Here is a 115,343-nt window from a genome sequence, read left to right on the forward strand (position 1 = left end):
CCGGCGGTCGCCCATTCCTTGCTGATCTCTTCTGCCTCGTTGTGGCTGAGGCCATCCACGCAGGGGCACATCACCATGGCCGTCGGCGCCACCTGGTTGATCCAGCAGGCATCATGCCCGGCGCCCGAGATGATGTCGCGGTGGCTGTAGCCCAGACGCTCCGAGGCGTCGCGCAGGCGGCCCACCAGGGTCTCGTCGAACTTCACCGGATCGAAGCCGCCGACCTTCTCGAATTCGACCGACAGGCCCATCTCGTCGCAGATCTCTTGCGCCCCCGCCTTCAGGCGGGCCTCCATGTCCTCAATCACCGACAGTTCGGGGCTGCGGAAGTCGACAGTGAAGACCACCTTGCCGGGGATCACGTTGCGCGAGTTGGGGTAGACGTCGATATGACCCGCCGCGCCGACCGCGTGCGGGGCGTGCGACCAGGCGATCTCGTCCACCAGCTGCAGCACCTTGGCCATGCCCAGACCCGCGTTCTTGCGCATCGGCATCGGGGTCGAGCCGGTGTGGCTGTCCTTGCCGGTGATGGTCACCTGCGTCCAGCTCAGGCCCTGGCCATGGGTCACGATGCCCACGTCCTTGCCCTCGGCTTCCAGGATCGGGCCCTGCTCGATGTGCAGCTCGAACATGGCGTGCATCTTGCGTGCGCCCACGGGTTCATCACCTTCCCAGCCGATGCGCTTCAGCTCGTCGCCGAACTTCTTGCCTTCGGCATCGACGCGGTCCTTGGCCCATTCTTCCGTATGCACCCCGGCAAAGACGCCGGAAGAGAGCATGGCGGGGGCGTAGCGGGTGCCCTCTTCATTGGTCCAGTTGGTGACCACGATCGGGTGCTTGGTCTTCACGTCCAGGTCATTCAGCGTCCGCACGACCTCGAGCGCGCCGAGCACACCCAGCACACCGTCATACTTGCCGCCCGTCGGCTGCGTATCCAGGTGGCTGCCCATGTAGACCGGCAGCGCCTCGGGATCGGTGCCGGGCCGCATGGCGAACATGTTGCCCATGGAGTCGAGACCCATCGAGCAGCCGGCGGCCTCACACCAGCTCTGGAACAGGGCGCGGCCTTCCGCATCGGCGTCGGTCAGGGTCTGGCGGTTGTTGCCACCGGCCACGCCGGGCCCGATCTGCGCCATCTCCATGAGGCTGTCCCACAGCCTCTCCCCGTTGATTTTAAGGTTTTCTCCGGGTGCGGCCATGATCTTGCCTCCAAAGCTTGCTGCATTCCTTTTGACCTTTTGGTCAAAGCGGAGGCTAGCAGAGCCCTGTGACCAGTCAAGAAAACGCCATCCGCCAAAGGATCGAACAGAGCCGCCGCTGGCCGCTCTGCCTATTCGATCAGCGCTGGACATCTCTGTCCGCCCGGTCAAAAATCGACGCCCGGACAAGAAGTCCATGACAAGGGATAAAGGGGCGCCCCGCGCCCTGGGAGCAGAATCACCTGATGACGAAGCCGGTCACCCGCACAAGAATTCAGCGCAAGAACATCGCCCTGATCTCGGAGGCCGCCCTTTCGGTCTTTTCGACCTATGGTTTTCGCGGCTCGACCGTCGACCAGATCGCCCGGGAAGCGAACCTGTCGAAACCGAACCTGCTCTATTACTTCCCGTCCAAGGAGGCGATCCACGGTCACCTGCTGTCAACCCTCATGGAAACCTGGCTGGCGCCGTTGCAGGACATGAAGGATGACGGCGAACCGCTGGAAGAGATCCTGACCTACATGCGGCGCAAACTGCAAATGAGCCGCGATCACCCCCGTGAAAGCCGCCTTTTCGCCAACGAGATTGTCCAGGGCGCGCCGCGCATCATCGAGATGCTGGAGACCGAGCTGAAGGACCTGGTGGACGAGAAGGCAAAGGTCATCGAAGGCTGGATGGACGACGGCAGGCTGGCCAAGTCCGACCCCTACCACCTGATCTTCTCGATCTGGTCGCTGACCCAGCACTACGCCGATTTCGACGTGCAGGTCCGCGCTGTCCTGGGACCGGAAAACGATGACCCCTTCCCCGCCGCGGAACGCTACCTGACCACGCTCTTCACCCGGCTTCTGGCGCCCTAACCTTCCGGGGTGACCCCGATTTCTTCCATGTAGGCGCGCACGCAGCTTTGCACGTGGCGGAACCTGTCGCCGCCCAGATGGGTGCCGCCGAACCAGCGGGTGACGACGATCACGTGCCCCTCGAGGCCCGCGCGCTCGAGCATCCGCAGGATGACCATGCCGGCGCCGGCTTCCCCGTCGTCGGCTTTCACCGGCTCTCCCGGCAGCAGCAATGCCCAGGTGTTGTGCGTGGCCTTGGCGAATTTCTTCTTCCGCTTCAGCGCCTTTACCAGCGCCTCGGCCTCGGCCCGGCTGCCTGCGGGCCCGCCCGCCACGGCATACTTAGAGCCCCGGTCACTGAGCACGCCATCAAGTATCAGTAGATCGCTCATGGCCCCCAGAGACCCGAGCCCGCGCAGAAGGACAACCCCCCGCCTTTACGCGGAGGGAAAAATCCCACCCGCCCCGCTCGACCATCATCTCGATGAAATGAAGGCGCCGCCCTCGCAGGCGGCGCCTTCGCAGGCCCTTCACGGGTGGGGATCAGGGCCCGCTTTTGTGCCGTGCGCCCTATGGCAACTGGAACATTGGGATGTGTGATCCAGTTGGCAGTGAGCGTCACGGTCTCGACGATGTGCGCGTCAGACGCGCCCATGGTCTGTTCCTCATGTGAATGGCAGCCCTCCCTCTGATCTTGCTTGAGCAAGGAGGGCCAGAGCGGCAGCACCTGCCGCCAGGACGGCACGCGACCGCGGCTGCATGCCCCGACGTGTCTGTGCGCTGTCCAATCCGGCCTCCCCTTGAAACCTTGTTGAAACCAGCTTGGCACAGGTCGTTTTTTTATCAAACGGTAAATTTTGATCAAATAGTAAAAAATTCGATGGCACGCCCTCTCAGCGCGGATTTCGTCCATATTTTGGGCATCAAATGCGGATTTCTTGCGCAACGCTCCGGCAGCCCCTGGGGGCCGGGCACGAAAAAAGGGCCCGAAGGCCCTTTTCACCCGCAGCAGCGGGAGATCATGACGCAGACGGACCGAGTGAGGCCCGCCCGCTTCATGCCATATGGATCACTTGACGATCAGGAACTGGTCCAGGGATTCGCCACGTGCCAGAGCTTCCTTGATCCAGGCCGGCTGACGGCCACGGCCGCTCCAGGTCTGGGTCGCGTCGGCGGTATTGCGGTACTTCGGGGGATTCACCTTGGCTTTGCGGCCACCCTGGCCGGTCAGATCGGAGAGGCTGAAACCCATTTCGGCAGCCTTCGCTTCCAGCTCGGCCAGCGCCGCTTTGCGCTGACGATCTTCAAAGGTCTTGATTGCCGTCGCAACCTGCGCCTGCAGCTTCTTCAGATCACTAAGGGACATTTCGTCCAGATCAAAGTCCAACATAATCACACGTCCTTTACTCTAGGGAAAGACTACTGCGTTCCCACATTCGGCTCATATACCAGCATCTTTGGAATGAGCAACAGCAATGGAAGAAATACTCATTACGAATTCATTTATTTCCCACCTTGGGAAGAACGGCAAGTGTCTGAGCATTCAGTAGCGACATGAACAGGCAAAAAAACGCCGAGCAGGTTAACCTGCCCGGCGTTTTCCTCATCAATACGTGTAAATGATTAGACGCCCATTAGCGCCAGATCACCTATTTGTTATTCGACCCCAAACGTTCCACCACATTTTCGATCATCCGCATACCCGCATCCTGGCCGAGGGACATGATGGATTCAGGGTGGAACTGAACCGCTGCAATGGGCAGGTCCCGGTGCTCGATCCCCATGACGATCCCGTCCGAAGAGCGCGCCGTGACACGGATTTCCGGCGGCAGGGTCTCCTCTGCTGCATACAGGGAGTGGTAGCGTCCGATGGTCACCTCCTCGCCCAGCCCGTCGAATACAATCCCCGGATCGGTGATCTTAATCCTGGAGGGCTTGCCATGCATTGGATCGTCCAACTGACGCAATTCAGCGCCAGAAAATTCACAAATGGATTGCAAGCCGAGACAGACGCCGAATAGCGCCATTCCGCGATCCAGAGATTTCCGGATCGTGTCCGCGGTCGAGAAATCCGACGGGCTGCCGGGGCCGGGAGAAAGCACAACAAGGTCCGGGGCGAATTCGTCCAGAAGTTCCTCGGCGACCGGAGTCCGGGTGGTCATGACTTTCGCCCCGGTCTGGCGGAAATAATTCGCCAGGGTATGGACGAAGGAATCCTCGTGATCGACCAGAAGAATGCGCCGCCCGAGGCCGCGTTTCAGCCGGAAGTCATCGGAAGAGATGTCATTTTCTCCGTGATCGCCGCGAATGGCCGCGCGCATTGCGCTGGCCTTCAATTCGGTCTCGGCCTCTTCCGCATCCGGGTCGCTGTCATTCAGCAATGTGGCCCCGGCGCGCACTTCCGCGACACCGTTCTTGATCCGGATGGTGCGCAGGGTAAGGCCGGTGTTCATGTCGCCGTTGAACTGCACGGCACCAACGGCCCCGCCATACCATTTGCGCGTCGACTTCTCGTGCTTCTCGATGAAACGCATGGCCCAGAGCTTGGGCGCGCCGGTCACCGTCACCGCCCAGGCGTGGGACAGGAAGGCGTCCATGCTGTCCATGCCCTCGCGCAGCCGACCCTCGATATGGTCGACCGTGTGGATCAGCCGTGAATACATCTCGATCTGGCGGCGCCCGATGACGCGAACGGAGCCCGGCTCGCAGACGCGGCTCTTGTCGTTGCGGTCCACGTCCGAGCACATGGTCAGCTCGCTCTCGTCCTTCTTGGACTGCAGCAGCGCCAGGATCTGCTCGCTGTCCTCGATCGCATCGCGGCCGCGCTTGATGGTGCCCGAGATCGGGCAGGTCTCGACCCGGCGCCCCGTCACGCGCACGAACATCTCGGGGCTGGCGCCCACCAGGTATTCCTGCTCGCCCAGGTTCATGATGAAACCGAAGGGGGCGGGGTTAATCTTCTTCAACCGCTCGTAAATGGCCGAGGGGCTGTCCTTGCAGGGCTCGTAGAAGACCTGGCCGGGCACCACCTCGAAGAGGTCGCCACGGCGGAAGCTTTCCTTCGCATCGACCACCAGCTTGGCATATTCGCCGGGCACATGGTCGCCGCGCGGCAGATCCTCGGGGCCCTTGACGAAGGGCTCGGCGGGCGTGCCGCCGGCCAGCCCCTCGGTGCTGAGATCGCCGGCAGAAAACTCGTAGCGGTAACGCATCGTGGCGGTGGAATAGTGGTCGCTGACGATGATGTCATCGGCGAGGAAGAGCACGAGATCGCGTTGCTCTTCGGGACGTTCCAGCGTGAATTCAATGGGTTCAAACTGGAATGCCAGGTCGTACCCGAAGGCACCGTAGAGACCCAGGTGGCCGTCCTCATCGGTGAAGAACAGATCCACCAGCGCCCGCAGGACCGAGAAGACCGAAGGCGCACGGGAGCGCTCTTCTTCGCTGACCACACGGTCGGGGGCGCGGATCACCATGGCGATCTCGTCTTCGGCGATACGGGTGTCCGACAGGGCCTCCAGCCCGTCGAGCGCCGGCGCGATGATCTGCAGCAGGACCTTGCCGCGCCCGTTCAGCGCCTTGATCCGCATGTCGCGGCCCCGTGCCTCGACCAGGATGGGCGGCTCGGAAAAGCCGAAGTCCCAACGGGTATAGCGGCCCGGATATTCATAATTCGACGACAGAAGTACGCCATGGTGGGAATCGAGCCGCCGGGCCAGGGCCTCGGTATCCGTGGGATAGGTGCCGCGCATCTCGCGCCGGGTGACGTTTACGCCCCCCTTGGTTCGGAAGGTAAGGTCAGTCATTTCAATGTCTCTTGGCAGGGGCGGCAGGCTGGGGGGCTTGCTTGTGCCATCCGGGGCGGGCCGCCTGGATCGGGGAAAGGGTCAACGGGGCGATGGTTTCACCATCGCCAGGAAAGCGGCTGCCACTGCCATCGCTTCCCGAGCATTGCCCTGTCCTCTCCCATGGGCCCCGAGGGGCCGGATTGCAGCTATCGCCCTGCCCGGCGCCGGAAACGGCGCGGCAATTGACGCGACAGCCCCCTGTAAATCCGCGCTCGCCGGGCAAGTGTCAAGAGACTTGCCGCTGTGGCCGGGCTGCGGCCTTGCCCCTGCCGCCACAGCGTGCAACCTGATTGGCGGTTTCGCAAACAGGATACTGCCATGACTGCCCCGCTTCCGCCGCTCCCCGAAGGTCCCCTCTCTGTCTGCGTCGTGGGCGCCGGCGCAATCGGCGGCACGATTGCCGCCCACCTGGCGGGCGCAGGTCCCGAGGCCGGGCTGGGAGAGGTCTCTGTCGTGGCGCGAGGCGCACATTTGCAGGCAATCCAGGCCCAGGGGCTGCGTTTGCAAACACCCGAGGGTTTGCAAAGCTACCGGGTCACCGCCACGGATGACCCCGGCAGCCTGCCGCCGCAGGACCTGGTGATCACCGCGCTCAAGGGCCACCAGGTGCCGCCCATGGCTGAGGCCCTGTCGCGGCTTCTGGCCCCGCACGGGCGCATTCTGCCCGTGGTGAACGGGGTGCCCTGGTGGTACCCGATCTCGGATGGTCAGGGCGGTGTCAAGGGCGCCGAGGAGGTCGATCCGGGCGGTGTGCTCTGGGACAAGGTCGGCGCGGCGCGCGCCATCGGCTGCATCGCAGTGATGGGGGCCTCGGTGCCCGAACCGGGGCTGATCGACCTGGGCCTGCCCGGCTACCTCGACATCGGGCGCCTGCCCGGAGAGGACCGTGCGGATGTCGCCCGCGTGGCGGCGCTTCTCTCGGCGGCGGGACTGAAGATCCGACAGACCGAGCCCTTCCAGAACGCCCTCTTTTCAAAGCTTTACGCCAACTGCGGCTTCAACTCCGTCTGCGCATTGGCGCGGGCTCCGATGAACCGGATGCTGGCCGACCCGGTGCTGGCGGAGCTGACCGCCGGGATCATGGCAGAGGTCGGAGAGATCGCCGCCGCCGAGCACGCCAGGCTGCTGGAGGACCCCGCGCAGCGCATCGAGCGCGCCAGGGGCGGGGCAGCCTTCAAGCCCTCGACGCTGCAGGATCTGGAAAAGGGCCGCCCGATGGAGATCGAGCCGATCTTCGGCGCCACGCTCTCGGTCGCGCGCAGCCATGCGATCGAGGCACCGAAGCTGTCCTTGGTCACCGCCATGCTGCGCTCCATCGATCGCGAGATGGGCGAGACCTAGGCGAGCAGTGCCGTCGGGGCGCCTCCGGCGGGAGTATTTTCAGCCTGGTGATGAGATTGGGTGATTTGCAAACTGGCCGCTGGCGCTTGCAAAATTGACCCGAAGCTGCGCGCGGCTTTGCAGGCGCGCGCAGCGGGGTACGCAAAGTCAGCGCAGCCCGTCGAACTTGCTGATCTGGTCGGCAGCGAGGCCACCGAGGCGCGAATGGATGCGCGGGCCCTTGGCCATGGTCAGCACGTAGAGCAGCTCATCGGCGCGTGGGCCTTCGGGCAGGCCGACTTCCATGGCATCGAAGTGCGAGCGCACATAGGCCGCGTTGGTATGACCCATGGGCACATCAAGACGGGTGCCGGGGCCGCCCTGCTTCTTCGACGAGGGCACGATGGCCAGGGATTCGCCCAGCACTTCGCGCATCGAGTAGCCGCCCGCCACGTGCCAGAGCGCGGCATGTTCAAGCTCTCCGGCCTCGCCGGCGATACCGCCCTTGCCGTAGGAGTCGATACCCTCGGCGCCGCCCATGGCGTCAACGAGCTTCTGCGCCATCAGCAGGCCGACCGGCTTCAGGTCTTCCAGCGCCTGGGTCAGATCCGCCTGGTAGACACCCGCGTAGGGGTTCTTGACCAGTGCCAGGACCGCGCCGCGCAGCCGCGGGGTCTCGGCCTGGGGACCTCCGTCGTGGTAGATCTCTTCCAGGATGATTTGCGTCTTGCGCAGTGTAAATTCGGCCATCGGCCCCTCCGTTCATTGTCCCGCATGGGCTCTTGCCCGATGCGCCGTCCCAAAGTCTCAGCCCGCGACGGGGCCCTTCCCCGGCGACCCTGCCCGAGGCTGGCCGCCAGCCGCAAGCGCCGGATCGGGCGCCTGGGGTGCCACCATGCGCCCCTGCCCTGCCAGCCAGAGCTGAGCGGCACCGATCAGGCCCCGCGCCAGCAGCATCTCGGCGTGTGTCGCTCCGCGTTCCAGCGCCTCCAGCGCCTCCTCGACCGAGATCTCTCCCAGCCCGGTGGTGACCAGACGTGAGCCCAGATCGCTGTCTGGGGAAAGCTCGCAGGCCGGCTGTCGCTCGACCGCGGGGTGGCCCGGCAGATCGACCATGTTGGCGATCATCGTCGCCGCCGCATCCGCCTGGGCCGCGCCGCTGGCGAGAACCGTCACCGTATCGGCGATGCCCAGCGAATGGCTGCGTCCGCCACGCCCAGAGGTGGCACAGCCGCGGAAGGGCATCTCTGCCGGTACCTCGATGGTGCCACCGGGCATGGCCAGGCGGAAGGGCTCGTCACCGGGACGCCAGGCGATATCGCCGCCGTTGTTGACCCATTGCTTGCCCTCGGGCACGGCCGCGCCCATCACGGCAAGGATCTCTTCCGCGACCGAGCCCGCGACAGCGGCCATGGGGGTGATGAACTGCGGCGCGTGGGGGGCGGTGGCGGCGGCCATGCGACGGCCCACCGGGCTTTGCGGCTGGCCGCCCTCGCGGCGCAGCTCGGCAAGTTCGCCCGTGAGCTCGAGCAAGAGCCCCTCGAAACGCCGACAGGCGGCATCATATGCCGCCTTCCGCTCCGTCTCGGCATAGACGATCAGGTCAATGGGGCCGTCGTGCAGGTGCAGGCGCACCCCGTCAGGCATCATCGCCGCCTGCATCAGCAGGCCTTCTTGGCCGTTCCCGGAAAGGGGGTCACATTGCCGCCCTCCGGCTTGTCTCGGCCGAGCGCCCGGAACGGGTTGTGATAGGCCCCGCCGGTCTCGAGCACATCGCGCAGCGGCCGGATCGAGGCATCGTGACCGCCGAGGCCGACGTAGAGATCGCGCGGCATGGTGAACTCCAGCGGTGCCACCAGCGCTGGCGTCGGCACGTAGCCGAAGCTCTGGTCGGGCATGTCCAGCACGTTGACCATCACCGTGATGCCGCCACCGGGCCAGAGGAAGGCCTCGGCACCGCCAAGGGTCACCTTGGCCTCGCCCGCCTGGACGGCGCGGGTCAGGCGCACAGGGTTCCTGGTCACGCCCGACCTTAGCGAGCCCCCGGCCCCGGCGCAGAAAAGCACGGTGCAAAGCGCGGGCTCGCAGTTTTCCTCGATCAGACGCACCGAAGCCTGAAGCGGCTCGGGCATCGTGGCGGGCTGAGGCACCAGGTCCTCGTCCAGCACGAAATAGCCCGCGTGTTCGCCGGTGGTCGAGACCATGAGCAGGGTCAGGCCGGGCTTCGCGCCCTTCTTTTCCTGCCAGTCGCCAAGGATGGTCAGCGGATCCTCGATATCGGTGCCGCCCCAGCCAAGGCCCGGCTCGGCCACCTGGAAGTAGCGTCCGGGGGTGGAGCGGCGGCCCTTGATGCGGATGCCGGTATCGGCCCAGCCGATCTCCTTGCCCGCCTGGTGTTCCGAGACGACGCCGGTGATGTGGTCATCGACCACGACCACCTCGTCCACGTGGCCCTGCCACTGGGTGGCGAACATGCCGATGGTGGCCGATCCGCAGCCGACCCGCATCCGGGTCTCGGCCTTGCCGTCGACGATGGGGGCCTGACCCGCCTGGACGACCACCTTTGAGCCGCCGTCGATCTCGAGCTCGACCGCCTCACCGTTGCAGAGCGCCATCAGGCTGTCGCAGGTGGCGCGGCCCTCGGGCTTGGAGCCGCCCGTCAGGTGGTCCACCCCGCCCAGCGACAACATATGGGAGCCGTATTCGCCGGTGGTCACATGGCCGATCGCCTCGCCTCTGGCGCGGACCACGGCGGTCTCGTCGCCCAGGTGGCGGTCGGTGTCGATCTTCACCTTGACGCCGCAGTAGGAATAGATGGCCTCGGTCACCACGGTGACCGTATCCACGCCCTCGACCTCGCGCGAGACGATGAAGGGGGCAGGCTTGAAGTCCGGATAGGTCGTCCCCGCGCCAACGCCCGAGACGAAAAGCTCACGTCCCGGCACCATGGCGCCGTCCCAGTCCTCGGCGGCGGTCAGGAAGGGGCGCACCTCTTCCCCGGCCGCCAGCCGCCGGTCCAGCACCGTGACCGGGTCACAGCGGACGATCTTGCCGTTTTCATTGGCATATCTGTCACATGCGCCCGTGCGACCCTCGGCCACATAGCACATGACCGGGCAGGCATCGCATCTGATCTTGTCTACCGGCGCCATGAAAGCCATCCTCTTGGTGTTGCCCTCCGCTTCCTTGAAGCTTGGGCAGCAGGTGAAGCGGTACGTTACGTGGCTGTCACGTTACGTCATTTTCGTTAGTACACAAACAGTATTGACGGAATCAGGGCGCGAATGTCAATAGCTTCTCCAGTCGCCCGATGATTGAAACCACGAGAGATTATTTTCGATGCACTATGACTTCGCGGATGCCCGCGCCGCCAGCTACCGTCTTGATGAGCAGGTAGGTTTCCTGCTCCGGCGGGCCAGCCAGCGCCATCTTGCGATCTTTGCGCAGCGCCTTGGTGCCCTGACCGCAACGCAATTTGCTGCACTGGCGAAGCTCTGCGAGCTGGGCCCGACTTCGCAGAACGCCCTGGGACGGGCAACCGCCATGGATGCGGCCACGATCAAGGGGGTGGCAGACCGCCTGCGCGCCCGTGGTCTGGTCGAAGCCAAACCCGATACGGACGACCGGCGGCGGCACTACCTGATTGCGACGGATGAAGGCCGGGCGCTTTACGAAAACGCAGCCATCGCGGCGGTGGATATCTCGGCGGAAACGCTGGCTCCCCTGACGGCGACGGAACGCGAGACTTTCCTCAACCTGCTGAGCAAGCTTGGTTGATCACTGATCAAGACAAATAGACCGGCGTCGCTCCAGCGGCCCGGATGTGAATTTCCCGAGGTGTGTGTCGGGCCTCCCCTGAACTTATTTCCGGGGTCAAAGAGGCCGTGACGGGGTCCGTCCGGAGCATTTCTGCTCCGGACGGCTACTCAAGACAGGATACCGGGGGCCTCCCCGGCAAAGACCCTTCCGGCGCCCGTGGCACCGGGAGCGAAGAAGTAGTTGGTTGCAGCCAGGGCCGTCCCCGAGCCAGGGCTGAATGGTTTTGTTCAGGGGTGTGCCGGCGCGGAGGCTCGCGCCGGATGTTAACGAGTGCTGAGAGGGGCCGGGTCTTTGATCCGGCCCCTTTCTTTGTCCTCGCATGCGGGCCCGCGCAGCAGCCCCGCGCATGAAGGTTCAGACCCCCAGATGTGCCCGCAGGCGCGCCTCGCCCGGTGCGATCTCCGCCCTGGTGAAATCCTCGGCATTGCGGCCCATCTCAAGCACGCTGACCCGGTCGGCGAAATCCAGCACCGCGTCGATGCGCTGTTCCACCAGCAGCACCGCAAGGCCCCGGTCGCGCATTTGCAGCATGACCTGCCGGATCGCCTCGATCATCGAGGGCTGAAGCCCCTCGGTCGGCTCGTCCAGCAGCAGAAGTTGCGGCTTCAGGCAGAGCGCCCGCGCCGTGGCCAGCATCTGTTGCTCGCCCCCTGAAAGGGTCCCGGCGCGCTGGTTCATCCGTTCGGCCAGACGCGGGAAGAGTTCCAGCATCTCGTCGCGGGTCTCACGGCGCGAGGCGGGGTCCTTGGGCCCTGCCCCCAGGCCGATCTCGATGTTCTGCGCCACCGTCAGCTCGGAGAACAACCGGCGGCCCTGCGGCACGTAGCCCACGCCGCTGCCCGGAACCTTGTGCGGCGGCAGCTGCGCTAGGTCGGTTTCGCCAAGGCAGATCCGACCCGATTGCGCCTTCACCAGCCCCATGATCGACTTCATCAGCGTGGTCTTGCCCGCGCCGTTGCGGCCCATGAGCACGGTGATCTCTCCGGCTTCCGCCGTCAGGGCCACGTCGCGCAGGATCACCGCCTGGCCGTAACCCGCCGTCAGCCCTTCAATCTTCAGCATCAGCGGTCTCCGTTCCAAGGTAGGCGGCCTGCACCGCCGGATTGGCGTGGATCTCGGCGGCCGTACCATGGGCCAGGATCTCGCCGAAGTTCAGCACGGTGATCTCGTCGGCCAGCTCCATGACCACCGACATGTTGTGCTCGATCAGCAGGATGGTCGTCTCTGAGGAAAGCTCGCGGATCAGCGCCTTGAAGGCGGCGATCTCGCTTTCGGCCAGGCCCTGTGTCGGCTCGTCGAGGATCAGCAGACGCGGCATCGAGGCCAGACCCATGGCGATCTCCAGCAGGCGCTGATGCCCGTAAGAGAGATCGCCCGCCACCTCTTCCGCACGTTCGCCAAGTCCCACCCGGCCCAGGGCGCGGGCCACGGCCTCATCCACGGCGGCGCGGTTGCGGCCAAGGCGGCGGCGGGCGGCCAGCGCCACGTTCTCGTGGCACGACAGCCGTGCGAAGACGCTGGTGATCTGGAAGGTATAGCCCATGCCCTGCGCGACCCGTCGGTGCGCGGGCATCTCGGTCACGTTCTTTCCGTCGAACCAGATCGCGCCATCGGTGGGCTCCAGCCGACCGATCAGCATGGACACGAAGGTGGTCTTGCCCGCCCCGTTAGGTCCGATCAGCGCATGGACGCGGTTCTTCTTCAGGGTGAAGTTGATGTCGTTGTTGGCCCGGAGCCCGTCAAAGCTCTTGCCCAGGGCCTCGGTGGTCAGGATCACGTCGCTTGCATGTCTCATGGCAGGTCCTTCCACAGGCGGCGGCGGATCTCGCCCACGATGCCCTGCGGCGCGAAGAGCGTCAGCAGCACCAGGGCCACGCCCGCGATCAGCATGTAGGCCTCGGTCACCTCGGTGGCGAGGTCGATCAGGTAGAACATGAAGAGCGTGCCGATAAAGGGGCCAAGCACTGTGCCCGCCCCGCCCAGAAGCACCCATAGAAGCGCGAAGATCGAATATTGCACGCCCGCGAAGCTGGCACCCACATAGCCGAAGAGCCCGGCATAGGCCGCCCCCGCCGCGCCCGAGATCGTGCCCGAGATGACCAGCGAGGCCAGCTTGCGCCGGCCGGTGTCATAGCCCAGCAGACGCGCGCGCTCTTCGTTTTCGCGCAGGGCCACGAGGACGCGGCCGAAAGGCTGGCGCACCAGCCAGAGCGAGATCATCAGCGCGCCCGAGAAGAGGATCAGCGCGACGATGTAGCGGGTGCTCTCGTCCGACAGGTCCCAGGGACCGATGGCACGCATGTCGCTGGGAACGACGAAGCCATCGTCTCCGCGGGTGAACTCCGAGAAGTAGAGGATGATCAGGTAGGCCGCCTGCGCGAACATCAGTGTCACGATCATGAAGCTGACGTCCTGGGTGCGCAGGGCCAGCAGGCCCACGACCAGCGACAGGAGCGCCGCGCAACCGACCCCGATGAGCCAAGCGGGCAGCGCGGGAATGGCGAAGTGGTAGGCGGCCAGCCCCATGCCGTACATGCCGGCACCAAAGAACATGGCATGGCCAAGGGACAGAAGGCCGGTGTAGCCGAAGGCGATATTGTAGCCGATCGCATAGACCGCCAGCACCATCACGCGGGCGAAGATACCGTGGTGGTAGGTGGGCAGCAGGAAATGCAGCGCAAAGAGCACGGCGATGAGGCCGAGGTGGGTAATCAGGTCCTTGCGGGTCATCGGCTCTTCACTCCGAAGAGGCCCTGGGGCCGGAAGACCAGCACCAAGGCGACGGCCAGGGTGGCGATGATCTTGGCCAGCGTGGGCGTGAAGAAGACCGAGATGATGCCGTCGGACATGCCGATGATCACCGCGGCGACCACGGTGCCCGCAAGGCTGCCGAGGCCGCCGATGATCACCACGATGAACGACAGCAGCAGCGCATCGCCGCCCATCAGGTAGTGGGCCTGCTGGATCGGCACGATGAGCACGCCGGCGAGGGCCGCCAGGGCCGCTCCCGCACCGAAGACGATGGCGTAGACACGTTCAACCGGGATGCCGAAGGCGGTGGCCATCTCGCCGTCAAGCTGGGTGGCGCGCATGATCAGACCGGCACGAGACCGGGTCATGAAGAGACGCAACGCAAAGAGCAGCACCACCGCAGCCACGATGACGAAGAGCTTGTAGCTGGTGGTCGACAGCCCCCAGGGGAAGTAGATCTGGAAGCCCTCTTCCCCGAACTCGAACCAGGGCAGCGCGATGCGGCTGTTGAAGGGCGCGATGACCGGCTTGGCATCCGGGCCATAACCCATGAGGGAGGCCTGCTGGATGATGTAGAGCACACCGATGGTGGCGACGATGACCCGCTCGGGGTCGTAGTCCAACCGTTTCAGGATTGTGATATCGGCGGCGGCGGCGATGGTGCCCACGATCAGCGGGGCCAGCACGGCGGCGGCGATGAAATTGACGGCAGCGCCTCCGCCCAGGCCGGCCATGAACTGGGTCACGACCCAGGCCATCACGGCGCCCAGCATGTAGAACTCGCCATGGGCCACATTGACCACGCGCATCACCCCGAACACGAGGCTGAGGCCGCTGGCCATCAGCGCGAGGACAGCCGCCAGCACGGCGCCCTCCAGCATGGCCAGCATCAGATAGGGTCCGAAGTCCATCGGTCTCTCACTTGGGAATACTTGAAATTGACGGCCCGCCACCCGGACCGGGCGGCCGTAGCCGGAGGGGGCGCCCTGCCCCGCCCACGAGGGACGGGCCAGGGCGCGGGCCGGGGCGTTGCCCCGACCCGTCCCGGGCCCGACCGGATGAGCCTTAGAAGCTCATCGAGGTGTAATCGACCTCGTCGTCATAGAGCGTTTCCTCGTAGGGAACCGTCTTGACCACCGAGAGCTTGCCGCCTTCGACCTTCGAGATGTACTGCGGGCCGAAGACCTGGTGAGTCTTGCCGTTGAACATCTTGGTGCCCTGGGGATGATCCGGGCCGGCCTCGAACATGGTCATGGCCTCGACGGCCTCGATCAGCTTCTGGCGGTCGGCGGTGGACTGGTAGCCAGAGGCTTCCATGCCGGCCTTGATGATGTGCAGGGTCTCCCAGCAGCCGAACATGTGGGCCGAGGTCGACACGTCCGAGGCATCCGCCGTGGAGGCACCATTGGCATCGAGCCCGACCGCGTCGCGGTAGGCCTTCACGTAGTCAGGCGTATCGTCCTGCAGGTAGCGGGGCATGCCTTCCCAGAAGTAGGTGCCTTCAAGGAACTCAAGGCCCGGCGAGCTGAGGTCGGTGGCCTCGAGGCTGTCGATGAAGCCGAAGAGCTCGGGCCGCGAGGGGCCGAAGAACTCGCCCATTTCCTTGACGAAGGTCAGCACGCCGGGGCCGATCATCACGTGGTAGATGACCTCGGTGTCGCGCGGGATCTTCGGGAAGTACTTGGTGAAGGAGGTCTCGGTCGGCGGGATGGCGATCTTGGCCACCACTTCACCGCCAGCCGCCTCGATGGCAGGGGCCAGGTTGTCGCGGTGGTCGTAGCCGAAGGCATAGTCGGGGAAGATCATGGTGACCTTCTTGCCGAGCACGTCGGTCAGGAAGGGTGCCATGGCCGAGATCTGGCTCTTCACATCGGTGATGCCCGGCTGCAGCGTCCAGCGGTTCAGCATGCCGGAGGCCACGTGATGGCCCTCGGAGACGACGAAATAGGGCAGTTTCAGCTCGGCGGCGCGGGGCGCGGCGCCCACGACGACGTGAGAGAAGAGCGTGCCGAAGGCCACGTCGCATTCGGACTGGCTGGCGAATTTCTCGAGCACCTCGGCGGCGCGGCGGGGATCGGTGCCGTCATCTTCGGTCACCAGTTCCACCGGACGGCCGTTGATCCCGCCCTCGGCGTTGATCTTGGCCAGGGCCGCGACGGAGGTGCGCTCGTACCAGCGGCCATAGGCGGCGCCGATGCCGGTGGCGTGCTTGCCGAAGCCGATCTTGATCGGAGCCGAGCTCTGCGCGCTGGAGTAGCGGGCCCAGAGCGGCATGGTCGCCGCCGCGCCTGCGCCTGCCGCAAGCGTCTTCAGCGCCCCGCGGCGGGTCGGGCTGATCAGCCCGGTCTTTGTCTTGCTGGATGTTTCGGTCATGTCCACTTTCCCTGTTGGAGACGGATTAATCCTGGATCTTATTAGGCTGACCCTGGGTTAAAGTCTGTAGGCACACAAACGATCTGTCCAGTGCCTTGTTGTATTTCCCTGTCTGCCAAAGTGCCCGCGCCTGCGGCAATGCTCAGGAAGCGGGCAGCCGCAGGCAGGGGCGCAATAGGCCGCCCTGCAAGGGTTCAACCGCCGCGCGGAGAGGCCAGGAGCCAGAGCCCGAAGAGCGTGTAGAAAATCATGAAGAGCGCCAGCGGCACCTGGCTAAGCGCGGCCCTCCCATGGCTTCCATGCAGGCGAATCGCGGCGCGGTGGCTCATCAGGATGGCCAGGACATGGCCCAGCACCACCGCCGCCGCCTGGCTGAGCCAGATCACCCGCACCGTGTCCTGGCGGTTGAAGAAGCCGGTGGTCACCGTGGTCTCGGGCAGGCTCAGGGGAGGCGCGAGCACGTTCCACAGATACTGCCCCTCGACCAGGGCGGAGGGCAGGTAGTGGGCCAGGTGATAGCCAAAGGCGATCGGCAGGATCGCCGGCGCCAGAGCCTTGAAACTATGCAGGAAACCGCTGTCCTCGATCAGCAGCAGACCGGCCTTGATCGACAGCCCGTAGGCCAGCACCAGGACGGGACCCGACAGGAGAAGCCCCGCCAGGTTCTCTGCCACCACGGCAGAGCGGCCGGTGAACTCGAGCGGGTTCATCCCGATCCAGCCCATCCAGCGGAAGGTCTCGTTCAGCCCGTCGAAAGAGCCGAGCGCAAGGGCCATCAGCATGAAGATCGCCAGCGAGAGGCCCGGCAGGGGCGCACGCTCCAGGTCCCAACCGGGCAGCCCGAGCCGCCAGGCGCCGCCCCTGCGGCGCAGCGGGGCCAGCCGGGCGAACTGACGCGCCAGCAGGGTCAGCCCCTCGCCCCGCGCCAGCCAGCGTGGCCCGAAGAGCACGCAGCCCAGCAGGGTCAGCGCCCAGTAGAACAGCACCATCCAGGCCAGCCGGTCCGGGTCCGAGGGCGCCACATGCACCATGAGCACCGCACCGAAGACCAGGTAGCTGACCAGCGCCGGCCAATGCCCCCAGCCCGCCCGGTAGCGCAGCAGCGGCCGCAGCCCGAAGAGGCCCGGCAGGGCGGCGGTGACACGAAACGGGCTGAGCCAGCGCCAGAGATCGCCGACCACCCCCTGCGCCGCCATGATGAACAGCCAGAACCCGGCCCAGACCATCAGCGGCAGGGGATTGTGCACCGGGTCCTGGGTGCCTGCGAAGCCCTCCGAGATCGCCCAGAGCAGAAGCATCGCCGAGAGCGACGAGCTCACCATGGTGCCGCGCTGCCCTCCGCTGCCTGCCAGCCGGAGCGGCAGGAACATCCGTCGCGCCAGGGCCTCGGGGATCACCGCGATCAGCACAAGCGTCAGCACCACCGAGGCCACGCCGCCCGCGATATAGAGGTCTGTCGGCAACAGAAGCACGAAGCCCTGCTCGGAGGCATGCGCCAGCGCCGGCCCCGGCAAGAGCGCCAATGCGCCCGCCACAATCACTCGTCCCGTCATCACATCCCCGCCCCTGCCGACTACCCGTCTTCCCTGCCTGTCGTGCCTGGCGCATGATCATGCGCTAGGCATCTGCTGGCCACATGCAAACCTGCCGGGCGGCGGATTGCAAAGAGGGAATTGACTTCGCGGCCCGCATCGGAAATTCATTTGCACACAAATGTATCTAATGCGGGGTAAGTCATGGAAAGCGGACAGGTGATCGGCTGCGACGTGGGAGGGACCTTCACGGATCTGATCCTGATGGACCCGGCAACGGGCGAGGTCCGCATCGCCAAGGTGCCCTCGACGCTGGACGACCAGTCCCGCGGCGTGATGAACGCGGTGGCCGAGGCCGAGGCGTCGCTGCCCGACACCGCGCTGATCGTGCATGGCACCACCACGACCACCAATGCAGTGCTCGAACGCAAGCTGGCCCGCACCGGCATCATCACCACGAAGGGCTTCCGCGACGTGCTGGAGCTGGGCCGCCGCACCCGTCCGCAAGCCTATGGTATGAAAGGCGACTTCAAGCCCCTCATCCCCCGCGACCTGCGCCTGGAGGTGCCCGAGCGAATGGACGCCGAAGGCCGCGTGATCACGCCGCTCGACGAAGACGCGCTGCGCGCGGCGGCGCAACAGCTGCTGGAGCTTGGCTGTACGGCGCTGGTGGTCCACTTCCTGCACGCCTACCGCAACCCTGCCCATGAGCTCCGCGCCGGAGAGATCCTGCGCGAGATCTGGCCAAACCCCTATGTCACCCTCGGCCATGCCCTGCTGTCGGAAAGCCGCGAATACGAGCGCGGCGTGACGGCGGCGGTCAACGCCTCGGTGCAGCCGATTCTCGACCTCTACGTGCAGAACCTTGCAGGGTCTCTGGAAAGCGGGGGCTATGGCGGCGAGCTCCTGGTGATGAACGGCAATGGCGGCATGGTCTCGGCCCGACGGGTCGCCGAAGAGGCCGCGCGCACGGTGATGTCCGGCCCCGCTTCCGGCGTCATGGCCGCAGCCTTCACCGGCCGCGCCGCCGGCATCCCCGACCTCTTGACCTACGACATGGGCGGCACCTCGACCGACGTGGCGCTGATCCGCGACGCACAGCCTGCGGTTTCCAATGAAATCGAGGTTGAATATGCCATGCCGATCCACGTGCCCATGGTCGACGTGCGCACCGTCGGCGCGGGCGGAGGCTCCATCGCGCGGGTCAATGCGGCGGGCCTGCTGGAGGTCGGCCCCGAAAGCGCCGGCGCCACCCCCGGCCCGATCTGCTACGGCCGCGGTGGCACCGAGCCGACGATCTCGGACGCCAACCTGCTGCTCGGTCGGCTCGACCCGGCACGGCTGAAGTCCGTCGAGGGCGGCGTGACTTTGCAAACCGTGCGCGAGATCTTTGCAAAGAAGCTGGGCGAGCCCCTGGGCCTCTCTCCCGAAGAAGCCGCCGAGGCCGTGATCCAGCTGGCCAACGTCAAGATGGCGGGGGCGATCCGCATGGTCTCGGTCTCGCTCGGGGCCGATCCGCGGGACTTCGCGCTGTTTGCCTTCGGCGGCGCCGGACCGCTGCACGCGGCCTCGCTGGCGCGGGAACTGGGCGTGCCGACCGTGCTGACCCCTGCCCGGCCCGGCATCACCAACGCGCTTGGCTGCCTCGTGGCCGACCTGCGCCACGACTTCACCAATACCGTGGGTCAGCCGCTGGACACCCTGGACATGGGAGAGCTGGCGGACACGCTCACCGCCCAGGCCGAAGAGGGACGCGCCCTGATCGCCCGCGAAAAGGTCGAGATCACCGACGTGCAGGTGCTGCACTCGCTCGACATGCAGTTCATAGGCCAGACCCACCTGCTGCGGGTCACGCTGGAAGGCCCCGAGATCAGCCGCGACGCCCTGCAGGCCGCCTTTGAAGAGGTCTATTGGAACCGCTTCCAGGTCCGCCTGCCGGCGATCCGCGCGGCGGTGGTCAATGCCAATACCTCGATCATCGGCACCCGAAACTCGCTGGACCCCGCCCGCCTGATCCCCGCCGAGCACCGCAAGCCCACACTGGCGGAGGCCCTGCGCGCCACGCGGCCCGTGATCTTCGACGGCCAGACCTACGAGACGCCGCTTTACCAGCGCGACCTGCTGCCGGCCGATGCCACCTTCGACGGTCCCGCGATCCTCGAGCAGATGGACACCACCATCCTCGTCCCGCCGGGCGACCGCGTCACCACCGACGCCATCGGCAATATCCTGATCCACGTGGGGGCTGCAGAATGACCCGCTTCCATTCGATGGCCATAAATACTCGCGCCGCAGGCAGCGCCCGCCAGGGCGATACCCCCCTCTCCAAGGAGACGTCCCGATGAGCATCGACCCCATCACCCTCTCCGTCATCCAGGCCGGCCTGCAGCAGGTCTGCGACGAGATGGACCTGACCTTCTCGCGCGCCGCCTTCTCGCCGGTGATCGCCGAGGCCAACGACCGCTCCGACGGGATCTATTCGGCCACCGATGGCGCGCTGATCGCACAGGGCAACATGGGCCTGCCGGTTTTCGTCGGCACCATGCAGTATTCCACCCGCGTGCTGATCGAGGGCATCGCCGAGGGGCTCGTGGCGGCGCCGAAGCCGGGCGACATCTACATCGTCAACGACCCCTATTTGGGTGGCACCCACCTGATGGATGTGCGCTTCGCAATGCCTTACTACCGCGACGGCGAGATCTTCTGCTGGCTCTCCAACACCGGCCATTGGCCCGACACCGGCGGCGCGGTGCCCGGCGGCTTCTCGGCCTCCGCCACCTCGGTCGAGCAGGAGGGCCTGCGCCTGCCCCCGGTCCGCCTCTTCAAGGAGGGCGAGCTGGACTGGGAGATCTACCGCATCATCTGCTCCAACATCCGCGTCGCCGATCAGCGCATCGGGGACGTGCAGGCCCAGGCGGCGGCGCTGAAGGTCGGCGCGGCCCGGCTGGACGAGTTGCTTGGCCGCTACGGCGACAGCACCGTCGCCGATGCCATCACCGAGCTGCGTGGCCGTGCCGCCCAGCAGATGCGCACCTATCTAGAAGAGATCCCCGAGGGCACCCACCGGGCCTCGGCCTGGATCGACAGCGACGGGGTGGTCGATGAACCGCTCGAGATCCGCCTCGCCGTCACCCGCGACGGCACGGATGTGACCTTCGACCTGGCGGGCTCCTCGGCGCCCTGCATGGGGCCGATGAACTCGGTCCTGGCGACGACGCTTTCGTCGGTCTACCTGGCCATGCGCCACATCTTCCCCGAGGTGCCGATCTCTGCCGGCGCCTTCGAGCCGCTGCATGTCACCGGCTACGAGGGCACCTTCCTCGATGCCCAGTATCCCCGCCCGGTTTCGGGCTGCGCCGCCGAGGTCAGCCAGAGGATCGCCGAAGCCGTCTTCGCCGCCCTTGCCCCCGCCCTGCCCGACCGTGTCACCGCGGCCCCCGCGGGCAGCTCGGGCAACTTCGCCCTGGGCGGTCATGATCCTGAGAAGAAACGGGATTTCGTCATGTACCAGATCTCGGGAGGCGGCTACGGAGGCAATGCCGACCATGACGGCCTGTCCAATGGTTGCTCCACCATCGGCATCTCGAAGGCCCCGCCGGTCGAGATCATGGAGGCGCAATTCCCCGTCCTCTATCACCACTACGCCCTGCACGAGGGCTCTGGCGGGGCGGGTCTGCATCGCGGCGGTTTCGGTCTCGACTACGCGGTCGAGCTGCGGCGCGGCCAGGCCACGGCGAGCTTCGTGATGGACCATGGCCGCACCGGGCCGCAGGGCGCACTTGGCGGCGCGGACGGCACGGTCAACAAGGTGCGGGTTATCCGGGGCGGCGAGGTCCATGTCCCGCCGCATCTCAGCAAGGAACAGGACATCCCGCTGTCGCCCGGCGATATCGTCCACGTCCGCACCCCCGGCGGTGGCGGTTATGGCGATCCGCTGCAGCGTGACCCAGAAGCGGTGGCCGAGGACGTGCGCCTTGGCCGCTACACCGAGGCCGCCGCACGCGAGGCCTTCGGCGTGGTCCTGGCAGGGGGGCAACCGGATCTTGCGGCCTCCAAGGCCCTGCGCGCGGGCTGAGACGGACGCTTGGACCGGGGGGCGGAAGACGCCCCCCGGCCCAGATCATCCGGAGGTGGGCCAAGGCCGCAAGGTGGGTACCCCCCTTCCCGGCCCCGCCCGGCGCCCTGGCGCCTTACCAGTCGATGAAGTCCAGGAAGTCGCCAAGGACGTATTCCCATTCATCCATGGCCCCCTCGAAAACCGACGCCGGGATACCGTTGCCGGTCAGCATGTAGCTCTCAAGGAAGGGGTCGCCCTCGTCGTCGACGTAGGCGCCTGCCACCACGGTCTTGCGGTTCCACTCGTTGATCTGCGCCGGAGTCATCGGCTGATCCCGGTCAAACCCGGCAGAGAACATAAGGGAGTCGCAGTCCCTGTTGTCGAGGCAGCCGTAGAAATAGAGGCTGAACCCGACGCCCGCCGCAGAGGTGTGGATGATGGGATCACCGGCGCTGTCCACGTCCAGCTCGGCGCGATAGCCAAGGTCCTGCAGCAGCGACACCAGCCCCGCGGGCTCACGCGCCGAGACCATGCCCTGGCCGACCTCAGAGCCGGAGCCATTCCCCGCCGCCCGCGCGACAGAGCCAATGGCATCGCCGATCAGACCTCCGGTCGACTTGGCCAGCACCGGCTGGGCCATCGCGGCCAGCAGAACCGCGGAAACCGCGTAGCGATGAAATGGGGACATGGGAAACCTCGTTCTGTCTTCTGAATGCGCCCTCCATGCCCGGCACATCGGCGATGCGCAAGCGGGTCATCTTCGCATCACCTGCCCGATCCCGGCCATCGGGCAAAGAAAAACCCCGCGCTCCGGTCCGGGGCGCGGGGTTTCTTTTGGTTCTGTCCGAGACGCTTACTGATCGAGGAAGCTACGCAGCTTGCGCGAGCGCGAGGGGTGCTTCAGCTTGCGCAGCGCCTTGGCTTCGATCTGGCGGATACGTTCGCGGGTCACGCTGAACTGCTGGCCCACCTCTTCCAGGGTGTGGTCGGTGTTCATGCCGATGCCGAAGCGCATCCGCAGCACACGTTCTTCACGCGGGGTGAGCGAAGCGAGCACGCGGGTCGTGGTTTCCTTCAGGTTTTCCTGAATGGCGGAATCCAGCGGCAGGATCGCGTTCTTGTCCTCGATGAAATCGCCCAGCTGGCTGTCTTCCTCGTCCCCGATGGGGGTTTCGAGGGAGATCGGCTCCTTGGCGATCTTCATCACCTTGCGGACCTTCTCGAGCGGCATCTGCAGCTTCTCGGCCAGTTCCTCTGGCGTCGGCTCGCGGCCGATCTCGTGCAGCATCTGGCGCCCGGTGCGGACCAGCTTGTTGATCGTCTCGATCATGTGGACCGGGATACGGATCGTGCGCGCCTGGTCGGCGATCGAGCGGGTGATGGCCTGGCGAATCCACCAGGTCGCATAGGTCGAGAACTTGTAGCCGCGGCGATACTCGAACTTGTCGACGGCCTTCATCAGGCCGATGTTGCCTTCCTGGATCAGGTCGAGGAACTGCAGGCCGCGGTTGGTGTATTTCTTGGCGATCGAGATCACCAGGCGGAGGTTGGCTTCCACCATCTCCTTCTTGGCCTGGCGGGCTTCCTTCTCGCCCTTCTGGACCTGCTGCACGATGCGGCGGAATTCAGAGATATCCAGACCGACGTACTGGCCGACCTGGGCCATGTCGTTGCGCAGCTCTTCCACCTTGTCGGCAGAGCGTTCGATGAACATCTGCCAGCCGCGACCGGGCTTGCCGGCCATGCGCTCCATCCAGTTGGGATCGAGCTCGTGGCCACGGTATTCCTCGACGAACTCACGGCGGTTGATGCGGGCCTGGTCGGCCAGCTTCACCATCGAGCTGTCGATCTGCATGATGCGGCGGTTAATGCCGTAGAGCTGGTCAATCAGCGCTTCGATGCGGTTGTTGTGCAGGTGAAGCTCGTTCACCAGCAGCACGATCTCGGAGCGCAGCTTCTGATAGGTCGCCTCGTCGCTCTCCGAGAAGGAGCCGTCCTCGTTCAGGGTGGCGCTGATGCGCTTGTCCTGGATTTCCGACAGGATCTCGAAGTCATGGGCGATGCGGTCGAGGGTCTCGAGCACGCGCGGTTTCAGCGCCGCTTCCATGGCCGCGAGGGACATGTTCTGCTGGTCGTCCTCGTCGTCGTCATCGTCCTTGGACAGCGGGTTGCCATCGGCGTCGAGCTCGGGGCCCTCGTCCTTCTTCGGCTGGGCCGCGACGTTGGAGGTATCCACCACCGGCTCGTCGGCCTCTTCGTCCAGCTGGTCGCCGAAGGTGGTCTCGAGGTCGATCACGTCGCGCAGCAGAATGTCTTCCGACAGAAGTTCGTCGCGCCAGATGGTGATCGCCTGGAAGGTCAGCGGGCTCTCGCAGAGACCCGCGATCATCGTGTTGCGGCCGGCCTCGATGCGCTTGGCGATGGCGATCTCGCCCTCGCGCGACAGCAGCTCGACCGAGCCCATCTCGCGCAGGTACATGCGCACCGGGTCATCGGTACGGTCCAGCTTCTCCTGGCTGCCGGAGCCAAGGGTGACTTCGCGATTCTGGTTGGTCGTGGCGACAGCAGTGGTCTTCTGCTCTTCTTCCTCGGCCTCTTCATCCTCGATGATGTTGATGCCCATCTCGGAGAGCATCGACATCACGTCTTCGATCTGTTCCGAAGACACCTGGTCCGGCGGCAGGACCTGGTTCAGCTGATCATAGGTGATGAAGCCTTTTTCGCGGGCCTCCGCGATCATCTTCTTCACGTTAGCCTGGCTCATGTCGAGGGAGACTTCTGCCTCCTGCTCTTCCATCTGGGCTTCGTCGTTGTCCTTGGCGGCCATGGCGTAACTCCTGCGCAGTGGATGCGGCGGCTAACAGCTGTGATTCGGTTGATCCGAATCAATACCTGCTTTCACCGATTCGCACACCCGTTTACCCTGATTTTCTTGAAGAACCCTGTCATTTCGCAAACTTGACCGTACGCTCAGCGATTCCGGCGGGGTTTGTCGAAGCGAATCGTCTGCATCAGCGCATCCAGCGCAGATCGTTCATCACGATTAATCGGGGCTCCGTTCTCTCCGATGTCATATTCCGCGCGGTCTTCCTGAAGGCCGCGCAACGCGTTCTCGCTGGTTCGGGCCGCATCGCCCAGGCGCCAGGTGATCGCCTCGTCCTCGACATGTTCCATGTCCTGCGTCGCCTCGTCGATCTCGTCGCGCAGGGCCCGTGCCGACTGCAGCTTGGCGAATTCCTCGCTCAGCGTCATGCGGGCCTGTTCCTCGTCACCCGGATGGCGCACGGGCGGACAGAGCGCCACATGGGTCCGCGAGAGCAATTCGTCAAGGGCTTCCGGCCCAAGGGCCGCACTGACACGCTCTGCCAGATCGCCCAGACCGGAGGCCGCATTGGCCAGGATCAGGTCCCGCAACTGGGCATGGAGCGGGTCGAGGCACTGCATCCGCAAAAGGTCGGTCTCGTAGTCCTCGGCCACGGCGGGCGTGACCAGCAGAGAGGCCAGGATCACGCCTTCCCGCAGATGCTCGGTCGCCTCGGGCCTCTGGCCCGCCAGCAGGCTGGCCTTGGTCGAGGCCAGGGGCGTGACGGGTGCGAAACGGTTGCGGGCAAAGTTGCCCTTGCCGCGTTGGAAGTCCCTGGAGTACCCCCCGCTGCCCTTGCGGGCGGGACGGAAGAGCTCGCGGGTCTTTTCCTTCAGCGCCTGGTCGTAGTGATAGCGCAGCCCCTCGTCGGGGATCTGCCGCGTCGCATCGCGCAGCGCCCGGTCCAGGGCGGCGCGGCGGTCGGGGCTGTCGAAGCTCCTGCCCTCGGTCTCGCGCTGCCAGAGCAGTTCGACCAGCGGCAGGGCGGCAGAGAGCTGGGCCTCCATGCCCGAGCGCCCCTTGGATTTCAGCAGCTCGTCCGGGTCCTGCCCCTCGGGCATCAGCACGAAGCGCACCGAACGCCCGACCGAAAGCTTGGGCAGCGCCAGGTCCATCACCTTGCGCGCCGCCCGCAGGCCCGCCTTGTCACCGTCCAGCGCCACCAGCGGCTCGGGCGAGATGCGCCAGAGCATGTCCAGCTGGGTCTCGGTCACCGCGGTGCCAAGCGGCGCCACGGCGCCGGTGAACCCGGCTTCCGACAGGGCGATGACATCCATGTAGCCCTCGGCCACGATCAGCGGCTGGCCCTTGCCGACCGCCTCGCGCGCGGGGCCGTGGTTGTACAGCGTCCGCCCCTTGTCGAAGAGCTGGGTTTCAGGCGAATTCAGGTACTTGGCATTGTCGTTCGGGTCCATCGCCCGGCCGCCGAAGGCAATGCAGCGCCCCCGCGTGTCGCGGATCGGGAACATGATGCGGTTGCGGAAGACATCATAGGGCTTGCCCCCCTTCTGCGAGGGCTTGGCCAGGCCACAGGCCATGATCTCGTCGGGCTTGGCGCCCTTTCCGATCAGGTGATCCCAGAGTCCCTGCCAGGCGTCCGGTGCAAAGCCCAGGTTCCAGCGCTCGCGCGCCGCCTGGTCGAGACCGCGCCGGTCCAGGTATTCCGAGGCATCGCGCCCCGCCCCGCCGCGCAGGCAGAGCGAGAAGAACTTCACCGCCTCTTCCATCAGGTCGGTCAGAGAGGCCCGTTTCTCGGCCTTCTTGGCCGCCTGGGGGTCGCGTTCGGGCAGCGGCATCCCGGCCTCGCGGGCGAGGATCTCGATGGCTTCCATGAACTCGACATTCTCGGTCTTGCGCACGAAGGAAATCGCGTCGCCCTTCTCGTGGCAGCCGAAGCAGTAGTAGAATCCCTTGCGGTCATCGACGTGGAAACTGGCGGTCTTTTCCTGGTGGAAGGGGCACGGCGCCCACATGTCGCCTTTCGACGGCACGGATTTGCGGTTGTCCCACAGGACCTTGCGCCCTGCCACCTGCGACAGGGAGATTCGATTCCGCAATTCGTCGAGGAAGGAAGGGTCCAGCTTCATGGCCCAAATATCGGCCCTTGCCGCGGCGAAGTCCAGATGGCCCGAGCAGCCCTCCCCCGCGTCAGCGGCAAAGGGTTAATCCCCTGACCTCAGGGGCTGCGCCTGCCCGTCTGCGTCCAAGCCCGCCGGTTCACAGGGCCTGCCGCGCCGCGACCGCCTCCAGCGTGTCTTTCAGCTCGTGCAGCAGGGTCTGAGCCATGGAGCGGAAGACCATCAGCCGGAAGGCCTCGGATCCGACGCGGGTCAGAGAGCCCATCATATGCGCGATCTCGCTGCGCGCGGTGGCCCCCAGGGGCAGGCTCGCATCGCGCAGATCGAGCGGAGTCAGCCGGGCCAGCACCTGCCGCGCCAGGGGCCCCTCCAGCAGGACCGAGGTCCAGGCATCGGATTGTTCGGTGAGCGTCGCGGCGCCGGCGAGCAGAGGCGAGGGCGCGGGACCGATGAGCATGTATTGCCCCAGGCCGAACCACAGGCATTCCCCCTCGTCAGAGCTCACCCGCCCGCCGGGGTCAGGCAGGTCCAACCCGTGGTGCTTCCGCAGCGCCTTGGCCAGTGCCGCATGACCGGGGCCCGGCATCAGCGAGGTCATGCGCGGCATCGGCAGCACGTCGATCCGGGTATCGCCCAGGACCAGCGCCTCGCCCTGCGGCAGGGCGTTCTGGGCTTTCAGCATCGGCTCAGCCACGGGTTCTCTCCCCTTCCGGATCAAGGAAACAGGTCTCGCAGACCTCGCAGATCGTCACCGCCTCGCGCAAGTGGTCAACCAGGCGGAGGTGTTCGCCGATCCGCTCCGGCCCCGATTTCAGGAAGCCAAGGGCGATGGTCTCGCCCAGCGTCGGCGAGTAGCAGGACGAGGTGACGTAGCCCTGGGCATTCTCGCGCACCGCCTCGTCGCCCTCGTTGAACAGGAAGGCGCCGGGCGGGATCATCTTCGAGGCTCCGACGGGGCGCAGACCGATCAGGCGCTCGCGGTCCTCGGCCAGCAGACCGGGCCGGGAGGCCGCCGCCTTGCAGATGAAGCTCTTCGAGGGAGACATCCAGCGCTCCAGGCCAAGGTCGAAGGCGGTGGTGCGACCGTGCAGCTCGGCATGGGTCAGGAAGCCCTTCTCGATCCTGAGCACGTTCAGCGCCTCCATCCCGTAGGCGCCGCCGCCGCGGGCCTCGGCCATGCCGACCAGCCGGGTGAAGAGGCTTTCGCCGTAGCGCGCGGGCACGGCGATCTCGTAGGCCAGTTCACCCGAGAAGGAGATGCGGAAGAGCCGCCCCTCGACCCCGCCGATCTCGATGGGCATGGTGCCCATGAAGGACAGCGCCGCATCGGACAGGTCACGGCCAAGCAGCTCTTCCAGCAGGGCACGGGATTGCGGCCCGGCGACGGCGAACTGGGCCCATTGCTCGGTCACCGAGATCAGGCGCACGTCCCAGCCGGGCACCAAGACCTGCGAAACGAACTCAAGATGCCCCATCACCTCGCCCGCCGCGGCGGTGGTGGTGGTCATGACGAAATGCTCGGGACCGATCCGCGCGGTGGTGCCGTCGTCCATGACGTGGCCATCCTCGCGCAGCATCACGCCGTAGCGCGCCCGCCCCTCCTTCAGGGTCGAGAAGGTGTTGGTATAGACCAGGTCCAGGAAGCGCGCCGCGTCCCTGCCCTGCAGGTCGATCTTGCCCAGGGTCGAGACATCGGCCACCCCGACCGCCTCGCGCACATGGGCGACCTCGCGGTCACAGCTCTGCCGCCAGTGCTTTTCGCCGGTGCGGGGGAAGTAGCTGGGGCGGTACCACAGCCCGGCCTCGATCATCGGCGCGGACATGGCAAGGCTTTGCGCGTGGCTGGTGGTCAGCCGTTCCGGCGCGAACCCCTTGCCCTTGCCGCCCGCACCAAGCGCCGCGATCGGCACCGGGACGTAGGGAGGGCGGTAGGTGGTGATGCCGGTGGCCGCCACGTCGCGGCCCGTCGCATCGGCCAGCACCGCCATCGCCCCGAGGTTCGAGATCTTGCCCTGGTCCGGCGCCATGCCCTGGGTGGTGTAGCGCTTCATGTGTTCGACCGAGCGGAAGTTCTCGGAAGCGGCCTGGCGCACGTCCTTGACCGTCACGTCATTGGCGAGGTCCAGCCAGGCGCGGCCATTGCCGGCGACGGCCCAGAGCGGCTGCACGCCGTAGCCCTGTTCCCCGGCCTGCGGCAGATCCAGGGGCGGCACCGAAAGACCCAGAGTTTCCAGCGCCTTGCCTGCCGCCTCGGCGCCCGAGGCGAGACAGCCCGCGGTGGTGAAGATCCCCGTGGCCGCGCCCGCCACCTGCATGCCCGGCACCACGCCGGGGCGCGGCAGGAAGGCCGCCAACGTCTCTGACCACTCGGGCCGGCCGTTCAGGTGGCAGGTCAGGTGCAGCGAGGGGTTCCAGCCGCCCGAGACCGCCAGCGCATCGCTTTGCAGCTTCACCTCGCCCGAGGGTGTCCGGATCGAGACCGCCTCGAGCCCCATGCGGCCCGAGGCCCGTGTGACCTGCGCGCCTGCATAGAAGGGCAGATCGAGGTCAGTCGCGGCACCGGGACGCGAGTCGACCAGCCCCGCCACATGGACACCAGCCGCCAGCAGATCGCGCGCGGTGCGATGCGCATCGTCGTTGTTGCCGAAGACCGTCACCGCATCTCCGGGCGCCACGGCGTAACGGTTGAGATAGCTGCGCATCGCGCCCGCAAGCATCACGCCGGGGCGGTCGTTGTCCTGGAAGGCCACGGGCCGCTCCAGCGCCCCCGCCGCCAGTACCGAGGCCTTCGCCGCGATCCGCCAGAAACAATCCAACGGCAGGGGGCCGGGACGGTGCTTCATGTGGCGACCGACGCGCTCCAGCGCGCCGAAGGTGCCCTGATCGTAGACGCCGGTGACCGTGGTGCGGATCATGATCCGCACGTTGTCCATCGCCTCAAGCTCGGCCAAAGTCGCGGCGACCCACTCCATGGCAGGCGCCCCGGCAATCTCTTCGACCTCGGACAGCAGCCGCCCGCCGGGCTCGTGGTCTTCGTCACACAGGATCACATCCGCCCCGGCGCGGCCCGCCTGCAGGGCCACCATCAAACCGGCAGGACCACCGCCGATCACCAGCAGATCACAATGGGCAAAGGCCTTTTCGTTCGGCTCGGGGTCGGGCTGGCCCGAAAGCGCCCCCAGCCCCGCCGCGCGCCGGATCGCCGGCTCGTAAAGCCATTCCCAGGCCTTCCGCGGCCACATGAAGGTCTTGTAGTAGAAGCCCGCGCCGAGGAAATCGGCGAAGAGGTCGTTCACCTCCAGCAGGTCCCAGTCGAGCGAAGGCCAGCAGTTCTGGCTCTGCGCCTCGAGCCCGTCGAAGAGCTCCTGCATCGTGGCGCGGACATTGGGCTCCCTGCGCGCCCCGGCGCCAAGGGTCACCAGCGCATTGGGTTCTTCCGAGCCGGCGCTGAAGACGCCGCGCGGGCGGTGGTACTTGAAACTGCGCCCGACCACCTTCTGACCCGAGGCCAGCAGAGCCGAGGCCAGCGTATCGCCCGGATGGCCCGACAGTGCGCGGCCGTCAAAGGTGAAACTGACCGCGCGGGAGCGATCGATGCGTCCGCCCTTGGAAAGCCTCATGCCCCCGCCCCCCGCGCCTGCTCGACCGCGAAGATCTCATGGGTGCGCGTGTCCCGCGTCACCAGCAGGACCGCGCCGCAGCCCGCAGCATGGGCCCAGTACTCGCGGCTCTCGCCCGCCGGATTGTCGCGCAGGTGAAGGTAATCGTGCCAGGCCTCGTTCCAGTCATCACCCTCGGGCCGGGCCAGGGCCGCGCCCCGGAAGGTGAACTCGCGCAGATCGCGCGCACCGCAGAGGGGACAAGTCATGCGCATGGCACCATCCCTTTCATCTTGCTGTTCTCCTGCCCGGCCAAGGGGGCTGCGAGGCACTCAGTGAGTGTTGTGTTGCGCACCGGTGCCCTCCTCGTCCATCAGGCCTTGGCCGTCGCGGAAGCGCTCGAGCCGGAATCCCGCCGCGCTGTCGTGCGGGCGGTCGGTGGCCAGCAGATGCGCCAGTGCAAAGCCCGAGCCCGGCACGGCCTTGAAGCCGCCGTAACACCAGCCGCAATCGAGGTAGAGCCCCTCGATATGCGTGCGGTCGATAATGGGCGAGCCATCGGGTGTCATGTCCATGATCCCGCCCCAGCTTCTGAGCACCCGCGCCTTGCCGATCATCGGCATCAGCGTCATGCCCGCCTCCATCACGTGCTCTGCCGTGGGAAGGTTCCCCCGCTGCGCGTAGGAGGGGTAGAAGTCGAGGTCTCCGCCGAAGACCAGCCCGCCCTTGTCGGACTGGCTGATGTAGAAATGCCCCATGCCGAAGGTGACCACGTTGTCGATCACGGGCTTCAGCCCCTCGGTGACGAAGGCCTGCAGGATGTGGCTTTCGATGGGCAGGCGCAGGCCTGCCATCTGCGCCACCTGCCCCGAGCGCCCGGCGGTGACGATGGCGACCTTTCGCGCCTTGATCGCGCCGCGAGAGGTCTGCACCCCGGTCACCCGCCCGCCCGAGGTGTCGATACCCGTCACCTCGCAGTTCTGGATCAGGTCGACGCCGCGCGCACTGGCCCCACGGGCGAATCCCCAGGCCACGGCGTCATGCCGCGCCGTGCCGCCGCGCTTGTGGTGCAGCGCACCGTAGATCGGAAAGCGCGCCTGATCGTAGTCGAGATAGGGCAAGAGCCGCCGCACGCCCTCGCGGTCCAGCAGTTCCGCATCGTCGCCCTGGTTGATCATCGCATTGCCGCGCCGGGCGGCCGCATCGCGCTGCCCGTCCGAGTGGAACAGGTTGATCACCCCGCGCTGCGAATGCATCACGTTGTAATTCAACTCGTTTTCCAGCCCTTCCCAGAGCTTCAGGGAATGCGAGTAAAATTCGGAATTGCCCGGCAGGAAGTAGTTGGCACGCACGATGGTGGTGTTGCGCCCGACATTGCCGCCGCCAAGATAGCCCTTCTCCAGCACCGCGACATTGGTCAGCCCGTGTTCCTTTGCCAGGTAGAAGGCCGTTGCCAGGCCATGCCCGCCGCCACCGATGATGACGATGTCATAGGCCGGCTTCGGCGCAGGATCACGCCAATGGGGCCCCCAGCCCCGGTTGCCGGTGAGTCCCTCTTTCAGGACGCGCAGCCCGGAAAACCGCATGTCTCGCTCCTTCTGCCTTCCGCCCGAGCTAAGCCTCTCGCGCGCGAATGCGCAATCCCAGCCTCGGGACTGCCCAATTTTTCGCCAAAAATGCGCCTTTCCGCGAGTCTCTGCCGCGTTTTTCTGCACAGCAGAAACTGCGTCGATGACAAACATTCATCAACACGACACACTGGCGTCAAGATGGCCGGGACATGACGGGGGACACGGGATGACTTGCCGGATTTTGCTCTATTCGACCACTGGTCAGACCCAGAAGGTCAGCGAGGAGCTGGCCTGGGAACTGGGCGCCCAAATGCATGAAATCAACGCCGCACCGCCCGAGAACGGCGTCTTCGGCCGTCTCTTCTCCGGCTTCGCGGCGCTGCTCGCGCGCGGGCTGTCCTACGATGTGCCTGATCAGCCCTGGGACCGCAGCGACCTGCTGATCCTCGGCGCGCCGATCTGGAACGGACGCGCCGCCCGGCCCCTGCGGCAATGGCTGGAAAGCAGACCCGCCCTGCCAGAGCGGGTCGCCTTCCTGCTGACCTCGGAGGAGGCCGAGTACCCGGCCCGCGCCATCGAGGATCTGAGCGATCTCACCGGCCGCCAGCCCGTTGCCGTGCTGCATGTCAGCGAATCCGACATCAGCCGCGGCACCTGGAAGGGCCGGATCGAGCATTTCCTCGACCAATGCGTGGTCCGTTACCACCACAGCGCCTGACGGGCCCCGATCAGAGACCCTTGGCCCGATAGCTGGCCGCCACCCTTTCGATCGAGACCAGGAAACCGGCCATCCGAAGATCCTCGACGTCGCCGCGTTCGTGCCAGACTTCGCGCATCGACTGGAAGGCCGTGCGCATGGTGTCATCCAGGCCCGAGCGTACCAGTTCCAGCTCTCCGGCTCCGCGCAGGTACTTCTGCTTGAAGCCGGGCGAGAGGGTCCAGCCGACGCCGCTGTCCGACGAGAGCCTCTCGAGCTCGTCGACCAGCAGCTGGTGGCGAGCTTCTTCCTGGCGCCGCTGCATGCGGCCAAAGCGGATATGGCTGAGGTTCTTGACCCACTCGAAGTAGGAGACCGTGACACCGCCGGCGTTGGCGTAGAGGTCCGGGATGATCACCGTGCCCTTCTTGCGCAGCACCTCGTCGGCGCCGAAGGTGATCGGGCCGTTGGCCGCCTCGATGATTAGCGGCGCCTTGATGCGCTCGGCGTTCGAGAGGTTGATCACCCCTTCCAGTGCCGCCGGGATCAGGATGTCGCAATCCTCTTCCAGCAGCGCCGCGCCATCCTCGACATAGCTGGCGTCGGGATAGCCCGAGACCCCGCCATGGCCGGCGATCCAGTCATGCACCGCGTGGACGTTGATGCCCTCTTCGCTGAAGAGCGCCCCGTCGCGCTCGATCACGCCGATGATCTTGGCGCCGTCTTCCTCCTGCAGGAAATGCGCCGCGTGATACCCCACGTTGCCAAGGCCCTGGACGATCACCCGCTTGCCATCGAGAGACCCAGAGAGATTCGCCGCCGCCACATCCGCGGGCTCGCGGAAGAACTCGCGCAGGGCATATTGCACGCCGCGCCCCGTGGCCTCGACCCGGCCCGCGATACCGCCGGCGTTCAGCGGCTTGCCGGTGACACAGGCGCGGGCGTTGATGTCGGTGGTGTTCATCCGCGCGTATTGATCCGCCATCCAGGCCATCTCGCGCTCGCCGGTGCCCATGTCGGGGGCGGGCACGTTCTGGGCCGGGTTGATCATGTCGCGCTTGATCAGCTCGTAGGCAAAGCGGCGGGTGATCAGCTCGAGCTCCTGCTCGTCGTAGTCGCGCGGGTTGATGCAGAGACCGCCCTTCGAGCCGCCGAAGGGGGCCTCGACCAGGGCGCACTTGAAGGTCATCAGCGCCGCCAGGGCCTCGACCTCGTCCTGGTCGACGTTGAGAGCGTAGCGAATCCCCCCTTTCACGGGCTCCATGTGTTCGGAATGGACCGAGCGGTAGCCTGTGAAGGTCTGGATCTGCCCGCGCAGGCGCACCCCGAAACGGACAGTATAGGTCGAGTTGCAGACCCTGATCTTTTCCTCAAGCCCCGGCGGCAGATCCATCAGCGCCACGGCACGGTTGAACATCAGATCCACGGAGCGGCGGAAGCCGGGTTCCTTGATCGGTTGCATCGCGTTCCTCCCGGAAATTCGACAGGCCAGGGGCGCCTGTCCGGTGCCTCCGAACATGGAGCAATTTCTTGACCTTTCCAATAACATCCCGCTTTTCCCGCGGCCCCGCCCGAACCCGATGCCCCAGTTCCCTGCCCGCCCTTCGGGGCGCGGCCCCGGCACGCGGGTTCAATCACAGCCTGTAGGAGTGCCGCCCGATACTACCGCCGGGTCACGCAAGATCCCGGCCACATTGGGCAATTTTGGCCTGCGGAGTCCCAGATAACGCCCAATTTCCGCCGTTTTCACCGCCTAGACAAATTCCTGACCAATAGCGCCGGGCGTCCGCCCAGAGAGCACGAGGCGCCGGTAAGGAAAATGAAGATGAGTACGATCAGCAAAGCACGCGGGGGCCGTCCGTTGACGGTTCGGCTGCGCAGACATGTGGAAGGTTTCGCTGGCTCCGAATCCGGGGCCATGCTGCCGCTTATCGTCTTCTTCCTGCTGATTACCCTGGTGCTGGGCGGCATGGGCGTGGACTTCATGCGCCACGAGATGGCCCGCGCCAAGCTGCAGACCGTGCTGGACCGCGCCGTCCTGGCCGCCGCCAACACCCGCAACGACCTCGATCCCAAGGCCGTGGTCGAGGATTACTTCGCCAAGGCCGACATGACCGAATACCTCGGCCCGGTCTCGGTCCAGTCGGGCTCGGGCTACCGGGTCGTCTCGGCCAAGGCCAGCAACCACATGAAGACCCAGTTCCTCGGGACCATCGGCTTCTCGACCCTGGACATCAATGTCTCGGGCACCGCCGAAGAAAGCATCGGCGACGCCGAGGTCTCGCTGGTGCTGGATATCTCGGGCTCCATGCGGAACAACAGCCGCATCTCGAACATGCGCGATGCGGCGAAGGATTTCATCGACACGGTGATCACCGAGGACCAGACCGGCACGGTCTCGGTCTCGATCGTGCCCTACACCAGCCAGGTGAACGCGGGCCCCGAGATCATGAGCCGCCTCAACGTGCTGACGCTGCACGGCTATTCCAACTGCATCGAGTTCGACTCGGATGCCTTCAGCACCACCGAGATCAACACCACGGACTTCCACCAGCAGTTCGCGCATTTCTCCTCGGGCTCGGGCAGCACCCAGTACCGGATCAGCGATCCGGGCTGCCCGGACAATGACTACGAGCGGATCACCCCCTTCAGCCAGAACGCCTCGGCGCTGAAGACCCAGATCGGCAAGATGCAGCCGCGGCAGAACACCTCGATCCACCTGGGCATGAAATGGGCCGCTGGCCTGCTGGACCCGGCCTTCCAGCCGGTGATCTCGGACATGGTGGACGACGGTCTGATCGACCCCGCCTTCGACGGCCGCCCGCAGAACTGGGGCGCCGGCGCCCTGAAAGCCATCGTGCTGATGACCGACGGCGAGAACGTAGCCACCACCCGCCTGAAGAACCAGGTCTACGAGACCCCGGACATGCGCTATTTCTGGAGCCGCAACCGTTTGGGCTATGTCGAGGGCGACATGAGCTCCAGCCTGAGATCCTACTTCTCCGAGAGGGCCTATTCGGCCGGCCAGGGGGACACCTACCTGCAGCAGGTCTGCGCCGCGGCCAAGCAGAAGGGCATCATCGTCTATACGATCGGCTTCGAGGTCAGCAACAACGGCGCTGGCGAGATGGAGGATTGCGCCTCGTCTCCGGCCCACTTCTACCGCGTCGAAGGGATCGAGATCTCTGAGGCCTTCGAGTCCATCGCCCGCCAGCTGAACGCACTGCATCTGACCAACTGATGAAACGTCTCGCTCATATCCTGCGCGGTTTCCGCGATGGCGAGGCGGGCAACGTCACGGTCGAATTCGTGATCCTGTTCCCGATCATCCTGACCATGTTCCTCTCGACCGTCGAGCTGGGCATGCTGACCGTGCGCCAGACCATGCTGGAGCGCGGGCTCAACGTGGCGGTGCGGGATCTGCAGATCGGTCTGACCGAGAATGTCGATCACGACACGATCAAGGAGCTCATCTGCGATTACGCGGGCCTTCTGCCCGACTGCGACAACGCGCTGAAACTCGAGATGCAGCCCGTGGACCTGCGCGCCTATGTTGCCATGTCCGATGACATCGACTGCGTGGACCGCGCCGAAGAGGTGAACCCGGTGCGCACCTTCACCAATGGCCAGGCCAACGAGCTGATGATCCTGCGCGCCTGCCTGAAATTCGCGCCGATCTTCCCCAACGTCGGGCTGGGTCGCAACTTCGGCAAGGATGCCAACGGGGATGCGATCATGTTCGCCGTCTCGGCCTTCGTGAACGAACCATGAGCTGGCTGAAGCACCATATCCGCCGCTTCGCGCGCGATGAGCAGGGCGTCGTCACGGTCGAGTTCCTGATGCTCTTTCCGCTGCTGGTCTGGGCCTATGTCGCCATGTTCGTCTTCTTCGACATGCTGCGCGTCACCGCCCAGCACCAGAAGGCGGCCTATGTGATCTCGGACATGCTCTCCCGCGAGACCGAGTACATCACGCCGACGTATATCGACAATTCCATGAAGCTCTTCGACTCCATGATGCGGCTCGACCGGGACAATGCGCTGCGCGTCAGCTCGATCGGCTACGACGAAGAGCACGATACCTACGAGATCTCCTGGTCCCAGGCGCGCGGCGGCAAGCAGGCTCTGGTCAACAGCGATATCAGCGACTGGGGCTCCCGGCTGCCGATGCTGGCCGCCGGGGATGAGCTGATCCTGGTCGAGACCTGGTATGACTACGAGATCGCCTGGGGACAGATCGACATGGACGACCTGCATCTGCACAACTTCGTCTACACCCGCCCGCGTTTCGCCGCCGTCCTGAAATTCGACGCCGACGGCTGAACGGTCGCCGAGGCACCCGTTCGCTGGTCCCTTGGACCAGGCGGCACCTCAGCTTTCGGCCTGCCCCTTGTGGGCCATGTAGAGCGCCAGCGCATCGGCCATCTGCTTGCCCTCGGCGCCGCGCACCAGGCCGCCTACCCCAAGACGCTTGCCGAACTGCCAGTAGAGGCCCGGACGGAAACGCAGCGGGCCGCGCTCGGTCAGTTTCAGCAGGAAGCCGTTGGAGGGTTTGAAGGCGAAGAGGCCGCGATCCACCGCCGCGATCTGCTCCATCCGCACCAGCATGATGCCGCCCTCTTCGCGCAGGCCCTCTGCGGTCAGCACCAGCACCTTCTGCGTCGCCTGGTAAAGCCGCCAGACCACCAGGGCTTCGAGCCCCGCCAGCGCCAGCAGCAGCAGTCGCAGGCCAAGGGGCACCGGGTCCGGGGTAAGCGCCAGCCAGGCCAGCACCACGGCAAGCCCGCCGGTCACCGTCAACCCGACCACGCGCCGTGCGGCACCGATGCCGACCCGCGCCAGTTCCTGTTCCGCTGCCTCTTGGCTCATCTGCCTCTCTCCCTCTTGTCCTGCCCGCTTCTATGCGGCCCGGAGGCGGAAAGCGAGCCTGCATCGGCATGCCGGGGCAGCCGCCCCGCAGCGCGAGCCGCACGGCGGTCGGACCGCGCCCCTGTCGCCCCATGCCTGAACTTGCGCTCAGCGCGTCACCAGGCGGCGGACCATTTCCCAGTAGATCTCTTCGACCTCCGCAAGGCTCTGGCCGCCGCCGTCGCGGAACCAGGTGGTGATGCCGGTGAGCATGGCGATGACGGCGCGGGTGGCGATGCGCGCATCGGCGATCTGCATCACCCCTTCGGCCTGTCCGCGCTCAAGGATCTGCCTCAGCCGCGCCTCATAGGCCTGCCGTTGCTCTTCCAGCAGGGCGAAGTTCTCGGGGCTGAGGTTGCGCAGTTCCATGTAGGAGATGAAGACCGCCTCGGGACGCGCCGCATGGTGACGGATGTGGAAGCGGGTGAAGCCTTCGAGCGCAGCCAGGGGTTCCTTCGGCAGATCCGCCGCTGCCACGGCCTGCAAGAGCTCGACCATATGTTCGGCCATGAGCCGGTAAAGCAGCGCCTGCTTGTCGGAGATGTGGTTGTAGAGCGCGCCGACCTGCACCCCGACCTCACCGGCGATCTGCCGCATGGAAACCGCCGCGTAGCCGTGACGCGCAAAGAGCTCCAGCGCGGTCTTGCGCAGCCTCAGGGCGGTATCGCCGGGCGGGATCTGGCTTTCGTCGTCCATCCAATGCTTCTACCGCTCCTGCGGCGTCCGGCAAAGCCCTTCTGCAAGAGGCCCCTGCCAGGCAGCTGCGGGACGTCCCCGCCCGGCGGCCCTGCCCCGGCCCCCGAGCCTGCCACGATCACGCGCCCGAGGCTTGCCAAGCCGCATCGGCTGGGGCATCCCTTTGGCATGACCTCGTGCCTCCGCCCTGCCCTCAGCTTTCCCGCGGCCCTGCTGCTTCTGGTGCTTGCCGGATGCGGGCGCCCGCCGCTGCCCGAAAGCGCCACTGCCATCGGAGATGTCCCCTATCCCGAGCTGGTGCCGGCACAGCAGATCCTTTCAGGCGGCGCGCAAGAGCCCCGGATTTCCGAGAGCTCCGAGGCCTCCCTGGCGGCCCGCGCCGCTCTGCTCAGACGCCGTGCAGCAGAGCTGCGCGCTCGGGAATTCGACACCTGAGGGGGCTTTCGCGCCTCCCGTCGCAGAGTCGCGTTGCAAGGGATTTGCAAAGGCGATAGGCCCATGCAACGGAAATCCCGCGACGAAATCTGGAGTGATCCCATGAGCGAGCCCCTGCGCCCCCAACCCCTGCGACTGGGGATTGCCGGCCTTGGCACCGTCGGCATCGGCGTGTTGAAGATCCTGCGCAAGGAGGCCGCGATGCTCACCGCCCGCACCGGGCGCGAGATCACCATCACCGCCGTTTCGGCGCGCAACCGCAGCAAGGATCGCGGCGTGCCGCTGGAGGGCTACGCCTGGGAAGACGATCCCGTCTCCCTCGCTACCCGCGACGACGTGGATATCTTCGTGGAACTGATGGGCGGCTCGGACGGGCCGGCCAAGGCTGCTACCGAAGCTGCGCTGAACGCCGGCAAGGACGTGGTCACCGCCAACAAGGCGATGCTGGCGATCCACGGCCAGGAACTGGCGGAACTGGCTGAATCCAAGGGCTGTGTCATCCGCTTCGAGGCCGCCGTCGCCGGTGGCATCCCGGTGGTGAAGGCCCTGACCGAGGGTCTTGCGGGCAACAACATCACCCGCGTCATGGGCGTGATGAACGGCACCTGCAACTATATCCTCACCCGGATGGAGGCGACCGGCAGCAGCTACGAAGAGCTCTTCGACGAAGCGGGCAAGCTAGGCTACCTGGAAGCCGATCCCAACCTCGACGTGGGCGGTATCGACGCCGGCCACAAGCTGTCGCTGCTGGCCTCGGTGGCCTTCGGCAGCCGCGTGGCCTTCGACAAGATGGAGCTGGAGGGCATCCAGCGCATCACCCTCGAGGACATCCGCGCCGCCGCCGACATGGGCTTCCGCATCAAGCTTCTGGGGGTCAGCCAGATGACCGGCCGCGGCCTGGAACAGCGCATGGCGCCCTGCCTGGTGCCCGCGACCTCTCCGCTTGGACAGCTGGAAGGCGGCACCAACATGGTGGTGCTGGAAGGCGATGCCGTGGGTCAGATCGTGCTGCGCGGTGCGGGCGCGGGCGAAGGCCCGACGGCCTCGGCCGTGCTGTCGGACATCTGCGACGTCGCGCGCGGCTTCCGCCTGCCGGTCTTCGGCCAGCCCGCGACCACCCTGCGCGAGACCAATGGCGCCGTCTCCAACACCCCCGCCCCCTATTACCTGCGCCTGACGCTGCAGGACAAACCGGGCGCCATGGCCAAGGTGGCCTCGGTGCTGGGCGAGGCGGGCGTCTCGATCCACCGCATGCGCCAATACGACCACGAGGGTGCCGGCGCGCCGGTGCTGATCGTCACCCACAAGACGCCGCGCGCGGCGCTTGATCTTGCCATCGCCGGCATGTCCGGCACTGGCGTGGTCGAGGGCGAGCCGGTGGCCCTGCGCATCGAGACGGTTTGAATGAAGGGGGCGGAGACGCCCCCTTTTCCCTTCCGGGTACAAAGGTAAGCTCATGGATTTTCTCGATATCTCTGCTTCCCTGACAGGCCGCCGCTGGGTCGGTCCGGGCGCGGAGGTCGAGCGCCAGGCCGAGGCCATCGTCCAGGCCGACCACCTGCCGGAACCGCTGGCCCGCATCCTTGCGCGGCGCGGCGTGGCACCCGGAGAAACCGCCGCCTTCCTGGACCCGAAGCTCGGCAGCCTGCTGCCCGACCCGCGCTCCCTGCGGGACATGGAAACCGCCGCCGCCCGCTTCCTCGCTGCCGTGAAGTCCCGCCAGCGCATCGCCATCTTCGCCGACTACGACGTCGACGGGGGTTCCTCTGCGGCGCTGCTCATTGACTGGCTGCGCCGGATGGGCCGCGAGGCGACGCTCTATATCCCCGACCGCATCGACGAGGGCTACGGGCCGAACGTGCCCGCCATGCAGGAGCTGGGCCGCAACCACGACCTGATCCTCTGCGTCGACTGCGGCACCCTCAGCCATGAGCCCGTCGCCGCGGCGGGCTGCGACGTGGTGATCCTGGACCACCACCTGGGCGGAGAGACTCTGCCCGAGGCGCTGGCGGTGGTGAACCCCAACCGCCAGGACGAGGACGGTGCGCTGGCCCATCTCTGCGCCGCCGCCGTGGTCTTCCTGATGCTGGTCGAGGCCAACCGGCAACTGCGCGACGAAGGGGTGCAAGGCCCTGACCTGATGAGCTTTCTCGACCTGGTGGCGCTGGCCACCGTGGCCGATGTGGCGCCGCTTCTGGGGGTCAACCGTGCGCTGGTGCGCCAGGGTCTGAAGGTCATGGCGCGGCGCGAACGACCGGGCCTGGTGGCCCTGTCGGACATCGCAAGGCTGACCACAGCCCCCGCCGCCTACCACCTGGGTTTCCTGCTGGGGCCGCGTGTCAACGCGGGCGGCCGGATCGGCGCGGCGGACATGGGGGCGCAGCTGCTGGCGACGGATAACCCCATGGAAGCAAAGCGTTTGGCCGAGCGCCTGGACCAGCTCAACACCGAGCGCCGCGAGATCGAGGCCGAGGTGCGCGCCTATGCCATGGCCCAGGCCGAGGCACGCGGGCTTGATGCTCCGCTGGTCTGGGCCGCCGGTGAGGGCTGGCATCCGGGCGTCGTCGGCATCGTCGCCTCGCGCCTGAAGGAAGCCACCAACCGCCCGGCGGTGGTGATCGGCTTCGACGGGGACGAGGGCAAGGGCTCCGGTCGCTCGGTGGCGGGCGTCGATCTTGGCGCCTCGATCCAGAAACTGGCCGCCGAGGGGCTGCTGGTGAAGGGGGGCGGGCACAAGATGGCTGCGGGCCTCACCGTGGCCCGCGACCAGCTGGAGCCCGCCATGGCGCGGCTGTCGGAAATGCTGGAAAAACAAGGCTCTGGCTCTGCCGGTCCGGCGGATCTGCGCATCGACGGCGTGCTCATGCCCGGCGCTGCAACGCCCGAGCTGGTGACCATGCTGGACGAGGCGGGACCCTATGGTGCCTCGGCGCCGGCGCCGCGCTTTGCCTTTCCCTCGCAGCGGATCTCTTTCGCCAAGCGGGTCGGGGAAAACCACCTGAAGATCGCCTTCTCGGACGGCATGGGCGGCCGGATCGAGGCCATCTGCTTCGGCGCCTTCGACGGCCCGCTCGGGCCCGCGCTGGAATCCCACAAGGGCCAGAGCTTCCACCTGGCAGGCAGGCTGGAGATCAACGAATGGGGCGGCCGCCAGAAGGTCCAGCTGCGCCTGGAAGACGCCGCGCCCGCCTCTGAAATCTGATATTTTTCAGCCGGTTACGTCCCGCCACCCCGGCACGGCCCGCGGCGTCAAAAAAACTATCCCAAAGCTCAAAAAAACCCTTGCGGAGGATGCTTGGTTTTCATAGAAACCGCCTCACGCCAGCGTGGCCCGTTCGTCTATCGGTTAGGACGCCAGGTTTTCAACCTGGAAAGAGGGGTTCGATTCCCCTACGGGCTACCACTTTTCCCTCGCGAAAATCCGTCGACACACCCCCTTCGGGAGGGTGTTTTCCCATGTCCGAAGATCGCGTCAGCCCCCTGTCTGTATCGCATCGGTATCACGTCGGTATTACGTCGGTGTCGGGCGCGCGGTGGTGTAGGGTCTCTGTCATAGGCCCTGGCTTATGCTCTGCGCCCCGCCAGACAGGACGGCCGACAGGCCCGCCCCCTCAGACCCGCCGCGCCTCGATGAAGTCGAAGTCGATATCCTCGCCCAGGCCAGGCCGATCCGGCACATGGACGATGCCGTGCTCGTCCATCGGATCGGACAGCGACTTCAGGTAATCGTAGCCGTCGTCATATTCGAGGAACGGGTGCAGCAAGCCGCGCTCGTACCAGCGGCAGTTCTTGCTGGCGGCGACAAGCTGCAGGTTCATCGCGGTATTGCCATGGACCTCGCAATCCATCCCGAAGGCCTCGGCCAGGTGCATGACCTTCAGCGCCGGGGTGATGCCGCCGACATCATTGACCCCGGTCCGCAGGATGTCGCAGGCGCCGGCCCTGATCCATTCCGCCCGCTGCCAGTGCTTGCCATGGGCCGATTCCGGTCCGATGACCGGGATGTCGAGCTGATCGGCCAGCCAGGCGTAGGAGGACATGGATTGTTCATCCATCGGCTCTTCGATCCAGTCGAAACCCAGCTTTTCCAGACCGCGACCCAAAGCCAGCGCATCGGTGCGGGAATACCAGTGGAAGGCGTCGATCATCAGGCGGATGTCGGGCCCGACGGCCTCGCGCACGGCGGCGCAGGCCCTGAGGTCCATCTTCACATCCGGCGCCCAGCTGACCGGCGGCATCCAGGTGTGGAGCTTGATCCCCTTGTAGCCCCGCGCCACGAGGGTCTCGGCAAAGCGCCCGTAGTCCTCGGGCGTCGACAGCCCGCCGGGGATCTCGTCGCCGCACATGATGCTGCCATAGGCCGGCGCGTTGTCGCGGTAGCTGCCGATCAGCTTGTGGACGGGCTGGTTCAGCACCCGCCCCGCCAGATCCCAGAGCGCGCAATCCACCACCGCAAGCGTGCGGTCGGTCAGCTGCGCCGCCGAGCCGCGCTGCCAATGCGCCAGCTCCTGCCACAGGCGTTCGCGGTCGCGGTGATCCTGCCCGATCAGCACCTTGCGGACGAACCTGTCCAGCACATGGGGGCGGACCACCTCGGGCGGGCAGAAGGAATAGCCCGCATGGCCGTCCTCGGTGCGGATGACCAGCATCGCCTGCAGCACGTCATGGGGCGCGCCCGGATGGGCATGGCCTGCAGTGTCGGAATGACGGCGGGTGGTATGGCGAAAGGTGATCGCCTCGATCTCGCGGATCAGCATGGAGCCCTCCCCTGTCTTGCGCCCCTTGGGTAGGCGTGGCGCCGGGGGCCTGTCAATAACTTGTCATACAAATTTGCACCCCAGGCCGAAACCCGAGGCCTGCCCCGTGTAATACCGGTTCCTTTTTTCCAAGCGCCCTGCTAATTTGGCCTCCGCAAGCCAGCTTATCGCCACGCCCAGGCCCCGCGCGGGCCGATACATCATACAGGTTCGGCAAAACGCAGGCGCACACACACGGAGCCCGACCCGACCATGCAGATGCCGCCGAAACGCAAGACCCTGGTTGTGGAAGTGCTGGACAGCCTGCGGGCGCAAATCACCTCCGGCCAGTACAAGCCCGGTGACCGCCTGCCCAGCGAAGCCCGCCTGACCGAGGAATACGGCGTCTCGCGCACCGTGGTCCGCGAGGCCGTGGCCGCGCTGCGCGCCGATGGCCTGGTCGATCCGCAACGCGGCGCCGGGGTCTTCGTGATCGAGCCCGAGCCCGCCGCCGTGGCGCCGTTTTCCGATGTGGATACAGACCGTTTGTCGTCGATGATCGAGCTTCTGGAACTGCGCGCGGCGATCGAGGTCGAGGCGGCAGCACTTGCCTCGCAACGGCGCTCTCCGGCCCAGGAAGAGAAGATTATCGGGGCCTTGCAGGCGGTGAACGAAGGCGCCGAGGGCAGCGGCATCAACCATGAGGCAGACTTCAACCTGCACATGGCCATCGCCGAGGCCACCAACAACCCGCGCTTTGTCGAGGTGCTGAAGATGCTCGGGGCGCAGATGATCCCGCGCCATGGGCTGACCAGCAGCGGCGCCCCGATCTCGCCCGACTACCTGGCCCTGCTGAAGCAGGAGCATGAACAGATCGTCAATGCGGTGCTGGATGGGGACGAGGTCGCCGCCCGTGCCGCCATGCGCCAGCACCTCAAGGGCAGCCAGACCCGTTACCGCCGCCTGCTGCGCGGCTGAGCCCCGCCGACCCGGCGTCAATCGTTTGACAGGTCGCTTACTGTATGACAACTAGTCAGACAAGTAAGACAACCGCCTGCCATCAAACGAGGACGCCATGCTCTCCGTCGAAACCCGTCACGCGATCCACCCCGAACATGCCAAGGGCATGGATACCGAAGCGCTCCGCGCCCATTTCCTTGGCGAGGGCCTTTTTGCCGCCGGTGAGATCCGCCTGATCTACACCCACTACGACCGCTTCGTGCTGGGCGGCGCCGTGCCCGCGGGCGGCGCGCTGGTGCTGGAGAAGGTCGAAGAGACCAAGACCCCGACCTTCCTCGAGCGCCGCGAGATGGGCATCGTGAACATCGGCGACACCGGCACCGTCTCTGCCGATGGCGAGAGCTGGGAGATGGGGCGCGGCGATGTGCTGTACCTCGGCATGGGCACCGGGGCGGTGACCTTCTCGGGCGAGGGGCGGTTCTACATCACCTCGGCCCCGGCCCATGCCACCTACCCCAACAAGCTGATCACCGTGGAAGAGGCGGTGAAGGTGGAAATGGGCGCGGCCGAGACCTCGAACAAGCGGGTGATCAAGCAGTTCATCCACCCCACGGTGATGGAGAGCTGCCAGCTGATCCTGGGCTATACCTCGCTGCTGGACGGCTCTGTCTGGAACACCATGCCCGCCCATATCCATGACCGCCGGATGGAGGCCTACCTGTACTGGGGCATGTCCGAGGAGGCCCGCGTGCTGCACCTGATGGGCGAGCCGCAGGAGACGCGGCACCTGATGGTCGCCGATGAACAGGCGGTGATCTCGCCCTCCTGGTCGATCCATTCGGGCGCGGGGATCGGGGAATATACCTTCATCTGGGCCATGGCGGGCGACAACGTGGATTACACGGACATGGACTTCATCCAGCCGAAGGAACTGAAATGAGCCGCTTTTCGCTTGAGGGAAAGAAGGCGCTGGTGACCGGCGCCAACACCGGGATCGGCCAGGCCATCGCCATCGCCCTGGGGGCTGCGGGGGCCCATGTGGTCTGCGCCGGACGCCGCAGCTGCGCCGAGACGGTGGCCCAGATCGCCAGCGCCGAGGAGCTGTTGCTGGATTTCGCCGACCCCATGGCGGCGAGGGATCTGTTTTCGGGGGCGGGCTATGACATCCTGGTCAACAACGCCGGCATCATCCGCCGCGCGGAGTCGGTCGACTTCTCGGAAGAGGACTGGGACGCGGTGATGGACGTCAACGCCAAGGCGCTGTTCTTCACCTGCCAGGCCTTCGCCCGTGCCGCGTTGGCCGAAGGACGGGGTGCCAAGATCGTCAATATCGCCTCGCTGCTGTCCTATCAGGGCGGTATCCGCGTGCCCTCCTACACCGCCTCCAAGCACGCCGTGCAGGGGATCACCAAGATCCTGGCCAATGAGTGGGCGGCAAAGGGCATCAACGTCAACGCCATCGCGCCGGGCTATATCGAGACCAACAACACCGAAGCCCTGCGCAATGACCCCGAGCGCTCGAAGGCGATCCTGGACCGCATCCCCGCCGGTCGCTGGGGCGCGCCGCAGGACATCGCCGACACCGCCGTCTTCTTGGCCGCGCCGGCCTCGGACTACGTGCATGGCGAAACCATCGCCGTGGATGGCGGCTGGCTGGCCCGCTGATCGGGGCAAGGGGATGATGCGGGACAATGCCCCTCCGGGCGGCCTCCTTTCCAGCCGGGAGCGTGGCACGCTCCTGAAGGAGACGGAGGGCACCAGGGGGGCTCCACCTGCCGCATCACCAGGCTGGAAGTACTCCGGGGGTGAATTGAGCCCTTAAGGGCTCAAGAGGGGGCAGAGCCCCCTGCGCCCTACCCTTTCAGCAGGTCCATCGGCATCAGGGCGCCCGGATGGCGCACGACCTGGGCAGCCACTGCATGACCCTTGCGCGCGGCCTCTTCCAGCGACGCGCCCGCAAGACGCGCCGAGAGGTAACCGCCGTTGAAGCTGTCGCCCGCGCCCGTGGTATCCACAGGTGTCACCGGCGCGCCGGGGTTCACCGGGGCCATGGCGCCGCGATACCAGGTCAGCATGGCGCCGCCGCCGTTCTTCACCATCACCTCCGCAGCCCCCCCCTTCGCATAGCGTTCCGCCGTGGCCTGCAGGGAGATATCGCCGAAGTGCTCTGCCTCGTCGTCGAAGCTGGGCAGGGCGATGTCGCAGCAGGCGGCGGCCTCGGTGATGGCCGCGCACATCTCGGTCGTCGAGGACCACAGACGCGGGCGCAGGTTCGGATCGAAGGCGACACGTGCCCCCGCCTCGCGCGCCGTCTGCAGCGCGTCCAGCAGCACGGCACGGCGGGCGGGCTCGAGGATCGCCAGGGTGATGCCCGAGACATAGATCATCTCGACCCCCGCCAGCACCTGACCCAGCCAGTCGGGATCATCGGCCAGCAGGCGCGCGGCGGACTGGCCCCGCCAATAGGTGAAGCTGCGTTCGCCATCGGCGAGCGAGATCATGTAGAGCCCGACGCTGCGGCTGTCGTCGCGCCGGATGCGGCTGGTGTCGATACCGGCCGCGCCAATGAACGCCGCCATCGCGTCGGACATGGCGTCGTGGCCCAGCACCGTGGCATAGCCCACGCCCGCGCCCATGAGCGCCTGCATGTACCAGGCCGTGTTCAGCGTATCCCCGGCGAAGCCGCGCCGGAAAAGCCCCCCCTCCGCCGGAGAGAGTTCCACCATGGCCTCGCCAAGGGAGAGAAATTTCATCATTTGAATCCGTAGAGTTCCACCGGGTTGTCGACCAGGGCCAACCTACGGGCTTCATCATCGGCACACCAGCCCAGCGTGGTATCCAGCAGCACCGCGTCGTCGGGGTAATCCTCGGTCACGCGGGCCGCGTTATGGGGCCAGTTGGTGCCCCAGACGATACGCTCGGGCGCATGGGCGCCGATCTGGCGCGCCACCTGGGCGATATCGGGGAAATCCGGGCCACCGTCGCGGCTGCTCTCATAGCAGCCGGCGAACTTGAACCAGGTGTTTCCTTTATCCAGCAGGCGTTTGATTACTTCAACATGCGCCGGGGTGGCGCCCGAGAAGATCTTGGCGTGATGGTCGATAACCCAACGGGATCTGAGACTTGCGAGCCGAGGCTCAAGTTCCGGCAGGGCAGAGCCATCGAATTGCACCGCCATCATCCAGCCCGCCGCATGGGCCATGGCGTCGATCTCTTCCAGCGCCTCTAGGCCGACAGCACCGCCGGGCAGGTCCATGATCCGGGCGCCGACGCAGCCTGCTGCGCTCAGCGCCTCGATCTCGGCCTCGGTGGTCTCTGGCGTGATCACGGCGACGCCCAGGGCATCCGCGCCCATCTCGGCCAGGCAGGCCAGCAGGCAGGCGTTGTCGGCCTGATGGGCATTGCCCTGGGTCACCACCACGCGGTCGATGCCCAGCCAACCCATCGCCTGCCGGTACATGTCGGGGGTGGGCAGCGGATCGGGCGGCAGGCCTGGGCCTCCGGGCAGGGCCGGGAAGCCGGGCAGATACATGTGCATCTGCGTATCCACCGCCCCTTTCGGCATTGCGGTCAGCGGCTTGGCGCCCGAGAGCTTGCGGTCGATCATGGGTCAGCCTTTCGGAGCGAAGCGGGCCAGCGCCTCGCGCTCGATCTCGATCCCCAGGCCGGGGCCATCGGGGACGGCGACGAAGCCGTCCTTGTGTTCCAGCGGCGTGGTGACCACGGCCTGTCGGAAGGGGTTGTGGGTGCGGTCGAATTCCATGATCGGGGCGACCGGCGCGTTGCGCACCGGGTCGGGCACCATGGCCGACATGAACTGCAAAGCCGTGGCGATCTGCACCGCCGTGCCCCAGACGTGGGGGACCACGCGGATGCCATGCAGGGAGGCCAGGTCGGCGACCTTCTTCGCCTCAGACAGCCCGCCCATGCCGCAGATGTCGGGCTGGATGATATCCACCACGCGCCGCTGCAGCGGGTCGCGGTAGCCCCAGCGGGTGTGCCAGGTCTCGCCGGCCGCCAGCGGGATCGGCTGGCGCGCCTTGACCTCCAGATAGGCGTCAAGCTGTTCGGGCACCACGGGCTCTTCAAACCAGTCGATGCCGTATTTCGCCGCCCTGTTCCCCAGCTCCACGGCTTCGTTAACCGTATAGCCATGATTTGCGTCGATCATCAGGCGACGATCCGGGCCGATGGCCTCGCGGACGGCGGCGATCACGCGCAGATCCTCTTCGACCCCGAAGCCGATCTTCACCTTCATGCGGCGGAACCCGGCTGCCGCATGGCCTGCCATTTCCTCGGCGTTGTCGGCCACCCGGTCTACGCCGTCCCGTTTGAAGGAGCCCGTTGCATAGGCCTCGATCCGCTCGCGCCAGCGCCCGCCCAGCAGGACGGAGACCGGCTGACCCAGGATCTTGCCCTTGAGGTCCCAAAGGGCAATGTCGATGCCCGAGAGCGCCGTGATCGTCAGGCCGCGCTGGCCCTGATCGCGCAGGGCGTTGTAGCAGGTGGCCCAGATCTTCTCTGTTTCCAGGGGGTTCTGGCCGATGACATGGGGCGCATAGGCGGCGACCACCGCCGCATTGGGCCCGGCGGGGCCGAGGCATTCGCCCCAGCCCGTGGTGCCATCCTCGCAGATGACCTCGACCAGCAGGTGCTGGCGCCGGTCGAAGCGCATGGTGGCGCTTTCAAACGCCGTCTCGAGCCGGTGTTCCAGCAGATGGGTGCGGATTTCCGCGACCTTCATGGCGGGCCTCACGTATTTGCGGCGATGATCTTGGCCAGGGTATCTTCCTCTGCCGGGGTCAGGTCGTCCAGTGGCGGGCGTACCTTGCCGGCATCGAAGCCAGCGAGGCGGACGCCGGCCTTGATGGCCGCGACGGCATAGCCCTTGCGGCGGGCGCGAAGCTCCATGAAGGGGTAGAAGAAGTCGTTCAGGATCTGCTCGCAGGTGGCCCGGTCGCCGGCACGCAGGGCGGCGTAGAACTTGTTGGCCAGGGCCGGCACGAAGTTGAACACGGCCGAGGAATAGGTCTCGTAGCCGATGCCGAGATAGGCCTCGGCAAAGAGCTCGGCCGTCGGCATGCCACCGAGATAGGTCAGCCGGTTGCCGATCTTGGCGGTGATCTGGCGCATCCGTCCGATGTCGCCGGAGCCATCCTTGAAGCCCACCAGGTTCGGGCAGGCGTCGCAGAGGCGGGCCACGGTATCGACCTCGTACTGGGCATTGTCGCGGTTGTAGATCATCACGCCGATGTCCACCGAGTCGCAGATCGCCTTGACGTGGGCAAAGAGCCCCTCCTGCGGAGCGTCGATCAGGTAATGCGGGATCAGCAGGATGCCATCGGCACCGGCGGCCTGGGCAGATTGCGCGATCTCGGTCGCCATCTCGGTGCCGTAGCCACAGCCCGAAACAATGGCCGTCTCGCCCGAGACTTCCTTGGCCGCCGCGACCACCGGGCCGATCTCGGCGGGGGTCAGCGAGAAGAACTCGCCCGTGCCGCCGGCGGCGAAGAGCACCGGGGCGTCATAGCCCGCCAGCCATTCCACATGGGCCTTGTAGCTTTCCGGCGCGAAGCGGCCTTCGGCGTCGAAATGGGTGACCGGGAAGGACAGCAGGCCAGAGCCCAGGGCGGTCTTGAGGGTATCGGGGGTCATTGCGTGGACCTTTCAAAACTTGTCATACAGGTTGTATGATATCTTGGCGTGGGCGTCAATAAATGGCGGAGAGGATCAAAGCGCCCTGGGGCGGAAAGCGGGCAGGTCGCGGGACCCGGCGGGTGCGGGCTGCGGGCCCCGAGGCGGGTGACGGCGCGCCGGAGCGGCGGCGCAATCCGCGCACGGGTCCAAGGGCACTTTGCCGGGGAAGGCGCGGGCGTCAGGCATTGTCGTCGTCCTCGTCAATCGGCAGGGCGGTGAACTTGCCGCCCTGGTAGAGATGCAGGGGGTCCTGCGGGTCGGGGTTCGGGATGGCCGCCTCGACCTGCGCGGCCCAGGCCTCGGCATTGTCCTGTGGCTGCCAGCCCAGGTAGTTGGCGGCGCGGTTGTCCCAGAAGCTGCGGTCATTGGCCGAACAGCCGTAGACGATGGGGCAGCCCAGCACCGGCACGGTGAAGGCGGCGCGGCAGAAGGCCACGAAATCGCGGTAGCTGAGCCAGGTGGAGAGCATGCGGTGGTCGGTAGGCTCGTCGAAGCAGGAGCCGATGCGCAGGATCGCGGTCTCTTGCCCGAACTTCTCGAAGTAGAACCGCGCCAGGGCCTCGCCGAAGACCTTGGAGACGCCGTAGAGGCTGTCCGGGCGCGGCATGGCGCTGGCGTCGATCACCTCGGACTGCGGATGGAAGCCCACCACGTGGTTCGAGGAGGCGAAAAGGATACGCGGCTGACCATTGGCGCGGGCGGCCTCGTAGAGGTTGTAGAGGCCAAGGATATTGGCCTCCATGATCGGGGCGAAGGGGCCTTCGACGGAATAGCCGCCAAGATGAATCACCGCGTCGCAGCCCTGCATCGCGGCCTTGAGAGAGGCCGCATCATGCAGCTCGGCCAGGCGGAAGGTCTCATGCGGGGCGAGGTCGGTGATCTCGCGCCGCCCCGAGACGACGACCTCCTCGGCGATCTCGCCCAGCAGGGGGCGGATGGCGCGGCCCATGCTGCCGGTGGCGCCGGTGAGCAGGATCTTTGTCATGCACTTGCCTTTCGTCATGCCGGGCCCTCCGGCGGGTGGCTCTGCCATTCGCCGAGCCAGGGAAAATCGGGACCGAGGTCCGAGAGATCGCCCGCCCCGGACCAGTCCCGCAGGAAGCGCGCCATGTCGGCGGGCCCGGCCTGCGGCGGGCGGTAACGGGGCTGGCGGGGGCCGTCGCAAAGCGCGCCCGAGGCCGCGTAGCCGGGGCCCGACCAATCGTCCCAGGGGGCGTTCAGGTTGATGTGATCCCCCATGGCGCAATCCAGCCAGAGGCATTTGCCGACCGAGAAAAGCGAGGCATCGCTTATGGTTGGCGGCTCTGCTTCACTGATGGCATCACGGGCGACCCGGCGCGCCTCTGGCGCCTGGCCGTAGGGAGAGGCCTTGACGCCTTCAAACCACTGGCGCCCGAGGTTGGTGCGCCGCTGCGCCATGCGGGGGCTGCCGTCATGGGTCAGCCGGCAGCGGTGGAAGACGAAGCCCCAGGGGGTCCGCGCATGGGTCGCGGGGGCGGTCAGCCAGCAATGGGCATCGCGGTCGCCACGGGCGCGGATCTCGCAGCCCTCGAACCAGGCGGTGGCCTGGCCGAAGATGAAATCCACGTCGCCTTCGATGTCGCAGCCAAAGAGGTAGCTGCGGCTGGTCGAGGCCTTGTCAGGCGATTGCAGGTAGAGCGTATCCTGCCAGCTGGAGAGGTGGACATGGCCCAGCGTCAGGCGGTCGGCCCCGGCCGACAGCAGTGCCACCGCCTGATGCTGGCCGCAGGGGAAGCGGCCCTGGGCATCGGCGCGGATGCCCTCGGGCGTCGCCTCGGGGCGCGAGCAGCCATAGGTGTTACGGATCGTCAGATTGTAAAGCTGCGTCTCAGGCGCCTCGATCCGCACCACGCTGGACAGATGGGTGCTGAGGGTCCGGCGCGCGCCGATGTGGTCATGGATGGCGCGGGTCTCGGGTGACGCCTTGGCGAACTGGGCGTCGAAACGGGCAAGGTACTCGGTGCCGGGCATTTCGGCGTCGATGCTCTCGGCCAGGGTGGTGTCGGCGGGCGTGGTGCCGAGACCGATCAGCGTGAAGCTGAGGGGCGTGCCGTTCATCTTGACCTGCGGCAGGTAGAGCAGGCCCCCGTAGGTGCCGGGGGCGAGGCCGATCACCACGCGCCCACCCTGCCCGGCCTTGCGGGCGCGGGCGATGGCCTCTTCGACGGCCCGCTGCAGGGTGCCATCGCCGGGGGCAACGGTGATCGCGGGCGCCAGATCCGGCACGTCGCGCGGCGGGTCCCAGGGATCGTCGCGCAGGGCGGAAACGGGGCCCGCCCGGCGCAGAACCTCGGACAGGGTCACCTGCGCAGCCTCGGCCTCGGTCAGCATCGGACGGATGCCATGGTGGCGCAGGGCCCAGTCGTTGAGGCAGGCGGCCGTCATCCGCGCGCCTTCCGGGCGATCTCTGCCGCCGCTGCCATCATCAGCGGGCCGACGCCCTTGGCATCATCGGACACCCGGCGCTCGGAGACATAATAGGGGCCGGTGCCATCGCGGAAGCGGCCCTCGAACCAGCCGAGGCCGGCGACCCAGCACATCTCGACCATCGACGGCTTGCCCTCCACCTCGCGCAGCGCATAGGCGGTGAGATCGTCGAAGAGCATCGCGACATCGCCGTCGTAGAGGCCCAGTTCGGCGCCCTTCAGCAGGCCGTAGACGAACATCGCCGAGGCCGAGGTCTCGAGGTAGTTGCCCTCGAGCTCGGGCTCATCCAGCACCTGCAGCCAGAGGCCCTCGGGGCGGCGGTAGCTGGCGACGTCGGCCAGCAACTTGACGGTGCGGTCGCGCAGGGGCGCGAAACGCTCGGGTCCGACCAGTTCGGCCACGTCGACCAGCGCCATGACCAGCCAGCCAAGGGAGCGCGACCAATGGGCGTGGCTCATCCCCGTTTCCGGATCGCACCAGGGCTGCATTTTCGCCTCGTCGATGGCATGGGCGTAAAGGCCCGTCTTTTCGACGAAGAGCATCTTCAACGCGGTATCGAGCTGGGTCAGGCTGTCGGTGACATAGGCCTCCTGCCCCGTCGCCAGGCCGTAGCCGATCTGGAACGGCGGCCCCATGTAGAGACCATCCAGCCAGACCTGCCAGGGGTAGCGCAGCTTGTGCCAGTAGACGCCCGAGCGGGTGCGGGGATGGGTGTCGAGCTGGCGGATCTCGAGCGCGGCGCATTGCATGTAGACCGGATCGCCGGTCTGCTCTGCGAGGTCCAGCAGGGCGCGGCCCGAGAGGATGTTGTCGATGTTGTATTCCGAGGGGTTGTAGCCTGCGAGGCTGGGGCCTTCGCCGATCTGGGCATCGACCATGCGCTTCATGGTGTCGCGCCAGTGGGCCTCTCCGGTCGCATCGGCCAGCAGCGCGAGGCCCCGGAAGATGCAGCCGTCCTCGTAGCACCAGCGGCCCTCCTTGTAGGGCTGCCAGGCGGCGAGGAAGTCGGTGAAATAGCGCGTCAGCACTTGCGGCGTCTCCTGTTCTTCGATCGGGATGACCTGCCCCGCCACTTCGGCGAAGTCGGACCAGAGCGCGCGGCCAGAGACCGCCTCGACCCCGTCGGCCATCAGCGGCACCTGCGGCGGGGCCGAGGGATCGAGCGAGGCGCGGAAGTTCATCAGCCGCACGCCGGTGACGGGGGCTTCGGGCAGACCAAGGACGGCCACGGCGCAGACCGCCACATCGGTGGCGATGACGTTCCGGAAGGTGATGTCGTGGATGCGCGGGGTGGTCTCGTCCACCGGCGCGGGGTTGCGGGACTGGACCTCGGGCGAGCGCCCGTCCGGGTCGCAGTAATAGAAGGCGTTGATCGCCAGCGGCGTGCCGACGCCCTGCATCAGTACGTCTGAGAAATGCACGCGGGCGACCTCTCCGCCCCTGCCCCTTCGGGTCTTGATCCTGAGGCCGCGGTCGGTGCCGATGAACTCGCAGGCGGTGACGGTGACATCGGTGATATCGCCGGACATCTCGGAGCCCAGCACCATGCCGCCGTGGCCGCGCTCCATCAGGCAGTGATGCACGTGCAGGCGGCGGGTGGGGGCCAGGTGATCGGCCAGCCCCTTCAGCGCGCCGGTGCCACGCTTGCCGGATTTCACCGCGATGCAGTCATCGCCCACAGAGAAATGGATGCCCGCGAGGGTCACATCGGTGCAGCTTTCGGGGTTGAGCCCGTCGGTGTTGGGGCTGTCGTGCGGGTTCTGGATCTTCAGGCCCGCGCAGGTCAGCCCGTCGATGCGGTAGGGATGCACCGTCCAGCTGGGGGAATTGCGCACCGTGATGCCGGAGAGCTGGACATCGCGCCCATGGGCCAGGAAGAGCGCGCGCGGACGGCGGGCGTCGTCGCGGGTGTCCTTGGGCCAGGACCACCAGTCGCCGCGATCCCCGCCGGCATCCAGCGTGCCCAGGCCGGTGATCACCAGGCCGTCGCAGTCCACGGCGGTCAGCGGGGCGGCGAAGCTGGCTTCGGGCAGGCCTTCCCATGTGCCGATGACGCGGCCCGCGTCGTCGCGGGGCGGCAGGATGGGCCATGCGCTGCGGTCGTGCAGGGCGAAGAGCTCGGCCCCCTCTTCCAGCCAGAGCGTCATCTGCGCCCTGAGGAAGACGGGAGAGATGGCGAAACGGCCTGCGGGCACATGCAGGGTGCCGCCCTCGGGCAGCGCCGCCAGAGCCCGCGCGAAGGCCGGCGCGTTGTCGGCCAGATCGGGCGAGGCACCATGGTCGGTCACCTTGACCAGACCGGCGCAGGGGGCGGTGCGGAAGGACAGCGCCTGCCGCCCGATGGAGAATTCGTAGTCGGTGTCGGGGCTCAGCCCCTCGATGAAGACCGGCGCCACGCGGGTTTCACCGCGCGCGACGATGCGGCCCTCACCGGCGCAGCTCCAGCCCATGGGCGCGGCGAGCCCGTAGCGGGTGCCGGGCGGCGCCACCAGCAGGCAGGCGGTGCGCGACGAGACGGAGGCGAGCGAAAGCGCGGACATCGGGGTCTTTCGTGGCAGGCGCCGGACGGACAGCCGGCGGTCAGATGGGTCGAGGATCGGGGCCGGCGCAGAGGTCCGGCCCCGAAGGTCAGTCGTGGATCGGGCGCGGGACGCGCCCGACAGGATCAACCGGGATCAGAGATCGTCGAGGAATTCCTGGATGCCGTAGAGCATCTCTTCGGCGGCTTCCTCGGCCGAGATCTCGCCATAGGCGAAGAGCTCGAGCGAGTCCTCGATGGCACCGCGCACGTCCTGGTCTTCCATGAAGGGGCTGATCGCCGGGCCGGTGGCGTTCAGCACCTGTTCCTGGGCCTTCAGCTGCATGGGCTGGAAGGCATCGGCCTCAGAGAGCTGCGACAGCGCGGCGGCGGAGGCAGGCACACCGCGGGCGGTGCCCATGGCGGCGATGCCTTCGGGCTCGTTCAGCATGCAGTTGACGATCTGGGCCGCGGCCTCGGGCTCGTCCGTATTGGCCGAGATCGAGAAGACCATGGAGGCCTTGCGGTAGATGCCTTCGGTCTTCTCGCCGTCCTGGGACAGCATGCCGACGTAATCAAGCTCCATCCCCTCGGCGAGCGGATCGGAGATCTTGAAGTAGGTGGAATCCCACTGCAGCGTGCCGGCGATCTCGCCCCTGGACCACTTGGGGTTCTCATGCAGCGCGATGTTGCCCGCCGCCGCCACGTCGCCCCAGGGCTGGATCACGTGATTGTCCACCAGCGACTGGTAGAAGGTGATGCCGTCGACGATGTCTTCCTTCGACCAGGTGACCTCGTTGGTGGTCGGGTCGATGAAGGGGGTGCCGGTCTTCTGGGTGACGTAGGCCTGCATGATCAGCGAGGCGTCCAGACCGATGCCCTCGAAGGGATAGTACTCCTCGCCCAGCTTCTCGGCGAAGACGGGGCCCGCGGCCTTCAGATCGTCCCAGGTCTGGGGCAGTTCGAGCCCGGCCTTGTCGTACATCGTCTTGTTGAAGACGAAGATCCGGCCGGTGGTCGACAGCGGCAGACCGTTCAGCTTGCCGTTGCGGGTGCCCGCGGCCAGCTGGTCTTCGGTCCAGTTGGAGAGGTCGATGGTGTCCGACAGTTCGTAGAGATCGGCGAAGCCGTCGCCGTTCTTCGAGAAGATCGGCAGCCAGGGCCAGTTGATCTGCATGATGTCGGCTTCGGTCTTGCCCGCGATCTGGGTGGCGACCTTTTCAAAGTGGCCCGACCAGCCGGTGAATTCGGGCTGGATGGTGTGGCCGTGCTTCTCGCCACAGACCTTCAGCGCTTCCTGGGTTGCGGCATGGCGGCTGTCTCCTCCCCACCAGCTCATGCGCAGATCGGCGGCCTGGGCCGAGCCGCTGAGCGCGGTGCCGGCGAGTGCCATAGCAATAAACGTCTTTTTCATGTTTTCCTCCCTGAACAGACGTTGGTCTTAGTCGGCGGGCAGCGACACGTTCGCGCCGCTCTCCGCGTCGAAGATGTGGATATTCGCCCCGAGGGGACGCAGACCCACCTGGTCGCCGCGCCCGATCTTCTTGTCGAGTTCGGCCGAGGGGACGACCACGACGAACTGGGCCCCCTCCACTTCCACGTGCAGGTTCACCTCGTGTCCGAGGAATTCGATATTGCTGACCGTGCCGGTGAAGGCATTGGCCTCATCCGCCGCGACCACCTGCAGGTGCTGCGGTCGGATGCCCAGCGTCACCGGCCCCTCCTGCGCGCTCAGGCGCGAGGCCAGGCCTTCGGCAACGGTGATCTTCTGGCTGCCGGCGGTGAGCACGGGCAGAGCGCCGTCATGGGTCAGGGTGCATTTGACCAGGTTCATCTCGGGCATGCCGATGAAGCCCGCGACGAAGTCATTGGCCGGGCGTTCATAGAGCGTCGTCGGATCGGCGACCTGCATGATATGGCCGTCCTTCATCACGCAGATGCGGTCGCCCATGGTCATCGCCTCGACCTGGTCATGGGTCACGTAGACCACCGTCGCGGGCCGTCCCTCGGAGCGCAGGCGCTTGTGCAGGTCGGTGATCCGCACGCGCATCGAGGCGCGCAGCTTGGCGTCGAGGTTCGACAGCGGCTCGTCGAAGAGGAAGACCTCGGGGTGCTTGATCAGCGCGCGGCCCAGGGCCACCCGCTGGGCCTGCCCGCCCGAGAGCTGCTTGGGCAGCCGGTCGAGCAGCTGCTCGATCTCGAGGATGCCCGAGACCTCCTCTGTGGCGGTCTCGATCTCGGCCTTGGGCTTGCGCTTCAGCTTCAGCCCGAACGACAGGTTCCGGCGCACTTTCATATGCGGGTAGAGCGCATAGTTCTGGAACACCATGGCGATGCCGCGACGGCCGGGCACCAGGTCGTTGACCACCTGTTCGCCGATGCGAACCTCGCCGCCGGTGATGGTCTCAAGTCCCGCGATCATCCGCAGGGTGGTGGACTTGGCGCAGCCCGAGGGGCCCACGAGGACCATGAACTCGCCCTCTTCCACGTCCAGGTTGATGCCATGAACGGCCTTGAACCCGTTCCCGTAGGTCTTTTCGACCCCGCGCAGTTGCAACTCGGCCATCAGCCTTTCACCCCCCCTGTAGAGATGCCTTCGATGAAATATTTCTGGGCCATGAAGAAGACCGCGAGGCTTGGCGCCAGGGCGAGCACCGACATGGCGAGGATCTGGTTCCAGGCGAAGGCCTCGGTCGTGTCGATCGACAGCTTCAGCGCCAGGCTGACCGGATACTTGTCGACCGAGCTGAGGTAGATCAGCGGGCCGAGGAAGTCGTTCATGGTCCACATGAACTGGAACAGGCAGACCGAGATCAGCGCCGGCATCAGCATGGGCACGACGATGAAGATCAGCGTCTGCAGCGTGTTGGCCCCGTCGACGCGGGCGGCTTCCTCCATGTCGCGCGGGATGGCGCGCAGGAACTGGATGACCATGAAGACGAAGAAGGCATCGCCCGCCAGTGCCGAGGGCACCCAGAGCGGCAGGAAGGTGTTCAGCCAGCCCAGGTCCCGGAACAGCAGGTACTGCGGGATGCGCGTCACCACGTTGGGCAGCAGCAGCGTGGCGATGACCGAGGCGAAGAGGATCTTCTTGCCCGGAAACTCGAAGCGGGCAAAGCCATAGGCCACCAGCGTGCAGGAGATCGCCGTGCCGATGGTCTTGGGGATGATGATCCACAGCGAGTTCATGAAGAACCGCCCGAAAGTATAGGCCGTCGAGGTCTGCCAGCCGTCGATATAGCCCTGGATGGTCGGATTGCTGGGCCAGAAGCCGGGCGAGGAGAACATCTCGGCGTTGGTCTTGAAGCTGGCGCCGATGAGCCAGACCAGCGGGTAGACCATGATCAGGCCGACGACGGTCAGCAGCGTGTAGCGCAGCGCGGCGTTGAACCGGGCCTTGCGGCGCAGCTTGATTTCCAGCTGGGTGGGCGCTTCGCGCTCGCCGCTGCCGGAATGCTTGGGAAGATAGGAGAAGGCAGCCATGTCATTCAGCTCCGCTTGTCGCCTGCGTAGTAGACCCACTTCTTGGACGACCAGAAGGCGATGAGCGTCAGCACCATGATGATGGCGAAGAGGACCCAGGCGATGGCCGATGCGTAGCCCATGTCGAAGCTCTTGAAGGCCTCGTCATAGATGTAGAGCGGGAGCAGATAGGTGGATTTCAGGGGGCCGCCCTGGGTGATGATGTAGGGGCCGTTGAATTCCTGGAACGCCTGCACGGTCTGCATGATCAGGTTGAAGAAGATCACCGGGGTGATCAGCGGCAGGGTGATCGAGCGGAAGATCTGCCAGGGCCCCGCACCGTCGATGGCCGCGGCCTCGTAGAGCGACTTGTCGACCGATTGCAGCGCCGCGAGGAAGATCACCATGGCCGAGCCGAACTGCCAGCAGCGCAGCAGGGTGATGGTGAAGAGCGCGTTTTCCGGGTCGCCGAACCAGTTGATGCCCTCGCCGCCGAGCGCGATGATCGCCATGTTCACCAGGCCGGTGTCGGCGAAGATGTAGCGCCACAGCACCGCGATGGCGACCGAGCCGCCAAGGATCGAAGGCACGTAGTAGGCCGTGCGGAACAGGTTGATCGCCTTCAGCCGGTAGTTCAGCACCACCGCGATGAACAGCGCGAAGACCAGCTTCAGTGGCACCGTGGTGAAGACGTAGATCAGCGTGACCTTCAGCGACTTGTCGAAGGTGCGATCGCGGGTGAAGAGCTTCTTGTAATTGTCGAGGCCCACGTACTCGGGCTTCGACAGCAGGTCATAGTCGGTGAAGCTGAGGTAGAAGGACGCGAGGAAGGGGAAGGCGATGAAGAGCGCCAGCCCGATCACATAGGGCGCCACGTACCAGAGGCCGACGTATTTGCTGTCTCCGCCCATCAGGCCACTTCCTTCACAAGGCGGTCCGGCAGGTGCTTCGAGGTTGCGCGCACCATATCCGAGAACATCTGACGCGCCTCGTTGCCCCCCAGGGGTGCGACCAGCGGGTCGGTGCGGAAGAGGTCGAGGAGCCCGTCGTGGTGCCCCTCTGCCACCGCCTCGAGCAGGGCGCTCTGGCGCGCGGCGTGGTCATTGACGATGGGCGCCAGCCCCTCGGGCAGGCGACCCGCCATCATCGGCGTCACGCCAAGGCCCGAGAACATCGCGTTGCTTTCCACGATGGCGCCCATGGGCAGGTTCTCGATCTGGCCGCGATTGGGCAGGTTGACGTTCGAGACATGACTGCCGCCGCTCTTCAGCGCGATGATCTGATCCACCAGCGCCTCGTCCGAGCGTTTCGCGGACACCTGCCCCTCGCCTGCCAGCAGCGCCGCGCGGCGACGGCGCTTCTCGGCGTTGTCCTCGATGCGGAACTCCACCGGGGTCAGGCCGAAGTCCCAGTCCTGCGGCTGGGTCAGGTACTCGGCGGCGGGCAGGAACTCGACCAGGTGGCGATCACCTGCGGCGGCGGGGATGCCGAACCGGCGGAAGAGGTCGAACTTCACCCGGCTGCGGTCGTCGTAATACTGCGCCCAGCGGTCCTCGGGGTCGGGCTCATGCGCGACCCAGCCGGCCTGGAATTCCTCGGCGAAGGCGCGGTAGGCGGGCAGCATGTCCTGCCCCGCCAGGGCGATGCGGTCGACGAAGGTGAAATGGTTGATGCCAAGGACGTTCACCTCGACATCGCGGTGGGTATAGAGCGCCTCTCCGGCGCTGCGATTGCCCAGCCAGGCCACCTGCCTGCGCAGCTTGGTGACCTCGTGGCACTCGCCCCAGCACTTGATTCCGGGGAAGGCGCGGTAGAGCGCGCCGGTCAGCACCGACATCGGGTTGGTCAGGTTGCAGACATAGGCGTCGGGGGCGTGCTGGCCGATGGCGCGGCCGATCTCCATCATCATGGGGATCGAGCGCAGGGCCCGCACGAAGCCGCCCGGCCCCACCGTGTCGCCGACGGCCTGGGGCACGCCGTAGCGGCTGGGGATGTTGATATCCTCGGCCATGTCGCTGAACGAGCCCGGCAGGATCGAGACCACCACCACGTCGGCGCCGCGCAGCGCCTCTTCCATCGTGGCCGCCACCGAGTAGCGCGCCGGGGTCCCTTCCGAGACCTCGGCGAAGCGGGCGCCGAGGCGGGCGTTCTCTTCCGCCGCGGCGCGGTCGATGTCGTATAGGCGGACCTCGGCGGCGAGATGCTTGTCCGCTGCAAGGTCGGCCATCAGGCCAAGCGCCCAGTTGATCGAGCCACCGCCGATATAGGCAATGGTCACGTCCAGATTCTTCAACCCGGTATTCGTCATATGTGCTAAGCTCCTGTCAGGACGCCTCCTGCGGCCCGACAGCCTCCCCTCCGAAAGTTGTCGGACTAGTTGTATGACATCCCTTCCGCTCGACGCAACTGATTTGTTTCCGCGGCGTAGACCGCAGCCGAAAACGTGCCTTTGTTCTGAAAATACGGGTTTCCCACGGCGATACCCGAGCAGGGAAATGCCGCGCCACGGGCAAAAGCCCAGGCGGATTTTCGGCAGTCACGCTCCGCACTTGGAGGTGATCGGCGGAATTTGTCTGACAGGATTCGACGCGCCTGGACGCGGGGGATGCAAGGTCATGAAGAAAAGCTGAGAAGAGCTCTTGCGCCCCGTCGCGGGTTTGACTAGAACGCGCTTCACCGCCAGCGTGGCCCGTTCGTCTATCGGTTAGGACGCCAGGTTTTCAACCTGGAAAGAGGGGTTCGATTCCCCTACGGGCTACCACTTTTCCCACAAGCTTTACCTGACATGCCGCCCTCTTTCGGGCGCTGCGCGCATACGTCGTGAGACGGGCCCACCTGTCATGGGCCCGGCCGTCCCGTGGCCGTCTTGATTCGCGTTGTGCGGAGAGCCGCGCTCAGGCTGCGGCGCAGCCTGCCAGCGCGGCGGTATCGTCGAGGATGATCTTCACCGGCACATGGCTGGCGGTATCCAGCGCCAGCGGCCCGGCATAGACGGCACGGAAGGCCTCGGCCCCGCCGTTCAGCAGCACCGCGCGGGCCACGCCGCCGGCAAAGTGCAGCCCCTGCCCCGGCAGGAAGACCAGCAGCAGGTCCTGGGCGAGATGGGCCATCAGCCCGGCATAGAAGTTCACGTAGTCCGCCAGCTCTGCATCGCCCGAGCCCATGAGGCTCGCGGGCCGGTCATCGCGGCCGGTCGAGAGCTTCCACAGCTTCTCGAAGCCACGCCCCGAGAAGAGGTGCTCGACGGTGTCGAAACCGTGCTCGTCCGTGCCGATGCGCTCTTCGATGGCCGCGCGGATGCGCCAGGCCAGCTGCACATGGCCCATCTCGGCCTTGGGCACCACGGGTCCGGTGGGGGTGATCACGACAGGAGAGACATTGAAGCCGGTGCCGATGCCCGCCACTAGGGCCTGGTTGCCGAAGGCGGGGATATCCGGGGTCACATGATCCAGCCCGCCCGCCGTCAGCGAGGGCACCGAATAGCCAAGCGCCTCGAGATCGTTGATCAGCCGGGCGGGGGCGCCGAAGAGCTGGGTCAGCTTGCCGATGTTGAAGGCCCAGTCGCGATTGGTCAGCCGGGCATGATCGCCGGTGACCGGGCCTGCGACGGCGACGCAGATGCGCTCCAGCGGGCCGGGGGTGGTGGCGGCCAGGTAGGCCTCTGCCGCGTCATAGAAGGTGGCGAAATCATCGTTGCGATAGGAACGGATCGTCTCGGGCTTGACTTGCAGCCCCTCGGCCAGGGCAAAGCGCACATTGGTTCCGCCCACATCAGCAACCAGTTTCATCTGTCCCTCGCCACAGAAGTTTCGTCGCCGGTTGCATAGCCATTGTTAGCGGTAAAACCAATGGAAAGAAGCCATCCGGGAGGGGTTTTTTGCCCAGGGGCGCAGGTGACGCCCGGCAGGCAGGCGACCGCCCCCGCAGGAAGCAGATCCATGCGCCTTGCCGGTCCGATGATCCCGGCCCGGTCGCGGGCCCGGGGAGGACCGGAGGTGGGCAGGCCACTGGCGGCGACCGGCAATCGGGTCGCGCTGTGGCACTTTCATCGCAGCCGCGCCGCCACCGGAAAATGAGTGATCTCAACGCGCTTTCGCCGCGTCGCGGCCCCTTCTGCCATATGACCTCTAGCCGCGTCCCGACAGCCTGGCGCGGGTGCTGCGCGGGGTGGCCAGCATCAGGTTCGTCTCGCTGCCGAGGATGCCGGGGATATCGCGGATGCGGCGCAGCACCTCGTCTAAATCGGTCAAAGTCGCGGTCCCCAGCTCTGCGATCAGGTCCCACTGGCCGTTGGTGGTGTGGATCTCCTGCACCTCTGGCAGGGCCGAGAGCCTGGCCACCACGCGCTCGGCGGTACGCCCCTGGACCTTGATCATCATCAAGCCGCGCACGGGCTGCGCCACCGCATCGGCGCGCAGGATCACCGTGTAGCCCAGGATCTCTCCGCTGGCCTCGAGCCGCTCCATCCGGTTGCGCAACGTCGCGCGCGAGACCGAAAGCGCCTGCGCCAGGTCCGAGATGCTGCGCCGGCCATTGTGCCGCAGCAGGGTGATGAGGTGCCGGTCCAGGTCGTCCATCTACCATTCCGTCAATTTGATCTACCATATCGGTAGCAAGTTCTGGTCATTTTGCCAATAATTACCATTCAAACCGCCATCTCCCTGCGGCCTAGTGGCCGGGAAGGAGATCACCAGATGCAATTCAACCTGATTGGCGTGCCGCTGCAGGACGGTGCCGCGCAGCCGGGCTGCGAGATGGGCCCCTCGGCCCTGCGCACCGCCGGGATCATCCCCGCGCTGGAACGGCTGGGGCACGAGGTACGCGACCGGGGCAACGTCACCCCCCGCCCGGCCCAGGTCGTCGACCACCCGAACGCCGCCCTGCGCGCCCTGCCCCAGGTCATCGGCTGGACAGAGGCCCTGGCCGAGGTGGCCTACCGCGAAAGCGGCACCGGCGTGCCGATCTTCATGGGCGGCGACCATGCGCTCTCGGCCGGGACCGTCAGCGGCGTGGCGCGGCGGGCGGCGGAAGAGGGCCAGCCGCTCTTCGTGCTCTGGCTCGACGCCCATACCGACTTCCACGACCCCGCCAGCACCGAAAGCGGCAACCTGCACGGCACGCCGGTGGCCTATTTCGCGGGCCGGCCGGGGTTCGAGTGCTTCCCGCCCCTGCCCCACCCGGTGCCGGAAGAGCGCATCTGCATGATGGGCATCCGTTCGGTCGACCCGGCAGAGCGGCGGGCGCTCAGCGGGTCAACGGTACAGATCCACGACATGCGCGAGATCGACGAGACCGGCGTGGCGCCCCTGCTGCGCGCCTTCCTTGCACGGGTGGCCCAGGCTGGCGGGCGGCTGCATGTGAGCCTGGACGTGGACTTCCTCGAGCCCGCCATCGCGCCCGCTGTCGGCACCACGGTGCCCGGCGGCGCCTCCTTCCGCGAGGCCCATCTGATCATGGAGATGCTGCATGACTCGGGCCTTGTCACATCGCTCGACCTGGTCGAGCTGAACCCCTTCCTCGACGAGCGCGGGCGCACGGCGCACCTGCTGGTCGACCTCACCGCCAGCCTGATGGGCGAGCGTATCATGGACCGCCGGACAAGGAGCTTCGCATGACCTCTCAGACCCTCAACCTCGTGCCCTTCGTCGATGTCGACAACATGATGCGGCTGGTCCACGCCGTGGGGATCGAGCGCTTCCTGCAGGAGCTTTCCGACTACGTGGCCGAGGATTTCCGCCGCTGGCAGCTCTTCGACAAGACCCCCCGCGTGGCGGCGCATTCGCCCGATGGGGTGATCGAGCTGATGCCCACCTCCGACGGCACGCTCTACGGTTTCAAGTACGTCAACGGACACCCCAAGAACACCAGGAGCGGCCGCCAGACGGTGACCGCCTTCGGCATGCTGTCGGATGTGGACACCGGCTATCCGCTGCTGCTGTCCGAGATGACCATCCTCACCGCCCTGCGCACCGCTGCGACCTCGGCGGTGGCGGCGAAGGCGCTGGCGCGGGAGGGCTCTCGCTGCATGGCGCTGATCGGCAATGGCGCGCAGAGCGAGTTCCAGGCCATGGCCTTCCGCGCCGTGCTGGGGGTCGACCGGCTGCGGCTTTACGACATCGACCCGGAGGCCACGGCGCGTTGCCGGTCCAACCTGGCGCGTTTCGGCTTCGAGATCACCGCCTGCGCCTCGGCGGAGGAGGCCGTGGAGGGGGCCGATATCATCACCACCGCCACGGCGGACAAGCTATATGCGACGATCCTTTCCGACAACATGGTCGGCGCGGGCGTGCACATCAACGCGGTCGGCGGCGACTGCCCCGGCAAGACCGAGCTGCACCGCGATATCCTGCTGCGGTCCGAGATCTTCGTGGAATACCCGCCGCAGACCCGCATAGAGGGAGAGATCCAGCAGCTGGACGAGGATTATCCGGTGAAGGAGCTCTGGCAGGTGCTTTCGGGCCAGATACCGGGCCGCACCGATACGGCACAGGTGACGCTCTTCGACAGCGTGGGTTTTGCCACCGAGGATTTCTCGGCCCTGCGCTACGTGCGCGATCAGCTTGCGGAGCACGCCTGCTACCAGGACCTCGACCTGCTGGCCGATCCCGACGAGCCGCGGGATCTTTTCGGCATGCTGATGCGCGCGGCCCCGGCGCGGCGCAGCGCCTGAGATCGGGGGCGGGCCGCGTCCCGCTTGGCCCCATGTTGCGCAGGACCCGAGGCCTGGCCGCCAGTGGCCGGGCCTCAGGCCATGCGCGGGGCCTTGGGTGTCAGAACGACCAGAGCCCCAGCCGAAGGGTCAGTTTCCTCGCCACGGCACGCAGCCTGTTCGTCAGCAGGCGCTTGCGCTTGAGAAAGCCGTAGTTCCAGCGCTTTTCCCCGGCGGCCCGGCTGCTGCGCCCGGCCTCGATCGTGCTTTCGCTGTCCCCCGGGCGGACCAGTGGCGGCCAGACCGCAAGGCCCCGCCCCGAGCGCACCATCTCTTCGCGCAGGAAGAAGTCCACCGGCAGGCGCACGCGGGCGTGGGCCTCGATGAAGCGCCGGGCGCCGGCGCGGCTCCAGAGCAGGGCGCGGGTGGTCATCGGGAAGTAATGCGCCGCCACCAGCGCATGGCCCTCGCCGCAGGACCCGAGCCGGGTGAAGTACTTCAGCCGGTCCGGTCCGAGGTGGACAACGTCGCACCGCGAGGACGCGAGCTCCGGCCGGTCAAGCAGCGCCTCCAGCGCCTGCTTGAACTCCGGCCCCACGGTGATGTCATCCTCGAAGACCAGACCATGGGGTGCGCCGCTCAGCAGCACCTGCCGCGCGGCCTCCAGGTGGCTGAGATAACAGCCGAACTCTCCGGCCGACATGGGCCGCCCGAGCAGCCGCCGGCAGGCGACCTGATCGCAATGCGCATCCCTGTCGGGGTCAAGGAACCGACCGTCCGCCGCCGGCACGCGGGTAAAGCCGATCCCGGCGCGCTCCAGCATCTCACCCGCCCGTTGCAGCCGCTCGGGGCAGCGGTCGAGGTTGATGAGGAAGACCGGGAGCGCGCGATCAACCATGCAGCACACCGTGCAGGTAGCTTCCCTTCGGCGGCATCCCGTCGTAGCGATCCAGCAGGTAGCGGCGCAGGCGGTTGTTCCACAGGTGCACGGCCATGGCACCCGCCGGCAGGTCCTCGTCCCGCAGCGCTCCGGGGTCGGCGAAACGGGCGTAGTCGTCGACCGCCACGGGGTAGAAGCTCTGTTCCGGCAGCGCATGGGCGATCTCGCCGCTCATGCGCAGGGCATGGGTCAGCCCGTTGGGCCCCAGCGACCCCCAGGGCCATCGGGCGATCCCGAGCCCGCCCGACAACAGATCCCGCAGACGGTATTTCAGCCTTCGCAGCCCGGTGACATGCGGCGGCACCCCGGTGCTCTGGGCGGTGAAACTTGCAAGGAAGTCCAGCGCGGGCGAGCCTTCGGGCAACCCCAGAACGGCGTTGTTGACGATCTCGGGCCCTTGCCAGGCGAAGACATGCTTCGAGGTGAAAGCCAGCGGCCTGATGGCCACCACGTCGAGGTCGACCCAGAGGAAATCGGTCTTCTTCAAGAGCTGGTAGCGAAAGAGGTTGGCATGCAGCGCCGCGCTGCCGTTCCTGGCGTAGCGGGTGATCCGATCCGCAGGCAGGATGTCCTGCGCGTTGCGCCAGCTCACCCCTTCGGGCAGGTCCGGCAAGGGCGCATAGCTGAAGACGGTCATCCGGTGCCCGCTGCGCAGGAAGGAGGCCATCGAGGCAAGCTCGATCGGTCCCAGGGGCGAGCCATCCCAGAAGCTGGCGACGGCGCGTGCGGAGGGGGCGGTCTCAGGCAAGGCGCTGCTCTTTCTGGGGAGCGGCAACGTCCTCGCCCCCGAAAACCAGCTCCGAGACCATTTCCTCGGCCCCTTCGGGATAGAAGATCCGGTCGGCGGAGCCCGGACAATGGGTCAGCTCGCCGATACGGAACTCGTTGCCGCTGACATACATGTCGACGCGGACGAAGTCGAAATGGGCCCCCAGCTTCTCGGCGGCGGCGACCATCTCGTCGAGGCAGGCGGGCCGCGGGTATGGCCCGGTCGCCTCAGGCTTGCCGAAGGAAACTTTCAGCTCCTGCCACTGGCGCGTATAGACCCTGCGGGTGTGCTGGCGGTGGCGGTCGAAGTCCACGTGCACGACGCCGACCCTGCCCTTGTAGACGTAGAACTTCACATCATCGGCAAAGCGGGAGCCGAAGACGAAGGGTTCGACGATGATCTTCGGCGTCAGGCCCAGGTAGTTCCGTTCGCGGGTGACCTTGTGGTGTGTGCTGCGCAGCCACCGCTTCAGCCGCTTGCGGTCGATCTGCCCGTCCTCGGTGCAGAGCACCGCGCCCGAATGGGCCGTGCCCTTGACGAAACAGGCCTGCGGAAAGCTGTAGGCGTCGATCTCCTCGGCGCTGCGCAGCACCGCCAGCGTGGGCACCAAGTGGCGCTTGCCAACCACGGAGCCGATGAAATCCTTCACCAGTTCCTTGTCCGTCATCGTGCGGATGAAGGCGTCGTCCAGGTAGCCATCCCACTTCACGAAGAAGAGCCGGTCATTGTAGAGCCCGCCTCGCTTGGGGAAGCGGCCATGGAAGGAGACGAAGCGCGCCAGGGCGTAAAGCCGGTCGGTCTGCACACTGCTCGGCAACCGCTTGGTGAGCTTCTTGAAGAACAACGCAACCACGGCAAGAAATTTGCTTCGGGACAAGGCTCCGAACCTCCTGACCTATGGGTAAGTTAAGTCCCGATTAATTATCATGACTTGAATGATCGGCAAACGGAATGACCCGAAATTCAGCGCCCTGCCACAAATTGACACCCTGGATCGAAGCGTCGGGACAGCCCGCGCTCTGGCGCTGATCGAAGAGGAAAGCCGGCCTGTCCGGGGCCATGCCGGGCGTGCAGCGGTTCGGGTCAGAGCAAGGCCCTGGATTGCAGATCGCGCCACTGCCGTGGTGGCAGGCCGATCCGGCGGCGGAAGGCGGCGGTAAAGTTGCTGACGCTGGAATAGCCAAGCTCGTCTGCAATGGCCTTGATCGGCTTGCCCGCCAGCAAGCTGCGGCGCGCCAACTCCAGGCGCAGGATATCCGCGCCCTGCAGCAGCGTATGTCCATGCACCTCGCGGTAGGCAAGGGCCAGGCGGCGAACCGGCAGACCGAGGCTTAGGGCCAGTTCGGTCGGCCCCGGCGGAGACGCACCGGCAGCGGCCATGCGCGCATGGGCCTCCTGCGCCGCACGGATTTCATGCGGCGCGAGGCCGACCGGTCGCCCCTCCTCGGCCAGGGCCTCAAGATGATGCGACAGCACCAGCAGCGCCGCCCCCTCCACCAGCCGGTTGCGCAGCGGTCCACGGCTGGCCAGCGCATCGCGCACTGTCTCTCGCAGGTGGTTCGGCAAAGGGGCCGGACGATGGTAGCTGCCGCGCGCGGCCCGACGCAGAACCGCGCGAACGGGGCGCGGCACATCCGCCCCGAACCAACGCTCTATCGCCTCGAAGGAGGCCTCGACGCCGAAGCCCTCGCTGATCGCATCGGGAAAATGGAAGTTCATCGCCGGCGCTCCGGGACTGATCAGCCCCGCAAGCTCGCTATCCACCTGGGTGCCGCAGGTCATCTCGGCGCGGAAACCTCCGATCAACGGGACTTGCGTGAACAGGTAGTCGGTGCCCCTGGCCCCGGTGACCTCGACCGTATGGTTGGGGTCCGGAGACTGTATCCGGGTCACGCTCCAGAAGAGTCCGCCGGCCGCCGGCGCGGCGACCTGGCTATGAGCCATGTCGATCTCTCCGGCATGCACCTTGGCCTGCCCATCGGCGTCGATGTAGAAAGCGCCCCGTTCCGACGGTGCGGCGCGCCCCGTTCGTTCCGAACTGCGACCTGTCATCCGAGCTCCCCTCACGCAGCGCCATTGCTGCCCCGGCAGCCCTAGGGTGCGGGTCAGGATATTCTCAACGTTTCTCGCCCATTAGCCACGAAGTAAAGCGATGTGGACGAGAGAAACCGGGGACATCCCCCTCGCCTTGATTTTAGGTCACACCCGGCAGGCGTCCAGCGCCCTGCGCCGAGAGCGCAATTGCCGATGAAGCGGGCACCGGATGACGCGGTCACCGGATAAAGCGGACACGGGATAAAGCCGACACGGGCCCGCGGCTGGCCAATCTCCGCGTCCCCTGCCCTAGAGCTTGTTGATCGAGTTCCCGCCATCCGCGATCATTGCGGTCCCGGTCACGAAGGAGGCGTGATCGGACAGGAGAAAGAGCGCCGCCTGGGCGATCTCGGATGGATCCGCCATGCGCTTCAGCGCGTGGAACCCGCGCACGACCTCGTGGAAACCGGCATCCTCTCCGGCCATCGCCGTCAGGGTGCCTCCGGGCAGGAGCGCATTGACGCGGATGTTCTCGGGCCCATGTTCCGCCGCCAGGACCTGGGTCATGCCGATCAGGCCCGCCTTTGCCGCCGCATAGGCGCCCATGCCAGGCAGCCCGATCGTATGTCCGACGAAGGAGGACGTGAAGACGATCGAGCCGCCGCCGCGTCTGCGCATCGCCGGTATCTGGTGCCTTGCCGCGTGGAAGCCGCTGTCGAGGTTCACCGCCATCACCTTTTGCCAGTTGTCCTCATCCATGTCGGGGATAGGTCCCATGTCTCCTGTTGTGCCGGCGTTGTTGAACGCCCCATCAAGGCCACCGAAGCGCTCTTCGGCGCGTCTCACCAGGGCTTCTGCGTAGCTGCTTTCTGCAACGTCCCCGGCGATGAAATCTGCCTCGCCACCGTCGGCCAGGATCTCGTTGGCGGTCTTCTCGAGCAGTTCAGCCCGGCGCGCACCAAGGACAAGCCTCGCACCCTCTGCGGCGAAAATCCTTGCTGCCGCCGCTCCGATACCGCTGCTCGCGCCGGTGATGATGATTGTCTTGCCTTCAAGTCGCATGTCCGTCTCCGCTGCTGATGTGTCTGGACATGCCTAGGCGGTGCCTGGCCGCACGAGCGACCCGCTTCCTGCGCATTCGCCCCTGCGGGCGACGCGCGCTCAACAGAAAAACAGCGTTTCTCAATAGTCTGGGCGCATGCGGGCGGCGCGGACGATGGCTATGCTGCGCGACGAAATGGATGCCGGCACCAAGCGAGGCCGGCCAAGCCACATCGTGACAGGTCCTCTGCCTGCCGCCCTGCCATGGGTGGCAACCTGCCCGCGCCCGTCGCGGAGCGGGTCCTCTGGACCTGTCTCACAACCAGGGAATCGTGATGTCTTCCATCTGTTCACTCTCGCACCGGCCCCCTCAGAAGGCCTCAGCCTCATCCCGCCGGACGGGCCTGTCCCTGCGTGCCTGCCTGGCCGGTCTGCTGCTGGCGATCCTGCTGCCCGACGCGGCCCTGGCCGAGGCCCGCCCGCGCTGCCACGACCCGGCCGATGCGGGGACCATGGGACAGACCCGCTGCGAGGGGGATTCCATCGTCACCGATCGCGCGGAACTGGTCGCGGGGGCCACCATTGTGCGAGGGTTGCCGGGGCAACCGGACAACTTCGACGGGGTCACCCTTGCTGGGACCATTCCCGACTGGCGCCCACTGTGGAGCACCGCAGGTGTGGCGGCACCCGTCGTGACCGGGGTCCGGGGGCTGACGCCCGACGGGTACTACCGCAAGGGAGAGACCATCGAGATCGCGGTCGACTTCGACATGCCCGTCACTGTCGATACCGGCGGCGGCACCCCATTCCTCTACTTGAACTACATCTATACAGCGCCGCCCCTTCCCACGGCCGAATTCGACCGGATGCAGGGAGACAGCACATTGGTCTTCACTTTCGAGGTCAACGCGGTGGATAATCACGACGCCCTCGACTACCAAGGCACCGATTCGCTGAGCCTCAGAGATGCGGTCATCGCAAGCCTGGCGGGCGTTGCGGCGGATCTGACCCTGCCCGCCCCCGGCACCGAAGGCTCCCTTTCGGCCAATTCGCGGATCTTTCTCGACCGTTTCCTTCCAACGGTGACCCTGCAGATGCCGGGGGCGCGGCTGAGCTCTCCGGATGCCTTCGAGTTGACCGCGACCTTCAACGAGCCTGCCATCGACCTTGATACCTCGAAGTTGAAGGTCACCCATGGCGCGGTGACCGGGATCAGCAAGACCAGCGACATGGTCTATGCGGTGACGATCACCCCCTCGGGCGAAGGCGATGTGACGGTCGAGGCCGCGGCAGGCCTGGCCACCGACCGGGCCGGCAACCCCTCGAAGGCCGGCGCGGCGGTGACGGCGCTCCTGGACATCACCCCGCCGGTGATCAGCGGCATGCCCGAGGACATCGAGGTGGACACCCTGCCGGGCGAAGATCACGCGGTGGTCAGCTGGACGCCGCCCTCGGCCAGCGACGAGCTGGCCCTGGACCGACTGACCGCCTCGCACGCGCCCGGCTCGAGCTTCCCCGCCGGCACCACGACGGTCAGCTATGTCGCCCTGGACACCACCGGAAACCGCACCGAGGCGAGCTTCAAGATCACCGTCACCGATATCGAGGGCCCGAAGATCAGCGGCATGCCCGACGATATCGTCACCGACACCGATCCGGGCAAGGACGTCGCCACTGTCACCTGGACAGAGCCCAAGGCCAGCGACAACGTCGAGGTGACCTCCTTCACCGCGGACCATGCCTCTGGCGATACCTTCCCGCTTGGCACCACCAAGGTCACCTATGTCGCGCTGGATGATGCCGGGATGCGTGCCGAACAGAGCTTCACCGTCACCGTCGGCGATGCCGAGGCGCCGGTGATCTCGGGCCTGCCAGAGGATATCGAGGTGCCGACCGACCCCGGCGAGAACACCGCGCGTGTCTCCTGGACAGAGCCCAAGGCCAGCGACAACGTCGGGGTGACCTCCTTCACCGCGGACCATGCCTCTGGCGATACCTTCCCGCTTGGCACCACCACCGTCACCTATACCGCCACCGACAGCGCCGGGCTGAAGACCACTGCCAGCTTCCAGGTCACCGTCCAGCGTCGGGGCTACGTGCTGGCTGACACGCAGCTCAGCGCCTCTCCGGACCGGATCCTGGCCGATGGCCGGGACCAGTCGCTGATAACCGTGACGCTTTACGATGACGTGGGATATCCGCTGGGCTACGGCGGCGCCGAGGTCGCGCTTGAGACCACGCTCGGCAGCCTCGGCACGGTCAGTGACCTGGGAGACGGGCGCTATACCACGACGCTGACCGCCGGCACCTTCTCGGGGACGGCGCGGGTCTCGGCGACCGTTGGTGGCCAGGCCGCCACCGAGGGCACCGTGGTCTTCGAGGTCGACACGGATTTCGTGGTCGCAGAAGTGAGCGCGCGCAGCCGCGCCTTCAGCCAGCGCCGCATCAGCCGCAGCTTCTCGACCCAACCGGGCGGGCTGGGGTTGGACAACCGCCGCAGCGAGACAGCGGGGCTGCGCTTCGCCGCCGGGCTCGACGCCCAGGGCGGCGGCTTCGCCGGATCGCTGGCCTTTGCCGGGCAGACGGGCTCCCGCCCCTCAGGCCGGTTCAATCTGGACGACAGCGACAGCGCGGGGCGGACCGGGGCGCTGGACCTACAGGGCAGCTGGATGGACGCCGAGGGGCGCTGGCACGGCTGGGCGGAACTTGCCTGGAGCCGCCACGAGACCGGAGACACCCGCGGCAGCTACGGCGTATTGCACCTGGGTCTCGACCGGCTGATGTCCGAGGACCTGGCGCTTGGCCTGATGCTCAGCCTTGACCGGATGGAAGAGACGAGCAGCCCCCATGACCACCAGGACGGCAGTGGCTGGATGGCTGGCCCCTACCTGCTGGCGGAACTGCGCGAGGGGCTGTTCCTCAGCTCGCGGCTGGCCTTCGGCGCGGCGCGGGACAGCGGCAGCTACGACCTCTACGAGACCGGCACCCCCTGGACCGGCGCGCGCGACAGCCGGCGGGCGCTGGCCATGGCCGCGCTCTACGGCACGACGGATTGGCGCGGGCTGAGCTTGACCCCGCAGATCGAGCTGGCCTGGGGCGGAGAGCGCATCGGCGCCTTCGCGGTCAGCGACGGTTTCGGCACGGCCATGGTGCCCGAGAGCGAGGTCTGGGCTGCGCGCCTGGCGCTTTCGACCCGCATCGCCTGGCAGGCAGGTCGCGGCAGGGCCTGGATCACCCCGGCCCTGCACTGGGACGCCGATTCCGAGAGCACCCCCACCACCGCCTCCGCCGCCCTGGAACTGGGCCTGGCGAGCAGAGCAGACGGTCCCTGGATCAGCGAGGCTTCCCTTTCGGCAGAAGGGCTTGGTGCCGCCGACCGGGAAGCCTGGACCGTCCGCTTGAGCACTGCCGCCCGGTTCTGAGGCAGGCGGTAGGTCTGGCGGGGTCCGGGACAGACCCCGCCAGACCACTTGAAGAGAGCCCGCGTTCCAAGATTGCCCCCGCGCCCCGCTCCGATTGGCCGGGCACGAAGGCGCCGGTCACACCACGACGACCCGGAAGCCATTGCCGCGCCAGAACCCGTTGGGTTCAAGGCTGCCACGGTAGATGCCATTGGCCTTGACCCGGCCGGACGAGAAACAGCCACCGCGCAGGACCCGGCGCACGGAGGGGGGCGCATCAAGCGCTTCGCGTCCGTCGCAGGCCCAGGGGAAACGGTAGCTTGGCGTGGCCATGTCATCGCCCCAGAGGGTCGTGCACCACTCCCAGACCTGTCCGGCCATATCCAGGCATCCCACGGGCGAGGCCCCCTCGGGGAAGAGCCCGACGGTGCAGATGTCGTTGAACCCGGTTTCCTCGTCATTGGCCCGCTCGGCGGCCCAGTCCTCTCCCCAGGGGTAGGTTAGGCCCGAGAGACCGCGCGCTGCGGCCTCCCATTCCCGTTCCATGGGCAGGCGCACGGTGTCCTGCGGGCCGATGCGGCCTTCGGCGCGCCAGAGAAGGGTCACCCAATCGCAATAGGCGCGTGCATCGTGCCAGGTCAGATCCGTCGCCGGATGGCTGGCGCGTTCGGGCAGCCGCCCGTTGGCCGTCCGCCATGCGCGGCCGGTCTCCTCGATGAAGCGAAGATAGGCCCCGCAGGTCACCGGGTAGACGCCGATGCGGAAGGCGGGCAGCGTCACGCAATGCGCAGGTGCGGAATTGGGGTGCAACTCGCCGCCCATTTCATAGTCACCCGCCGGCACCGCCACCAGGGCCTCCAGAGGCCGGGGGTCGCCCAGGCGGGCCAGGGCTTCGCCCGCGCGTCGGCGCAACGACGGGGCCGCGCCGCCTTCGGCAATGGCGCGGGCCAGGGCCGTGGCCATGCCCGGCGCGGTCTCATCGTCCGAGGGCGTCAGGTCGGCGGCGGCCAGCAGCAGCGGCAGGGAGCCCGTTTCGGCAAGCGCTGCCGCCAGTTTCACATCCGCGCCACGTTCCGCCACCAGAAGCCGCAGGGGACCACCCCAACGGGCGCGGTCGGCGACAGTCCGCGCGGCGATCTCGTCGGCCGGAAGACCGGCAAGGGCTGCCGCGTCGCGGGACTCCTGCAACCAGGCATCGGTCACGTCCAGCCTCGCCGCGTCGGCGAGGTCGAGCGGGCGCCCCTGTGCCAGCGACAGCGCCCAGAGACCGGGCTGCACCCAGGTCTCGGCGCAGGGATCTGCGAGGCCACTGCCCGCAAGGGCGGCGCGGCGCTCGGGCTTCAGAAGCGGCAGCAGCGCATGGGCACGCAGGTCCGGGTGCAGGCGGATCTCTTCCAAGGCGCCGCTTTCGCAGAGCACCAGCAGGCGGCCATCAGGGGTCTCGGAGAGCCAGGCCATCGCCTCTTGCACCAGGGCCGAGGGGTCGGCCTCGGCTTCCAGCCCGTCAAGGATCAGCAGCACCGGCTCGCCCGCCGTGGCGGCGCGGGAGAGCGCCTTGCCCCCCTGCCCCGGTTCCGACAGGATCGGCAGGGGCAAGCCCGCCTCCCAGACCTGTGGCAGCACCTGCCCCTCGGGGTTGCGGACCACCGGACGGCAGAGCGCCTCGGGCAGCTGCGACGGGTCGCCCTGCCGCGCCGCGTTCAGGGCCTCTGCCAGCATCTGCGCCAGGACGGTCTTGCCGCCGCCGCGCGGCGCGTGCAGCAGCTGTGCGCGGTGCATCGAGACCATCTCGGGCGCCGTGAACTGCACGGCGATTTCGGGCTCGGCCCCATCCGCAAAGACCCGCAGCCCCTTGGCCGCGCGGTCTTCGTGGGTAAAGCCCGCAAGCCGCGGTAGGATTGGAAGCTCGATCATTTGAACAGCTTGGCAACGTCCGGGTTGTGGAACCGCTGGATCTCGATCGCGTAGCCTGCCGGGTCCTCGAAGAAGAAGTGCTCGCAGTAGGTGCCGCGCAGGATCTCGGACAGGCCGGTGACGCCGGCGTCCTTCATCTTGGCGTGCCAGCCCGGCACGTCTTCGGAGACAACGGTCAGCAGCGTCGCGCTCTGCGGTTGGTGCTTCAGGTGGCCCTTGTTGCCGTCGACGATGCCGAAGTAGGCGTTGCCCGCGATGCGGTAGATCCGCGCCAGGCCCTGGTCGAGCACCAGCTCGAAGCCCAGCACGTCCTCGTAGAAGGGGGCCACCGAGTGGATGTCCTCGTAGTAGTAGAAGGTGATCGCGCATTCCTTGAGCATGATCGGGGTCCTTTCGGTCTTGTCTGTGAACTGGGGGCCGCCACCGCGCTCAGGCGATGCGCAGGATCCCCTTGTGATCGAGGCTCAGCCCCTGCAGCGCGGGGACATGCGCCAGGCAGAGCACTGGATGGAAGAGATAGGCCCAGGGCGGGGCCGCCTGCAGGCGGCGCAGCAGGCGGCCGTAGGCCGTGGCCCTCTCGGTGGTGTCGGTCAGATGGCGTGCCGCGTCGAAGCCTGCGTCGACCTGCGCATCGCTGACGCCCTGCCACCACACCGCCCGGCTGAGGCTGGAGATCTTGTCGTCCAGCACGCGGAAGGTGCTGTGCGGAGAGCTGTCGAAGATCGCCGCGTCGCCCATCCGTTTCTCGCCGATGTCACGGGCGTATTGCGGGCGATCCTCGGCGATCTCGACGCGGGTCTCGAAACCTATGGCATTCCAGGCCTCGGCCATGAAGCGCGCGATCTCGGGGGCCCCTTCGGGCATGTAGGTGGGGCTGCGCAAGACGACCTCACGCGGTCCCTCGGACAGCGCCAGCAGGCGGCGGGCCTCTTCGGGATCGTAGCGCAGGGGCGAGAGCCCGCCCGCCTCATGGCCGAAGTGCCAGGGGCTGACGATGGTATCCGAGGGCTGGGCGAGACCGCCCATGACCTCTTCCGCCAACCGCTGGCGATCCAGCGCCAGGTTGGCGGCCAGGCGGGCGTTCGGATCGGTGAAGGCGCCCTCGAAGCCGTTCATGTAGGCCATGACCGACAGCGTGCTGGTCTGCTCCTGCCAGGCGAACCCGTCGATCCCGCGCAGGATGTGTTCGAGCCGTTCCATGTGGGTGGCGGCCTGCACCTGCCCCGCTTGCAGCGCGGCAAGGCGATCCTCGGCCAGGGGCATTGCGACAAAGCGCAGCTGGCGACCATCCTCGCGGCGCCGCAACAGGACCTGCTGGCCTGCGGTGAAGTCCTCGACCTGCCAGGGCCCGGTGCCGAGGACCGGCCGCCCGGCGGCATCCATCCGTGGCAGGTAGAATTCCGACAGGATCTCGGGCAGGTCCGGGAAGGGCTTCGGCGTCTCGATCGTCAGGGTCGGACCATCTGCCGTGATCTGCGCGCCCGCCAGGTAGCGGGCATAGGACCAGGGCATGCCGAACATGTCGCGGGAGTCGAGGATACGGGTGATGAACTCGGCCGCGTGCTGGGCCAGGACCGGGGTGCCATCGTGGAACGCCTTGCCCTGCGGCAGGTGCAGCTGCCAGCGGCAGCCGCTGTCGTCCAACCGCCATTTCGCGAAGAGGCCCGGCCGGATCTCGCCATCCAGCCAGCGCAGCATCGGCTCAAGCACCAGTGATTTCAGGGTCAGGACGCTGCAATCATCGGTCACGCGATCCGGCGGCAGGAAGTCGATCTTCTCCAGCGCGATGGTCGGGATGGAAGGAAGGCTCATCAGGACTGGCTCCGGCGACGGGGATTGAACCAATCGGCCAGCGAGTCACCGATCAGGTTGAAGGACAGGACCGCCAGCAGGATCGCGAAGCCGGGTCCAAGCGCCGTCCAGGGGCTGGAACGCGCGAAGGCGAGGTTGGCCGAGACATCCGCGCCCCATTCGGGCATCGGCGGCTGCGCACCGAGGCCCAGGAAGCCAAGGCTGGCCGTTTGCAGGATGGCACTGCCCACATTGAGCGAGGCCTGCACCAGCAGCGGCCCGATGGCATTGATCAGCACGTAGCGCAGCAGGATCCGCCGCCGTGGCAGGCCAAGCGCATGCGCGGCATCGACATAGAGCCTCGAGGACACGGCCAGCGCCTGGCTGCGCGCAACGCGGGCGAACTGCGGCGCCATGGTGATCGCCACGGCGATCATGGCGTTCTCGAGGCTGGGCCCGAAGGCCGCCGCCAGTGCAATCGCCAGCACGAGCGCCGGGAAGGACAGCATGGCATCGACGATCCGCATGATCAGCGTATCGAGCCAGCCGCCGGTGAACCCCGCGACGACCCCGAAGAAGACCCCGATGGCAAAGGCGATCCCCACCACGAGGATGCCGATGGCCAGGGTGTAGCGCCCGCCGTGCACCAGTCGGGCCAGCATGTCGCGGCCGAAGCTGTCGGTGCCCAGCCAGTGCCCCGGCCCCGGCGGCAGAAGCTTGGCGCTCATGTCGATGGCGGTCGGGGATTGCACCAGGAACGGGCCGATCAGCACCGCCAGCAGCAGCGCCCCCAGGATACCGGAGCCGACCATGGCCAGGGTGTTGCGACGAAGGAAATGGATCAGTTCACGCATTGGCCTGCCCCCTTATTTCATCTTGCGACGGACGCGGGGGTCCAGCACGGCGTAGAGAACATCGACCAGCAGCGAGGTCAGCATGAAGAGCAGGGCGAAAACCAGCGTCGCGCCCTGGATGACGGGGTAGTCGCGGTTGCGGATGGCCTCGAACATGAAGCGCCCGATACCCGGCCAGCTGAAGATCGTCTCGGTCAGGATGGCGCCGCCCAGCATCTCGGCGAACTTCAGGCCGACCACGGTGATCGCCGGCAGCAGCGAGGTGCGCAGCGCGTGGCCATAGATCACCTCGCGGCGCGACAGGCCCTTGGCGCGGGCGGTGCGCACGTAGTCTTCGCCCAGGGTCTCAAGCATCGTCGCACGGACGAAGCGGCCCAGGGTCGCGGCCAGGAAGGCGGCCAGCACGGTGACGGGCAGGATCATGTGCAGCAGCACGCTCGAGACCGCGCCCGGCTCGCCCGAGAGCCAGGCGTCGATCAGCGCGAAGCCGGTGACGTTGTCGACGAAGAGATAGCTGGACATCCGCCCCGAGACGGGCAGCCATCCCAGCCAGGTGGCAAAGACCAGCTGCAACAGCAGCGCCAGCAGGAAGGCCGGCATCGACACACCCGTCAGCGACAGGATGCGGACGCCATGATCGAAGCCCGAGTTCGCGCGGGTGGCGGAGAGCACGCCGATCGGTGTCCCGACCAGGATGGCCACCAGCACCGCGGCGATGGAAATTTCAAGAGTTGCGGGCAGGCGCAACAGCACCTCGTCCAGCACCGGCTGGCCCGATTTCAGCGACACACCCATGTCGCCCTGCGCCAGTCCCGCCACGTAGTGCCACAGCTGCAGCAGAGCGGGTTCGTCGAGGTTGAGCTGCGCCCGCAGCGCGGCGATCTGGGTGTCGGTCGCGCCCGGTCCCAGCAGCGTGACCGCCGGATCACCCGGAATCAGCCGCACCAGCGAGAAGACGATCACCAGGACCAATGCCAGGACGGGGATGAGCGACAGAAGGCGCCGCACGAGGAAAGCAAACATCGGACAGTCCGGTCAGGTAGGGGATGCCGGCCCGGACGAGAGCGTCCGGGCCGGCGTCGTGATTGAGATTTACGAAGATCAGTTCTTCGAGACGCTCCAGTATTCGTTGAGCGGCGGCGCGCTGTTGACCACCAGGCCTTCGACGTTCGAGCGGGCGAAGACGATCAGCTTGGGGCTGAAGAGATAGGCACCCGGCACCTGCTCGACTATCTCCTTCTGGATCTCACCGTAGAGCGTCTTGCGCTTCTCCATGTCCGCCTCGCCCTGGGCTTCGAGGATCTTGGCGTCCAGCTCGGCGTTCTCGGGCATGCGGAAGGTCATCGCGCTGTTCTTCAGCGCCGACAGGTAGCCGATGGTCACATGCGCGTCGGGGTCGTTGTACCAGGGCTGACGACCGTCCAGGGCCATTTCCCATTCACCCGCCACGTGCAGCGCGCGGTAGGAGGGGAATTCGGTCTGGGCGATTTCGACGTTGACGCCGATGTCGGCCAGGTTGGCCTGGACGAAGGTTGCCACCGCACCCCAGAGCGAGCCCTGGAAGCTGTAGAGCTTGACCGTCAGGTCCGACGGATCGACACCGGCTTCGGCCAGCAGCGCCTTGGCGGCTTCGGGGTCATAGCTGGGGGCCAGGTCCATGACCTCGGGATCGAAGGCCCAGCTGTTGGAGGTCAGCGGACCATAGACACGCTCGGCCGTGCCGTCGAAGACACCGGACAGAAGACCGTCATAGTCGATGGCCATGGCAATCGCGCGACGCACCCGCACATCGGTGAAGGGGCCGTCGGTCAGCGAGTTGTTGAATTCCAGCTGACGGATGATCTGCGAGGGGCTTTCCAGGATCTGGATGTCGTCGTTCTCGGCAAAGGCCGCCATCTCTTCGGAGGGAACAGCGGAAAGCTGGCCTGCCTGCTGGATGATGTCCACGCCGCCGTTTTCCAGTTCGAGACGACGGGTCGAGGCCTCGGGGATGATCGTGTAGATCAGCCGTTCCAGTTTCGGCGCACCCCGGTAGTAGTCGGCGTTGGCGTCCAGCACGACACGGGTGTCGGCCTGGTAGGCGCGGAACTTGAAGGGGCCGGTGCCGACCGGGTTGGTGGCGAAGTCGTCGCCAAGCTCACCCACGGCCGTCGGGCTGACAATGGCCGACTGCGGCTGTGCCAGGATCGACAGGAAGGCGGGATAGGGACGCGACAGGGTGAAGACCACCTCGGTTTCCGAGGGCGTCTCGATGCTTTCGATCAGACCGAGCGATGCCTCGACATAGGGGTTCATCTCGACGGTACGTTCGATCGAGAACTTCACCGCTTCGGCGTTGAACGGCGTGCCGTCATGGAAGACGACGCCATCGCGCAGAGTGAAGTCGAAGGTCATGCCGTCTTCCGAGACCGACCATTCCGTTGCCAGCCGGCCTTCCAGCTCGGCGAAGTCGGGCGCCTGCCAGGCGACGAGCGTGTCGAAGACGTTCAGGATGATCTCGGAGCCGATCGGCTCTGCCTTGTTGATGCCGGGCTCCAGGCCAGCGGGATCAGAGGGGACAGCGATCACCAGCGTCGAGGATTCCTGCGCCTGCGCCACCTGTGCGGCGAACGGCACCGTGCCCATGGCCAGCGCCGCGCCGGAGACGACCCCGAATAATCTGCGCGTGAGTTTCATGTTTCACTCCTGTGTTGGATCGGGCCAGGGCCCTTTGTTGCGCGAGCAAGCCGCGAGTTGCCCCTGCACCCTCCACTCTCTGATATATCAGGTGCAATATTAGATTTGAGGCAAACCCTCGATTCAGCACATTTCCCAGAGGCGTGATGCACGATCTGCACAAAACTTGAGCGCAAATCGACGTCAGAACCGGAAACGGCACGTCATCAGGGGAAAGGCCCGCGCTTCACCGGGCGATCAGAATCATGGATATATTGCGACCAGGACCCCGGATACATCGCCGCCTCGACACCGATCGAGGCAAGCGCAAGGACCGTCACGGCTGCAGACATTCCGGCCCCGCAATAGACCCCTACCTGCGCGCCGTCCGTTGCCCCCAACCCACGGTACATCTCGGCAAGCGTCGGCCCATTGGTCATGGGCCCTTCATCGGTGAAGTTATCGGGCGCCGGCGCGCTCAAGGCTCCGGGAATATGCCCGCGCTTGGGGTCACCCCCCTCCGGCAGACCGCCGATGTAATTGGGCCGAATGCGCGCATCCAGGAGAACCCCGTCGGAGGCCAGCGCAAGTGCCGTCTCGGCGGTCAATTCAGGCATATGGCCCGGCGAGATCTCCGTATCCGTTTTCTCATTTACATCAGCGTGTTGAGAGGTCTCAAGGCCTGCCTTCATCCAGGCGTCCAGCCCACCATCCAGCACCCGGACATCCGGGATGCCCGCCCACTTCAGCACCCACCAGGCGCGCGCGGCGGTCATGGTCCGCTCGGGGTCGTAGAGCACCACGGTCCGATCCTTGCGAATCCCCCAGCGCTGAACCGCCGCCTGCAGCGCATCAATCCGGGGCAAGGGCCGCTGCCCCTGGTCCGGCGCCGCGGGGGCGGCGAAATCCGTGTAGGCCTCGGCGTCGACGGCCCCCGGAATCCAGTGACCATTGCGCGAGTCGACCCCGGTGTAGGGGTTGATCGACTGAACAGCGATGACCGTCGGCGGCACATCGCCCTGCAGCATGTCCCACAGCTCCTGCGGCGACAGGAGGACCTTGCGGCGCACCTCGGCATCAGGGGTTGGCATTGCCTATCTCCTACTCAGTTTGACATTCTGATATATCACATAGTACATTTGCATTTGACAGCACAGACCGGATCAGCTGTAAATCGTGCAACATTTTCCGACGGGATCCGTATGTCTCTTCTCACTGTATCGAACCTCACCACGCAATTCCGCACCCCTGAAGGTTGGCGGAGCGTGGTCGATGACGTCAGCTTCAGCGTCGACACGGGGCAGACCCTGGCGGTCGTCGGAGAATCCGGCTCCGGCAAGAGCGTCACCGCACTGTCGGTCATGGGCCTGCTGCCCCAGGGACTGGCCCGTGCCAGCGGCAGCATCACCTTCGAGGGCAAGGAGCTGCTGGACCTGCCCGAACGGCAGATGGAACGCATCCGTGGCAACGACATCGCCATGATCTTCCAGGAACCCATGACCTCGCTGAACCCCGTTCTCAGCGTCGGACGCCAGATTGCCGAGCCGCTGATGCGCCACCGGGGCCTGTCGCGTCGGGCCGCCATGGCCGAGGCCGTGCGCCTGATGGATCGCGTCCGCATCCCCTCGGCGGGGCGCCGCGCCAGGGAATACCCGCATGAAATGTCGGGCGGCATGCTGCAGCGGGTGATGATCGCCACGGCCCTGGCCTGCGCCCCGCGCCTGCTGATCGCCGACGAGCCGACGACCGCGCTGGACGTGACGATCCAGGCGCAGATCCTTGAACTGATCAAGGAGCTGCAGGACGAAGACGGCATGGGCGTGCTGTTCATCACCCACGACATGGGCGTGGTGGCCGAGATCGCCGAACGTACCGTTGTCATGTACCGCTCCAAGTTGCTCGAGGCCGGCGCGACCGATCAGATCTTCGACGCCCCCGCCACCGACTACACCCGCCGCCTTCTGGCCGCAGCCCCCCGTCTGGGTGCCCTGGCCGACAGCCCCCTGCCCCGACCCTTCCCCGCCGAGGACGGCGCGCTGCCGGCTGCCGTCGACACGGTCCAGCACGACGCGCCGCCGCTGCTGGAAGTGCGCGACCTGGTCACCCGCTTCGACCTGACGCAGGGCGTCCTGGGGCGGGTTCATGCGCGGGTCCACGCCGTGCAGAACGTCTCCTTCGACCTGCAGCCCGGCGAGACCCTGGCAGTGGTGGGCGAGTCGGGTTGCGGCAAGTCCACCACCGGCCGCTCGGTCCTGCGCCTGACAGAGCCGACCTCGGGCAGCATCCGCTTCGACGGGCAGAACCTGCGCACCCTTCCGGCATCCAAGCTGGTGGCGGAACGCCAGGCGATGCAGATGATTTTCCAGGACCCCTTCAGCTCGCTCAACCCTCGCATGCGCGTGGGTGACGCCATCGCGGAGCCGATGATCGTGCACGGTTTGCAGACGAAAGAGACAGCGCCGGCAGAGGTTGCCCGGCTGCTGGACCGCGTAGGTCTCGACGCGGCCATGGCCTCTCGTTGGCCGCATGAGTTCTCGGGCGGTCAGCGCCAGCGGATTTCCATCGCCCGCGCCCTTGGCCTGAAGCCAAGGCTGATCGTCGCCGATGAAAGCGTCTCGGCGCTGGACGTGACCATCAAGGCCCAGGTGGTCAACCTGATGATGGAGCTCCAGGCGGACCTGGGTCTGTCCTATCTCTTCATCAGCCACGACATGGCCGTGGTCGAGCGCATCAGCCACCGGGTGGCCGTGATGCTCTCGGGCGAGATCGTCGAGATCGGCCCGCGCGAGCGGATCTTCTCGGCCCCGCAGCACCCCTATACACGCCGCCTTCTGGCTGCCGTGCCGGAACCCGATCCCGCGCGCCGGCTGACCCGCCGCAAGATCGAGGTGACCGAACTCAAGAGCCCGGTGAAGGCACCGGACTACCAGCCCCCCGTGCGCAGCTATGCCGAAGTGGCGCCCGGCCACCTGGTCATGCAAGGCGATTGAGCCGCTCCTTACGAAAGCCCATTCATGTCACGTATCCTCGTCCTCAACCCCAATAGCTCAGGGGCGATCACCGCATCCATCTCTGCGCAGCTGGACGCGCAGCGCAGCCTGACGCGGCACGAGATCCTCTGCGGCGACCTGCCCGATGCGCCCGCGGGCATCGAGAGCGACGCCGACGTCGCCCTGGTGGCCCCCATGGTGCGCGACCGCATCATTGCCGCCGGCGCGGATGCCGGTGTGATCGCCTGTTTCTCTGACCCCGGCGTGGACGTCACGCGCTCCGAGCTGTCCGACCGCCCGGTGATCGGCATTGCCGAGGCCGCCTATTATGCCGCGCTGCAACTGGGGGACCGCTTCGGCGTGATCTCCCTCGGGCCGTCGTCGATCGCGCGCCATGCCGCCCGGATCGCGGATCTGGGCCTCTTGTCCCGCCTCGCCGGGGATCGGGACATCTCGATGAGCGTCGCCGAGGGCAACCGCCCCGAGAGCTTCGGCAAGATCTGCGACACGGCCAGGGCGCTGCGCGATCTCGACGGCGCCCGTGTGATCATCCTGGGCTGTGCTGGCATGGGGCTGCACCGTGCCGCCCTGCAAGAGGCCCTGGGCCTGCCGGTCATCGACCCCGTGCAGGCCGCCGTCGCCAGTGCCGTGGCGGCCCTCGACCTTGAATACTACGCACTTGAAAAGACCGGAGCCTGAAATGGACCTTCTCCTTCGCGGCACAATCGTCGCGCCCGAGGCCACACTGAAGAACGGCTGGATTGCGGTCAAAGACGGCCGCATCCAGGCCGTTGGACAGGGCGATGATGCGCCCGAGGCGACCCGGACGGTCGACCACGGCGACGCGCTGATCCTGCCGGGCGTCGTCGATGGCCAGACCCATGCCACCAGCTGCAAGGGCATGCCCGGCATCGCCGACACGACCTGCGGGGCGCTGGCCGGCGGGGTCACCACCCTCGTCGACATGCCCTATGACAATCCGCTGCCGCTGGACCGCCCGGAACGGCTGGAAGACAAGAAAGCGGCCATCGCAGAACACGCCCATGCGGATATGGCGCTCTACGGCACCGCCACGCGCGAGACCGGCACCGGCCTGATGCGCGAGCTGATCGCGGGGGGCGTCTGCGCCTTCAAGATCTCGTCCTTTGAAAGCAGCCCGACGCGCTTCCCCCGCATCGGCGCCGACCTGATGCTCGACATGATGGAGGTCCTGGCCGACACCGATCTGCCGCTCGGCCTGCACAACGAGGACCAGGAGATCGTGCACGCCCGCATGGCCGAAGCCCGTGCCGCAGGCCGCGACGGGATCGAGGCCCATGCGGAAGCCCGCCCCATGGCGGCCGAGCTGGCCGCGACCGCGCAGTTCCTGGCCCTCGCCCAGGCCAGCGGCGCCCATGCGCATCCCGTGCACCTGACAGGTGCCGAAGGTTTCGATCAGGTCAGCGCCTTCGCCGGGCTCGGCGCCCGCGTCACCGGCGAGACCTGCGTGCATTACCTCTGCCTCGACGCGGCAAGGGATGGCGAACGGCTTGGCGCGCGGATGAAGGTCAACCCGCCGATCCGTCCCGGCCGGGTCGAGGGGCTGTGGAAGGCCATCGAGGCCGGCCAGGTCGCCTACACCTCCTCCGACCACTCCAGCTGGCCCATCGACAACAAGCTGACCGACTCGATCTTCGACGCGGGTGCGGGCGTACCGGGCCTGCAGACCCTGCTGCCGCTCTTCTACACGCTGGCAGAGGCGCGCGGCCTCGATGCGGCGCGGCTGACGGCCGAGCAGCTTTCCACCCGCCCCGCGGCATTCTTCGGCCTCGACAGCAAGGGCGCCATCGCCCCCGGCCGCGATGCCGACTTTGCCGTGCTCGAGACGGGCGACGTCGTCTTCGACGAGACCGAGGCAAAGGACGGGCTGCAATGGTCGCCCTTCCACGGCGATACCTTCAAGGCCCGCGTCAGCGCGACCTACCTGCGCGGCGCGCAGGTCTGGGACGGCACCAACATCCTCAACACCCCCGGCAGCGGGCGCTTCGTGGCGCGCGGCACCGGCAGCTGGTTCGCCAAGCAGAGCCAGGCAGATCAAGGACAGGCACAATGACCAAACTGACCTCCGACGCCCGAGGCGTCTATGTCATCTCCGTCACCCCCTTCACCGACAGCGGTGCCATCGACTGGGACAGTCTCGACCGGGTCGTGGATTTCTACTTCGAGAAGGGCGCCGACGGGCTGACCATCCTCGGGATGATGGGCGAGGCCCCCAAGCTGACCCAGGCCGAAAGCCGCGCCGTGGCCGAACGCGTGATCAAGCGCGCAGCCGGCAAGCCGGTGGTCGTCGGCGTCTCTGCCCCCGGCCTGGCCGCCATCGGAGAGCTGGGCCATGCGGTCATGGACATGGGTGCGGCCGGTTGCATGGTCACCACCCCCGGCAGCCTCAAGACCGACCCGCAGATCCATGGCTACTTTGCCCAGGTCGCGCGCACCCTGGGGGATGACGTGCCGATCGTTCTGCAGGACTTCCCGCTGTCGACCGGGGTCAATATCTCGGACGAGGTCCTGGGCCGCATCATCGACGACGTGCCCCAGGTTGTCATGCTGAAGCACGAGGACTGGCCCGGCCTGCCCAAGATCACCAGGATCCGCCAGGCCGAGGCCGAAGGCCGCCGCCGCATCTCGGTGCTCTGCGGCAACGGCGGGGTGTTCCTGCCCGAAGAGGTCGCCCGTGGCGCCGATGGCGCGATGACCGGCTTCGGCTTCCCCGAGATGCTGGCCGACGTGGTGCGCCTGGCCTCTGCCGGCGACATGGACCGCGCACAGGATCTCTTCGACGCCTACCTGCCGCTGGTACGCTACGAGCAGCAGCCGGGCGCGGGCCTGGCCGTGCGCAAGTACGTGCTGGCAAAACGCGGGGCCATCTCCTCGGCGGCGCTGCGCGCGCCCGGAGCCGGGCTGGCCCCTGAAGCCATCGCCGAGGTCGAGCGCCTGCTCGCCCGGCAAGACAAGCGACTGAAGGAACTGAACTGATGGATCTGGGACTCAAGGGAAAGACCGCACTGGTCATCGGCGCAAGCCGCGGCCTGGGCGCGGCAAGCGCCAAGCTTCTGGCCGAGGAAGGCGCCCATGTGATCGCCGCCTCGCGCAGCGGTGATGCGCCGGCCGAAGGCATGGAAGGCATCAAGCTGGACCTGTCGGATGCGGGTAGCGTCGACGCGCTGATCGCGCGCCTCGCAGAGCAGCCGGTCGACATCCTGGTCAACAATTGCGGCGGCCCCGCAGCCGGCCCCGCCAAGGGCCAGAGCAAGGCCGCCTGGGCCGCAGCCTTCGATGCCATGGCCGCGCCGATCTTCGCGATCACCGATGCCGCCCTGCCCGGCATGATCGCCAAGGGCTGGGGCCGCGTCGTGACCGTCGGCTCCTCCGGCATCGTGCAGCCGATCCCCAACCTGGCGCTGTCCAACGGCGTGCGCGGCGCCGTCGCCGGCTGGTCCAAGACCCTGGCCGAGGAAGTCGCGCCGCATGGCATCACCGTCAACATGGTGCTGCCGGGCCGCATCGCCACCGACCGCCTGGCGCAGCTGGACGGCATCAAGGCCGAGAAGACCGGCGCCTCGGTCGACGCCGTGCAGGAAGCCAGCCGCAAGACGATCCCCGCGGGCCGCTACGGCAAGCCCGAGGAATTCGCCTCGATGGTGACCTACCTCTGCTCCACCCAGGCCTCCTATGTCACCGGCTCGATGATCCGGGTCGACGGCGGCATGATCCGGGGCATGTGATGATCAGGCTGACAGCACCGAACCGCCAGGGCACCGACAGCAACAAGTGGCGTCGCTACGCCCCCGACGTGCTGCCCCTCTGGGTGGCCGACATGGACTTCGCCGCAGACCCCCGGATCACCGATGCGATCCGGGCGCGGCTGGACCATGGCGTGCTGGGCTATGGCCGCGCCACGGACGCGCAGCGCGAGGCGCTGGTGCGGGCCATGAAGCGCGACCACGACTGGACGATCCAGCCCGAGTGGCTGGTCTTCCTGCCCGGTGTCGAACCCGGCTTCAACATGGCGCTGTCGGCCTTCACCAAACCCGGCGACGGGGCGATGGAGGACCTCCCGGTCTATGCCCCGCTGCGCGCGGCCCCCGGCAACTGGGGACTCGATCTGCACGAGATCTGGCAAAGCCACGACGGCGACCGCTGGACCTGCGACGCAGGCGAGATGGAGGAGGCGGCACGTGCTTCGGATGCTATGCTGCTCTGCAACCCGCAGAACCCGACCGGCCGCGTCTACACCCGCGACGAGCTGGAGTTCCGCGCCGACCTCTGCCTGCGCCACGACATGGTGCTGATCTCGGACGAGATCCACTGCGGGCTGGTGCTGGACGGACGCCGCCACATCCCCATCGCCTCGCTCTCGCCCGAGATCGCGGCGCGCAGCGTGACGCTGATGGCGGCCTCCAAGACCTGGAACGTCCCCGGACTGAAGACCGCCTTCGCCATCGTGCCCGACGCCGACATGCGCGCGCGTTTCGAGGCCTCGAAGAAGGGCATGGTCGACAGCGTCAACATCCTGGGCCTGGCCGGCATGACCGCCGCCTACGACCAATGCACCGACTGGCGCGATGCGGCCCGTGAACAGCTGACCGCCAACCGCGACCTGCTGGCCCGACGCCTGGCAGAGCTGATCCCCGGCGCGCATATGCATCCTGCCGAAGCCGGTTTCCTGGCCTGGATCGACTTCCGGGACCTCGCCCTGCCCAAACCCGCTGCCGATTTCTTCCTCGAGACCGCCCGCGTCGCTCTCAGCGGCGGCACCGATTTCGGGACAGGTCTGGAAGGCTGGGCACGTCTCAACTACGGTTGTACACCGGATCTTCTGGACGAGGCCGTACGGCGCATGGCGCAGGCCGTCCAGGACCATGGGGAGAAGGCATGAACAACACTCAGAAATCCTCGGGGGAGCGCAGCAAGGCGCTCTCTCTCACCGATCAGGCCTATGCCCGACTGCGCGACGAGATCATCACCTGCGCGCTGCGCCCCGGCACCGACATCGGGGAACAGGAGCTCGCCGCTCGCCTGTCGATGAGCAAGACCCCGGTCCGCGAAGCCCTCGCCCGGCTCACCCTCGAAGGGCTGGTAGAGGCCTTCCCGCGCCGCGGTTACCGCGTGACGCCGGTCACGGTGAAGGACATCACCGACATCTTCACCGTCCGCAAGGCGCTGGAATGCGTGGCAGCCGAGCTTGCCGCCATGCGCATGACCGACGAAGAGCTCGACAACCTGGAAGCCGTTGCGCAACAGACCTACGGCCAGGACCGCAGCCTGCCCGTGCTGGAGTTCGTCGCCGCCAACAACCGCTTCCATGCCGACATCGCCCTCGGTGCGCGCGTTCCGCGTCTGCATTCGCTGATCACCGGCTACCTGGAAGAATGCACACGCCTGTTCCACATGGGCGCGACGATCCGCGACGTGACGCCCGAGACCGAGGAAGACCACACCCGGATCCTGAAGGCCCTGCGCGCCCGCGATCCGGCGGCGGCCCGAGAGGCCATCGGAGTGCATACGGAGAACACCCGGCGCGGCCTTCTGAGCGCCCTGATCGCCGACGAGAATTCTCCTCTCGAGCTCTGAGGCAGGGCCCGGACGCCAAGCGGGCCCTCCCCCTTCATCCAGGCAATTTCGATTTGAATTGAGGGGAAAAGCCTTGGGCTTTTCCCCGAAGCGCCGCGCTCGAGAACCGGGGACTTGCCCCCCGGTCCCGGGAGGATTGCCCGATCTCCAGAGCCCCCGAGAACCTGGAACCTGCGCCCCCAGAGCAGACAACAAACCGCTTTCTCTTCGGTTTATGCGCGGTCCATGCAAGGCTGCAGCCTGGTGCATCGCGCTCGATTGCATTCGGCGCAGACGGGGAGGATTGAAATGACAGCACAAGAGGGCGGCTGCCTTTGCGGGCGCATCCGGTACGAGACACGGGCTCAGCCCGCACGGGTTACGGTTTGTCACTGCCGGTTCTGCCAGAGGGCGACAGGATCGGCCTACATGGTCGAGCCCATTTTCGACGCGGCAGACTTCGGCGTCCTCTCAGGTGAGCCAAAGGCTTTCGATCAGGTCTCTGCGGGGTCCGGCAAGATAGTGCACGTGCATTTCTGCGCGGATTGCGGAACCAAGCTGTGGCTCAGCTTCGAGCGTTTTCCCGATGCTGTCGGCATCTATGCCGGGACGTTTGACGATCCATGCTGGTTTGAAATCGAGGCGGCGACCGCGAAGCACATTTTTCTTGGGGCCGCCCGCCTGGACACGGTCATCCCCGCCGGGCTGCCAACCTACGTGGAACACGCCACCACCAACGACGGCACGCCGCAGTCTGCTACCGTTTTCGAGACCTGTCACCAGATGGGTCGCGGCTAGCCCGGATCGTCGGCTGCCTTGGCCCGGCGGCCACCAACTCGCTGGTGCGAGGGCAGCTATCGGCCAATTATGCCCGGCACAGCGAATGAACGGCTCCTGCCCTTCCGCGACACTGCTGAAAGACGCCGTATGACGCCAAGCACCGACACGAAGGGCCAGGAGCTGCCACTCGCTGCAACCTGCACGAACGGAAGCTATGCGCAGTAAGCAAACGATTACTGCGCATAGCGGTCTGTACCGATCAGAACCGGGCGGAAAGGCGCAGGGTCAGCGCCTGTTCCCGCGCATTGTCCCCGATCTGGCCCTTGTAGCCGACGGTCAGATGCGTCGTGTCGCTCAGCGCCAGCGAAGCCCCTGCCTCCAGAAGCACGGCGTCGCGGACGACCGGAGCCCCTTCCACCGTGAACGCTGCCCCGCCCTCAAAGCTGGCGGTAGAGAAGGGTGTCACATCGCCGTAGGCATGACGCCAGCCAAGCGCACCGGTGATTTCGAGAGGCAATGCGCCGACCTCGATCTGCGCCGATACGCGCGTGCCCAGGGTGGTGAAGAGCGTGGACATGTCCTGCGACTGGCCCGCCAGCGCCGCAGCGCCGCCAGCCTCCGTGAAACCGTCCGTGTCGAGCCCGACCCAGGCCAGGCCTGCAAAGGGTTCGACTTCGGCCTGTCCAAGATCGACGCTCCAGCTCGCCTCGCCGAAGACCTGCGCCGTTCCGGCATGATAATTCGCCGTCTGTGCGCCGGTGAGCGCGCCTACGGCGACGGTCCGGTCGCTGTCGACATCGCTCAGGCTGTAGGAGGCACCGCCGCGCAGCGACAGCAGACCGGCCCCGGCGACATAGGAGCGCGCACCATAGGCGCCGATGTGAAAGCTGTCGGCCGTGGCGCTGGAGGCGCGGTCGGGCACATTCAGCTCGGTGCGGCCATAGCCCGCGAACACCCCAAGTTGGGTCCCTTCGGAGGTCGTCATATCGGCGCCGACCAGAAGACCACTGGTGTCTTCGCGCAGGGCTGCGGCATTGTCATTGCCATCCTTGCGATCCCAGGACCCGAAGCTCTCCGCCCAGACTTCCGGTGCAGCTGCGGCCCGTAGCATATCCGCGCCGGTTGCGGCTCTGGTCACAGATCCCTCGGCCTGAGGACCACCGTTCGCGCCGAACGACCGCAGACGCTGGCCAAGCGTGGTGCGCAGCAGATCCGTATTCTCCACGAGGCTGGATTGCAGGCTGGCATGCACTTCACCCGAGAGGCTGTCAAAGGCCGCGCCAAGCACCGCCGCATCGTCCGGCAGGAAAGCCGCCGCATCGAACACCGCATTGCCATGGCCGGCCGCTTCACTGACGGCGGCGACGGCACGCTGGTTGGTCGTGCCCACCTTGTCCGAGAAGCTGATGTCGTTGCGCAAGAGCTTCAGATCGACCGTGTAATTGTCCCGATCATAGACCAGCGACGGATCAAGAAAGGCATAATCGGAAGTGACGCTGTCGAAGGCGCCGGTCAAACCGGTGCCGCCTTCCAGAATCCGATAGGTTGCGGAGGGATCATAGGTTCCGTCAAAGCCGATATGCTGCACCGTCCCGCCATTGATCACGACATTTCCGCTGGCAATGGTCTTGTCGCTGGAGGTTCCCGTCGGATCGGTTTCGACCTCGTAGAAAGACCCGGCATCGAAGGTCACATCGCCTGTGACATTGAGCGTGCCAATGGAATTGCCGGGGCTGAGAATGCCACCGGACTGCACGGTGGTTTCCCCGACCGTGCCGGAGCCGCCAAACCGCGAGCCGCTGGCCACGGTCGTCGCACCCGACGAATTGAAGCTGCCATTGACGATGAGCTCCGCCGCATCGGTGAGAGCGATACTGCCAAAGGAAAGATCCGTGCCAGTCAGCGTCAGGCTTCCCGATGACACGTTGAGCGCATCCGCCTGCACCTCGCCGGAGAGCGTCCAGGCGCTGCCGGCCATGGTGAGCGTGCCAAAGCCCTTGAGGTCTTCATCCTCGCTGCCCGTGCCTTTGAGCGTCAGCGTGTCGCCGCTGTCGGCCTGAACCTGACCGATAAGGTTCGAGCCTGTGTCGAGTGTCAGATCGTAGTTGATCCCGCTGGCTTTCCCGAGCGCGTAGGTGTCAGTTCCCTCGATCGTGCCGGAGTTGGTGATGCTCGCATGACCCGTGCCAGCATAATCGGAGTTCATGAAATACAGTCCACGGCTGCCAGTGATGGTGCCGGAGTTTGTGATTTCGCTATTCGTAACGCCGGCAAAAATCGCCCCTTCATTGACGCCCCGCAGCATCCCCGAATTGGTCAGGCTGGCATCCGTCAGATTGTTGAAGAGCGCGCCATAGTGGCTTTTACCTGTGATCGTGCCCTCGTTGGTCAGCGTGCCCTTGGTGCTCGTCAGCTCGTACCAATTCCCGATCCACGCCCCGATGTCAGCGGACATGGTCCCGGTCGAGGAGTTCACAATGGTTCCGGACTTGTAAAACGCGGCTGCGGCACTCCCTACATACTCGGTGTTGGTCGATGTGAGCGACCCAGCGTTTTCCAGATGCCCGACCCCGGAGGAGGCGGTAATCGCGTTATACTCAGAGGACATTGTCGCCCCTTCGCGGTTGTAGATGGTTGCCTCCCCCGCGAGGCTGAGGGCCGCCCGGCCATCCCGCCCGGAAATGCTGCCGTAGTTGTCGATGATGCTGCTCGTTCCCCCGCTTGCCACCTGTACCGTGCCTTCGATCGTGGCACCGGCATTGTTGGTCAGCGACAGAGTGCCATTGGCCACCATGATGCTGAACTTGTCGCTCGAAATGCGCCCGGAGTTTTCAACGGTCATTCCTGACCAGCCGTTGTAGATCGCCGCGCCACCATTGGGAGATTCGACGACACCGGTTGAGCCGACCCTGACCGTGTCATCCGTATGCGAGGCGATGCCGCTCGCTGTCCCGTCTGCGCGGAGCGTGCCGTCGATCTGGAACTCCCAGGCGTTGCTGGTGCTCGTATTGATCGCGTTTTCGGTATCGCTGGTTACGGAGATGGAACCACCCTGCTCCAGATGCAGGATGCCGCCACCGGGAGAACGGGTGTCCATATCAATGGGCGCGGTTTCCGTGCCGCTGATCACCACGTCGTAGGTCGATTGCGCCAGAGCCGCGCCGCCCCATGCGAAGGTGGCGAGCACTCCGGTCAGCGCCGTGCCTGCGACGATTTTCCTGCGTGCCAAACACCGCCCCGCCAAACCACTCGTGCTCGTCGTCGCGTCGGCCATCAACGTTCTACGTACAGTATTCATTTGTAAAAATGCCTTGAATTCATTCGATAATTCGCCTCGCCAGAGGCTCTTGCGTAGTCAAATAGATGCAGATTTTTACCAATTGGACAAGAGGACATTTTGTCTTCTGGCATGGCTCTCTTGCAGAAATCGGCTGATAGGGAGGTGCCCCTTCCCCGCACAGAATGGTCCCGCGGCCTCTGTGACAGGGATGCCGATCACAGTGCAGGCTCCGGGCAGCGAAGCGGACCTCGATCTCTGCGAATTGGCGGTCGAAGTCCCTTGCGGGGCTTCAATGCTCGGGCAGGTCACCGATCTGGGCCATCTTCGCTTCGAGCTTGGCGCGCATCATGTCGAAGACGGCGGTTTGCTCGGGATCATCGGCAAGGTTCCACAGCTCGTGCGGGTCCTGTTCGCAATCGAAGAGCTCCCACTCTGGCGGGGCGCCATTGTCCTCGGCCCCGTGCTGATCCAAAGCCTTGTTGTACCAGTAGATCAGTTTGTACCGCTGATCGCGGATGCCGTAGTGGGCCCAGGCCCCATGGAAGGCATCGTTGTGCATCCAGTAGCGGTGATAGGCCAGCTGATCCCACCCCTCGGGCGTCCTGCCCTCAAGCACCGCCCGCATCGAGCGGCCCTGCATGAAGCTCGGCTCCAGCACACCTGCATAGTCGAGGAAGGTCTGGGCGAAATCGACATTGCAGCAAATGTCCCGCGTTGTGGTACCGGCGGGGATCGCGGCAGGCAGACGCGCCAGGAAGGGCATCTGCAGGCTCTCCTCGTACATGAAACGCTTGTCGAACCACCCGTGCTCGCCCAGGAAGAAACCCTGGTCCGAGGTGTAGATCACCAGAGTGTTCTCGGCCAGGCCCAGCTCTTCCAGCGTGTCGAGCATCGAGCCCACACCATCGTCGATGGCCTGCACCGTGCGCAGATAGCGTTTCATGAAGCGCTGGTACTTGAACTCCGCAAAGGCCTGCGGATCGTCGAAGCGGAAGCGCTCTCCGGTGGAGGCGCAGATGACCTCGATGCTCTCGCCCTCCTGCAGCTCAGGCACCCGACGCATATTGAGGAAGTCGACCACGCGTTCACCGGCCACCTCTGCCGGGCCGATCGGTTGCACCAGGTTGATGTCTTCCCAGGTCAGGTCCGACTTGATGCGCATCTTCGCCGCCGCCGCCGCCGCCGCACGGTTCCGGTAGTCGTCATTGAACGTCTCGGGCAGCGGCACGTCCTCGTCGTCCCATAGGGCATTGTGGCGGGGGTGTGGCTCGAAGGGGCGGTGCGGTGCCTTGTGGTGGCACATCAGGAAGAAGGGCTGATCCTTGTGGCGCCGGATGAAGTCGGTGGACATATCGGTAATGATATCGGTGGCATAGCCCGGGATGCGACGGCGTCCTTCGGGGCCGATGAAGGCAGGGTCCCAGTATTCGCCCTGCCCCGGCACCACCTGCCATTCATCGAAGCCGGTCGGCTGGTGAGCCGGTCCCTCGCCCAGGTGCCATTTGCCGAACATCCCCGTGGCATATCCCGAGCTGGACAGAAGCTTGGCGACGTTCGGCATGCGGTTGTCGAGGTCCGTGGTCAGCGTCGTGACACAGTTCACGTGGTTGTAGGTGCCGGTCAAAATGGCGGCACGCGAGGGCGTGCAGATCGAATTGGTCACGTAACACGCATCATGGCGCAGCCCTTCCGCGGCCAGACGGTCAATATTGGGGGTCTTGTTGATACCGGCCCCATACGCCGAAATTGCCCTCGCCGCGTGGTCATCGGACATGATGAAAATGATATTCGGGCGCATGGGTCCTCTTTCGGCAGCTTGACTTCAGCGCGCAGGCTAGAAGGATCCGAGTTGCAGTAAAATTGCAAAGATGCCGCAGAGTGATGCGTCGATTGGATCACTAAAGGTCAGACACAAGCTCAGGCAGCGGCCCGACGTCTATCGGGAGCGCCAGGCGCAAACGCACTGGGCGTCACATCCATTCACCATCCCGGAACAGAGCGTCGGCATGGGCAATGAGCCCCTGCAAAGGTTCCCAGTCCTGCATCTCCTCGCGATAGGCCAGCGAGGCGGTGGAGGTGCGGCTACGCAGATCCACCGGTACATTCCTCAGCCGCGAACTGCCCCGTGCGGCGATCCCTGGCAAAACCGAGATAAAGTCTCCGCCCTGCAGGATCGTCAGCACCGACACCAGGCTTTCGCAGCTCACCGCAATGGTCGGCTCGGCTCCGGTTTTCTCGAAGAGGGCATTGCGGGCCGTTTCGCCATAGGTCGGCATTTCGCTGTAGATCACCCAAGAATAGTCGAGAAGCACATCCGCTGGTAGCAGCTCCCCTTCCGTCACTTGGTCGAAGATGGGGTGGTCACAGCGGGCCACGACGTTATCGACCACCTCAGCCAAAGGGTGAAAGACCAAGCGCCGCGCCGCGCTCTCTACAGGAGGCTGACCCGTAAAGAGCACGTCCAGCCGCCCTTCGCGCAGATCGGAAAGAGACTGGGAATACCGCGAATTCTGAAGCTCGAACCGGATGTCCGGGAAGGCCTGGTGCATCGAAATCACCAGTTCAGGCAGCACGACGGCCCGCCAAACCGGCCCGGCGCCGACACGCAGCACCGGCTTTTCCTGGGCTTCATTGACCAGCAGTGATTGCTCGGAGATCGTCCACTGCCGCTGAAGACGCAAGGATTCCGACAACACCCGCTCGCCGAAGGGCGTCGGACGCACGCCACGCGCATGGCGTTCCAGGATCGGCCGACCGAAATAGGCCTCGAGCTGGGCGAGCGAGCGCGATAGGGCGCTTTGCGTGACGTTCAGCCGTGCGGCAGCGCGCCTGAGGCTGCTTTCCTCAACGATCGCCTGCAGACGGAAGAGATGGGTAACGATGTCGAGCATTGGTGCCGATGCGATGAGTTCAAGAGATCACTTGCGCCATTAATTTCATTTTTGGTTCTACCCCGCAAGTGCTAGGGCGGGCCAGGCTCTGACGGACCGCGCCTTGTCGGTGCCCGTCTCGCAGGGCCGGTTCGCAGGCGCATTGGGAGGTTTGCGAGAGATCCCGCTGGCTCATCGGGCTGCCCTGCCCCGGGTATGAGCGGCAACGGATCTCCGTCTCGGAGGAACTATGCTGAAGTATCTGTCCCGAAAGCTGTTGTCGGGTATCTGTCTCTTGTTCATCGTCTCTGCGGTGACCTTCGTACTGATCTTCGGATCGACCGAGAATGTCGCCCGCAACATCCTGGGCGAGAGCGCCACGGCCGAGGATATCGCCGCATACAATCACCAGCTGGGCATCGATCGACCGCTGCTGGTGCAATACGGCAGCTGGTTGCAGGGCGCGCTGCGCGGTGACCTCGGCGACAGTTGGACCCGCAACCAGAGGGTTGCCCCCTCCCTGCAAAGCCGCCTGCCCGTGACCCTGTCGATCGTCGGTGTCGCCGTGTTGCTGACGGGGGCCTTCTCGGTGTTGCTGGGTGTAACGGCCGCGGTGCGCCGGGGCCTCGCCGACCAGATCATCCAGGTGATCAGCGTGGTCGGTTTCGCCATGCCCAACTTCTGGCTGGGGCTTCTGCTTGTGCTGCTCTTTGCCGTGCAGCTCCAGTGGCTGCCGCCTACGGGCTACGTCTCTTTCTCCACCTCGCCACAGCAATGGGCCGCGGGCCTGGTGCTCCCTGTCGCAGCCCTTGTCTTCTCCGGTATCGCCTCCTCTTCGCAACAGGTACGCGGAGCCGTCATCGACGCGCTGAACCAGGATTACGTGCGCACGCTGCGCGCGCGCGGCGTGCGGCGCCGCTCGATCCTCTATCGCCACGCGCTGCGCAATGCGCTGCCCGCTGCGCTGACCGTGCTTTCGGTGCAGTTCGTCGCCCTGTTGGGTGGCGCCGCCGTGATCGAACGAATCTTTGCCATCCCCGGCCTCGGCTCGCTGACCGTGGATGCTGCGTTGCAGGGCGACGTGCCGGTGCTCATGGGCGTCGTCGTCACGCTCGTGATCGTCGTGGTCATCGTGAACATCATGATCGACGTCCTCAATGCCATGCTCAATCCGAAGGTGCGCCTGCAATGACCGACGCTTCGACCCAGATCAAGGCCCCTCTTTCGCGGGAAAAGCAGCGCAGTTCGATGGTGAAATCAGTCCTGAAGTCTCCCCTTGGCGCCTTGTCGGTGCTGCTGATCCTCGCCGTCGTGCTGACCGCAATCTTCGCCCCCCTGATCGCCCCCAACGACCCCGCCGCGATCCAGATCTTCAGGGTCAATGCGCCGCCGGGCGACGGCTACCTGTTGGGAGGAGACGGCTCGGGCCGTGACATCTTCAGCCGCCTTGTCTACGGCGCCCGCAATACGCTGCTCGGCACATTGATCGCAGTCGGTGTCGCAGCGATCGTCGGTGTCGCTGCCGGGCTGGCCGCCGGCTACCATGGCCGCAAGCTGGAGGTTGGCGCGAGCTGGTTCTTCGACGCACTGATGGCGCTGCCCGCGATGATCGTGCTGCTTGCCTTCTACCAGGCCCTTGGCGCCTCGATCCACCTGTCGATGGTCGTTTTCGGGGTGATGCTCTCACCCGGCTTCTTCCGGCTGACCCGCACCCTGGTGAAGGGCGTCAAGAACGAGCTCTACGTCGACGCGGCGCGGGTCTCGGGCCTCAGCGACCTGCGCATCATCTCTCGCCATATCCTGCGCGTCGTGCGCGCGCCCGTGGTCATCCAGACCTCCATTGTCGCCGGTATCGCCCTGGTGATCCAGGCCGGTCTGGAGTTCCTTGGCCTCGGCGACCCGGGCACCCCGACCTGGGGCGGAGTGCTGCAGTCGGCCTTCGAGAACATGTACGTCTCGCCGCAGGCGGTGATCTGGCCCGGTCTCGCGATCTCGATCACCGTGGCCTCCTTTGTCCTGCTCGCCAACTCGATCCGTGACCAGCTGCAGCACGGCGGCCAGCCCGCGCGCCAGCCCAAGCTGCCCGAGCGCCTCTCCGCCTTTGGCAGACAGACGGAAGCAGACGTGCTCCTCTCGCTGCGTGGCGTGAAGATCGGCTACCCCGGAACGTCCGGTTGGCGCGAGGTCGTCCATGGCGTCGACCTCGACGTGCGCCGCGGGGAAGTCCTGGGCCTTGTCGGGGAAAGTGGGTCGGGCAAGTCGCAGACGGCCTTCGCGGTTCTGGGCCTGCTGGGAACCGGAGGCCATGTGCTGGATGGTTCGATCCTCTTCGACGGTGAAGAGCTGCTCGGCAAGAGCGACGAGGAAATGCACGGGCTGCGCGGCAAGCGTATCGCCTATGTCCCGCAGGAGCCGATGTCGAACCTCGACCCCAGCTTCCGCATCGGCTCGCAGCTGGTCGAGCCGCTGATGACGGTCCAGGGCATGTCGCGACGAGAGGCCCGCGCCCATGCGCTCGACATGCTGGGCCGCGTTGGCCTGCCTGACCCCAAACGCACCTTCAACGCCTACCCGCACGAGATTTCGGGCGGTATGGCACAGCGTGTACTGATAGCCGGCGCCGTCGCCACCTACCCTGACCTGCTGATCGCGGATGAACCGACGACGGCGCTGGATGTCACGGTGCAGGCCGAGATCCTCGAACTGCTGCGCGAACTTCAGGCCGAGTTCGGCATGACGATTGTCATGGTCACTCATAACTTCGGCGTCGTTGCCGATATCTGCGACAGTGTCGCGGTGATGCGCCAGGGCGAGATCGTCGAACAGAACAAGGTGACCGATCTCTTCGCCAACCCCACCCATGACTACACCCGAAACCTGCTGGCCGCGGTTCTGGACGATGTCGAGGTGCGCCGTTACAGCCCGCCCAAATTCGCCCCCCAGGAGGCAGCCCAATGAGCCATGACAGTCTGGTCGAAGTCCGCGACCTCTGCGTCTCCTTCGCGACACACCAAGTGATCAAGAACGTGTGCCTGGACATCCGCCCTGGCGAAACCGTCGGCCTGGTCGGCGAGAGCGGCTCGGGCAAGACAACCATCGGGCGCTCGATTCTCGGGATCGGCCCGGCGAACTCGGGCCGGATCCTCTTCGAGGGGGTCGATATCGCCAATGTTGCTCCGCGCGACCGGGTCGGCGATGCCGCCCGAATCCAGGCGGTGTTCCAGGATCCCTACACCTCGCTCAACCCGTCGATGACGATCGAGGATATCCTGACCGAACCCATGGTCGCCCGCCATATCGCCACCCGCGACGAGGCCCGCCTCAAGGTGCGCGAACTGCTCGATCAGGTGTCCCTGCCCGCTGATGCCGCGCAGCGCTACCCGCGTGAGTTCTCGGGCGGGCAGCGTCAGCGTGTGGCAATTGCCCGCGCTCTGGCGCTGTCGCCGCGGCTCATCGTCTGCGACGAGCCGGTCTCGGCCCTGGACCTGACCACGCAGGCGACGGTCATGGACCTGTTCATCGAGATTCAGGAGCGCACCGGCGTGGCCTATCTCTTCGTCAGTCATGACCTGGCGGTGGTACGTCATATCTCGCACCGGGTCGCCGTCATGCGCGGCGGCGAAATCGTCGAGTTCGGCGAATGCGACCAGGTGACCGCCCGCCCGGAGCATCCCTATACCCGCCGACTTCTGCTTGCCGCCCCGGTCGCCGATCCGATCCGTCAGGCCAAGCGGCGGCAGGACTTCCTGAACCTCGACGCGGGAAGCTGAGCCATGCGCGCCGTCATCGTCATGTACGATAGCCTGAACCGGCGGATGCTGCCCCCCTGGGGCGCGCCGGAGGAGCAGGCGCCGAACTTCGCCCGGCTGGCCGCACACTCGGCGACCTTCGACACCTGCTATGCGGGCTCGATGCCCTGCATGCCCGCCCGGCGCGAGATGCACACCGGACGCTACAATTTCCTGCACCGGTTCTGGGGCCCCATCGAGCCCTTCGACGACAGCGTCTACGAGATCCTGTCCCGTCAGGGCGTGCACACCCATATCGTCACCGATCACCAGCACTACTGGGAAGACGGCGGCGCCACATATCTGACCCGCTTCTCGACCCATGAGACGGTGCGTGGACAGGAGGGCGACGCCTGGAAACCCTACCTCGCCGATCTTGACCGTGCGGTGATGCAGGTCCCGCCGAAACGCGCCCGCACTCAGGACCATGCCAACCGCAAGGCCATCGACACGATCGAGAAAATGCCGCAGACCCGTGTCTTCGACGCTGGTCTCGACTTCCTCGAGCGCAATGCCGGGCAGGACGACTGGCTCCTGCAAATCGAAACCTTCGACCCGCACGAGCCCTTTTTCGTCCCCGGAGAAGAGGGGGACGACTGGCCCACCTACGGCCGCGTCACCGAAACGCCCGAGGGCGTTGCGGCGATGCAGCAGCACTACCTGAAGGTTCTGGCGCAATGCGACCGCAACCTTGGCCGCGTGCTGGATGTCTTCGACGCCCAAGGCCTGTGGGACAACACCATGCTGATCGTCTGCACCGATCACGGCTTCCTGCTGGGCGAACGCGGGTGGTGGGGCAAGAACGTCATGCCCTGGTACGACGAGGCCATCCACACTCCACTTTTCATCTGGGACCCAAGGTCGCGGGTCGCGGGCGAACGGCGCGAGGCGTTGGTACAGACCATCGACATCGCGCCAACCCTGCTGGATGCCTTCGGCCACGCCCCCACCCCGCACATGCAGGGCCAGCCGCTGGCTGCGACAATCGCCAGCGATATTCCGGTGCGCGACGCCGGGCTCTTCGGCGTCTTCGGCCTGCATGTCTCGGTCACCGACGGGCGCCATGTTTACATGCGCGGGCCCTCCGACACCGAGGCCCCCCTGCGCGAATACACCCTGATGCCGACGCGGATGCGCGGTTTCAAACCGCTTGAGGAGCTTGCCCGGGCCGAACTGCATCCGGGCTTCAGCTTCACCAAGGGGGCAAAGGTTCTCCGCATGCCGGGCGCACCGCAGCGTGGCCCCGACGACCTCTCGACCCTGCTTTTCGACCTGGAGTCCGACCCGGGTCAGGAACAGCCCCTGAACGACCCTGAGCTTGAGGCACGGATGGCCGAGCTGCTGGTCCGGCTGATGCGCGCCAGCGAGGCTCCGCCCGAACAGTACCAGCGTCTCGGACTGCCCGAAGCCGGGCCGGTCGGGGGCCAGCACCTGCACCTGAACCAATAGGAGAGATCATGCGCCTGGAAGACCTCAGCCGCCCGCCTTTCAGTCTGGACCGCGAGGCGCTGGAGTGGGTCCGGCAAACCCGAGAGGGTCTGGATGATCAGGCAGCGGCCGCGCAGCTGTTCAACCTGAACTCCCGTGGCCCCGTCGACGCGGCAGAGCTGGCGCGCTTGGCCGCTCTCTCTCCCGGCGGGCTCACCCGTTTCTTCAGCGAAGACGGCGCGGCAGAGCGCCAGGCGCTTGCGCAGATCCAGCAGCAGGCGGAGGTGCCGCTGCTCGTCTCGGCGGACCTGGAAGGCTCGCGGATGAGCCTGCCCTTCGGCACTGCCGTGCCGAACCCGCTGGCCCTGGCCGCCGCCGATGACGCCGACCTGACGACCGAGGTGGCACGGCTGATGGCGCGAGAGGCGCTCTCCATTGGCGTGAACTGGGCCTTTGCGCCGGTGATCGACATCAACGCGGCGGCGCGCAGCGCCATCGTCGCCACCCGCGGCTTCGGCTCGGACCCCGAGCGGATCGCGCGTCATGCCACGGCCCAGATCGCCGCCTTCGAGGCCGAAGGCCTCGCCGCGACGGTCAAACACTGGCCGGGCGAGGGTTATGACGACCGCGACCAGCACCTGGTGACCACGGTGAACCCGCTGTCCATGACCGAATGGCAGTCCAGCTTCGGCAAGCTCTACAGGGCCGCGATCAAGGCTGGTGCCCGCGCCGTGATGACCGGCCATATCGCCCTGCCCGCCTACCTGCGCGAGAAGGACCCTGCCACCGACGACGAGACCGCTTTTCTGCCCGCCACCATCAGCCACGCCCTGAATATCGACCTGCTGCGCGGGGACCTGGGCTTCAACGGGCTTATCGTCTCGGATGCCAGCGAGATGGCCGGACTGACGTCGGTCGTCGAGATGGTCCAGGCCAAGGTCGAGATCATCAAGGCCGGCTGCGACATGGTTCTTTTCTCTTCGGATCCGGAGGCCGAGATCCGCGCCGTGCGCGAGGCCGTCGCCTCGGGTGAGATCCCGCGAAAACGCTTCGAAGCCGCGCTGATGCGCGTGCTTGGCCTGAAGGCCTCTCTGGGACTGCATGCCGGCGCGGCACAGCCCCGGCTGGCACCAGAGGCCGAGACGGCACAGGCCATCGCCAAGCGGGCCTTCGCCAAGGCGCCGACCCTGGTCAAGGATCGCAACGCAACCCTCCCCCTCGACCCAAAGCGGCACCGGCGCATCCTGGTGCTGACACCAGGTATCATCGAGCCGATGCAGAATGCCCGCCTGTCTTTCGACCTGCCGCAGATGCTGCGCGAGGAAGGATTCGAGGTGACCGAGGCTCCCCATGGCACCCCGCTAGACCTGACGGACAAGGATCTGGTGCTCTACCTCTTCGGAGAGGAAACCCTGCTGACCCGAGGCCGCATCTTCCTGGACTGGCGGGCCCTGCACGGTCATTTCAAGCTGTCCATGGCCCGTCCCTGGCACCAGCTACCGACGGTGATGATCTCCTTCGGATATCCTTACTACCTCTACGATGCGCCCCGTGTGCCCACCTACATCAACGCCTATGCCACCCACCCCGCCATGCAGGCGGCGGTTCTGGAAGCGCTGATGGGACGCGCGCCTTTCGCCGGCAGCAATCCCGTTGATCCCTTCGATGGTGCACCGGATGCGCACCTCTGAGCGATTAACTTGACGCATCACTGACTCGATTAATTGCACTTCATCCGCATCTGTTTGGCTCGTATCACCGGCAGCAGAGTTGGTCCGGCTCATCGGCGGACCCGAAAAGGGAGGCACCATGTTCAAACTCATTTCCGCCGCTGCTCTTGCGCTGGCGACCACCACCGCTCTTGTCACGCCGGCCATGGCCGAGGTTCAGAACGACGCCGAGACTCTGGCCATCGGCGGCTTTCTCGACAACCGCACCTTCGATCGCGGACAGCTTCAGGCCTCGCACTGGGCGAAGTACTGGCAGCCGGTCTTCGACACGCTGCTGCGCATCGACGCCGAGGGCAACATCTCGGGCAACGTGGCGACGGACTACAGCTTCGCAGAGGACCGAAGCAGCCTGACCCTGACCCTGCGCGACGGGCTGAGCTTCACCAATGGCGAGCCGGTCGACGGCGCCGCAGTGAAAGCCAACATCGAGTTCCTGCAGAACGCCACCGGTCAGAACAAGTGGATGGTCGGCGGCATCAGCGAGGTCGAGGTCGTGTCCCCGACCGAGGTCGTGCTGCATATCGCAGAGCCCAACCCTGCGCTGCTCTTCGGCCTTGCGACCGTCGGCGGCGCGCTGGCCGCGCCCTCGACCCTGGGCACCGAGGAAGCCAAGACCGTTCCCGTCGGATCGGGCCCCTACGTCTACGACACCGAGGACTCGGTCGTCGGACGGCAGTATGTCTACAAGCGCAATCCCGACTACTGGAACCCTCAGGACTTCCCCTTCGAGCAAATCACCATTACCCCGATCCGTGACATGAGTGCCCGGATGAACGCCCTGCAATCCGGCCAGATCGATGCCGGCGTCGGCGATCCCCGCGCCGCGTCCGAGGCCGAAGCCACAGGGCTGACCGTCGCGTCGAACCCGAACAATTTCTTCGGCATTTTCATCGCCGACCGCGCCGGCGACATGGTTCCTGCCCTGGGCGATGTACGCGTGCGCCAGGCGATCAACATGGCTTTCGACCGCGCCTCGATCCTCAAGTACATCGACAACGACTATGGCCAGGTGACCAACCAGCCGCTGGTCTCTCCGAACGCACTTAACAATCCCGACCTCGAAGGCAGCTATGACTACGACCCCGAAGCGGCGCGCGCGCTGATGGCCGAAGCCGGCTATGCAGATGGCTTCACCGTGCCGATGCCTGAGGTGGCTTCCATGGCCTCCTACAACCCCATCGTCGAGCAGCAGCTGGCGCAGATCGGGATCACCGTGGATTGGGTCAAGATCTCTCCCACGGGCACGATCCCCGAGCTGCTGTCTGGCAAGTACCCGATGTTCCTCTTCCGCCTCGGCACCCAGACCGCCTGGGGAGACGTGCTGAAGTACATCGGACCGGACGCCCCCTGGAACACCTCGGGCAGCCAGAACGATGCCCTGGACAAACTCATTCTGGAGGCACGCAATGCGCCGCTGGAAGATCAGGACGCCGCATTCCAGGCCATCACAACCTACCTGGTCGAGAACGCCTGGTTCGCACCCTGGTACCAGATCGACGCTGTCTACTTCACCAATGACGAGGTGGACGTGGTTGTGCCGTCGCACAACATCACTCCGTGGATCTATGATTTCCAGAAGACCGGAAACTGAACCAGGGCAACCGGACCTGCACAATACTCGGCGGGGGCGGGGCAGCGAATGCCCCGCCCCGTTGCCTCCGGCGCCTGCCGCGGGCGAGGCCAGCCGGCCCTTCCCTACTCGCACGTTCGCAGCTCAGGCACCCGCGACAAGCCCCACCTTCGCCCGCATCAGCCCCACGGCCGAACAACGCGCCTGAGGCCCGCTGCGCGGCATCACCGATTTCCGCCCATCAGGGCAGATGTACCGTTAACAATTCTGATGATCCGGAGACCGCCATGGAGCCTTGGGTAGCGACGGGTGCCAAGCGCAGCATGTTCGACGAGCGTGAAAAGGCCAACTGGCGCGACAAGATGAAGGCCGGCGCGACCTCCATCCGCCGCGACCTCGTCAAGACGCCCGACTGGTTCGAGCGCGTGACCCCGGAGACGGTGCGGGCGGATGCGATCGCCGGTCTGACCGGCGCCACCCTCAGCCTGCCGCAGAGCGTCGCCTTTGCCGCGATCGCCGGCCTGCCCCCGCAATACGGTTTCTACACTGCTCTGGTGCCCCCCGTCGTCACCGCGCTCTTCGGATCCAGCTGGCACGCAGCGGCCGGCCCGGCGACGGCGATTTCGGCGCTGGTCTTCGGCGCGCTGGCCGGGGTCTACACCCCTGGCTCGCCCGAGTTCATCTCGGCCGCCATCGCCCTGGCGCTGCTGGCCGGCATCTTCCAGCTCCTGATGGGGCTGATGCGCCTCGGCAGCGTGGTCGATTTCGTCTCGCACTCGGTGATGATCGGGTTCGTCGCCGGGGCGGCGGTGCTCATTGCGTTGAGCCAGCTCAGCGACGTTCTGATGGTTCCCCTCCCCCGCCCCGAGGACCCGGGCGCCTATGTCATGGCGCTTTGGCACGGGCTGCCGCAGGCGGACCTCAGGGCGGTCTCCATCGCGCTTCTTGCACTGAGCGTGGGTTACACGATCCGTCGTTTCCTGCCGCGCTGGCCCAACTACCTGCTGGCGCTTCTGGCGGCCACCGGCCTCAGCCTGGCCTACGGTGGCGCGGACGCAGGCCTGCACACGGTCGGCGCCATCGACGCGGTGATACCCACCCTCGCGCTTCCGCACTTCGAGGAGGGCCAGTTCCGCGCCGTTTTCTCGGGCGCGCTGGCCATCGGTGTCGTCGGCCTGCTGGAGGCCATGTCCGTGGCCCGAGCGCTTGCGGCCAAGTCCGGCCAGATGCTGGACGGCAACCGTGAGTTCGTCGGTCAGGGCCTTTCGAATGTCGTCGGGTCCTTCTTCCAATGCTACCCGTCATCGTCGTCCTTCACCCGCTCGGGCGTGAACTACGACGCCGGCGCGCGCACCCCGCTTTCGATGATCTTCTGTGCCACCTTCCTGTTGCTGATCCTGCTGTTGGTGGCCCCCTATTTCGCCGAGGTCCCGATTGCAGGCATGGCGGGGGTCATCATGCTGGTCGCCTGGCGCCTCATCAACTTCCACGAAATCCTTCACCTCGTCCGAACATCCACCGCCGAGACCCTGATTGCCGTCACCACCTTCCTGACCACCGTGCTGGTGGCGCTGGAGTTCTCGATCTACGTTGGCGTGATGATGTCGCTGGTGCTGTTCCTGCGCCGCATCGCCAGTCCGATCATCGCCGTCTCCGCCCCCGATCCCTCGACACCGGGCCGTACCATCAAGGGGGCCCGCCTCAACCACCTTGACGAATGCCCGCAGCTGATGATCGCGATGCTGGAGGGCCCCTTCTACTTCGGCACCGTCGAAGCCATCCGGCGCGAGTTCATGCGCTTCGAGCGAGAGCGCCCGTCACAGAAACACATCCTCTTCTCCATCGCCGGCAGCGGCGAGGTCGACCTGCCTGCCGCCGAATTCCTGATCGAGGAGGATCGCCGACGCGAGGCACGCGGGGGCTCCCTGCACGTCAAGCTGATGACCCTCACCTCCTTCGAGAAGCTCGCGCGTTTCCAGGTCTTCAAGGCCCTCGGCCGAGAGAAGATCCACCTGTCCAAGCGTGACGCGCTCGAGCAGATCGTTCCACAGCTCGATCAATCGGTCTGCGCAACCTGCACCCGGCGGATTTTCAAGGAGTGCCCCGTCGCCGACCGCCTCGACGCCGAGGAAACGCCTTCTAACACCCCCGGTAAAGACGCGCCTCAGACAGGCTGATAAGGCCTTCTGCAGGCCGCCTTGCCGCGACCGGGCGAAAGGCCAAGACAAGACAGAGCGGAGAGTGATGATGATCCAAAAGAGCGAGGGCCGTTGCTGCGGCGGAGGGCGCAAGCCGGACGGCATGCGCAAGGATGATGCCAGCTACATGGCCGCCGCTCTCGCCGTTCCGCGTGCGGCCCCCGAAACCAGGCAGGACCTGTCCGCGGCGCTGGTTTCGATTCCAGGAGGTCACTTCGAGATGGGCACCCGTGTCTCCCGCTACGCCGACGACCTGGACAGCCCGCGTCGAAAGGTGAAGGTCTCGGGCTTCCGCATCGCCGATGCGACGGTCTCGAATGCCGAATATGCCCGCTTTGTCGCAGAAACCAGCTACCGCACCGTCAGCGAGGTCGAGGGCTGGAGCTATGTCTTCCATCTGCAGCTTGCGGATCCGACGCTCTGGCCCGAGCACCCGCCGGGCCTGCCCTGGTGGCGACTTGTCCTTGGCGCCTCATGGGCGCAGCCCGAGGGCCCAGGCTCAAGCTGGGAGGATCGCGCGGATCACCCGGCGGTGCATCTGACCTGGTTCGACGCGCTGGCCTATGTGACCTGGGCCGGGCTACGCCTTCCCCGCGAGGCCGAGTGGGAACGCGCCGCCCGCGGCGGGCTGGTGAACAAGAAATTTCCCTGGGGCAACAAGCTGGTGCCCGAGAGCGGCTTTGCCATGAATACCTGGCAGGGCGATTTCCCCCATGAGAACTCTGCCGAGGATGGCTACATTGGCACCGCGCCGGTGCGTAGCTATGCGCCCAATGGCTACGGTCTATACAACATGACAGGCAACGTCTGGGAGTGGGTTCAGGACTTCTACGGCCCCCGTCCGGCGCCCTCGCGCCTGCCCGAAAAGGACCCGACAGGCCCCGAGGCGGGCAGCGCCCGAATCCAGCGCGGCGGATCCTTCCTCTGCCACGTCAGCTATTGTGACCGCTACCATGTGCATTCACGTACCCGGAACGATGCCAACAGTTCGACCGCCAATTGCGGTTTTCGAGTGGCCTCCGACGCTGGATAGCTTTCACGAGGTGGCACAAGCCGCGCCGTTCGGCAGCGCTTCGGGCAATAAAGCAGCGCAACTACCCCAGGACCTCGGTTCGCCTCAGGGCTTCCTGTTGGGTCTTCCCCAGAGTTTTCACAAACTCCCCTTGGCGAATGAAAGGCTTTAGTGCCTTAGGTACGACCCGCCGATAGAGCCAATTGCCGTTCCGAGGGTCCTGCTTCTGGTATTCCACAGTCAAATTCCGCACGCCCAAATTCTCCGACATGGCTACGGACATGGACACACACAGGCAATCCCAGAAGGGAACACCATATAAAATCAATCACTTAGGTGGATATTTATGGTGGCCCCACACGGACTCGAACCGCGGACCCACTGATTACAAACATGCTCCTGTGCATTTTCCTGGGTTTCGCCCATCTACGCCCACCGACCCTAAATGCATGTTCCTAAACGTTTTTCCTTGAAACGCCTTACGCCGACATCGCATCCAGTTCCCTGTAATTCGCTGCTTGCTGCTTCCTCCATGCTTCCATGGAAGCGGTCAGAAGCGCGGCCAGGGAGAGGGAAACGCCATGCCGAAGTTGACAAAACGCACCGTCGAAGCGCTGCCCATCACCGGACGCGACTACATCAGTTTTGACACCGAGGTTTCCGGCTTCGGCGTCCGCGTCACGCCTGCCGGTCGCAAGTCCTATCTGATCCAATACCGCAATGGCGGACGCACAAGGCGGCTCACCTTGGGCAAGCACGGAGCCCTGACCGCCGAGGCCGCCCGCAAGCTGGCCGTGCAGCGCCTGGGAGAGGTCGCCCATGGGGAAGACCCCTCTGCAAGCCGGAGCGAGCATCACCGCTCCCCAACCGTGGCTCAGCTTTGCGAGCGGTTCATCCAGGACCATGTGTCGATCCGCTGTAAGCCCAGCACCCAGTTCGACTATGAGCGGAACATTGAACGCCACATCCTCCCTGCCTTCGGCACCTTCAAGGCGGTGGATGTGCGCCGCGCGGACGTGGCCGCCCTGCACCAGAAGCTGAGCCCGACACCGCATCAGGCCAACCGCGTCCTGGCGCTGCTGTCGAAGCTCTTCAACATGGCCGAGCTTTGGGAGATCCGCCCCGATGGCTCCAACCCCTGCCGCCTCGTTCCTCGCTACAAGGAGAAGCCCAAAGAGCGCTTCCTGGGAGAGCCCGAACTGATGCGCCTGGGCGATGTGCTGGCTGAGGCCGAAGAGACCGGCCAGGAAAGCGTCTTTGTCGTGGCGGCCTTCCGGCTGCTGCTGATGACCGGCTGCCGCCTCTCCGAGATCCAAAAGCTGCAATGGTCCTTCGTCTCGATGCACCATCTGCTGTTGCCCGACAGTAAGACCGGCGCCCGGCGCATACCGCTTTCGCCCGATGCCAAGGCCGTGCTGCATCGCCTGCCCCGCGACCCTGAGAACCCTTACGTGATCCAGGGCAAATTGCCGGGCAGCCACCTGACGGACCTGCAACACCCCTGGCAGCGCATACGTAAGGCGACTGGTTTGCAGGACGTGCGCATCCACGACCTCCGGCACACCTATGCCTCTTACGCGGCGATGAACGGGGTGGACCTGCTGACCCTGGGAAAGATCCTGGGCCACTCGAATTACCAGACGACACAGCGTTACGCGCATCTGGCCGACAAGGGCGTCTGCGAAGCGGCCAATGCGGTATCCGGCATGATGGCGGGCGCATTGGGCACCACGCGCCAGCCGCCCGGACCGGCGCGGCTTAGCTTGGTGCGGTAATCGAGGTGACCGCCTTCAATGCCCCGCGCCATTCCTTAAGGGCAGTCGCGTGCCTTATGTAACGTAATGGCTACGGCACCGATATTCCTGGCCTATCGGCGTTTCGCTCAGCGCGTCAGCGCCTAATGTCATGCCTTGGGAAGAGGAGGGAATCTTGAAGCAAACCCGCAATGAGATCCTGCGCGATCTGTGGAGCAAAGGCATATGGCTGCAAGAGGCATGGCGCGCATACGCCGCTGAGGAAAAGCTGAACCGGCACCGGGCGCTTTACGCCAAATCCGCGATTGAAATGCTTGCCACAGCGCCGCAACCCGCAGAAGACGCTTCGCCTATGGCCAAGTTTGGGGCGCTCTTCAAAGGCCCTCAGGACTTGCTGGCCGAGCGCGCCGAGGTCGACAGGGACATGCAGGATGATCTGCGCCGCTTCCTCTACACCGGGCAACTGGTCGCTCTGGGGTTTGAGCCGCCCCGCAAGGAGGCCTCATCCCCCCTAGAGATCCCAGCCGCCTATTGGCCAAAGACACACAGCCCTAGCTTGACCCAATGGGGGGCGAACACGCTTAAACACGCCTCGCTGATCTTTGTGGATGTCCGCATCGTTTCGCGGCCCCAATTCGACGCGGCGCTCTTACCGGCCTCCGCTGCCCCCGTTCAGACGGGCCGCCCCCCGGTCAACAAAGCGATCAAGCGGACGTGCCAAGAGCTGATCACCGCCGGGAAGATCGACACAAGCCTCTCGATGAAGGCGCACTATCCGATGATCCGTGAACACCTCGCTCAGCGCGGGATCGACCTGCCCATCCCCCCGGAGGCAATCAACGACGAGACGATCAGAAAGACTTTTTCACCTCTTTTCAAAGACTTGAAGGAAGCCAATAAACAATAAAATCTGCGGGACTTTATTGTCCTATTGGTTGGATTGCTGCCTGGGCATGTTCGGTCGCAAGGCAGACAACGAAAGGACAGCCCGTGCAGATGACGACCGAAAGCCCCTCCCCGATCACCCCGCCTGCGGAGTACTGGGAGGGCTTCATTCCCGAAGGCGACGCCGCCGACTACCTGTGCCAAAGCGTGCGCACCATTCAGAAATGGCGCGTCACCGGCGCGGGCCCCGAGTTCTACAAGTTCGGGCGTTCCGTGCGCTACCGCCGCCGCGATCTGCGCCAATGGGTCGAAGACCGCCGCCGGGCGCACACCTCTCAATAATCCAGTTTTGCCCGCGCTGAGTTGGCAGCGCAGCGCGGGATTTTGGGGCCGGATGGCTTCATCAGGGGCGCGAGATCTGCGTGAGCTCGCGCCCTTTCCATGTCTGCTGCCCAGCCAATGAGAAGGACATCACCATGGCAAACCAACCCGCAAAGAAGTTCCGCCTGGGGCTCATCACCGCCACCATCTGGGACAATGATGGCTTCTATTCCATCGACCTGTCCCGCTCTTACCGCGACGACACGGGCACCTGGAAGAACACCACCAGCTTCCATCATTCCGACCTGCTCAATCTGGCGAAATGCTCTGAACGCGCGGAAGCCTGGATCGGACGGCAAGTCAATGACCGCTGATGCAGCAGGCCGGGCCACAGCCCGGCCCCAAAACAAAAGCTGCCCCGCCGGAGGCACCTTCAAGGGCGCACAGCGCCCGCCCCTCCCCGCCGGAAACGAAGCGCCCCGCCCGGGGAAAAGGGGGGTGATTGTAGCACCCCCCTCTAGAAATACAGACGACACAAGAGAGACCCAAATGCAGATCGTTCATGCTGGCTTCGACAAGTTGGACCTGTCGGTTCAAGCCAATGTCTCCCCCGCCCTCTTTGCGGCCCTGGAAGCCGCCCGGGACGAGGCCGAGGACAAGCGCGCCGATGTGCCCTTCAGCTATGGTGGAACCGACTTTGATATCCTGCCTCATGGCGGCAGTGGCTACCGCTTCATCCTGCGTATGGGGGCCGCTGACGCCCATTGGTTCATCAAGAAGCCCAATGCGAAAGACCCCTGGGGCCTCCGTATCTCTGTGGGCTCGACCATGCTGGCGACCCAGGGCCTAAGCGTAGTGCGCGACCACCTAGACAAGACACTCGCCCGCCTGGGCATCCTCTATGAGCCGCATCAGATCAGCATCGCCCGCGCGGACTTCTGCGTCGATATCCTGGCCCCTGGCTTTGAGCTGTCCCCCGAGCGCTTCGTGATCCACAGCCACACCAACAGGGCCGACTACCACGCAGAACCAGAGGACAAGCGCAGCAACGGCAAGTCCGGCCTCTATACCTCGGTCACGGTCGGCAAGTCGCCTGGGCGGCAGGTCATCATCTACGACAAACGGCGCGAGGTGATCGAACGTAAGAAGCCGATCTGGTGGGATATCTGGAACGCTAACCGGATGCGCCAGGGCCAGCCACAACTCGACCCCGAGGACCGCAGCCTGGATCTCTACCGTATCGAAGTTCGCGCCGGGAAAGACCTGCTCAAGGACCGCTGGCAGATCCGCACCTGGGAGCAATTTGACGCCCAGTTCGGGGACGTGGTGGCCGAGGCCTTCGACAAGATCCGTTACTGCGAGCCCGACCCCACTGACAGCAACCGCGCCCGCTGGCCGCTGCATCCGATCTGGGCGCTTGCTGCGTCTATCTGCGAAGAGAACCTGCTAGGGATGCGCACCTACCTCGACCCTGAGCATGTGAAATACGTTCATCGCGAAGAGCACATGCGGCTCATCCTCGCGCAGATCATCGGCAATGCTATCACCCTCGCCGCCCTGGACGGCATCCAGGAGGACGGGTTGGAGGACTACCTTGGATTTACGCTCGCAGACCGCATGACGAACGCTATCCGGGCGGAACCCGAGCGCTTCGGGGCCAAACTGGAAGCGGCGGCGGGGCGGTATCGGTTCGAAGCCTGAGCGGAGAAGGTGCGGAGGAAGGGCGGGGCCGTCGCGCAGGGGATGCGGGGCGGTTTTGCGTTTGGGGTGGCGCGCGTGCGAAGAGATTGCGGGGCAGATACGGGCACATTGCGGGAGAAAGCGGGTGGAATGCGAACACTGGGCGCTCTCTGGGCGACCTGCTTCCGTGCACTCAAACGACAGCTATGCGCAGAAAGAGGGATTTGCAAAGTTTGGGCGTTTGCCGACAGCGGCCATTCGTTCAGACTGCGGCGAGCGGCGGCTGTGAGCCCACTTTGGCCGATGTTGCGGAGTGCGCCAACGTCCGCTTTGAGGGATGTGACTGACGACGAGAATTGCGGCGTGCCGGCCGTAGAATTCTCACGGTCCGCACTTGATGCATGGTGAGATACGCCAAGTAAGCATGATAGCTCCTTGTCCAGGACTGCCATCAACGCTGCGGCATCGGCACATCCGGCAAAGCGGGCGGGTCGAGGCTACAAAATGTGGCGCGGAACGCATCGATTCCGCTGTCCGATGCGGCAAAAGTCGTGTAAGCCCTGAGATCAGGAGACAGGATCTCGGCTGGTACAGGCATTGGGCCCGGCAGCCCGTCGATTGGGGATTGGGGAACCTGCAGTTCAGGAAGCACCGGGCCCAGTTCGCCGATAATGGGCAATTCGTAGTCGAACGCGGGTGGGCCAATGGATGGCTCATCCGAGATTTCGGGGCTTCCGAGCCAGGGACGCGGCCCAAAGAAGAACTGGGACCGGAGCCGGTTTACCGCCCATTCGAGTTCAGGCTGCGCTATACAGGAGGCCGCGATGCGGTCGGCTTCCTGCTGCTGGCCCGTCAGAATCGCGCCACGCTCAGTACGAGACCGGATGCGGTCGGTGGCGGATAGAATCTCGCGTGCGCAGTCCGCGGATGTTCCGCATAACGGACTCGCCTGTATCGATTGGAGTAGGAAGCGGTCGCCATACAGCCTTGCCGCTTCTTCTGTGGACAGACAGGTAGCATTCGGGTTTGGCTGGAACGGTTCCGGGACAGCTACAGTCAGAGTGGTAGCCAAGCTACCAACAGGGCGGTTAGTCTCGGGCGCGGATGAGGGGTCTGGGTCCTCGGCTAATGTGCCCGGCGGGGCGATGCACGCGGCGACGGCCTCCAACAAACCACTGTCCATGGCCTGCTGGTCGGACGGAGCGTCCATCGATGGAGGCAGTGCGATAGGCCGTCCGCAAAGCAAATCGACGATCATCGCATTCGACGACACGCCTAGGGCAAGGTCCTGCGCGATATGACATAGTCCGTCATCATCTGGGCATCGCGTGTGCAAAATCCGCATCCGAATCTCGCTGTCTAGTACGCCGCCTTGCAGCATCTCCTGATCGGTACATTGGGGATCGTCTGGCGCCCCTGCCTCAGCACATGGGGAACGGCGATGTTCGACCCAGCACGCTGGCATCCCAGGCTGAACGTTCCCGAAAGCTTGTGTAGGCGGAGGCTCGGCATTCGGCGAGGGGGGGGGCATTCAACGGTGAGAAACCAGTCTGCTGTATGCACTCCGCGATTAGCAGTTCGGCGGGCCTGAAGGATTCTTCGACAGCACGCTCCAGACAAGCGATGTCACCGTCACAAAAAGCCTCTGGCGCAGGACGGCAGGAGTCGTCGTCATTGCACTGCACTTCGATTGCGGCTTCGACCGCACGGCGTGCCGTGTCACGCGCTTCCTGAGCGCTATCACGTGCCGCTTCGACGGCGTCTTCAGCTTCAACTAGAAAGTCGGCATCTGCAGCCTCGAGAGCCTCATCCGAAAGGGCCGGTCCTTCGCCGTTCCGGATGCGCAACGTGATGTAGGCGTCGTCAAAGGATCCGTCTGGGAAACGACCCTGCAAATCACGGATAGTGGCCAAATCCCCGCTTAGCGTGTCTGTCAGGCGACTTAGATCAGCGGCTTGGCGCCCTAGCGCTTCGATCCGCCGCTGTTCCGCTGAGTTCATTTCTTGCCAAATGTAAAGGGTAAGCCCAACGGAAATGAGGCCCACGAAAAGACTTGTCGCCCCGACCGCACCAACTCCGGTCGGTTCGACCCCGTCGACCAAGTCGATGACTTGTTGCTGGCGCGCCAACACTTGGCCGATGTCAGCCTCAACCCCTAAGGCGGATGACCCGAGACCTGTTTCAGCCATCGCGTCGGCCGCCAGTGCGCAAGAAGCGCCTTCTCGGCGCATCTGGCGTAGTTGTCGCTCGCGTCGCTCGACCGGAGTGTAAGCAATAATGCTGCCATTCTTCACCGCATCGTGTCTGCCTCGCTCCTCCGGCCCCAAGCAAACGAGCTCGGCATCAGGGTCAGAAAGGCGCTGCTCCATCCGCTGGCGGTACGCTGCTTCGTCTAGCGACTGCATGGTCAGGTCTAAGTCATCTGCTGTCAGGCCGGTCACGTTACCCATCTGAGAAGCAATGCACGTGGATAGGGCATCGTTCCCCAATTGCTGCGCGGAGGCGTGGCCCTGCAGCACAACGGTCGCAGACAAGATGTAGGGTAGAACGCAATTTTGGCGCATGAGCGAAATCTGAGTTTGAGCTATGCCGACACATTAACCAGTTTAACAGCAGCAACTTAGACGGCATCTTTCACTCTGAAATGCTCGTTTCCAACAGGTGCGGTCAGCTGCAACGCGTTCTGTCAAGGTTCCGCTGCCAGCATGTTGGAACATCCACGGAATTTGGTTCGTTCCAGACCCTCTCCACGCATAGGGGTATGTCAAAACTCAATCGTTTCTGTCACCGGCAGAAAGGACCGTTTTTGGTGCGCACGCCAAGTTCTGCTAAGCGGGGCTTTCCGTAGTGGGTCGATCGCGAAACCAAATCACAATCCCGCAGATAGCCACAAAAGAAAGAACAGCGTCTGCGAGGTTAACGAGGTTCGTGAGCTCAAGGCCACCGGTTAATGCGCTAAAGATATCGAAAATGCAAAACAATAAAAATGCAATCGCTACCCATGCATATTCT

95 protein-coding genes and 2 tRNA genes (2 of these 97 cut by a window edge) are annotated in these 115,343 nt (G+C 65.9%); 41 read left to right on the plus strand and 56 right to left on the minus strand.

The window, feature by feature from the left end:
- Positions 1–1,199, minus strand: the 5' portion of a protein-coding gene (locus CRO50_RS16825) for a Zn-dependent hydrolase (protein ID WP_097147099.1). 52 nt of this gene lie to the left of the window's left edge; 1,199 of the gene's 1,251 nt are visible here — the first part of the coding sequence; its start codon is at positions 1,197–1,199; its stop codon lies off the left edge, out of view.
- 245 nt (positions 1,200–1,444) lie between these two features.
- On the opposite strand from CRO50_RS16825, the gene CRO50_RS16830 reads away from it, so the two are divergent.
- Positions 1,445–2,059 carry a TetR family transcriptional regulator C-terminal domain-containing protein gene (locus tag CRO50_RS16830; protein WP_097147100.1) on the plus strand — a complete coding sequence of 205 codons (615 nt, stop codon included), beginning with the start codon at positions 1,445–1,447 and terminating at the stop codon, positions 2,057–2,059.
- On the opposite strand, the gene CRO50_RS16835 is transcribed toward CRO50_RS16830, so the two are convergent.
- The 3 genes from CRO50_RS16835 to CRO50_RS16845 form a co-directional block, all read right to left on the minus strand.
- On the minus strand, positions 2,056–2,430 hold the full coding sequence (locus CRO50_RS16835; RefSeq protein ID WP_097147101.1) for a YigZ family protein: 375 nt from the start codon (positions 2,428–2,430) through the stop codon (positions 2,056–2,058). The two genes, CRO50_RS16830 and CRO50_RS16835, sit on opposite strands and share 4 nt — an antisense overlap.
- Before the next feature lie 677 nt (positions 2,431–3,107).
- On the minus strand, positions 3,108–3,428 hold the full coding sequence (locus tag CRO50_RS16840) for an H-NS histone family protein (protein WP_179747309.1): 321 nt from the start codon (positions 3,426–3,428) through the stop codon (positions 3,108–3,110).
- A 259-nt stretch (positions 3,429–3,687) separates the two neighbouring features.
- Positions 3,688–5,844: an anthranilate synthase gene (locus tag CRO50_RS16845; protein ID WP_097147103.1), complete on the minus strand. Its 2,157-nt coding sequence runs from the start codon at positions 5,842–5,844 to the stop codon at positions 3,688–3,690.
- A 360-nt stretch (positions 5,845–6,204) separates the two neighbouring features.
- On the opposite strand from CRO50_RS16845, the gene CRO50_RS16850 reads away from it, so the two are divergent.
- Positions 6,205–7,227: a ketopantoate reductase family protein gene (locus tag CRO50_RS16850; protein ID WP_097147104.1), complete on the plus strand. Its 1,023-nt coding sequence runs from the start codon at positions 6,205–6,207 to the stop codon at positions 7,225–7,227.
- 147 nt (positions 7,228–7,374) lie between these two features.
- On the opposite strand, the gene CRO50_RS16855 is transcribed toward CRO50_RS16850, so the two are convergent.
- Genes CRO50_RS16855 through CRO50_RS16865 form a run of 3 tightly spaced genes read right to left on the minus strand, consistent with a single transcriptional unit; the run spans position 7,375 to position 10,358 of the window.
- Positions 7,375–7,956, minus strand: coding sequence for an amino acid synthesis family protein (locus CRO50_RS16855; RefSeq protein ID WP_097147105.1), 582 nt, complete (start codon positions 7,954–7,956; stop codon positions 7,375–7,377).
- A gap of 57 nt (positions 7,957–8,013) precedes the next feature.
- A complete protein-coding gene (locus CRO50_RS16860; RefSeq protein WP_097147106.1) occupies positions 8,014–8,868 on the minus strand; it encodes a hypothetical protein in 855 nt (284 codons plus the stop codon).
- The gene (locus tag CRO50_RS16865) at positions 8,868–10,358 is read right to left on the minus strand and encodes a 6-hydroxynicotinate reductase (protein ID WP_097147107.1); all 1,491 of its coding nucleotides are present in this window, start codon (positions 10,356–10,358) and stop codon (positions 8,868–8,870) included. Before CRO50_RS16865 ends, CRO50_RS16860 begins: the two co-directional genes overlap by 1 nt.
- Positions 10,359–10,545: 187 nt before the next feature.
- On the opposite strand from CRO50_RS16865, the gene CRO50_RS16870 reads away from it, so the two are divergent.
- Complete coding sequence (locus CRO50_RS16870; RefSeq protein WP_097147108.1) at positions 10,546–10,983, plus strand: MarR family winged helix-turn-helix transcriptional regulator; 438 nt, start codon at positions 10,546–10,548, stop codon at positions 10,981–10,983.
- A 396-nt stretch (positions 10,984–11,379) separates the two neighbouring features.
- On the opposite strand, the gene CRO50_RS16875 is transcribed toward CRO50_RS16870, so the two are convergent.
- The 6 genes from CRO50_RS16875 to CRO50_RS16900 all read right to left on the minus strand — a co-directional run bounded on the left by CRO50_RS16875 (position 11,380) and on the right by CRO50_RS16900 (position 17,702).
- Positions 11,380–12,087 (minus strand): ABC transporter ATP-binding protein, encoded by a 708-nt coding sequence (locus tag CRO50_RS16875; RefSeq protein WP_097147109.1) that lies wholly within the window; start codon positions 12,085–12,087, stop codon positions 11,380–11,382.
- Positions 12,074–12,820: an ABC transporter ATP-binding protein gene (locus CRO50_RS16880; protein WP_179747310.1), complete on the minus strand. Its 747-nt coding sequence runs from the start codon at positions 12,818–12,820 to the stop codon at positions 12,074–12,076. Before CRO50_RS16880 ends, CRO50_RS16875 begins: the two co-directional genes overlap by 14 nt.
- A complete protein-coding gene (locus CRO50_RS16885; protein WP_097147110.1) occupies positions 12,817–13,755 on the minus strand; it encodes a branched-chain amino acid ABC transporter permease in 939 nt (312 codons plus the stop codon). The genes CRO50_RS16880 and CRO50_RS16885 overlap by 4 nt, the downstream gene beginning before the upstream one ends.
- A complete protein-coding gene (locus CRO50_RS16890) occupies positions 13,752–14,687 on the minus strand; it encodes a branched-chain amino acid ABC transporter permease (RefSeq protein ID WP_097147111.1) in 936 nt (311 codons plus the stop codon). Before CRO50_RS16890 ends, CRO50_RS16885 begins: the two co-directional genes overlap by 4 nt.
- A 154-nt stretch (positions 14,688–14,841) precedes the next feature.
- The gene (locus CRO50_RS16895) at positions 14,842–16,149 is read right to left on the minus strand and encodes an ABC transporter substrate-binding protein (protein ID WP_097147112.1); all 1,308 of its coding nucleotides are present in this window, start codon (positions 16,147–16,149) and stop codon (positions 14,842–14,844) included.
- Between the two features lie 194 nt (positions 16,150–16,343).
- On the minus strand, positions 16,344–17,702 hold the full coding sequence (locus CRO50_RS16900; RefSeq protein WP_097147113.1) for a hypothetical protein: 1,359 nt from the start codon (positions 17,700–17,702) through the stop codon (positions 16,344–16,346).
- Positions 17,703–17,885: 183 nt separating this feature from the next.
- On the opposite strand from CRO50_RS16900, the gene CRO50_RS16905 reads away from it, so the two are divergent.
- Both CRO50_RS16905 and CRO50_RS16910 read left to right on the plus strand, forming a co-directional pair.
- Positions 17,886–19,937, plus strand: a complete 2,052-nt coding sequence (locus tag CRO50_RS16905; protein ID WP_097147114.1) for a hydantoinase/oxoprolinase family protein — start codon at positions 17,886–17,888, stop codon at positions 19,935–19,937.
- An 85-nt stretch (positions 19,938–20,022) separates the two neighbouring features.
- Complete coding sequence (locus CRO50_RS16910) at positions 20,023–21,756, plus strand: hydantoinase B/oxoprolinase family protein (protein ID WP_097147115.1); 1,734 nt, start codon at positions 20,023–20,025, stop codon at positions 21,754–21,756.
- 115 nt (positions 21,757–21,871) lie between these two features.
- Here CRO50_RS16910 and CRO50_RS16915 read toward each other — a convergent pair whose 3' ends face one another.
- From CRO50_RS16915 to CRO50_RS16945, 7 genes are all read right to left on the minus strand, one after another.
- Positions 21,872–22,426, minus strand: a complete 555-nt coding sequence (locus tag CRO50_RS16915; RefSeq protein ID WP_157791701.1) for a YbjN domain-containing protein — start codon at positions 22,424–22,426, stop codon at positions 21,872–21,874.
- Positions 22,427–22,591: 165 nt separating this feature from the next.
- Positions 22,592–24,565, minus strand: a complete 1,974-nt coding sequence (gene rpoD / locus CRO50_RS16920; RefSeq protein WP_097147117.1) for an RNA polymerase sigma factor RpoD — start codon at positions 24,563–24,565, stop codon at positions 22,592–22,594.
- 143 nt (positions 24,566–24,708) lie between these two features.
- On the minus strand, positions 24,709–26,688 hold the full coding sequence (dnaG, locus tag CRO50_RS16925) for a DNA primase (protein ID WP_097147118.1): 1,980 nt from the start codon (positions 26,686–26,688) through the stop codon (positions 24,709–24,711).
- A 130-nt stretch (positions 26,689–26,818) separates the two neighbouring features.
- Entirely contained in the window at positions 26,819–27,373 is a 555-nt protein-coding gene (locus CRO50_RS16930) for a sarcosine oxidase subunit gamma (RefSeq protein ID WP_232617687.1), read from the minus strand.
- Entirely contained in the window at positions 27,366–30,299 is a 2,934-nt protein-coding gene (locus CRO50_RS16935) for a sarcosine oxidase subunit alpha family protein (RefSeq protein ID WP_097147120.1), read from the minus strand. The genes CRO50_RS16930 and CRO50_RS16935 overlap by 8 nt, the downstream gene beginning before the upstream one ends.
- Positions 30,296–30,553, minus strand: a complete 258-nt coding sequence (locus CRO50_RS16940; RefSeq protein ID WP_097147121.1) for a sarcosine oxidase subunit delta — start codon at positions 30,551–30,553, stop codon at positions 30,296–30,298. Before CRO50_RS16940 ends, CRO50_RS16935 begins: the two co-directional genes overlap by 4 nt.
- A gap of 57 nt (positions 30,554–30,610) precedes the next feature.
- Positions 30,611–31,864 (minus strand): sarcosine oxidase subunit beta family protein, encoded by a 1,254-nt coding sequence (locus CRO50_RS16945; RefSeq protein ID WP_097147122.1) that lies wholly within the window; start codon positions 31,862–31,864, stop codon positions 30,611–30,613.
- A gap of 211 nt (positions 31,865–32,075) precedes the next feature.
- Between CRO50_RS16945 and CRO50_RS16950 the strand changes: the two genes are divergently transcribed.
- A complete protein-coding gene (locus CRO50_RS16950) occupies positions 32,076–32,567 on the plus strand; it encodes a flavodoxin family protein (RefSeq protein ID WP_143516949.1) in 492 nt (163 codons plus the stop codon).
- Positions 32,568–32,577: 10 nt separating this feature from the next.
- Here CRO50_RS16950 and CRO50_RS16955 read toward each other — a convergent pair whose 3' ends face one another.
- Complete coding sequence (locus CRO50_RS16955) at positions 32,578–34,008, minus strand: Glu/Leu/Phe/Val family dehydrogenase (RefSeq protein ID WP_097147124.1); 1,431 nt, start codon at positions 34,006–34,008, stop codon at positions 32,578–32,580.
- Between the two features lie 363 nt (positions 34,009–34,371).
- On the opposite strand from CRO50_RS16955, the gene CRO50_RS16960 reads away from it, so the two are divergent.
- The 3 genes from CRO50_RS16960 to CRO50_RS16970 are packed head-to-tail and all read left to right on the plus strand — an operon-like array spanning position 34,372 to position 36,868.
- The gene (locus tag CRO50_RS16960) at positions 34,372–35,787 is read left to right on the plus strand and encodes a TadE/TadG family type IV pilus assembly protein (RefSeq protein ID WP_179747311.1); all 1,416 of its coding nucleotides are present in this window, start codon (positions 34,372–34,374) and stop codon (positions 35,785–35,787) included.
- Entirely contained in the window at positions 35,787–36,317 is a 531-nt protein-coding gene (locus CRO50_RS16965) for a TadE/TadG family type IV pilus assembly protein (RefSeq protein ID WP_232617688.1), read from the plus strand. The genes CRO50_RS16960 and CRO50_RS16965 overlap by 1 nt, the downstream gene beginning before the upstream one ends.
- Positions 36,314–36,868, plus strand: coding sequence for a TadE/TadG family type IV pilus assembly protein (locus tag CRO50_RS16970; protein WP_097147126.1), 555 nt, complete (start codon positions 36,314–36,316; stop codon positions 36,866–36,868). The genes CRO50_RS16965 and CRO50_RS16970 overlap by 4 nt, the downstream gene beginning before the upstream one ends.
- Before the next feature lie 48 nt (positions 36,869–36,916).
- Here the strand turns inward: CRO50_RS16970 and CRO50_RS20240 are convergent, their stop codons facing one another.
- Both CRO50_RS20240 and CRO50_RS16980 read right to left on the minus strand, forming a co-directional pair.
- Entirely contained in the window at positions 36,917–37,414 is a 498-nt protein-coding gene (locus CRO50_RS20240; protein WP_097147127.1) for a hypothetical protein, read from the minus strand.
- A gap of 147 nt (positions 37,415–37,561) precedes the next feature.
- Positions 37,562–38,149 carry a TetR/AcrR family transcriptional regulator gene (locus tag CRO50_RS16980; protein WP_097147128.1) on the minus strand — a complete coding sequence of 196 codons (588 nt, stop codon included), beginning with the start codon at positions 38,147–38,149 and terminating at the stop codon, positions 37,562–37,564.
- 168 nt (positions 38,150–38,317) lie between these two features.
- Here CRO50_RS16980 and CRO50_RS16985 point away from each other — a divergent pair, with 168 nt between their 5' ends.
- From CRO50_RS16985 to CRO50_RS17000, 4 genes are all read left to right on the plus strand, one after another.
- The gene (locus tag CRO50_RS16985; protein ID WP_097147129.1) at positions 38,318–38,584 is read left to right on the plus strand and encodes a hypothetical protein; all 267 of its coding nucleotides are present in this window, start codon (positions 38,318–38,320) and stop codon (positions 38,582–38,584) included.
- A gap of 102 nt (positions 38,585–38,686) precedes the next feature.
- Positions 38,687–39,988, plus strand: a complete 1,302-nt coding sequence (locus CRO50_RS16990; protein ID WP_097147130.1) for a homoserine dehydrogenase — start codon at positions 38,687–38,689, stop codon at positions 39,986–39,988.
- Between the two features lie 52 nt (positions 39,989–40,040).
- A complete protein-coding gene (recJ, locus tag CRO50_RS16995; protein WP_097147131.1) occupies positions 40,041–41,786 on the plus strand; it encodes a single-stranded-DNA-specific exonuclease RecJ in 1,746 nt (581 codons plus the stop codon).
- A gap of 126 nt (positions 41,787–41,912) precedes the next feature.
- Positions 41,913–41,987: transfer RNA gene (locus CRO50_RS17000), tRNA-Glu, on the plus strand.
- Positions 41,988–42,195: 208 nt separating this feature from the next.
- Here CRO50_RS17000 and CRO50_RS17005 read toward each other — a convergent pair.
- On the minus strand, positions 42,196–43,341 hold the full coding sequence (locus CRO50_RS17005; RefSeq protein ID WP_097147132.1) for a mandelate racemase family protein: 1,146 nt from the start codon (positions 43,339–43,341) through the stop codon (positions 42,196–42,198).
- A gap of 252 nt (positions 43,342–43,593) precedes the next feature.
- Between CRO50_RS17005 and CRO50_RS17010 the strand changes: the two genes are divergently transcribed.
- From CRO50_RS17010 to kduD, 3 genes are all read left to right on the plus strand, one after another.
- Positions 43,594–44,298 carry a FadR/GntR family transcriptional regulator gene (locus CRO50_RS17010; RefSeq protein WP_097147133.1) on the plus strand — a complete coding sequence of 235 codons (705 nt, stop codon included), beginning with the start codon at positions 43,594–43,596 and terminating at the stop codon, positions 44,296–44,298.
- Between the two features lie 97 nt (positions 44,299–44,395).
- Positions 44,396–45,220 carry a 5-dehydro-4-deoxy-D-glucuronate isomerase gene (gene kduI, locus CRO50_RS17015; RefSeq protein WP_097147134.1) on the plus strand — a complete coding sequence of 275 codons (825 nt, stop codon included), beginning with the start codon at positions 44,396–44,398 and terminating at the stop codon, positions 45,218–45,220.
- Positions 45,217–45,945 (plus strand): 2-dehydro-3-deoxy-D-gluconate 5-dehydrogenase KduD, encoded by a 729-nt coding sequence (gene kduD, locus CRO50_RS17020; RefSeq protein ID WP_097147135.1) that lies wholly within the window; start codon positions 45,217–45,219, stop codon positions 45,943–45,945. Before kduI ends, kduD begins: the two co-directional genes overlap by 4 nt.
- A 188-nt stretch (positions 45,946–46,133) precedes the next feature.
- Here the strand turns inward: kduD and CRO50_RS17025 are convergent, their stop codons facing one another.
- The 12 genes from CRO50_RS17025 to CRO50_RS17080 form a co-directional block, all read right to left on the minus strand.
- Entirely contained in the window at positions 46,134–47,033 is a 900-nt protein-coding gene (locus CRO50_RS17025; protein ID WP_097147136.1) for a sugar kinase, read from the minus strand.
- Positions 47,033–47,887, minus strand: coding sequence for an amidohydrolase family protein (locus CRO50_RS17030; RefSeq protein WP_097147137.1), 855 nt, complete (start codon positions 47,885–47,887; stop codon positions 47,033–47,035). The genes CRO50_RS17025 and CRO50_RS17030 overlap by 1 nt, the downstream gene beginning before the upstream one ends.
- Positions 47,888–47,890: 3 nt before the next feature.
- Positions 47,891–49,024: a mandelate racemase/muconate lactonizing enzyme family protein gene (locus tag CRO50_RS17035; protein WP_097147138.1), complete on the minus strand. Its 1,134-nt coding sequence runs from the start codon at positions 49,022–49,024 to the stop codon at positions 47,891–47,893.
- Positions 49,025–49,032: 8 nt separating this feature from the next.
- On the minus strand, positions 49,033–49,935 hold the full coding sequence (gene kdgD / locus CRO50_RS17040; protein WP_097147139.1) for a 5-dehydro-4-deoxyglucarate dehydratase: 903 nt from the start codon (positions 49,933–49,935) through the stop codon (positions 49,033–49,035).
- A gap of 220 nt (positions 49,936–50,155) precedes the next feature.
- Positions 50,156–50,962 carry an NAD-dependent epimerase/dehydratase family protein gene (locus CRO50_RS17045; protein ID WP_097147140.1) on the minus strand — a complete coding sequence of 269 codons (807 nt, stop codon included), beginning with the start codon at positions 50,960–50,962 and terminating at the stop codon, positions 50,156–50,158.
- A 14-nt stretch (positions 50,963–50,976) separates the two neighbouring features.
- The gene (locus CRO50_RS17050) at positions 50,977–52,383 is read right to left on the minus strand and encodes a pectinesterase family protein (protein WP_097147141.1); all 1,407 of its coding nucleotides are present in this window, start codon (positions 52,381–52,383) and stop codon (positions 50,977–50,979) included.
- Positions 52,380–54,965 (minus strand): polygalacturonase PglA, encoded by a 2,586-nt coding sequence (gene pglA / locus CRO50_RS17055; protein WP_097147142.1) that lies wholly within the window; start codon positions 54,963–54,965, stop codon positions 52,380–52,382. Before pglA ends, CRO50_RS17050 begins: the two co-directional genes overlap by 4 nt.
- A gap of 135 nt (positions 54,966–55,100) precedes the next feature.
- Positions 55,101–56,357: an ABC transporter substrate-binding protein gene (locus CRO50_RS17060; protein WP_232617689.1), complete on the minus strand. Its 1,257-nt coding sequence runs from the start codon at positions 56,355–56,357 to the stop codon at positions 55,101–55,103.
- 27 nt (positions 56,358–56,384) lie between these two features.
- Positions 56,385–57,509: an ABC transporter ATP-binding protein gene (locus CRO50_RS17065; protein ID WP_097147144.1), complete on the minus strand. Its 1,125-nt coding sequence runs from the start codon at positions 57,507–57,509 to the stop codon at positions 56,385–56,387.
- A complete protein-coding gene (locus tag CRO50_RS17070; RefSeq protein WP_198431773.1) occupies positions 57,509–58,426 on the minus strand; it encodes a carbohydrate ABC transporter permease in 918 nt (305 codons plus the stop codon). Before CRO50_RS17070 ends, CRO50_RS17065 begins: the two co-directional genes overlap by 1 nt.
- A 5-nt stretch (positions 58,427–58,431) precedes the next feature.
- Positions 58,432–59,316: a carbohydrate ABC transporter permease gene (locus CRO50_RS17075; protein WP_097147145.1), complete on the minus strand. Its 885-nt coding sequence runs from the start codon at positions 59,314–59,316 to the stop codon at positions 58,432–58,434.
- A complete protein-coding gene (locus CRO50_RS17080) occupies positions 59,316–60,713 on the minus strand; it encodes a family 4 glycosyl hydrolase (RefSeq protein WP_097147146.1) in 1,398 nt (465 codons plus the stop codon). Before CRO50_RS17080 ends, CRO50_RS17075 begins: the two co-directional genes overlap by 1 nt.
- Before the next feature lie 378 nt (positions 60,714–61,091).
- Here CRO50_RS17080 and CRO50_RS17085 point away from each other — a divergent pair.
- Positions 61,092–61,166: transfer RNA gene (locus CRO50_RS17085), tRNA-Glu, on the plus strand.
- Between the two features lie 133 nt (positions 61,167–61,299).
- Here CRO50_RS17085 and CRO50_RS17090 read toward each other — a convergent pair.
- Together CRO50_RS17090 and CRO50_RS17095 are read right to left on the minus strand one after the other, a co-directional pair.
- Complete coding sequence (locus CRO50_RS17090) at positions 61,300–62,193, minus strand: glucokinase (RefSeq protein WP_097147147.1); 894 nt, start codon at positions 62,191–62,193, stop codon at positions 61,300–61,302.
- A 339-nt stretch (positions 62,194–62,532) separates the two neighbouring features.
- Positions 62,533–62,982 (minus strand): Lrp/AsnC family transcriptional regulator, encoded by a 450-nt coding sequence (locus CRO50_RS17095; protein ID WP_097147148.1) that lies wholly within the window; start codon positions 62,980–62,982, stop codon positions 62,533–62,535.
- A 117-nt stretch (positions 62,983–63,099) separates the two neighbouring features.
- Here CRO50_RS17095 and rocF point away from each other — a divergent pair, with 117 nt between their 5' ends.
- Together rocF and CRO50_RS17105 are read left to right on the plus strand one after the other, a co-directional pair.
- On the plus strand, positions 63,100–64,020 hold the full coding sequence (gene rocF, locus CRO50_RS17100) for an arginase (RefSeq protein WP_097147149.1): 921 nt from the start codon (positions 63,100–63,102) through the stop codon (positions 64,018–64,020).
- Positions 64,017–65,075 carry an ornithine cyclodeaminase gene (locus CRO50_RS17105; protein ID WP_097147150.1) on the plus strand — a complete coding sequence of 353 codons (1,059 nt, stop codon included), beginning with the start codon at positions 64,017–64,019 and terminating at the stop codon, positions 65,073–65,075. Before rocF ends, CRO50_RS17105 begins: the two co-directional genes overlap by 4 nt.
- Positions 65,076–65,175: 100 nt before the next feature.
- Here CRO50_RS17105 and CRO50_RS17110 read toward each other — a convergent pair whose 3' ends face one another.
- The 5 genes from CRO50_RS17110 to CRO50_RS17125 all read right to left on the minus strand — a co-directional run bounded on the left by CRO50_RS17110 (position 65,176) and on the right by CRO50_RS17125 (position 69,859).
- Complete coding sequence (locus CRO50_RS17110) at positions 65,176–65,952, minus strand: glycosyltransferase family 25 protein (protein ID WP_157791702.1); 777 nt, start codon at positions 65,950–65,952, stop codon at positions 65,176–65,178.
- Positions 65,945–66,742, minus strand: coding sequence for a hypothetical protein (locus tag CRO50_RS20245; protein ID WP_157791703.1), 798 nt, complete (start codon positions 66,740–66,742; stop codon positions 65,945–65,947). The genes CRO50_RS17110 and CRO50_RS20245 overlap by 8 nt, the downstream gene beginning before the upstream one ends.
- Entirely contained in the window at positions 66,735–67,640 is a 906-nt protein-coding gene (locus CRO50_RS17115; protein WP_143516951.1) for an ATP-grasp fold amidoligase family protein, read from the minus strand. Before CRO50_RS17115 ends, CRO50_RS20245 begins: the two co-directional genes overlap by 8 nt.
- 206 nt (positions 67,641–67,846) lie before the next feature.
- Positions 67,847–68,815 carry an AraC family transcriptional regulator gene (locus tag CRO50_RS17120; RefSeq protein ID WP_097147153.1) on the minus strand — a complete coding sequence of 323 codons (969 nt, stop codon included), beginning with the start codon at positions 68,813–68,815 and terminating at the stop codon, positions 67,847–67,849.
- Positions 68,816–69,106: 291 nt separating this feature from the next.
- Complete coding sequence (locus tag CRO50_RS17125) at positions 69,107–69,859, minus strand: SDR family oxidoreductase (protein WP_097147154.1); 753 nt, start codon at positions 69,857–69,859, stop codon at positions 69,107–69,109.
- 314 nt (positions 69,860–70,173) lie between these two features.
- On the opposite strand from CRO50_RS17125, the gene CRO50_RS17130 reads away from it, so the two are divergent.
- The gene (locus CRO50_RS17130) at positions 70,174–73,260 is read left to right on the plus strand and encodes an HYR domain-containing protein (RefSeq protein WP_097147155.1); all 3,087 of its coding nucleotides are present in this window, start codon (positions 70,174–70,176) and stop codon (positions 73,258–73,260) included.
- Between the two features lie 117 nt (positions 73,261–73,377).
- Here the strand turns inward: CRO50_RS17130 and CRO50_RS20405 are convergent, their stop codons facing one another.
- From CRO50_RS20405 to CRO50_RS17165, 7 genes are all read right to left on the minus strand, one after another.
- The gene (locus tag CRO50_RS20405; protein WP_097147156.1) at positions 73,378–75,153 is read right to left on the minus strand and encodes a formylglycine-generating enzyme family protein; all 1,776 of its coding nucleotides are present in this window, start codon (positions 75,151–75,153) and stop codon (positions 73,378–73,380) included.
- The gene (locus CRO50_RS17140) at positions 75,150–75,533 is read right to left on the minus strand and encodes a VOC family protein (protein WP_097147157.1); all 384 of its coding nucleotides are present in this window, start codon (positions 75,531–75,533) and stop codon (positions 75,150–75,152) included. The genes CRO50_RS20405 and CRO50_RS17140 overlap by 4 nt, the downstream gene beginning before the upstream one ends.
- Before the next feature lie 49 nt (positions 75,534–75,582).
- Positions 75,583–76,965 carry an ABC transporter substrate-binding protein gene (locus CRO50_RS17145; protein WP_097147158.1) on the minus strand — a complete coding sequence of 461 codons (1,383 nt, stop codon included), beginning with the start codon at positions 76,963–76,965 and terminating at the stop codon, positions 75,583–75,585.
- Complete coding sequence (locus CRO50_RS17150; protein ID WP_097147159.1) at positions 76,965–77,798, minus strand: ABC transporter permease; 834 nt, start codon at positions 77,796–77,798, stop codon at positions 76,965–76,967. Before CRO50_RS17150 ends, CRO50_RS17145 begins: the two co-directional genes overlap by 1 nt.
- Positions 77,799–77,810: 12 nt before the next feature.
- Positions 77,811–78,821 (minus strand): ABC transporter permease, encoded by a 1,011-nt coding sequence (locus CRO50_RS17155; RefSeq protein WP_097147160.1) that lies wholly within the window; start codon positions 78,819–78,821, stop codon positions 77,811–77,813.
- Positions 78,822–78,899: 78 nt separating this feature from the next.
- Positions 78,900–80,474, minus strand: a complete 1,575-nt coding sequence (locus CRO50_RS17160) for an ABC transporter substrate-binding protein (protein ID WP_097147161.1) — start codon at positions 80,472–80,474, stop codon at positions 78,900–78,902.
- A gap of 206 nt (positions 80,475–80,680) precedes the next feature.
- Complete coding sequence (locus CRO50_RS17165; protein WP_097147162.1) at positions 80,681–81,544, minus strand: sulfurtransferase; 864 nt, start codon at positions 81,542–81,544, stop codon at positions 80,681–80,683.
- A gap of 111 nt (positions 81,545–81,655) precedes the next feature.
- Between CRO50_RS17165 and CRO50_RS17170 the strand changes: the two genes are divergently transcribed.
- The 8 genes from CRO50_RS17170 (at position 81,656) to CRO50_RS17205 (ending at position 89,833) form a co-directional block, all read left to right on the plus strand.
- A complete protein-coding gene (locus tag CRO50_RS17170; RefSeq protein ID WP_097147163.1) occupies positions 81,656–83,443 on the plus strand; it encodes an ABC transporter ATP-binding protein in 1,788 nt (595 codons plus the stop codon).
- Positions 83,444–83,467: 24 nt separating this feature from the next.
- Positions 83,468–84,142, plus strand: a complete 675-nt coding sequence (locus tag CRO50_RS17175) for an aspartate/glutamate racemase family protein (RefSeq protein WP_097147164.1) — start codon at positions 83,468–83,470, stop codon at positions 84,140–84,142.
- Between the two features lies 1 nt (position 84,143).
- On the plus strand, positions 84,144–85,535 hold the full coding sequence (locus CRO50_RS17180; protein WP_097147165.1) for a dihydroorotase: 1,392 nt from the start codon (positions 84,144–84,146) through the stop codon (positions 85,533–85,535).
- Positions 85,532–86,458: a dihydrodipicolinate synthase family protein gene (locus CRO50_RS17185; protein WP_097147166.1), complete on the plus strand. Its 927-nt coding sequence runs from the start codon at positions 85,532–85,534 to the stop codon at positions 86,456–86,458. The genes CRO50_RS17180 and CRO50_RS17185 overlap by 4 nt, the downstream gene beginning before the upstream one ends.
- A complete protein-coding gene (locus CRO50_RS17190; protein ID WP_097147167.1) occupies positions 86,458–87,207 on the plus strand; it encodes an SDR family oxidoreductase in 750 nt (249 codons plus the stop codon). The genes CRO50_RS17185 and CRO50_RS17190 overlap by 1 nt, the downstream gene beginning before the upstream one ends.
- Positions 87,207–88,361: a MalY/PatB family protein gene (locus tag CRO50_RS17195; protein ID WP_097147168.1), complete on the plus strand. Its 1,155-nt coding sequence runs from the start codon at positions 87,207–87,209 to the stop codon at positions 88,359–88,361. The genes CRO50_RS17190 and CRO50_RS17195 overlap by 1 nt, the downstream gene beginning before the upstream one ends.
- Positions 88,358–89,056: a GntR family transcriptional regulator gene (locus tag CRO50_RS17200; RefSeq protein ID WP_097147169.1), complete on the plus strand. Its 699-nt coding sequence runs from the start codon at positions 88,358–88,360 to the stop codon at positions 89,054–89,056. The genes CRO50_RS17195 and CRO50_RS17200 overlap by 4 nt, the downstream gene beginning before the upstream one ends.
- 288 nt (positions 89,057–89,344) lie before the next feature.
- Positions 89,345–89,833: a GFA family protein gene (locus tag CRO50_RS17205; RefSeq protein ID WP_097147170.1), complete on the plus strand. Its 489-nt coding sequence runs from the start codon at positions 89,345–89,347 to the stop codon at positions 89,831–89,833.
- 241 nt (positions 89,834–90,074) lie between these two features.
- Here CRO50_RS17205 and CRO50_RS17210 read toward each other — a convergent pair whose 3' ends face one another.
- The 3 genes from CRO50_RS17210 to CRO50_RS17220 form a co-directional block, all read right to left on the minus strand.
- Complete coding sequence (locus CRO50_RS17210) at positions 90,075–93,089, minus strand: autotransporter outer membrane beta-barrel domain-containing protein (RefSeq protein ID WP_157791704.1); 3,015 nt, start codon at positions 93,087–93,089, stop codon at positions 90,075–90,077.
- 295 nt (positions 93,090–93,384) lie between these two features.
- Entirely contained in the window at positions 93,385–94,893 is a 1,509-nt protein-coding gene (locus CRO50_RS17215; protein WP_097147172.1) for a sulfatase family protein, read from the minus strand.
- Positions 94,894–95,065: 172 nt separating this feature from the next.
- A complete protein-coding gene (locus tag CRO50_RS17220; protein WP_097147173.1) occupies positions 95,066–95,986 on the minus strand; it encodes a LysR family transcriptional regulator in 921 nt (306 codons plus the stop codon).
- 229 nt (positions 95,987–96,215) lie between these two features.
- Here CRO50_RS17220 and CRO50_RS17225 point away from each other — a divergent pair, with 229 nt between their 5' ends.
- The 13 genes from CRO50_RS17225 (at position 96,216) to CRO50_RS17285 (ending at position 112,352) form a co-directional block, all read left to right on the plus strand.
- On the plus strand, positions 96,216–97,157 hold the full coding sequence (locus CRO50_RS17225) for an ABC transporter permease (protein WP_097147174.1): 942 nt from the start codon (positions 96,216–96,218) through the stop codon (positions 97,155–97,157).
- On the plus strand, positions 97,154–98,923 hold the full coding sequence (locus CRO50_RS17230) for a dipeptide/oligopeptide/nickel ABC transporter permease/ATP-binding protein (RefSeq protein WP_097147175.1): 1,770 nt from the start codon (positions 97,154–97,156) through the stop codon (positions 98,921–98,923). The genes CRO50_RS17225 and CRO50_RS17230 overlap by 4 nt, the downstream gene beginning before the upstream one ends.
- Complete coding sequence (locus CRO50_RS17235; protein ID WP_097147176.1) at positions 98,920–99,735, plus strand: ATP-binding cassette domain-containing protein; 816 nt, start codon at positions 98,920–98,922, stop codon at positions 99,733–99,735. The genes CRO50_RS17230 and CRO50_RS17235 overlap by 4 nt, the downstream gene beginning before the upstream one ends.
- A 3-nt stretch (positions 99,736–99,738) precedes the next feature.
- On the plus strand, positions 99,739–101,202 hold the full coding sequence (locus CRO50_RS17240) for a sulfatase (RefSeq protein WP_097147177.1): 1,464 nt from the start codon (positions 99,739–99,741) through the stop codon (positions 101,200–101,202).
- 8 nt (positions 101,203–101,210) lie between these two features.
- Complete coding sequence (locus tag CRO50_RS17245) at positions 101,211–102,872, plus strand: glycoside hydrolase family 3 protein (protein ID WP_097147178.1); 1,662 nt, start codon at positions 101,211–101,213, stop codon at positions 102,870–102,872.
- A gap of 118 nt (positions 102,873–102,990) precedes the next feature.
- Complete coding sequence (locus CRO50_RS17250) at positions 102,991–104,502, plus strand: ABC transporter substrate-binding protein (RefSeq protein ID WP_097147179.1); 1,512 nt, start codon at positions 102,991–102,993, stop codon at positions 104,500–104,502.
- A 266-nt stretch (positions 104,503–104,768) separates the two neighbouring features.
- Entirely contained in the window at positions 104,769–106,658 is a 1,890-nt protein-coding gene (locus CRO50_RS17255) for a SulP family inorganic anion transporter (RefSeq protein ID WP_097147180.1), read from the plus strand.
- 70 nt (positions 106,659–106,728) lie between these two features.
- Positions 106,729–107,712, plus strand: a complete 984-nt coding sequence (locus CRO50_RS17260; RefSeq protein WP_232617691.1) for a formylglycine-generating enzyme family protein — start codon at positions 106,729–106,731, stop codon at positions 107,710–107,712.
- A 560-nt stretch (positions 107,713–108,272) separates the two neighbouring features.
- The gene (locus CRO50_RS17265; RefSeq protein WP_097147182.1) at positions 108,273–109,466 is read left to right on the plus strand and encodes a site-specific integrase; all 1,194 of its coding nucleotides are present in this window, start codon (positions 108,273–108,275) and stop codon (positions 109,464–109,466) included.
- Between the two features lie 154 nt (positions 109,467–109,620).
- Positions 109,621–110,352 (plus strand): hypothetical protein, encoded by a 732-nt coding sequence (locus tag CRO50_RS17270; RefSeq protein ID WP_097147183.1) that lies wholly within the window; start codon positions 109,621–109,623, stop codon positions 110,350–110,352.
- A gap of 89 nt (positions 110,353–110,441) precedes the next feature.
- Complete coding sequence (locus CRO50_RS17275) at positions 110,442–110,672, plus strand: helix-turn-helix transcriptional regulator (RefSeq protein WP_097147237.1); 231 nt, start codon at positions 110,442–110,444, stop codon at positions 110,670–110,672.
- Positions 110,673–110,806: 134 nt separating this feature from the next.
- The gene (locus CRO50_RS17280) at positions 110,807–111,025 is read left to right on the plus strand and encodes a hypothetical protein (protein WP_097144466.1); all 219 of its coding nucleotides are present in this window, start codon (positions 110,807–110,809) and stop codon (positions 111,023–111,025) included.
- A 175-nt stretch (positions 111,026–111,200) separates the two neighbouring features.
- Entirely contained in the window at positions 111,201–112,352 is a 1,152-nt protein-coding gene (locus CRO50_RS17285; RefSeq protein ID WP_097147184.1) for a hypothetical protein, read from the plus strand.
- A gap of 430 nt (positions 112,353–112,782) precedes the next feature.
- On the opposite strand, the gene CRO50_RS17290 is transcribed toward CRO50_RS17285, so the two are convergent.
- From CRO50_RS17290 to CRO50_RS19970, 3 genes are all read right to left on the minus strand, one after another.
- Positions 112,783–113,712 carry a hypothetical protein gene (locus CRO50_RS17290; RefSeq protein WP_097147185.1) on the minus strand — a complete coding sequence of 310 codons (930 nt, stop codon included), beginning with the start codon at positions 113,710–113,712 and terminating at the stop codon, positions 112,783–112,785.
- A 40-nt stretch (positions 113,713–113,752) separates the two neighbouring features.
- Positions 113,753–114,772 carry a hypothetical protein gene (locus tag CRO50_RS17295; RefSeq protein WP_143516952.1) on the minus strand — a complete coding sequence of 340 codons (1,020 nt, stop codon included), beginning with the start codon at positions 114,770–114,772 and terminating at the stop codon, positions 113,753–113,755.
- Between the two features lie 387 nt (positions 114,773–115,159).
- Positions 115,160–115,343 carry the 3' portion of a hypothetical protein gene (locus CRO50_RS19970; protein ID WP_143516953.1) on the minus strand. 140 nt of this gene lie beyond the right edge of the window, so the window shows 184 of its 324 coding nt (coding positions 141–324); its start codon lies off the right edge, out of view; its stop codon occupies positions 115,160–115,162.

This window comes from Pseudooceanicola antarcticus, from assembly GCF_900215355.1.
Classification (GTDB): Bacteria; Pseudomonadota; Alphaproteobacteria; order Rhodobacterales; family Rhodobacteraceae; genus Pseudooceanicola; species Pseudooceanicola antarcticus.

Coding starts and splice junctions, on each gene's coding strand:
- CRO50_RS17250 (WP_097147179.1), top strand. CDS start 102,991: ATGTTCAAACTCATTTCCGCCGCTGCTCTTGCGCTGGCGACCACCACC.
- recJ (WP_097147131.1), top strand. CDS start 40,041: ATGGATTTTCTCGATATCTCTGCTTCCCTGACAGGCCGCCGCTGGGTC.
- CRO50_RS20240 (WP_097147127.1), bottom strand. CDS start 37,414: ATGAGCCAAGAGGCAGCGGAACAGGAACTGGCGCGGGTCGGCATCGGT.
- CRO50_RS17155 (WP_097147160.1), bottom strand. CDS start 78,821: ATGTTTGCTTTCCTCGTGCGGCGCCTTCTGTCGCTCATCCCCGTCCTG.
- CRO50_RS17230 (WP_097147175.1), top strand. CDS start 97,154: ATGACCGACGCTTCGACCCAGATCAAGGCCCCTCTTTCGCGGGAAAAG.
- CRO50_RS17255 (WP_097147180.1), top strand. CDS start 104,769: ATGGAGCCTTGGGTAGCGACGGGTGCCAAGCGCAGCATGTTCGACGAG.
- CRO50_RS17095 (WP_097147148.1), bottom strand. CDS start 62,982: ATGGACGACCTGGACCGGCACCTCATCACCCTGCTGCGGCACAATGGC.
- CRO50_RS16865 (WP_097147107.1), bottom strand. CDS start 10,358: ATGGCGCCGGTAGACAAGATCAGATGCGATGCCTGCCCGGTCATGTGC.
- CRO50_RS17025 (WP_097147136.1), bottom strand. CDS start 47,033: ATGAAATTTCTCTCCCTTGGCGAGGCCATGGTGGAACTCTCTCCGGCG.
- CRO50_RS16875 (WP_097147109.1), bottom strand. CDS start 12,087: ATGCTGAAGATTGAAGGGCTGACGGCGGGTTACGGCCAGGCGGTGATC.
- CRO50_RS17215 (WP_097147172.1), bottom strand. CDS start 94,893: ATGCGCCCGAATATCATTTTCATCATGTCCGATGACCACGCGGCGAGG.
- CRO50_RS16955 (WP_097147124.1), bottom strand. CDS start 34,008: ATGCAACCGATCAAGGAACCCGGCTTCCGCCGCTCCGTGGATCTGATG.
- CRO50_RS17035 (WP_097147138.1), bottom strand. CDS start 49,024: ATGAAGGTCGCGGAAATCCGCACCCATCTGCTGGAACACCGGCTCGAG.
- CRO50_RS17075 (WP_097147145.1), bottom strand. CDS start 59,316: ATGGGCGGAGACAGCAAATACGTCGGCCTCTGGTACGTGGCGCCCTAT.
- CRO50_RS17280 (WP_097144466.1), top strand. CDS start 110,807: ATGGCAAACCAACCCGCAAAGAAGTTCCGCCTGGGGCTCATCACCGCC.
- kdgD (WP_097147139.1), bottom strand. CDS start 49,935: ATGACCCCCGATACCCTCAAGACCGCCCTGGGCTCTGGCCTGCTGTCC.
- CRO50_RS16850 (WP_097147104.1), top strand. CDS start 6,205: ATGACTGCCCCGCTTCCGCCGCTCCCCGAAGGTCCCCTCTCTGTCTGC.
- rocF (WP_097147149.1), top strand. CDS start 63,100: ATGCAATTCAACCTGATTGGCGTGCCGCTGCAGGACGGTGCCGCGCAG.
- CRO50_RS16980 (WP_097147128.1), bottom strand. CDS start 38,149: ATGGACGACGAAAGCCAGATCCCGCCCGGCGATACCGCCCTGAGGCTG.
- CRO50_RS16945 (WP_097147122.1), bottom strand. CDS start 31,864: ATGCGGTTTTCCGGGCTGCGCGTCCTGAAAGAGGGACTCACCGGCAAC.
- CRO50_RS17260 (WP_232617691.1), top strand. CDS start 106,729: ATGATCCAAAAGAGCGAGGGCCGTTGCTGCGGCGGAGGGCGCAAGCCG.
- CRO50_RS16895 (WP_097147112.1), bottom strand. CDS start 16,149: ATGACCGAAACATCCAGCAAGACAAAGACCGGGCTGATCAGCCCGACC.
- CRO50_RS16915 (WP_157791701.1), bottom strand. CDS start 22,426: ATGTCCCCATTTCATCGCTACGCGGTTTCCGCGGTTCTGCTGGCCGCG.
- CRO50_RS17010 (WP_097147133.1), top strand. CDS start 43,594: ATGCAGATGCCGCCGAAACGCAAGACCCTGGTTGTGGAAGTGCTGGAC.
- dnaG (WP_097147118.1), bottom strand. CDS start 26,688: ATGAAGCTGGACCCTTCCTTCCTCGACGAATTGCGGAATCGAATCTCC.
- CRO50_RS17140 (WP_097147157.1), bottom strand. CDS start 75,533: ATGCTCAAGGAATGCGCGATCACCTTCTACTACTACGAGGACATCCAC.
- CRO50_RS17070 (WP_198431773.1), bottom strand. CDS start 58,426: ATGGCTGCCTTCTCCTATCTTCCCAAGCATTCCGGCAGCGGCGAGCGC.
- CRO50_RS16900 (WP_097147113.1), bottom strand. CDS start 17,702: ATGACGGGACGAGTGATTGTGGCGGGCGCATTGGCGCTCTTGCCGGGG.
- CRO50_RS17150 (WP_097147159.1), bottom strand. CDS start 77,798: ATGCGTGAACTGATCCATTTCCTTCGTCGCAACACCCTGGCCATGGTC.
- CRO50_RS16965 (WP_232617688.1), top strand. CDS start 35,787: ATGAAACGTCTCGCTCATATCCTGCGCGGTTTCCGCGATGGCGAGGCG.
- CRO50_RS17245 (WP_097147178.1), top strand. CDS start 101,211: ATGCGCCTGGAAGACCTCAGCCGCCCGCCTTTCAGTCTGGACCGCGAG.
- CRO50_RS17185 (WP_097147166.1), top strand. CDS start 85,532: ATGACCAAACTGACCTCCGACGCCCGAGGCGTCTATGTCATCTCCGTC.
- CRO50_RS17225 (WP_097147174.1), top strand. CDS start 96,216: ATGCTGAAGTATCTGTCCCGAAAGCTGTTGTCGGGTATCTGTCTCTTG.
- CRO50_RS17105 (WP_097147150.1), top strand. CDS start 64,017: ATGACCTCTCAGACCCTCAACCTCGTGCCCTTCGTCGATGTCGACAAC.
- CRO50_RS16840 (WP_179747309.1), bottom strand. CDS start 3,428: ATGTTGGACTTTGATCTGGACGAAATGTCCCTTAGTGATCTGAAGAAG.
- CRO50_RS16860 (WP_097147106.1), bottom strand. CDS start 8,868: ATGCAGGCGGCGATGATGCCTGACGGGGTGCGCCTGCACCTGCACGAC.
- CRO50_RS16830 (WP_097147100.1), top strand. CDS start 1,445: ATGACGAAGCCGGTCACCCGCACAAGAATTCAGCGCAAGAACATCGCC.
- CRO50_RS17090 (WP_097147147.1), bottom strand. CDS start 62,193: ATGAAACTGGTTGCTGATGTGGGCGGAACCAATGTGCGCTTTGCCCTG.
- CRO50_RS16985 (WP_097147129.1), top strand. CDS start 38,318: ATGACCTCGTGCCTCCGCCCTGCCCTCAGCTTTCCCGCGGCCCTGCTG.
- rpoD (WP_097147117.1), bottom strand. CDS start 24,565: ATGGCCGCCAAGGACAACGACGAAGCCCAGATGGAAGAGCAGGAGGCA.
- kduI (WP_097147134.1), top strand. CDS start 44,396: ATGCTCTCCGTCGAAACCCGTCACGCGATCCACCCCGAACATGCCAAG.
- CRO50_RS17060 (WP_232617689.1), bottom strand. CDS start 56,357: ATGAAAAAGACGTTTATTGCTATGGCACTCGCCGGCACCGCGCTCAGC.
- pglA (WP_097147142.1), bottom strand. CDS start 54,965: ATGTCCGCGCTTTCGCTCGCCTCCGTCTCGTCGCGCACCGCCTGCCTG.
- CRO50_RS17205 (WP_097147170.1), top strand. CDS start 89,345: ATGACAGCACAAGAGGGCGGCTGCCTTTGCGGGCGCATCCGGTACGAG.
- CRO50_RS20405 (WP_097147156.1), bottom strand. CDS start 75,153: ATGATCGAGCTTCCAATCCTACCGCGGCTTGCGGGCTTTACCCACGAA.
- CRO50_RS16905 (WP_097147114.1), top strand. CDS start 17,886: ATGGAAAGCGGACAGGTGATCGGCTGCGACGTGGGAGGGACCTTCACG.
- CRO50_RS16870 (WP_097147108.1), top strand. CDS start 10,546: ATGCACTATGACTTCGCGGATGCCCGCGCCGCCAGCTACCGTCTTGAT.
- CRO50_RS17235 (WP_097147176.1), top strand. CDS start 98,920: ATGAGCCATGACAGTCTGGTCGAAGTCCGCGACCTCTGCGTCTCCTTC.
- CRO50_RS17065 (WP_097147144.1), bottom strand. CDS start 57,509: ATGGCCGAGTTGCAACTGCGCGGGGTCGAAAAGACCTACGGGAACGGG.
- CRO50_RS17160 (WP_097147161.1), bottom strand. CDS start 80,474: ATGAAACTCACGCGCAGATTATTCGGGGTCGTCTCCGGCGCGGCGCTG.
- CRO50_RS17220 (WP_097147173.1), bottom strand. CDS start 95,986: ATGCTCGACATCGTTACCCATCTCTTCCGTCTGCAGGCGATCGTTGAG.
- CRO50_RS16845 (WP_097147103.1), bottom strand. CDS start 5,844: ATGACTGACCTTACCTTCCGAACCAAGGGGGGCGTAAACGTCACCCGG.
- CRO50_RS16935 (WP_097147120.1), bottom strand. CDS start 30,299: ATGAGGCTTTCCAAGGGCGGACGCATCGATCGCTCCCGCGCGGTCAGT.
- CRO50_RS16885 (WP_097147110.1), bottom strand. CDS start 13,755: ATGACCCGCAAGGACCTGATTACCCACCTCGGCCTCATCGCCGTGCTC.
- CRO50_RS17165 (WP_097147162.1), bottom strand. CDS start 81,544: ATGCCAACCCCTGATGCCGAGGTGCGCCGCAAGGTCCTCCTGTCGCCG.
- CRO50_RS17200 (WP_097147169.1), top strand. CDS start 88,358: ATGAACAACACTCAGAAATCCTCGGGGGAGCGCAGCAAGGCGCTCTCT.
- CRO50_RS17120 (WP_097147153.1), bottom strand. CDS start 68,815: ATGACAGGTCGCAGTTCGGAACGAACGGGGCGCGCCGCACCGTCGGAA.
- CRO50_RS17290 (WP_097147185.1), bottom strand. CDS start 113,712: ATGCTGCAAGGCGGCGTACTAGACAGCGAGATTCGGATGCGGATTTTG.
- CRO50_RS16880 (WP_179747310.1), bottom strand. CDS start 12,820: ATGAGACATGCAAGCGACGTGATCCTGACCACCGAGGCCCTGGGCAAG.
- CRO50_RS17005 (WP_097147132.1), bottom strand. CDS start 43,341: ATGCTGATCCGCGAGATCGAGGCGATCACCTTTCGCCATACCACCCGC.
- CRO50_RS16835 (WP_097147101.1), bottom strand. CDS start 2,430: ATGAGCGATCTACTGATACTTGATGGCGTGCTCAGTGACCGGGGCTCT.
- kduD (WP_097147135.1), top strand. CDS start 45,217: ATGAGCCGCTTTTCGCTTGAGGGAAAGAAGGCGCTGGTGACCGGCGCC.
- CRO50_RS16940 (WP_097147121.1), bottom strand. CDS start 30,553: ATGCGCATGACTTGTCCCCTCTGCGGTGCGCGCGATCTGCGCGAGTTC.
- CRO50_RS17045 (WP_097147140.1), bottom strand. CDS start 50,962: ATGACAAAGATCCTGCTCACCGGCGCCACCGGCAGCATGGGCCGCGCC.
- CRO50_RS16970 (WP_097147126.1), top strand. CDS start 36,314: ATGAGCTGGCTGAAGCACCATATCCGCCGCTTCGCGCGCGATGAGCAG.
- CRO50_RS17190 (WP_097147167.1), top strand. CDS start 86,458: ATGGATCTGGGACTCAAGGGAAAGACCGCACTGGTCATCGGCGCAAGC.
- CRO50_RS17275 (WP_097147237.1), top strand. CDS start 110,442: ATGACGACCGAAAGCCCCTCCCCGATCACCCCGCCTGCGGAGTACTGG.
- CRO50_RS16910 (WP_097147115.1), top strand. CDS start 20,023: ATGAGCATCGACCCCATCACCCTCTCCGTCATCCAGGCCGGCCTGCAG.
- CRO50_RS17130 (WP_097147155.1), top strand. CDS start 70,174: ATGTCTTCCATCTGTTCACTCTCGCACCGGCCCCCTCAGAAGGCCTCA.
- CRO50_RS16990 (WP_097147130.1), top strand. CDS start 38,687: ATGAGCGAGCCCCTGCGCCCCCAACCCCTGCGACTGGGGATTGCCGGC.
- CRO50_RS17175 (WP_097147164.1), top strand. CDS start 83,468: ATGTCACGTATCCTCGTCCTCAACCCCAATAGCTCAGGGGCGATCACC.
- CRO50_RS17265 (WP_097147182.1), top strand. CDS start 108,273: ATGCCGAAGTTGACAAAACGCACCGTCGAAGCGCTGCCCATCACCGGA.
- CRO50_RS17285 (WP_097147184.1), top strand. CDS start 111,201: ATGCAGATCGTTCATGCTGGCTTCGACAAGTTGGACCTGTCGGTTCAA.
- CRO50_RS17050 (WP_097147141.1), bottom strand. CDS start 52,383: ATGACGGCCGCCTGCCTCAACGACTGGGCCCTGCGCCACCATGGCATC.
- CRO50_RS16855 (WP_097147105.1), bottom strand. CDS start 7,956: ATGGCCGAATTTACACTGCGCAAGACGCAAATCATCCTGGAAGAGATC.
- CRO50_RS16890 (WP_097147111.1), bottom strand. CDS start 14,687: ATGGACTTCGGACCCTATCTGATGCTGGCCATGCTGGAGGGCGCCGTG.
- CRO50_RS17030 (WP_097147137.1), bottom strand. CDS start 47,887: ATGATCGACCGCAAGCTCTCGGGCGCCAAGCCGCTGACCGCAATGCCG.
- CRO50_RS17125 (WP_097147154.1), bottom strand. CDS start 69,859: ATGCGACTTGAAGGCAAGACAATCATCATCACCGGCGCGAGCAGCGGT.
- CRO50_RS17145 (WP_097147158.1), bottom strand. CDS start 76,965: ATGAGCCTTCCTTCCATCCCGACCATCGCGCTGGAGAAGATCGACTTC.
- CRO50_RS16950 (WP_143516949.1), top strand. CDS start 32,076: ATGACTTGCCGGATTTTGCTCTATTCGACCACTGGTCAGACCCAGAAG.
- CRO50_RS17080 (WP_097147146.1), bottom strand. CDS start 60,713: ATGACGAATACCGGGTTGAAGAATCTGGACGTGACCATTGCCTATATC.
- CRO50_RS17240 (WP_097147177.1), top strand. CDS start 99,739: ATGCGCGCCGTCATCGTCATGTACGATAGCCTGAACCGGCGGATGCTG.
- CRO50_RS16960 (WP_179747311.1), top strand. CDS start 34,372: ATGAGTACGATCAGCAAAGCACGCGGGGGCCGTCCGTTGACGGTTCGG.
- CRO50_RS17210 (WP_157791704.1), bottom strand. CDS start 93,089: ATGGCCGACGCGACGACGAGCACGAGTGGTTTGGCGGGGCGGTGTTTG.
- CRO50_RS17110 (WP_157791702.1), bottom strand. CDS start 65,952: ATGGTTGATCGCGCGCTCCCGGTCTTCCTCATCAACCTCGACCGCTGC.
- CRO50_RS17170 (WP_097147163.1), top strand. CDS start 81,656: ATGTCTCTTCTCACTGTATCGAACCTCACCACGCAATTCCGCACCCCT.
- CRO50_RS17180 (WP_097147165.1), top strand. CDS start 84,144: ATGGACCTTCTCCTTCGCGGCACAATCGTCGCGCCCGAGGCCACACTG.
- CRO50_RS17195 (WP_097147168.1), top strand. CDS start 87,207: ATGATCAGGCTGACAGCACCGAACCGCCAGGGCACCGACAGCAACAAG.